The following is a 114,482-nucleotide window of genomic DNA, read 5'->3' as shown; positions in this document are numbered from 1 at the left end:
TCAGCACCACCATCGAGGAATGCCCGAGCGCGAACCAGAAGCCCACCGAGACCGGCCGCCGGCCGTCCGCCATCAGTTTGCGGGTGGTGTTGTCGATCACCGCGATGTGGTCGGCGTCAAAGGCATGCCGCATACCGAGCGTGTAGGCGGTGATGCCGAGGCCGGCCCCGAACACCTGGTTCCCCACGGTGTAGTGGTGTGGCGCCACCAGCAGGAACAGCGTTCCGAACGCCACCACATGAAGGGCAAGAATCACCGCCATCAGTCCGGCGGTACGCAGAGTGTCCTCGCGACCCCACCGATAGGCGGCCGCGGGCGCAACGGCGGACACCGGTGCGCCTGCGGCCCCGGCAGGCGGCGGGGTCGAACCAGTCACGGGCAGGGTCATCTGCGGATCACGCTTCAGCACCTCGTGGAATGACGTCGTGAGATGCCGCGGCCGGTCTCCTGGCTGACGGGTTCCCCTCCCGGCCGTCCGGCCCGGAACGAACTCCGTAACCGGCCTTCCCGGACGGCTGCGCGTCCAGTGGCACCGATGGCTACGGATGACCCCGATCACAGTGGCGAGGGCCGCTCCGGATTCGGGACCACGAGGTCCACCACCGGTCTTCCCGAGCACCACGGCCCGCCCACCGTAGGCCTGACGCCATGACAGCTGCAAGCCTGCAGACCTGCGCAGGTGTTGAAGATCACGGCCCGAGCACCTGCGAGAATCGCCCGCATGCACCTCGTCCCCGCCGACCGCGCCGGCCACCGCACCATCGACGGCCATCGGGTCTGCGAAGCGATCGCCGCCATCGGCGACGCCGCGCATGTACGTGTGTGGGCCGAGCGGTTCGCCCTTCTCGCCGACCCCGGGCGGCTCTCGCTGCTGCTCGCGCTCCACGAAACCGGCCCACTCGCGGTGAGCGACCTTGCGGTGGCAACCGGAATACGCGACCCCGCCGTTTCCCAGGCCCTGCGGCTGCTCCGCGCCGCAGGAGTCGTCACCGGCGAGCGGGACGGCCGGGTGGTCCGCTACCGGCTGACCGACCCGGCCATCGCCGAACTCCTCGCGCACGGGGTCCTCGGGCGGCAGGACTGACGGGGTGTCGGGGGATGCTGGCCCCTACTCCCGCCCCTCCCGATCACCACCATTTCATGGCGCGCCAGCCCGCACTGGATGTTGCCCGACGCGGATGTTCCTCGGCCCGTTGAAGTGTCAGCTTCAGCCAAGTTTTCTTGTCATGTCACCTTGAAGTCGCTCCCGTGCACCATGCTGCCGGACGGCGGCCCACCCGGACCGCCGTCCAGGCATCCGCCCGAGGAGACACCGTGACGCTCCGCCGTACGTTCGCTGTGGGACTGCTGGCCACGGCCGCCGCCCTGAACCCGGGTCAGCCCTCCGGTGCAACCGGCACCGGCGACCTGCCCTTCGGCTCCGCCACCACCGTCGGCATCCACAACACCTACGACCCGGCCGCCTTCCCGTTCCTCGCCCAGAGCCTGGACACCGGCACGGGCATGATCGAGCTCGATGTCTGGACCGACACCATCACCACCGAGTGGAAGGTGAGCCACTCCAACCCCCTCGGCAACTCCAACAACTGCACCGCTGCAACAAGCGCCTCCCAGCTGTACAGCGGCGGCACCAACAAGAACCTGGAGAACTGCTTCGACGACATCCGGGTCTGGCTCGGCGCCCACCCCGGCGCTGGCCCGCTCGTCGTCAAGCTCGAACTCAAGGGCGGCTTCGCCGCCAACCGCGGTATGGGCCCCGCCCAGCTCGACAGCCTGATCGCAGCACATCTCGGCAACACCGTCTTCCGCCCTGCCGATCTCCTTGCCAAGCCCGGCGGTGGTTCGTACTCCACCCTCGACGAGGCGGCCAGGGCCGGTAACTGGCCCAGCCGCGCGGCCCTGGCCGGACGGGTACTGATCGATGTCATTCCCGGCACCGTCGAGGAGGGCAACCCCTTCGACACCCTGCACACCGACGTCGAGTACGGCGGCTACCTGCGCAACCTCGCCGCGGCCGGGAAGGTCGGGCAGGCGCAGGTCTTCCCGGCGGTGCACGGAGCCGCCTCCGGAGACCCGCGCACCGGCTACACCGACGCCGGGATCCGGCCCTGGTTCGTGGTCTTCGACGGCGACGCCTCGGCCTACGTCGGCGGCATAGACACCTCCTGGTACGACAGCCGCCACTATCTGCTGGTGATGACGGACGCCCAGAACGTCGCCCCCGCGATCAGCGCCACCGATCCCACCGCCAACGAGGCACGGGCCCGCGCCACCCAGCTTGCGGCGGCGCACGCCAGCATCGTCTCCAGCGACTGGCGCCACCTGCCCGAGGTGCAGGCCCTGGTACTGCCCCGCGGCTGACCCGCATTCTCCGGTGCCCAGCCGGCCGGCGAGCGGCCCCGGTGACCGGTCACCAGGAATTTTTGGCCGGTCACCGGCCTGGGGAAAATGCGCTCCCTGGCCAGGGTGCTGTCGGCTACGGTGCAGTCCGTGATGGAAGCCGATGATGTCCTCTCCGTTGTCGATCTGCTGCGGCGGGCGGGGACTGACTTCTGGGTCGGCGGCGGTTGGGGCATTGACACCCTCATTGGCCGACAGAGCCGGGATCACCGGGATCTCGACCTCATGCACCGCCTGGAGCAGGAGCCTGCCGTGTTGGCAGCCCTCGGCACCGCAGGTTTCGTGGAGACTTTGGACCAACGCCCGGTCCGCTTCGTTCTCACTGACTCGACCGGACGGGCAATCGACCTCCATCCCCTGGTGTTCGCAGAGGACGGTTCGGCCCTACAGTCCTCGTTCGATACCGCTTCCCCTTTCCACTACCCGTCCTCGTCCTTCGTCACCGGCAACCTCGGCGGCACGGTCGTGCCGTGTCTGTCGGCCGAACAGCAGGTCTACTTCCACCAGGGCTATGAACCGACGGATCGTGACCTTGCGGACATGGCCCAGATCCGGATGGCCTTCGGAATCGCCACGCACTTCTGATCCGGCTCGTCGTACCTGATGAATTCGACTGCGCCCTGCCGCACGCGGAGATGGGCGCATCACCGCTGAGGATGGCCCTGCTCCGCGGTAGCCTCGGACCACTCGTCAGCGATCGTCGTAGGGTGCCTCCTCTCCCCTGCAATATCGGATCGCCCGGAGCTCCACTCGCCGTGAGCAGCCACGATCCCGTCGCTCTCTGCCCGGCTCGCGGCAGCCGCACGGACCAGTGACTCGAAGCGGCGCAGCGATCGCCGACCGAGCCGCCGAGTGAGTGGCCGGATCACTGTGCCGAGCGGTCCTGCGGCCGGCACCCGAAACGCGCCCAGGAAGGCGAAGCGTGTGCCGTCCGGCTCCTCCGTAGCCGCCATGCCGCCGAGCAGGAAGCGGCTCTGCATCAGGCACCACCCGGGTCGCAACTCGATGTCGAATCTGGCCCGCAGACGTGTGTGGCCCACCACTATGGCCTCGTCGCCCTGCTGCGACAGCTGGACCGAATGAATGTCGGGCAGCCAGCGCGGCATCGCTCCGGCCAGGTCAGCGGCCACTGCCCAGACCTCCTCCAGCGGGGAGTCCAGGACAGTCTCGTGCACCGCCGCGCCGGGGACGGTGGCAGCCAGTACCCGGAGGGCGCGGACGTCGTCGAACTCGGCGACAGGCCAGCCGCCGGGCTGCAGAATGTCATCAGAATTCATGCCTGCCACGCCTTTCGGAATCCGAGCCGGGCCCGGGAGAGCCGGGATTTCACCGTGCCTGCGGCAACACCGAGCAGCTCCGCAGTCTGCCGTTCGTCGAGTCCTTCCACGTCTCGCAGCACCAGGACCGCCCGATGCTCGGGCGAGAGGCGGGCGAGCACGTCGCGAATGTCCGCGGCCAGTTGCGGATCGCCCGGAGCCGGCACTTCGGCGAGTTCCGCAGGCTCGCTCCGCGCATTGCGCCGCACATGTCTTATGGCCTCACGCACGGCGATCGCTCGCACCCACCCGAAGAGCGCGGATGGGTCCTGGAGTTGGGGCAGCTTGCGGAAGACCGTGATCAGCGCCTCCTGCGCGGCGTCAGCGCCGTCGTCCAGCGCAATGGGCCCGCACAGTCGGCGCACGTAGGGGGTGATCAGCTCCAGCAGGCGGCCGAGCGCAAGCCGGTCGCCGCGCTGGGCGGCCAGCACCAGCTCCGCGGTACGAGCGGGCGATGTGTCCAGGGTGTCCACGGCGGTCTCCTTCCGGTCGCCAAGAAGAGTCGGCGGCGGGCCGAAAGGTTCCCTGCCATTTCGGCGAACATCACGGGGGAACGGATCGCCCGGACCGGTGCTCCTTCAGGTGTCGGACCGTCACATCGTGGAGGAGTGAACGCTCGTGGAAGCCATCGTCGTAGGCGACATGAGGCGGCGGCGCAGTACCGTCGCCACCGCCCTGGCCGGCGTTCTCGCCGTGGACGCGCTCTGCCACCTGTACTGGACGACCGGCGCCACGTGGCCCGCTGCGGACACCACCGCCCTGTCCCAGGCGGTGCTGAACGCGGACGTGCCCTTCACGCCGCCCGTTCTGCTCCCCCTGGTGGGTCTGCTGGGCGGGGCCTCGGTGCTGGTGCTGGCGCGCGGCAAGGTGGTCCGGCTGCCGCTTCCCGCGGAGGTGCCACGCTGGGCGACGCGAGCGGTCGCAGCCGGGTTGAGCGTACGGGCGGCGGCGGGTCTGGTCTGGGCGAGTGGCTCCGGCACCCCGCCCGACCCGGCCTTCCACCTGCTCAACATCGCCCTCTACACGCCGGTCTGCCTGGTCGGCGCGGCAGCTGCCTGGTGGCTTGCCCATGACTGACCGGAAACACGCGGCGCCTGCCCAGCCGGAATCACTGCCGCTGGCAGGACGGGCACCAGAAGAGGTTCCGCCCAGCATGGGACTCGGTGCGTACGGGGGTCCGACAAACCAGGCAGGGCATGTTCGAACGCCGGTAGACGTACACCTCGCCGCCATGGTCATCCACCCGTGGCGGACGACCCATCGCCTCGGGGGTGTGCTCGGGGCGGACGGTGTCGATCCGTCCCGCTCCAGCACCGTCGTACATCAGGGCCACCAAGTCCGCCCAGATCGCGTCCCACTCGACGCGCCAGAGATTCCGGCCCAGGCGGTGCGGGCTGATCCCGAGTCTGAACAGCACTTCGGCGCGGTAGACGTTGCCAACGCCGGCCAGCACCTTCTGGTCCATCAGCAGCGCCGCAATGGTGATGGAACTGCGCGAGATCCGCCGCCAGGCCGCCTCGGGGTCGGCATCGGCCCGCAGCGGATCCGGGCCGAGCCGGGCGTGCACGGACTTCTTCTCGCCAGGTCCGATGAGCTCACACGTGTTGGGGCCACGTAGATCCGCATACCCGTCGTCATTGGCCATCCGGAGCCGGACGAGGCCTACCGGGTCCGGAGCCTGGCCGGTGCCGAAGGTGAAGCCGCCGTACAGGCCGAGGTGGATGTGCACCCAGTCATCGCCGAAGCCCAGGAAGAGGTGCTTGCCGTGGGCCTCAGCCTCGTCCAATGCGCGGCCGTCGAGCAACACAGCGCCTTCGGCGAACCGGCCCTGCGGGCTGGAGACCCGGACGGGACGGTCAGCGAAGGCACGATGGTTCTCGCCGGCAAGGCGGTGAATGATGTGACCCTCGGGCACGGGCGTCAGCTCCTCGGCAGGTCCGTTGCGGCCCGTCCATCATCCCAGTGCGCAGTGACACCCGTGGCGCCGGGCCGATTCCGCTCATAGTGACGGGCCACCCGCGCACGATTGCTACACGACGGCTTGCAATACTCCTGCCGGCCGTGCGCCTTCACGAAGTACCGGACGCATCTCGGCGCGGTACAGGCGCGAAGCTGGACGCGGTAGGGGCCGGCCAGGAATTCGGCCGTGGCACGGGCCAGCGCGGCAAGGATCCGGGTGAGCTCGCCGGGATCCGGCCCGAGGAGCTGCAGGCCCGGGTCCTCACCCGCCGCCCAGTCGAGGTGCAGGGCGACCGGATGTGCCGTGGCGGCCCGGTTGAGTCGGTCCAGCGCCTGGTCATCCGGGAGCAGCCGATGGGCGTCGGCCGGGCTGGCCGGGCCCGGCCGGACGGCACGGGCGAGGAGTGCGCGCACAGCCGCGCGCAGCGCACGCACCTCCGCGAGAGCGCCAGCGTCCGCAATGTATCCGCGGACGGCGAGCTCCTCGGCATGATCCCGAATCCACTCGGTCAACTGCTGCGAGGTCGTCAGATCATCCGCCACACCGCCGTGCCCGTCATGGCGAACCGTGCCGGCGAACTCCAAGGCCAGGAACTCCATCATGCCGCTCCGCCTACTCCTTGCCCCAACGTGTTCCAGTCCATCCCGCTTCCAATCCGTGCCGCTTCCAGCTCATGCCGTCCGCGGCTGCGTGCCCAGCCACCGCACACACCCCGCCGCCGACCAGACGAACGACGACCTGGCAGACATCTCCCAACGGCGCCACTGAGCTGCGGTGCCCCGAATCATCGGCCTTCGTACCTGCCGACCTCCGACCGCCAACGCCGACAAGGCCCTTGATCACCCGGCGTCGGACAGTCTACCGTTCTAACGTCAAAACCGGTTACATCCATTAGGAGACCTTCGTCATGCCCCTGCTCGCCCAGATCAGTGATCTCCACCTCGACGGCACCCGGCGTACCGCGGAACGCGCCGCGCGCGTCATGGCCTACCTGGAGTCACTCACCACCCCGGTCGACGCCCTGCTGGTCACCGGTGACATCGCCGACCATGGTGAGATCGCCGAGTACGAGGAAGCCGCCCGACTCCTGGCAGCTCCCTTCCCCGTTCTGACCTGCCCCGGCAACCACGACGTCAGGGCCACCTACCGCAAGGCGCTGCTCGGTGAGGAGCCCGCCGACGGACCGGTCAACCGGCTGCACCTGCTCGACGGGCTCGCTGTCCTGATGTGCGACTCGACCATTCCCGGGCACGACGAGGGCCTGCTCGACGACGAGACCCTGGGATGGATCGACGCGAACCTGAAGGCCCTGCCCACGGGCACCTCAGCACTGATCGCCTTCCATCAGCCGCCGGTCGCCGTGCACCATCCCCTGCCCGATGCCAGCCGCCTGCAGCAGCCCGATGCCCTCACCGTCCTGCTGGGCGACCATCCCGAGGTGATCGCTGTCCTCACCGGGCACGCACACACCGCCGGCGCCTCCGTCTTCGCCGGGCGCCCGCTGATCATCTCTCCGGCCACCACCTGGACTCTCCAGCTGCCCTGGCAGGGGCCGGAGCTGATCGACCGCACTCAGCCGCCCGGCCTCGCCTTCCACGTGGTCGACGGCACGGCGATCACCACCCACTTCCGTGTGGTTCCGTGATCGGGGGACAGTCGCGCAGGAAGCTGCGGAGGCAGCAGGAAGCATCGCGCACGACAGCGTCGGTGCTGTGGCCGGTTTCCTGATCGCGGTCCTCCCGCTGATCGCCACCCCTGGCGCCAGCCTGGCCCTGCTGGTCCGTCACGTCTCCGCGGGTGGGCGGCGCCGTGCGGCAGGCGTGGTTCTGGGCACGGTGAGCGGGCTCGCCGTGCACGCCACGCTCGCCATGGCCGGGCTCTCGGCGGTCGTCATGCATTCGGCCCAGGCGTTCACCGCCGTGAGACTGGCGGGTGCGCTGTACCTCGTCGGCCTGGGCCTGTGGTGCCTCAGGTCCGGGCGGAGCAGGACGGCATCAGGCAAGACCGCACCAGGCAGGACCGCGACCGCATCAGGCAAGACCGCACCAGGCAGGACCGCGACCGCATCAGGCAGGAGCGAATCGGGCGGCACCACATCAGCCTGGACGGCGTCACGGGGCATCGCCTCAGCCCAGAGTTCCCCTGCCAGGTTCCGGTGGGGCGGGCGCAGTGCCTACGTTCAGGCCCTGCTCGGCAACGTCCTGAACCCCAAGGCGGCCTCGATCTACCTGACGCTCCTTCCGCAATTCGTCGATCCGCATCGCACGGTCGTCCCGCAGATCGCCGTCCTGGCCTGTGCCCATGCGCTGCTGGTCAGCGGCTGGCTGATCGGTTGGACCATGCTCCTCGGCCCGGCGGCCCGCGCACTGCGAGCCACCCGCATGCGCACCGCTCTCCAACGGTTCACGGGCCTGATACTCGTCGGCCTCGGTCTACGCGCCGCGGCCGCCTGAAGCACCTGAAGCACCTGCCGACCCCGCAGCGCCCGAGGCCCACCCGGGCCTCCGTCCTCGCCCGCCCGTGGGCTCGGCGGCCCACCCGTGCACTCGTCCACGGACACCCACTGCCCCGCACCCATTGGCTCTCACCCACGTCCCTGCACCCACGCACCCGTCACCTGCTACGGGTCACTGCCGCCCCATCAGCCTGGAGACGATGGCGTGGTCGAGGGCCGCGGCAGTCGCGGCGACGTCCAGCTGCGAGTTGTCGATGATCGGGAGGCCGGAGGTCCGCCAGCCCGCCATCCGCCCGTGAATGCGGGCGACCTCCTCATCGCTGAGGCGTCGATTGCCCTGACGGCGGGCGTTGCGCGCAAGGACGGAGTCGAGCCCGGGAAGCAGCACCACAGGGATCATGCCCGGTCCGATGTGGCGCTTCCAGCCGCCGAGGCCGATCGCAGGACGGTCGGGGAAGACGGCGTCGTCGATGATGCAGGATATGCCGTTGGCGAGGTAGTTGCGGCAGGCGAATCCGCAGGTCCGGCGGGCCAGCCGGTACTGCGCTTCGGACGCGTTGTTCCAGCCGGACTGCGGGTTGGCGAAACCGGACTGCACCCACTCGCGGACATCGTCGAGGCTGATGTGCGCGGTCGGCGTCTGCCGCCGCTCCGCCCAATGGCGGGCCACGGTGGTCTTTCCCGCGCCGGCAGGTCCGATCAACAGGACGGCTATCGGTCCGGTGGGCAGATGCTGCTGCGGGGGTGCGTCGGTAGTTGCACCGGTGCTCCCGCCGGAAGGACGAAGTGTCCGGTGGCGCCGGGTGGCACGGCCATGGCGGGCGCCGGCTGTGCTCGCCGGGCCGGCTGCTGCGGGTAGGGGGCATGGCACCCGGCGAAGGGGCACCCGACGCCGGCACACCCTGCGAGGAACCTCCCGACGCCGGGACTCCAGACATGGGGACTCCGGCCCCGGGCACGCCCGCCGCAGGGACTCCGGACGCCGGGACTGCCGAGGACGGAGCGGCCGGGGGCCGGGGCGCGGCGGGTTGCGGCATCCCTGCGGGCCGGGCCGGGTACGGCGGTGCGGTAGGTCGCGGCGGCATCGCCGCTCCCCCGGTGTACTGCGACATCGTCACCTCCCGAGCGGGACACTACACGGCGGCCCGGTGGCGGGCACAGTCCGCCACCGGGCCGAAGTGATCATGCGTCACGCACGGACGCCCATGTCAGCGCGTGGTGAGCTGCTCCGCGAGGGCGCGCAGCGCCAGTTCGTAGGAGCCGATGCCGAACCCGGCGATCGTCCCGGAGGCGATCGCGGCGATCACCGAGTTGTGGCGAAACGTCTCGCGGGCGTACGGGTTGGAGATGTGCACCTCGATCAGAGGGGCGGTCCGTTGGGCCGCAGCGTCCCGCATCGCGTACGAATAGTGCGTGAAGGCGCCCGGGTTGAGGACGATCGGCGTCTTCTCGTCGGCCGCCGCGTGCAGCCACTCGACCATCTGGAGTTCGGAGTTGGTCTCCCGGACTTCCACGGCGAGGCCGAGCTCGGCGCCCAGGGCGGTGCACCGCTCGACCAGGCCGGTGTAGGAGGTGGCCCCGTAGACGTCCGGCTCTCGGCTGCCGAGGCGGCCGAGGTTGGGGCCGTTCAGGACGAGCACCCGGGTGGTCATCCGGACACCTCCGCGTAGGCGGCCACCAGCAGGGACGGGTCCGGGCCCTCCAGGATGGAGGTCTTGGCGAGGCCGTCCAGCACGACGAAGCGCAGCAGGTCACCGCGGGACTTCTTGTCGATCTTCATCGCGTCGAGCAGCTTCGGCCAGGCGTCGGCCCGGTAGGTCAGCGGCAGGCCGACCGAGGCGAGCACCGCGCGGTGGCGGTCGGCCGTCGCGTCGTCCAACCGCCCCGCGAGCCGGCCGAGTTCCGCGGCGAACACCATGCCGATCGAGATCGCCGCGCCGTGGCGCCACTTGTAGCGCTCGTTGCGCTCGATGGCGTGGCCGAGGGTGTGCCCGTAGTTGAGGATCTCGCGGCGGCCGGCCTCCTTGAGGTCACCGGAGACGACGTCGGCCTTGACCTGGATCGCCCGCTGGATCAGTTCGACGGTGTGCGGGCCGGCCGGGGTGGTGGCGCCCTGCGGATCGGCCTCGACCAGGTCGAGGATGACCGGGTCGGCGATGAAGCCGGCCTTGATCACCTCGGCGAGGCCGGACACGTAGTCGTGCTTGGGCAGAGTCTCCAGGGTGGCAAGGTCGGCGAGCACGCCGGCCGGCGGGTGGAAGGCGCCGACCATGTTCTTGCCCTCGGCGATGTTGATGCCGGTCTTGCCGCCGACGGCCGCGTCGACCATGCCCAGCAGCGTGGTCGGCATCGAGATCCAGCGCACCCCGCGCAGCCAGGTGGCGGCAACGAAACCGGCCAGGTCGGTGGCGGCGCCGCCGCCGAGGCCGACGATGACATCGCTGCGGGTGAAGCCGGTCTGTCCGAGCACGGACCAGCAGTAGGCGGCGACCTCGGCGCTCTTCGCCTCCTCCGCGTTGGGCACCTGGAGGGCGATCGCCTCGTACCCCTCGGCGGCGAGGTCCTCGCGGACGGCGTCGCCGGTGGCGGCCAGCGCCTCGGGGTGGATGATCGCGACCCGCTTGGCCCTGCTGCCGATGAGCGGCGCGAGTTCGCCGAGCAGCTGGTGCCCGACCAGCACGTCGTACGGGTCGTGGCCGGCGCTGCCGCCGACGTGGATGGTGACGGTGTCGGTGGTCATGCCTGCTTCAGCTCCAGTGCTTCCAGTACGGCGTCCGCGACCTGCTCCGGGGTGCGGCCCTGGGTGTCGACCACGGCGTTGGCGACCTCCAGGTAGAGGGGCCGGCGGGCGTCCATGAGCTCACGCCAGCGCGCCCGCGGGTTGACCGCGAGGAGCGGCCGGGGGCGTCCAGGCCGACCCGCTTCACGGCGTCGGCGAGCGGGACCTCCAGGAACACCACCGGCAGGGGTGCCAGCGCCTCCCGGGTGGCGCCCGCCATGACGGCGCCGCCGCCGAGGGCCAGCACACCGGTGTGCTCCTCGGCGGCCGCGCGGACGGCCCGCACCTCCAGGTCGCGGAAGTGCGGCTCGCCCTCGTCGATGAAGATCTCCGGGATCGGCTTGCCGGCCAGTTCCTCGATGTCGGCGTCGGTGTCCCGGAAGGCCACGCCGAGCCGCTCGGCGACCAGCCGGCCGACCGTGGACTTGCCGGACCCGGGCGGCCCGACCAGCACGACGACCGGTGCGGTCATCGGACGATCAGGTGGTCGAGGTACGACTGCACGTTGCGGCGGGTCTCGGAGACGTTGTCGCCGCCGAACTTCTCCGCCACCGCGTCCGCCAGCACCAGCGCGACCATCGCCTCGGCGACGATGCCGGCGGCCGGCACGGCGCAGACGTCGGACCGCTGGTGATGCGCCTTGGCCGGCTCGCCGGTGCGCACGTCCAGGGTCTGCAGGGCGCGCGGCACGGTCGCGATCGGCTTCATCGCGGCCCGCACCCGCAGCAGCTCACCGGTGGACAGGCCGCCCTCGGTGCCGCCGGAGCGGCCGGAGGTGCGCTTCACGCCGTCGGCGGTCGGCACGATCTCGTCGTGGGCCTGCGAACCCGGCACCCGGGCCAGTTCGAAGCCGTCCCCGACCTCGACGCCCTTGATCGCCTGGATGCCCATCAGCGCCGCCGCGAGGCGGGCGTCCAGGCGGCGGTCCCAGTGCACGTGGGAGCCGAGGCCGACGGGCACGCCGTACGCGAGCACCTCGACCACGCCGCCGAGCGTGTCGCCGTCCTTGTGGGCCTGGTCGATCTCGGCGATCATCCGCTTGGAGGCGTCCGCGTCCAGGCAGCGCACCGGGTCCTCGTCGAGGCGGGCCTCGTCGGCGGGCACGGGGTACACGCCGAGCGGGGCCTTGGCCGCGCCGAGCTCGATGACGTGCGAGACCAGCTCGATGCCGCAGGTCGCCTTCAGGTACGAGCGGGCGACGGTGCCGATCGCGACCCGGGCGGCCGTCTCACGGGCGGAGGCGCGCTCCAGGATCGGCCGGGCCTCGTCCAGCGAGTACTTCTGCATGCCGGCCAGGTCCGCGTGACCGGGGCGGGGGCGCGTCAGCGGCTCGTTGCGGCCCAGCCCGGCGAGGATCTCCGGGTCGACCGGGTCGGCCGACATGACCTGTTCCCACTTGGGCCACTCGGTGTTGCCGACCATGACCGCGATCGGCGAGCCGAGGGACAGCCCGTGCCGGACACCGCCGAGGAAGGTCACCTCGTCCTGCTCGAACTTCATCCGGGCACCACGGCCGTAACCGAGGCGGCGGCGGGCCAGCGCGTCGGCCACCATCGCGGTGGTGACCGGCACACCGGCCGGCAGGCCCTCCAGCGTCGCGACCAGTGCGGGGCCGTGGGACTCCCCGCCGTCAGCCAGCGCAACCTACCCAACGGAGCTCCTTCGTCAGCGGCCGGTCCGCGCGGCACGGACCGTCCGGGGCATTCGTCCGGCGGGCCCGCCGCGGACCATCGGCCCCGGCACCCGCACTCTGACCCCGATCCTTTCATGCCGCGCGACGCTTCCGGAGCGTGGTCCGCGTGGCGGACACCTGCATGGACACTCACAGGTTTACCGCGCGGGGCCGTGGGTAGCCTGCTCAGCCGGCCGCGAGCGCTGCCTCTCCGGCCGCGCGCATCGCCGCCAGCGGGCCCCGCTCGACCCCGGTGAACGCCTCGAACTGCAGCACCGCCTGGTGCACCAGCAGGTCCAGCCCACCCAGCACCACCGCTCCGCGGGCGGCACAGGCGGCGGCCAGCGCGGTCGGCCACGGGTGGTAGAGCACGTCGAACAGCGCCCCCGGCTCGGCGGGCAGCCCCGTGGCGAAGCCGTCGGTGGCGCCGACCGGCGTGGTGGAGATCGTCAGCCGGCTCTCCAACGCCTCGGCGCCGCGCTCCCAGGCCCCGGTGCGCAGCTGCAGGCCGAGACGTTCGGCCAGGGCCTTCATCTCGGCCGCCCGCTCGGGGCTGCGGACGTACACGGTCACCTCACCGGTGCACACCTGGGCGAGGGCCGCCAGCGCCGACGAGGCGGTGGCGCCCGCCCCCAGCACCGCTGCTGTCTCGACCTTCTCGATCCCCCGTTCGCGCAGGGCGTTGACCAGCCCGGGGATGTCGGTGTTGTCGCCGCTGCGGTGCCCGTCGGGCCGGAAGACCACCGTGTTCACCGCGTCCACCGACAGCGCGGTGTCGCTGATCTCGTCGAGCATCGGCCGGATCGCCCGCTTCAGCGGCATGGTGAGCGAAAGCCCGGACCACTCGGCGGGATCGATCCTTTCGATGAACCCGGCGAGCCCGGCCTCGTCCACCTCGTGCCGCTCGTACCGGCGCTCGTCCATGCCGAGCGCGGCGTACCCGGCCCGGTGCAGGGCCGGGGAGAGCGAGTGCGCGATCGGCGAACCGAGCACGGCCGCGCGGTGTTGTGTCGTCATGTCGGTCCCACCGTCGAAGTCGCGGATCCCATCAGCGCCACCGGCTCGGGCACGGCCTTCCCCGCCCCGGCCGGCCGGCGCCGGTGCCCGCATCGTACGCAGCCGGGCCGCGACCCCGCCGCTCCTGTCCGGACTCCGGTCGACCCTCGACGGCCTCGACCCTCGACGGCCTCGACCACCGACGACTGCGGCCCCCGACGGCTGCGACCGCAGACGGCTGCGACCGCCCAAACCGGCAGGCCGCCCGAGAGCCGGGCCGGAGCCGGAGCCGGACAGCGGGGAGTGGGCAGGCAGCCGAGCCGCCTGCCCACCCGCCAGCATGACCGGCCTACACGCAGGTGACGGTCGCCGTGTCGAACTTGAGCCCGCGCGAGACGCACCACTCCTGGGTGTTCTTCGCGTGCTCGGCGCCGGTCGCGGCGAACCGGGTCTCCGTCGGGGAGAAGGCGAGCCAGTACACCCAGTCGCCCGGCGGCGGGTTCAGCACGGCCTGGATGGCCTCGTCGCCCGGGTTGGAGATGGGCGTGGGCGGCAGCCCCTTGTTCACGTACGTGTTGTACGGGCTCTTGTCCCCTGCCCGTTCGGCGGCCGTGAAGTTGGCGCGGCCGAGCTTGTACTGGAGCGTGGTGTCGAGCTGGAGCTTGCCCTGGGTGACCTTGGTGTTCAGGCGGTTGTACATCGCCCGGGCCATCTTGCCGAAGTCCTCGGAGTTGTTGCCCTCGGCCTGCAGGATGCTCGCCTCGATGAGCACCTCGTAGCCGCTCTTCAGACCGATCTTCTGGGCGCCCTGGTCGAGGTTGAGGTCCCCGTACCGCTTGACCGCGTTCGCGACCATCTGCTTGAGCAGGTCCTCGGGCTTCATCCCCTGGCCGACCGAGTAGCGGGTCGGGTAGAGGAAGCCCTCCAGGTTGCCCTGCGCGTACGCGGGCAGGCCGAACGAGTTGACCTGCGTCTTGGCGACGTTCGCGGTGGTGCCCTTCGGCAGCTTCAGCTTGGCGTCGATCCGGTCGTAGATGTCGACCGCCTTCAGGCCCTCGGGCAGGATCAGCGAGTTGCCGTTCGCCGAGTCGACCAGGAAGCTGACGGCCTCCGAGGCGGCCATCTGGCGGGCCATGGTGTAGAAGCCGGGCTGGATGCCACCGGACTTGGGGTTCTTGCCCTCGGCCGCGACGAACGCCTTGATGCTCTTGACCACACCCGCATCGAGCAGGGTCTTGCCGATCTCGCTGCCGGTGGCGCCGTCCTTGATCTGGATGTGCACCGAGCCCGCGCCCTTGCCGGTGTAGTCCGGCGGCGGACCGAAGTGGTCCTGGTAGAAGCCGTAGCCCCACCATCCGGCGCCGCCGGTGGCGCCGAGCAGAACGAGCGCCACCACCAGGCAGGCGCCGCGGTTGCGGCGGCCGGCCTTCTTGCCCTGTTCCTTGCGCTTGCGGTCGGCGTCGCGGGAGGTGTCCTCCTCGCCGAAGAACGAGTCGTGGTCGGCCTCGTCCGCGTAGTCGTCCTCGGCACCGTGCTCGGCCCACTCCTCGGGGTCGGCCTCGGTGCCGGCGTCCGGACCGGCCGGGTTGTCGAGCGCGGCCGCGGCGGCCTCCCAGTCGATGCCGTCCGGACCGGGCCCGGCCGGGTCGGCCCGGCGCGGCGACGGCACGGGGGCGCCCGGCTGCTGCCGCGGAACGCCCTGCACCGACGGCATCTGGCCGGTGGTCTGCTGCGGACCGCCCTGCGGCCCCGGCCGCCCCGGCTGCTGGCCCGCCTGCCGGCCCTGCTGCTGCGCGAACTGCTGCCCGCCGACCTGCTGCCCACCGGGCTGCTGGCCGCCGACCTGCTGCCCACCGGCCTGCGGGAACTGCTGCTGCTGGCCCTGCGCAGGAAGCCCTGCTGCGCCCCCGGCTGCTGGACCGTCTGCCACGAGCCGGTCTGCTGGGCCGCCTGCTGCTGCGGATACCCCTGCTGCCCGCCGTACTGCTGGCCGCCGCCCTGCTGCTGCCCGTACTGCTGCTGGGCCTGCTGCAGATACCCCTGCTGCTGCATCTGCTGCGGGGGCACCGGCCCCTGCATCCGCTGCTGCGGATACCCCTGCTGGCCGCCGCCCTGCTGCTGAACGAACTGCTGCTGCCCGTACTGCTGCTGGGTCTGCTGGGCCTGCTGGGCCTGCTGCGGATACCCCTGCTGCTGCATCTGCTGCTGCGGGTACCCCTGCTGGCCGCCGCCCTGCTGCTGAACGAACTGCTGCTGCCCGTACTGCTGTTGCTGCTGCTGCACGAACTGGCCCTGCGGCACCTGCCAGCCGCCCGTCTGATCGACCGGCTGCTGCTGAGCCTGCTGGACGTCGTACCCGGGGTCGCCCGGGTACCACGGCTGGTCTCCCTGGGGGCGGTAGCCCCCACCCAGATCAGTCATCGAGCCCCTTAAGCGTCCCGCCGCCATCGAACCGGCGTGCTACAGCGTCATTCGGAGGGAGACGTTACCGTACCGTACCGCGGACGAATCCCCGTATGCGCACCGTCAGTGACCGCCCGGGGAGGCCGAAGAACTCTGTTGCGCCTGGTACGCGTTGAATTCGGCGACGTTCTTCTGCTGCTGGTCGAAACTGTCCGTGAAGCGGGTGTCACCGGGACGCACGGTGACGAAGTACAGCCAGTCCCCTCGGCCGGGTCGGCGGCGGCCCGCAGGGCGTCCCGCCCGGGGTTGGCGATCGGCGTGGGCGGCAGCCCGGTGTGCAGATAGGTGTTGAACGGCGAGTCGAGCTGGGTGTCCGTGGTCGTGGTGGTCAGGGAGGAGCGGCCGAGCGCGTAGTTGATGGACGAGTCGAGCTGCAGCGGCATGTTCTTGGCCAGCCGGTTGTAGATCACCCGGGCGACCTTCGCCATGTCCTCCGGGTTGTCCGCCTCGCCCTCGACGAGGCTCGCCACGGTGAGGATTCCGTAGGGAGTCTGGGCGAGTGCCGTGGCGGCGCTCTCGAGACCGGCCGTCCGGTAGACGTCGCCGGACTCGGCGACCATCTGCTTGAGCAGGCCGAGCGGGGTCGTGTCGCCCGTCACCGGATAGGTCGACGGGAAGAGGTAGCCCTCCGGGTTGCCGTCGGCGTCGTCGGGCAGGCCGAGCTCGGCGCCGTGCTGCTGGGCGACGCTCTTGGTGGTGCCGGCCGGGAGCTTCAGCCGCTGGTCGACGGCGGTGTAGATCTGCTCGGCCCGGCGGCCCTCCGGGATGGTGAGCGCGTTGGCGTTGGCCGGGTCGAGCAGGACACCGAGGGCGGCGGCCACCGACATCCGCTTCCGGAGGGTGTAGGTGCCCGGCTGGATCCGGTTGCCCGCGGGGTGGTTGGCGGCGGCGTCGGTGAAGGCCTTGGTGCTGGCCACGACACCGCTGTCGACCAGGCTGCGGCCGATGGTGGTGAGGCTGGCACCCTGCGCCACGGAGACCTGGACACTGCCGGTGCCGCCACCCGCGTAGTCGGCGGCCGGCGGCTGCGGGGACGGCCAGAGCAGCAGCACGGCGATCAGCACCAGGCACGCGACCCCGGCGATGGCCGCCACGCTCAGACAGCAGGCCGCCCCGGTGCGGACCTTCCGCGGGTCGGGCGGCTCGACGGCGAACGGCTCGCCCGGCGGCCGTCCCTCGGGCTCCTCGGCGGGGGCGCCCAGGTGGCCGGGGGTCAGCCCCGGGGCCATGCCCGGTGCGGTGTACGGGTCGGTCACGGCGGCCCTCCGTCGGCGGTCTTCACCACCGGGTGGCGGCGGCGCGGTCAACGGCTGGGGTGCCCCGCGCGCACCGGGCCGGCCTGGTCCGTGGAAGACGGTCGGCCCGATCCGGGGAAACGCCCAAGGGGGCCCGTGCGGACGCGTCCGCACGGGCCCCCTCTGGGACGTTAGAACAATCGGATCAGCCGACCGGCTCGACGCTCTCGCCGGGCGCCCGACCGCTCACCCGTTCGGTCTCAAGCGCGGCCTGGAGGATCACCACGGCCGCCGCCTGGTCGATCACCGAGCGGCCCTTCTTCGAGGACCTCCCGGAGGCCCGCAGACCCTGGGCCGCGGTGACGGTGGTCATCCGCTCGTCCACCAACCGCACCCCGACCGGCGCGACCAGCCCGGCGAGCCGCCCGGCGTACGCACGGACCTTGGCCGCCGCCGGGCCCTCCTTGCCGCTCAGCGAGCGGGGCAGACCCACCACGACCTCGATCGCGTCGTACTCCTCGACGATCGCCTTCAGCCGCGCCTGGGAGCGGCCCCCGGCGGGGACGGTCTCCACCGGCGTGGCGATCAGCCCGTCGGGGTCGCAGGACGCGACCCCGATCCGGGCGTCACCCACGTCGACGGCGATCCGCCGGCCGCGCCGGAAGACCTTCTCGGGCTGCTCCTCGGTCATCAGGAGGCGCGCTCCGCGACCAGGGCACGCACGGCGTCGATCGCGTCGCCGACCGCGGCCGGGTTGGAACCGCCGCCCTGGGCGACGTCGTCCTTGCCGCCACCGCCGCCGCCGAGCGTCTTCGCCGCGGCGCGGACGAGCTCGCCGGCCTTGACGCCGCGGGCCCGGGCGTCCTCGTTGGTCGCGATGACGGTGAGCGGACGGTCGTTCGCCACGGTGAAGGCGGCGACCACGGCCGGGCGCGAGCCCAGGCGGCCCCGCACGTCCAGGACGAGCTTGCGCAGCTCGTCCGCGCCGGTGCCGTCGGCGACCCGCGCGGCGACCAGGGCCACGCCCCGGACGTCCTCGGCGCCCTCGGCGAGCCCGGCGGCGGCCGCGAGGACCTTCTCCGCACGGAAGCGCTCGATCTCCTTCTCGGCGTCCTTGAGCTTGGCGAGCATCCCGGAGATCTTCTCCGGGAGCTCCTCCGGGCGGCCCTTGACCAGCTCGGTGAGCTGGGAGACCACGGTGTGCTCACGGGCGAGGAACTTGTACGCGTCGACGCCGACCAGCGCCTCCACCCGGCGCACGCCCGAACCGATCGAGGACTCGCCGAGCAGCTTCACCAGCCCCAGCTGGGCGGTGTTGCCGACGTGCGTGCCGCCGCACAGCTCCTTGGAGAAGTCGCCGATGGTGACCACACGCACCGAGTCGCCGTACTTCTCGCCGAACATGGCGATGGCACCGGCCTTGCGGGCCTGGTCCATCGTCATCACCTCGGCGGTGACGTCCAGCTCACGGACCAGCACCTCGTTGATCTTCTGCTCGACGTCGGCGAGCACGCTGCCGGGCACGGCCGCGGGCGATCCGAAGTCGAAGCGGAAGCGGCCCGGCGCGTTCTCCGAACCGGCCTGGGCGGCCGTCGGGCCGAGCGCGTCGCGCAGCGCCTGGTGGGTCAGGTGGGTGGCCGAGTGCGCACGCGAGACGGCCCGGCGGCGGTCGATGTCGATCGTCGCGTACGCGGACGCGCCGAGCACCACCTCGCCGAACAGCACCCCGCCGGAGTGCACGGTCACGCCCGGGACGGGCTGCTGCACGTCGCGGATCTCGACGACCGCACCGGAGTCCAGCCGGATCCGGCCGTGGTCGGCGAGCTGGCCGCCGCCCTCGGCGTAGAACGGCGTGCGGTCGAGGATGATCTCGACCTCGTCGCCCTCGGTCGCGGCCGGCGCCGGCGCACCGTTCACCAGCAGGCCGACCACGGTGGCCTCGCCCTCGGTGGCGGTGTAGCCGGTGAAGACGCTGGCGCCCGCCTTGTCCGCCACCTCGCGGTAGGCGGCGACATCGGCGTGGCCCATCTTCTTGGCCTTGGCGTCGGCCTTCGCGCGGTCCCGCTGCTCCTGCATCAGGCGCCGGAAGCCGGCCTCGTCGACCTGGAGGCCCTGCTCCTCGGCCATCTCCAGGGTGAGGTCGATCGGGAAGCCGTAGGTGTCGTGCAGCTGGAAGGCCTTGTCACCGGAGAGGACGGCGGAGCCGGCCTGCTTGGTCTCGGTGACCGCGGTCTCCAACAGGTTGGTGCCGCTGCGCAGGGTCTGCAGGAAGGAGGTCTCCTCCGCGATCGCGACCGTCTCGATGCGCTTGCGGTCGCTCTCCAGCTCCGGGTACTGCGGGCCCATCGCCTTGATGGTGACGTCGGTGAGCTCCTTCGCCACCGGCTCGGTGGCGCCCAGCAGACGCATGTTGCGGATCGCGCGGCGCAGGATGCGGCGCAGCACGTAGCCGCGGCCCTCGTTGCCGGGGGTGACGCCGTCGCCGATCAGCATGATCGCGGTGCGGAAGTGGTCGGTGACCACGCGCAGCGAGACGTCCGACTTGTGGTCGGCGCCGTAGGCGTGGCCGGTGAGCTCGGCCGCGCGGTCGAGGATCATCCGGCTGGTGTCGATCTCGAAGAGGTTGTCGACGCCCTGCAGGATCGCGGCGAGCCGCTCCAGGCCCAGACCGGTGTCGATGTTCTTGCTCGGCAGGTCGCCGAGGATCTCGAAGCCGTCCTTGCCGTCGCCGTGGCCGCGCTCGTACTGCATGAAGACCAGGTTCCAGATCTCCAGGTAGCGCTCGCCGTTGACGGCCGGGCCGCCCTCCTCGCCGTAGGCGGGGCCGCGGTCGTAGTTGATCTCCGAGCACGGGCCGCACGGGCCGGGGACGCCCATCGACCAGAAGTTGTCCTTCATGCCGAGGCGCTGGATGCGCTCGGACGGCACGCCGATGACGTCCCGCCAGATCTGCTCGGCCTCGTCGTCGTCCTTGTAGACGGTGATCCAGAGCTTCTCCTTCTCCAGGCCGTAGCCACCGTCCGCGACGGGCGAGGTGAGCAGCTCCCACGCGGACTTGATGGCTCCTTCCTTGAAGTAGTCGCCGAAGGAGAAGTTGCCGCACATCTGGAAGAACGAGCCGTGCCGGGTGGTCTTGCCGACCTCCTCGATGTCCAGCGTGCGGACGCACTTCTGGACGGAGGTGGCGCGGGAGAACGGCGGCTTGACCTCGCCCAGGAAGTAGGGCTTGAAGGGCACCATGCCGGCGTTGACCAGCAGCAGGGTGGGGTCGTCGGCGACCAGCGAGGCCGACGGTACGACGGTGTGGCCGCGCTCCTCGAAGAAGCGCAGCCAGCGGCGGCGGATCTCAGCCGACTCCATCAGGGGTCCTTCCGGTTTGGTTGCCGCCCGGCAGCCCTCGGGGCTGGCGGGTCTCGGCGATGATCTCGGGGGTGGTACTGCGCGACGAAGGCAGGGCGGCCGCCGGGGAGCCCGGGGCCGCCGAGATAGCTCGGTGTCCCGGCTCGGGGCGCAGCGCACGGCGGGTGCGCGGCGGCTCGACCACGGCGGTGCCGTCCAGGCCCAGGTCGGCCCGGAGCTGCCCCTCGCGCTCGGCCATGCCGGCCCTGACGTCCCGGGCGAACCGCTTGGCGGCGTCGCCGAGGTGGAGGGCGCCGCGGGCCGCGGTGCCGGAGAGGCTGTCGGGGGTGAGCCGGTGCACGGCCTCGTTGGCCTTGTTCATGGCCCAGACGGTGGCGCCGGCGCCGACCGCCATCCAGAAGATGCGTCGTACCACCGGGTCAGCCCCTCACCGCTCGCCGGACGCGGGCGAGCAGCCCGCCGCGCGGGGCGGTGGCCGCCCGCACCTCGGCCCGCACCAGCCGGGCCAGCGCGTCGCGGTCGGCCGGCTGCCCGGGGACGGCCGCGGCGCCCTGCTGGCGGGCGACGGCCTTGCGGACGCCGTAGCTGAACGCGGCGACCTTGACCAGCGGCCCGCCGATGGTGGCGGCCACGGTGGAGGAGAGCGCGTTGGCGTTGGCGGCGGCGTCCTGCACGTTGGCGGTGATCTCGTCGACCCGTTCCAGCTGCTCGTTGGCGCTGCGCACGGCGGCGCCGGCCTCGGTGAGCAGTGGCACCGCCTGCTCGGTGACGGCGGAGACCAGGACGGTCGCCTCGCGGAGCACCTTGGACAGGCGGACGAGGACGACGGCGAGCAGGGTGACCAGGACCGCCCAGAAGACGGCCACCAGCAGGCCGGCCAGCTCTCCCACGGACACCTTTGCGCGCTCCCTCGCCTTGCAGCTTCCTCAGGAGGGAAACCCTATCGTGAGGACGGGGCTTTCCCGACCGGTTAAGGCCCGTGCCGGGCGGGCGGGCGGCGGGCCCTGGGGCACGTAACCCACCGGCCGGAAACCTCGTTGGGCCTGGTGGCCCGCTCCGCGCGGGCCGTGGACACAGGACGGGCTTCGTCCCGGGAGCACATGGGGGCTTGGGTTGACCGGCGAACGGGCGGACGGCTGCGGACCGGCGGCAGTGCGGCGACCGCCGCTCGGCGGGCCACTGCCCGCGGAGACCACCGGCCTGGTCGGCCGGCAGCGTGAACTGCGCACGCTGGCCTCGCTGGTGGAGACCTCGCGGCTGGTCACGGTGACCGGTCCGGGCGGGGTCGGCAAGAGCCGGCTGGCCCTGCGGGCGGCCGCCGACGCCGCCGGGGACTTCCCGGACGGCGCCTGCTTCGCCGAGGTCGGCCCGGTGCAGGATCCGCTGCTGCTCGGTCACGCCCTGCTGGAGGCCCTCCGGTTGACCGACGCCACTGCCCGGCCGCCGCTGGACGTCCTGGTGGAGCAGCTCGCGGACCGCCGCATGCTGCTGGTGCTGGACGGCTGCGAGCACCTGGTGGGCGCGTGCGCGGAGCTGGTGGGGGCCCTGCTGCGGAGCGCCCCGGTCTGCGGATCCTGGCCACCAGCCGGCAGTCGCTGCGGGTGGAGGGCGAACACCTGCTGCCACTGGGGCCGCTGCCGGTGGAGCCGGCCGGCGAAGGCCTCGCGGACGCGGTGCGGCTGTTCGCGGAGCGGGCCGCGGCCGTACTGCCGGGGTTCGCGGTGACCGCCGCCAACCGGGCCGACCTCACGCAGCTGTGCCGGCGGCTGGACGGGATCCCGCTGGCGGTGGAGCTGGCCGCGGGGCGGCTGCGGGTGCTGTCGGTGGAGCAGATCGCCGTCCGGCTCGACGACCGGTTCCGGCTGCTCACCGGGGGTTCCCGGACGGCTCCGCCCCGCCATCAGACGCTGCGGACGACGATCGGCTGGAGCCACGAGCTCTGCACGCCGCAGGAACGTTTGCTCTGGGCCCGCCTGTCCGTGTTCGCCGGCAGCTTCGACCTGGAGGCCGCCGAGTACGTCTGCGGCGGGGGCGGCATCGACGCCGAGGACGTGCTCGACCTGCTCGGCGAGCTCGTCGACAAGTCCGTGCTGCTGCGCCTCGGGGAGCCGGCCGGCGAGGGCGCGGCCCGCTTCCGGATGCTCGACACCGTGCGGGAGTACGGCGGTCAGTGGCTGCGGTCGGCCGGGGAGGAGCCGCGGCTGCTGCGCAGGCACCGCGACTGGTACCTGGGGGTGGCGACCTGGGGCGAGGTGGAGTGGTTCGGCCCCCGCCAGGCCGAGACCGCGGAGCGCACCCGGCTGGCCCACCCCAACCTGCGGGCCGCGCTGGAGTTCAGCCTCGCCGAGCCGGGCGAGGAGCAGCTGGCGCTCGTGCTGGCGGGCACGCTCTGGTTCTACTGGGTCGGTTCGGGCCACCTCGGCGAGGGCCGGCACTGGCTGGACCGGGCGCTGGCGCTCGCCCCGGAGCCCACCGAGGCGCGGGCCAAGGCGCTCTGGGTGACCGGGTACATGGCCACCCTGCAGGGCGACCTGGCGCGGGCCGCCGCCGTGCTGGAGGAGTGCCGCCGCCAGGCGCTGGACACCGGCGACGACCGGGCGCTCGCCTATGCCGTCCACCGGCAGGGCTGCGCGGCGCTGATCGCGGACGACCCAGTGCGCGCGGCCGAGCTGTTCGAGGAGGCCCTGTGGCACTACAACGCGCTCGGCGAGCTGAACTGCAACGTGCTGATGGCGATGTTCGAGCTCGGCCTGGCCTACGTGTTCCAGGGCGACACGGCGGTCGGCGAGAGCTGGCTGGACCGGGTGCGCGGGATCTGCGAGGAGCACGGCGAGCAGTGGGCGTACGCGTACGGGCTCTATGCGCAGGCGCACGCCCGGTGGACGCTCGGCGAGCTGCGGCAGGCCCGCGGGTACGCCCGCGAGTGCATCCGGCTGAACCACCTGTTCCGCGACCTGCTGGGGATCGTGCTGGGGGTGGAGCTGCTGGCGGTGCTGGCGACGGAGGGGCCGGAGGCGGACCTGGTGGAGGCCCGGGTACTGCAGGGCGCGGCGCACCGGATCTGGCAGGGCGTCGGGCGGCCGTTCTTCGGCTCGCGGAGCTTCAACGGGCCGCACCGGGAGGGGGCCCGGCGGGCTCGCGCGGGGCTGACCGAGGAGGAGTACGAGGCGGCGTTCGCCCGGGGCGCGGCGCTGGACCTCGACGCGGCGGTGCGGCGCGCGCTGGGCGGCGGCGAGGTGTCCGAGGACGCCGGCCCGGAGGGCCGTCCGGGCCAGGGGCCCGGGCCCCTTCCGGTCAGGCCCTCGCCCGTCCCGGCCGGGTGACGGGCGCGGCCGGGCCGCCCCCGGAACGGGCCGAGCCCCTGCGTCCCGGAGGACGCAGGGGCTCGGCGCTGCCGTACGGGTACGGCTCGCGGGTCAGCGCGAGTAGTACTCGACGACCAGCTGCTCGTCGCAGACGACCGGGACCTCGCGACGCTGCGGCGTCCGGTCCAGGCGGAAGGCCAGGGCCTTCAGGTTGACCTCGAGGTACTTCGGGGTCTGGCCCTCGCCGGCGTTGCCGCCCTCGCGAGCCACCTGGAAGGGGACCTTCTCCTTGGACTTGTCCTTGACCGTGACGACGTAGCCCGGCTTCATCTGGAACGACGGCTTGTTGACCTTGCTGCCGTTGACCTCGATGTGACCGTGCACGACCATCTGGCGGGCCTGGTAGATGGTGCGGGCGATGCCCGAACGCATGACCAGGGCGTCGAGGCGGACCTCGAGCTCGGCGATGAGCGCCTCGCCGGTCTTGCCTTCGACCTTCTTGGCGCGGTCGAAGGCGCGAGCCATCTGCTTCTCGCTCAGGTCGTACTGGGCGCGCAGACGCTGCTTCTCGGTCAGACGGACCTTGTAGTCAGAGTTCTGCTTGCGGCCACGGCCGTGCTGGCCGGGCGGGTACGGGCGGGCCTCGAAGTACTTGACGGACTTCGGGGTCAGCGGGATGCCCAGGGCACGAGCGATCTTGACCTTGGGGCGCTTCTGGTTCGCCATGGAACCATTACCTCTTTCGGTGTGCGAATACGGCTTCACCAGGTGTTGACGGAGGCCGCTCGTCGCGACCCGGAGAATAACCACCGGGGTGGTCAGCCGCTCTCCGAGCCGGGCACTGTGTGCTTGCACACGAGTGGCCCACCGACCGCGTGGGTGGTGGGCTGCCCGCGACACCGGAACCGGTGCGCGACGCTCCTGGAGGCCCCCGAGGGGCGCCTCATGGCCGGTGTCCCGCTGGTGCGGACGGTCGGCGGGCTCTCACCCTCCGCCGTTCCCGGGACATGGCACTTCCGACGAGTATACCGCCCGGCGCAGGGCCCGTTCACTCGCCCTTGAGCCGGGACCTGGTCCACTCCACGGTGTCGGCGTAGCGGGCCTCGCCGCCGCGTCGGGTCGGCTTGTAGTACTCCCGGCCGTGCACCGTGTCCGGGGCGTACTGCTGGGTGGCGATGCCCTCGGGCAGGTCGTGCGGGTACTGGTAGCCCTGGCCGTGGCCGAGCTTGCCGGCGCCGCCGTAGTGGGCGTCGCGCAGGTGCGGCGGGACGGGCCCGGCCAGGCCCTGCCGCACGTCGGCGAGCGCGGCGTCGATCGCCAGGTAGGCGGCGTTGGACTTCGGCGCCAGCGCCAGCGCGATCGCGGCCTCCGCGAGGATGATCCGCGCCTCGGGGAAGCCGATCAGGGCGACGGCCTGCGCGGCGGCGACGGCGGTGGCGAGCGCCGCCGGATCGGCCAGCCCGACGTCCTCGCTGGCGGAGATCATCAGACGCCGGGCGATGAACCGCGGGTCCTCCCCGCCTCGATCATCCGGGCCAGGTAGTGCAGGGTGGCGTCCACGTCGCTGCCGCGGATCGACTTGATCAGCGCGCTCGCCACGTCGTAGTGCTGGTCGCCGTCCCGGTCGTAGCGGACGGCCGCCTGGTCCACGGCGGTCTCGGTGGCGGCGAGGGTGATCTCCTCCGCGCCCTGCTCCATCGCGGCGCCGGCCGCCGCCTCCAGCGTGGTGAGCGCCTTGCGGGCATCGCCCCCGGCCAGCCGGACGAGGTGGTCCTCGGCCTCGCCGGAGAGCGCGACCGCGCCGTTCAGGCCGCGCTCGTCGGCGACCGCGCGGCGCAGCAGGGCGCGGACGTCGTCGTCGGTGAGCGATTCGAGGGTGAGCAGCAGCGAGCGGGAGAGCAGCGGGGAGATCACCGAGAAGTACGGGTTCTCGGTGGTGGCCGCGATCAGGGTGACCCAGCGGTTCTCCACCGCGGGCAGCAGGGAGTCCTGCTGGGCCTTGGAGAAGCGGTGGATCTCGTCCAGGAAGAGGACGGTCTCGCGGCCGGTCATCCCGACCGCGCGGCGGGCGCCGTCGATCACCGCGCGGACCTCCTTGACGCCGGCGGTGATCGCGGAGAGTTCGACGAAGCGGCCCTCGACGGCCTGGCTGATGACGTGCGCGAGGGTGGTCTTGCCGGTGCCGGGCGGACCCCAGAGGATGACCGAACTGGTGGCGGCCGGGCCCTTCGCCCCGCCGACCAGGCGGCGCAGCGGCGAGCCGTCCTTGAGCAGCCGGCGCTGGCCGGCGACCTCGTCCAGGGTGCGCGGGCGCATCCGCACCGCCAGCGGGGCCCGGCCCGGCTCCCTGGCCTGGCGTTCCTCGGCTGCGGCGGTGAAGAGGTCCGGTTCGTCCACGGGCGCAAGGGTATGCGAGCGGGGTGACAGCGTGCGGCCGCGGACCTCCCGACCCGGTTAGTTCGAATTTGAACGTGAGGGCGTACGCTGGTCCTTCCCCACCTGGTACGAGGAGCTCCGCCATGACCGTCCGCCGCCTGAACCACGCAGTGCTGTGGATCCGGGACGTCGACCGCTCGGTCGCGTTCTACACCGATGTCTTCGGCTTCCGGGTCGACCACCTGATCCCGGGGCGGGCCGCGTTCCTCTCGGCGCCCGGAACGCTCAACGACCACGACCTCGGCCTGTTCGCGATCGGCGCGGACGCCCCGGGCCGGAGCAGGGCCGGGTCGGCCTGTACCACCTGGCCTGGGAGGTCGGCACGCTCGGCGAGCTGGCGGCGGTAGGCGCCCGACTGGTCGAGCTGGGCGCCCTGGTCGGCTCGACCGACCACCTGGTGTCCAAGTCGTTCTACGCCAAGGACCCGGACGGCAACGAGTTCGAGCTGATGTGGCGCGTCCCGCGCGCGGACTGGCCGGCCGGCGACTCCGGCGCCCGTCCCGGCCCGCTCGACCTGGCGGCCGCGATCGACCGGTGGGGCCCCGACCTCGCCACCGGCGCGGCGGCCGGCTCGGCGACGTGACGGGGGCCGCCGCCGGCCTCACCCGTCCAGGCCCGCCGCGTGGTCGGGGACGTACTTCTGCAGGTCGCGCGGCGGGCGGCGGTAGCCGCGGGACGCGGGCCGGCGGGGCAGGGTGACCGCCGGCGGCTCGACCGCGCGGTACGGGAGGGTGGAGAGCAGGTGGGCGATCATGTTGATCCTGGCCCGGCGCTTGTCGTCGCTCTCCACCACGTACCAGGGCGACTCCGCGGTGTCGGTGTGGCCGAACATCTGGTCCTTGGCGCGCGAGTAGTCCTCCCAGCGGGTGATCGACTCGACGTCCATCGGGGAGAGCTTCCAGCGGCGCATCGGGTCCGCCAGGCGGTCCCGGAAGCGCCGCTGCTGCTCGGTGTCGCTGACCGAGAACCAGTACTTGCGGAGCAGGATCCCGGCATCGATGAGCATCCGCTCGAAGTTCGGCGTCTGATGGAGGAACTGCCAGTACTCCTCGTCGGTGCAGAAGCCCATCACCCGCTCGACGCCGGCCCGGTTGTACCAGCTGCGGTCGAACAGGACGAGCTCGCCCGCGCCGGGCAGGTGTTCGACGTAGCGCTGGAAGTACCACTGCCCGCGCTCCCGCTCGGTGGGGGCGGGCAGGGCCGCGATCCGGGCGATGCGGGGGTTGAGGTACTCGGTGACGCGCTTGATGGCGCCGCCCTTGCCGGCCGCGTCGCGGCCCTCGAAGACCACCACGACCCGGGCACCCTCGGCGCGCACCCACTCCTGCAGGCGGACGAGTTCGAGCTGGAGCCTGAGCAGCTCCTGCTCGTACGGCTTCCTTGCAAGCCGCTCGCCCTTCTTCTTCTCCGCCACCGCGCCTCCGATCCCGACCGGTCTCCCACGCTACGGCTGACGGCGGGTCACCGCAGTGCGTGCGGTCCGGCCGGGCGGCGCGGGCGGCGCGGCGGGGTGGGGGCGGCGGGGCGCGTTGCCGGGCGGGGGGCGGTGCGGCCACGGCGGGTACCGGCAGCCCCCTGCACTGCCGGTCCCCGTCCCCCGTGATCGGAGAGATCAACTCTGGCGCACCCCGGCGGCGCGGTCCAATCACGCATTCCATAACCTGTCGGCATGGACATCGACACCAGGCTGCTGCGGTATTTCGCCGTGGTCCACGAGGAGGGCCAGCTCACCGCGGCGGCCTCCCGGCTGCTGGTGTCGCAGCCGACGCTGACCAAGCAGATCCGCCGGCTGGAGGAGACGCTCGGGGTGGCCCTGTTCGAACGGTCCCGGGCAGGGATGTCCCCGACCCCGGCCGGCCGCGAGCTCGCCGCCCGGGTACCCGCCGTGCTCGCCGCCTGGGAGCAGGCGCTCCGGGCGACCCGCCAGACCGCCACGCTGGGCAGCGGAACGCTCCGGGTCGGGTTCGAGGGTTCGACGATCAACCTGGTCGGGCTGGCCACCATCGAGGCGTTCGCCCGCCGCATGCCGGGCTGGCGGGTCGAGCTGCGGCAGAACAACTGGTTCGACCCCACCTCCGGGCTGGCCGCCGGCGAGATCGACCTGGCCCTGTGGCACGCGCCGCCCGGCGTGCTGGACGCCACCTACGACTGCGCTCCGCTCGGCGTGGAGGAGCGCTGGGTGGCGCTGCCCGACGGGCACCGGCTGGCCGGCCGGGACGAGGTGGACCTCACGGAGCTGCTGGACGAGGCCTTCGTCGCGATCCCGCAGGAGTCCGGGTTCTGGCGCGACTACTGGCTCGGCACGGAGGAGCGGCACGGCCGCCCGGTGCGGATCGGCGCGGTGGCGCACAACCCCGACGAGTGGCTGACCGCCGTCGCCTGCGGCCAGGGCATCGGATTCGCGCCGGCGACGATCGCGCGGCTCAGCCCGCGGCCCGGGGTGGTCCACCGCCGGGTGCGGGGGCTCAGCCCGAGCCGGGTGGGCCTGTACTGGCCCGCCGGACTGCCGATCACCCCGGCGGTGGCCGCGTTCGTGCGCAGCTGCCGGGAGACGGTGCCGGTGGGCCGGCGGCAGCCCGGGCCGGACGGGCCGGACGGGCCGGACGGGCTCGCGGATCAGACGCCGTCGAACGGCCCCGGGTAGCGGCACAGCCCGGACGGCGCGCCGTCGTAGCCGGCCAGCGGCAGCGCCTGGAAGCAGTCGTCACGGACGTCGTACGGGCCGGAGATCGCGTGGCGGGAGGCCGGGACGAAGCCGAACCGGCCGTAGTAGCCGGGATCGCCGAGGACGACGACCAGGCGCTCACCGGCCTGCTCGGCGGCCTCCAGGGCGGCCCGCACCACCAGGGCGCCGATCCCCTTGCGCTGCCACTCGGGCGCGACGGCGACCGGGGCGAGCGCCAGCCCCCAGCCGTCGCCGACCTGAATGCGCGTCAGAAGGGCGTGCGCGACGACGAGTTCGCGGCTGTCGACGGCGACCAGCGAGAGGTCGGGGATCCAGGCGGGGTCGCGGCGTAGCGCGTCCACCAGGTCGGCCTCGTCCGGCCCGGGGAACGCCGCCATGTGTACCCGCCGGGTCGCGGGCGCATCCGGCGGCAGCTCGACTCTGGTACGCACGGCCATGGTTGAGGGACCCTTCTGTCGTCGCACGCCGTTGTGGACCGGCCCCGGGCGGTGCGGATGCACCGTCCGGGGCCGTGAAAGGTTAGCCGACCTGCGTCAGGCCTTGGGCTCGGTGTCCGACTTGGTCTCGGACTTCGGCTTCGCGTCGACGCCCGCCTCGCGGCGCTGCGCCGGGGTGATCGGGGTGGGGGCACCGGTCAGCGGGTCGCCGCCGGTGGACGTCTTCGGGAAGGCGATGACGTCCCGGATGGTGTCGTACCCGCCGAGCAGCGTGACCACGCGGTCCAGGCCGAACGCGACGCCGCCGTGCGGCGGCGGGCCGTAGTTGAACGCGTCGAGCAGGAAGCCGAACTGCGAGGCAGCCTCCTCCTCGGAGAGACCGATCGCGTCGAACGCCCGCTTCTGCACGTCGCGCTGGTGGATACGGATCGAACCGCCGCCCAGCTCCGAGCCGTTCAGCACCAGGTCGTAGGCGTTGGAGAGCGCCGCGCCCGGGTCCGTGTCGAAGGTCGCGAGCGACTCCGCGGTGGGCGCGGTGAACGGGTGGTGCACCGCGTGCCAGCCCTGGAACTCGCCCTTGTCGTCCTCGATCGGCTCGAACATCGGGAAGTCGACCACCCAGAGGAAGGCCCACTGCGACTCGTCGATCAGGTTGCAGCGGCGGCCGATCTCCAGGCGGGCCGCGCCGAGCAGCTCCTGGGAGGGGGCCTTCTTGCCGGCGGCGAAGAACACCGCGTCGCCGGGCTTGGCGCCGGCGGCGGCGGCCAGGCCCGCGAGGTGCTCCTCGGAGAGGTTCTTGGCGACCGGGCCCCGCAGCTCGCCGGTCTCCGCGTCCACCAGCACGTAGGCCAGGCCGCGGGCGCCGCGCGCCTTGGCCCAGTCCTGCCAGGCGTCGAGCTGCTTGCGCGGCTGCGAGGCGCCGCCGGGCATGACGACGGCGCCGACGTACGGGGCCTGGAAGACCCGGAACTCGGTACCGGCGAAGTACCCGGTGAGGTCGGTGAGCTCCTGGCCGAAGCGGACGTCCGGCTTGTCCGAGCCGTAGCGGGACATGGCGTCCGCGTAGCTCATGCGCGGCAGCGGGTTCGGGATCTCGTAGCCGTGCACCTCGCGCCAGATCGCGCCGATGACCTTCTCGCCGAGGGCCAGGATGTCCTCCTGGTCGACGAACGAGGCCTCGATGTCGAGCTGGGTGAACTCCGGCTGGCGGTCGGCGCGGAAGTCCTCGTCCCGGAAGCAGCGGGCGATCTGGTAGTAGCGCTCCATGCCGGCCACCATCAGCAGCTGCTTGAACAGCTGCGGCGACTGCGGCAGGGCGTACCAGGAGCCCGGCTGCAGGCGGACGGGGACGAGGAAGTCGCGGGCGCCCTCGGGGGTGGAGCGGGTGAGGTACGGCGTCTCGATGTCGAGGTAGTCGTTCTCCTCCATCACCCGGCGGATGATGTTGCTGACCTTCGAGCGCAGCCGCAGCGCGCGGGCCGGGCCCTCGCGGCGCAGGTCCAGGTAGCGGTAGCGCAGCCGGACCTCCTCGTTGACCGTGCCGGGCTCGTACTCGGCGACCGGGAACGGGACGGGGGCGGCCTCGGAGAGCACCTCGATGTCGCTGACGACGACCTCGACCGCGCCGGTGGCGATGTCCGGGTTCTCGTTGCCCTCGGGGCGGACCCGGACCTCGCCGACGACCTTGACGCAGTACTCGGCGCGCAGGCCGTGCACCGAGTCGAGGTCGCGGACGACGATCTGCACGGTGCCGGAGGCGTCGCGCAGGTCGATGAAGGCGACACCGCCGTGGTCGCGGCGGCGGGCGACCCAGCCGGCCAGGGTGACGGTCGTTCCGGCGTGCTCCGCGCGGAGCGTGCCCGCGTCGTGCGTGCGGATCACAGCTGCTTCTCCTTCAGGGTGGATACGAGTGCGTCGAGTTCGACGGGGACCTGCTCGCCGGTGGTCATGTCCTTGAGCTGGACGACACCGGCGGCGAGATCTCGGTCCCCGGCGATCAGCGCGAAGCGGGCGCCGGAGCGGTCGGCGGACTTCATGGCGTTCTTGATGCTCTTGACGCCGAACGCGAGGTCGGTGGCGACACCGGCCCGGCGCAGCTCGACCGTCTTGGCGAAGAGCACGTTCTTGGCCTCCTCGCCGAGCGCGACCGCGTACACGGCGGTGGCGGAGGGCAGGTCGAGGACGATGCCCTCGGCCTCCATGGCGAGGAAGGTACGGTCCACCCCGAGGCCCCAGCCGACGGACGGCAGGGCCGGGCCGCCGAGCATCTCGGACAGGCCGTCGTAGCGGCCGCCGCCGCCGATCGCGGACTGCGCGCCGAGGCCGTTGTGCACGAACTCGAAGGTGGTGCGGGTGTAGTAGTCGAGGCCGCGGACGAGCTTGGGGTCGTCGGTGAAGGCGACGCCGGCGGCGGTCAGCAGACCGCGGACCTGCTCGTCGTACGCCTTGCACTCCTCGCAGAGGTAGTCGCGCAGCATCGGGGCGTCGGTCAGCTGGGCCTGCACCGACTCGCGCTTGTCGTCGAGGATGCGCAGCGGGTTGATCTCCGCGCGGCGGCGGGTGTCCTCGTCGAGGTCGAGGCCGGCCAGGAACTCGACCAGCGCGGCCCGGTAGACCGGCCGGCACTGCTTGTCGCCGAGGCTGTTGAGCAGCAGCGTGTACCGGCTCAGGCCGAGCGAGCGGAAGCCGTCGTCGGCGAGGATGATCAACTCGGCGTCCAGCGCCGGGTCCTCCGCGCCGACGGCCTCCGCGCCGACCTGCGAGAACTGTCGGTAGCGGCCCTTCTGCGGGCGCTCGTAGCGGTAGAAGGAGCCGGAGTACCAGAGCTTGACCGGCAGGTTGCCGAGCTTGTGCAGGTTGGCCTGGAGTGCGGCGCGCAGCACCGAGGCGGTGCCCTCGGGGCGCAGCGCGAGGTCCTCGGAGCCCCGCTTGGTGAGCGAGAACATCTCCTTGGTGACGATGTCGGTGGACTCGCCGACGCCGCGGGAGAAGAGCTTGGTGTCCTCGAAGACCGGGGTCTCGATGTAGCCGTAGCCCGCCCGGCGCAGCGGCCCGGCGAGGGCCTCGCGGATCGCCAGGTACGTCGCGGAGCTGGGCGGCAGCAGGTCGTAGGTGCCCTTGGGGGCGGAGAAGGTGCTCAACGTCTCTTCCGTCACATTCCTCGTCGCGGGATGGCCGGAGCGATCGGCGCTCCCGCCGCCTGCACGAGGTAGGGGTTGGTGGCGCGCTCACGGCCGATGGTGGTCTGGGAGCCGTGGCCGGACAGGACCACGGTCGCGTCGTCGAGGGGCAGGCACACCCGGGCGAGCGACGCCATGATCGCGTCGCTGTCCCCGCCGGGGAGGTCCGTGCGCCCGATGGAGCCGGCGAACAGCAGGTCGCCCGAGAACAGCACCGGAGGGATGTCGTCACTCGAAGGCGTCCGGAAGGTCACCGACCCCTTGGTATGGCCGGGGGCGTGGTCGACCGTGAGCTCCAGGCCGGCCAGCTCCAGGACGCTGCCGTCCTTCAGCTCGCGCACGTCGTCGGGCTCGCCGACGGTGATCGAGCCCATGATCTGCTGCCCGAGTGCGCGGCCCAGGCCGCGGGCCGGATCGGCCATCATGTAGCGGTCCTCGGGGTGGATCCAGGCCGGCACGCCCCGGGCGCCGCAGACCGGCACCACGGAGGCGATGTGGTCGATGTGGCCGTGGGTGAGGAGCACCGCGACCGGCTTGAGCCGGTGCTCGCGGATGAGGTCCTCGACGCCCTGCGTCGCCTCGTGCCCGGGATCGACGATCACGCACTCCTCGCCGGCGGCCGGAGCGACCAGGTAGCAGTTGGTGCCCCAGGCTCCGGCGGGAAATCCGGCGACGAACACGCGAGTCCTTCGGTCGATTCGGTTGGCGGGGTCCGCGATGTCACCGCCTGGTCACACCGCAGCCTACCGGCGGCACGGCACCGGGAGCGAACCAGATAGGGGTGGCGCCGGGCGGGTGGTCCGGGGAGTTCTCATCGCCGCTTCATCTCGTACTTACGGACGATGTCCCTACACTTGGCCGCCTACGGATGCGATGATCCGCACCGGAACCCACACCCGCGCACCAGGAAGTAGGAGACTCGGCCGGTGGTCAGCAGCGAACAGCGACGACGTCAGCTCGCCCGCGAGAAGTACGAGCGGCAGATGGAGCGCCGGGTGGAGGCCCAGCGCAAGCGCAGGCAGCGCAACATCGTGTCCGGCGTCGTGGCCGGCGTCGTGGTGGCGGCCGCGGTCGGCTCCTGGGCCGGCGGCGTCTTCGACTCCGACAAGAAGCCCGCGGCCCAGGCCGCGCCCACCACCGCGGCCAGCCCGACCGCCGCGGCGGCCCCGGTCAAGGGGTGCACCACGCCGGCGGCCGGCCAGCCGAACGGCAAGCAGTTCAAGACCGAGCCGGCGATGTCGATCGACACCAAGGCGAACTACACCATGTCGCTGGACACCAGCTGCGGCAAGGTCACGATCGCGCTGAACGCCGCCAAGGCGCCGCACACCGTGAACTCGTTCGTCTACCTGGCCGGCCAGCAGTACTTCGACCACACGAAGTGCCACCGCCTCACCACCGAGGGCATCTACGTGCTCCAGTGCGGTGACCCGACCGGCTCCGGTTCCGGCGGCCCCGGCTACCAGTTCGCGGACGAGAACCTGACCGGCGCGACCTACCCGGCGGGCACCGTCGCGATGGCCAACGCCGGCGCGGGCACCAACGGCAGCCAGTTCTTCCTGGTCTACAAGGACACCCAGCTGCCGCCGAACTACACCCCGTTCGGCAAGATCACCGGCGGCCTCGACGTGGTCCAGAACATCGCGGGCGGCGGCGTGCAGGGCGGCACCGGCGACGGCGCCCCGAACGCGAACGTCGTACTCAACTCGGTCACCACGGCCAAGGGTTGATCCTTCCGGCGCGCTGCGCCCGGGCCGCCGCGAGCGGTCCCGGGCGCAGCGCGCCGGAAATCGTCCGGCCCGGATGCGGACAGCACCGACGCTGGTCGCCTATGTTGCTGTTGTATAGGGTGCCCTGACCGTCGGCCGTCACCCTCGGCAGCTCTCGGCGGTGTGGACGGCGGACCCGACGGTCCGCCGCGAATTCAACTGTGGACGACGTACCCGTACCGCCGGCGCGGCAGGGACGTCATGTGGAGGAGGCGCTGTGAGCAGCGACCCGTGGGGCCGTGTCGACGAGCAGGGGACCGTGTACGTCAGGACGGCCGAGGGCGAACGCGTCGTCGGTTCCTGGCAGGCGGGCTCCCCGGAGGAGGCTCTCGCCTACTTCGAGCGCAAGTACCAGGGGCTGGAGGCCGAGATCGGCCTGCTGGAGCACCGGGTCCGCAAGACCGACCTGGCGGCCAAGGAGGCCCAGGTCGCGCTCGACCACCTCAAGGCCCAGGTCACCGAGGCCCACGCGGTGGGCGATCTCGACGCGCTCGCCAAGCGGCTGGAGACGCTGACCGGGGAGATCGAGACCCGGCAGAGCGAGCGGCGGGCCGCCCGCGCCAAGGCGCAGGACGAGACCCGGGCCGCCAAGGAGGCCCTGGTCACCGAGGCCGAGCAGCTCGCGGAGTCGACCCAGTGGCGGGAGGCCGGCGACCGGCTGCGCGCCCTGGTGGACACCTGGAAGGGCCTGCCGCGCCTGGACCGCAAGAGCGACGACGAGCTGTGGCACCGCTTCTCGCACGCCCGCTCGGTGTTCTCCAAGCACCGCAAGTCGCACTTCGCGGCGCTGGACAACGAGCGTGAGCACGCCCGGGCGGAGAAGGAGAAGCTGGTCGCCGAGGCGGAGGCGCTCTCCGGCTCCACCGAGTGGGGCGACACGGCGGCGCGCTACCGCGACCTGATGGCCCAGTGGAAGTCCGCGGGCCGGGCGCAGCGGGACGCGGAGGAGGAGCTCTGGGCGCGGTTCCGCGGCGCGCAGGACGTCTTCTTCCAGGCCCGGTCCGCCGCGTTCAGCGAGCGGGACGCCGAGCAGGGCGAGAACCAGAAGCTCAAGGAGGCCCTGCTGGTCGAGGCCGAGGCGATCCTGCCGGTCACCGACCTGAAGGCGGCGAAGGCCGCGCTGCGCAGCGTGAACGAGCGCTGGGAGGCGATCGGGCACGTGCCACGCGCCGCCCGGCCGCAGCTGGACGGCCGGCTGAACACCGTCGAGCGGGCGGTCCGCGAGGCCGAGGAGGCCGAGTGGCAGCGCACCAACCCGGAGGCCAAGGCCCGCGCGGCCGGCATGACCGGGCTGCTGCAGCAGGCCGTCGACCGGCTCCGCGGTGACCTGGAGAAGGCCCGTGCGGCCGGCAACGCCAACCGGGTCGCCAAGCTGGAGGCCGAGCTGGCGGGCCGCGAGGAGCTGCTGGAGCAGGCGCAGCGCAGCCTGCAGGAGTTCAGCGGCTGACGCGTCCGGAACGAGACACCGAAGGGGCCCCCTCACCGAGGGGGCCCCTTCGCGTGGTGCGGCCCGCCGGAGTGCGCTCCGGCGGGCCGCGGGGCCGCTACGGGCCCGGCGGGCTACTTCTTGGCCGAGGTCACCCGGTACACGTCGTAGACGCCCTCGACGCCGCGGACGGCCTTCAGGACGTGGCCCAGGTGCTTCGGGTCGCCCATCTCGAAGGTGAAGCGGCTCATCGCCACCCGGTCGCGGGAGGTCTGCACCGCCGCCGACAGGATGTTGACGTGCTGGTCCGAGAGCACCCGGGTGACGTCCGACAGGAGCCGGGAGCGGTCCAGCGCCTCGACCTGGATGGCGACCAGGAAGACCGAGGACTGGGTGGCCGCCCACTCGACCTCGATCATCCGCTCCGGCTGGTGCGACAGCGCCTCGACGTTGACGCAGTCCGAGCGGTGGATCGAGACGCCGTTGCCGCGGGTCACGAAGCCGACGATCGGGTCGCCCGGCACCGGCGTGCAGCAGCGGGACAGCTTGACCCAGAGGTCCTCGACGCCCTTGACGATGACGCCCGGGTCGCCCTTGGCGCGGCGGCGCAGCGAGCGGCTCTGGTGGGTCGGGGTCGCCGTCTCGGCGAGGTCCTCGGTGGCGCCCTCCTCGCCGCCGAGCGCCTGGACGAGCTTCTGCACGATCGACTGCGCCGCGACGTGGCCCTCGCCGATCGCCGCGTACAGCGAGGAGATGTCCGGGTAGCGCATCTCGTGGGCGAGGGTGACGAGCGAGTCGCCGGTGAGGATGCGCTGGATGGGCAGGCCCTGCTTGCGCATCGCCCGGGCGATGGCCTCCTTGCCCTGCTCGATGGCCTCCTCGCGGCGCTCCTTGGAGAACCAGGCGCGGATCTTGTTGCGGGCGCGCGGCGACTTGACGAAGGTCAGCCAGTCCCGGGACGGTCCGGCGTTCTCCGCCTTGGAGGTGAAGACCTCCACGGCGTCGCCGTTCTCCAGCTCCGACTCCAGCGGCACCAGCCGGCCGTTGACCCGGGCGCCGATGCAGCGGTAGCCGACCTCGGTGTGCACCGCGAAGGCGAAGTCCACCGGGGTGGCCTTGGCGGGCAGCGCTATCACGTCGCCCTTGGGGGTGAAGACGAAGACCTCGTTGCTGGAGAGGTCGAAGCGCAGCGACTCCAGGAACTCGCTCGGGTCCTCGGTCTCCTTCTGCCAGTCGAGCAGCTGGCGCAGCCAGGCCATCTCGTTGACCGCGTCGGCCTTGTCGTGCTTGCGGGCGGAGGCCGGGGTGTCGGTGCGCACCTTGGACGTGCCGGCCACCGCGCGCTGCTTGTACTTCCAGTGCGCGGCGATGCCGTACTCGGCGCGGCGGTGCATGTCGAAGGTGCGGATCTGCAGCTCGACCGGCTTGCCGCCGGGCCCGATGACCGTCGTGTGCAGCGACTGGTACATGTTGAACTTGGGCATCGCGATGTAGTCCTTGAACCGCCCCGGCACCGGGTTCCACCGCGCGTGGATGGTGCCCAGCGCCGCGTAGCAGTCGCGGACGGTGTCGACCAGGACGCGGATGCCCACCAGGTCGTAGATCTCGGCGAAGTCGCGGCCCCGGACGATCATCTTCTGGTAGACCGAGTAGTAGTGCTTCGGCCGTCCGGTCGTCTGGGCGGTGATCCGCGCTCCGCGCAGGTCGCCCTGGACCTGGTCGATGACGGTCGCCAGGTACTCGTCGCGCTTGGGGGCGCGCTCGGCGACCAGCCGGACGATCTCGTCGTACATCTTGGGGTAGAGGATCGCGAAGGCGAGGTCCTCCAGCTCCCACTTGATGGTGTTCATGCCCAGCCGGTGCGCCAGCGGGGCGTAGATCTCCAGCGTCTCGCGGGCCTTCTTCTCCTGCTTCTCCCGCTTGAGGTAGCGCATGGTGCGCATGTTGTGCAGCCGGTCGGCGAGCTTGATCACCAGGACGCGCGGGTCCTTGGCCATCGCGACGACCATCTTGCGCACCGTCTCGGCCTGCGCGGCCTCGCCGAACTTCACCCGGTCGAGCTTGGTCACGCCGTCGACCAGCAGGGCGACCGAGTCGCCGAAGTCGCGGCGGAGCGTCTCCAGGCCGTAGTCGGTGTCCTCGACGGTGTCGTGCAGCAGCCCGGCCATCAGCGTGGGGGCGTCCATGCCGAGCTCGGCCAGGATCGTCGCCACCGCCAGCGGGTGGGTGATGTACGGGTCGCCGCTCTTGCGCTTCTGCCCGCGGTGCCACTTCTCGGCGACCGCGTACGCCCGCTCGATGTCCTTGAGCAGGACGGGGTCGGCCTTCGGGTCCTGGGCCCGGATGGTGCGGAACAGCGGCTCCAGGACGGGGTTGACCGCCGTGCTGCGCTGACCGCCGAGCCGGGCCAGCCGGGCCCGCATGCCGCCGGGCGAGGGGCGGTGGGCGGACGGCGGGGGCGTCGGACGTGCCGGGGAGGCCCCGGAGGGCATCGGGCGGCTCTCGGGACCGGCGGCCTCGGCCGTGGGCACAACCTCGTCGGGCAAGGACACTCCTCGGGGGCGCGGGGCCGTTCCCCTCGGACGGGCGTTCGCGCCATCGGTCGCACCCGCCGGTCGCACAACCGGGAGGGGATGAATCTTCATGGTACCGAGAGTGCGGCCCTGCCGGTCGGCCGCCCGGCGTGCGGAAACGCCGGGGCGGCGGCCCGATCGCTCCGGCCGCCGCCCGGGGGCGCACCCGGCCGTGCGGGCAGCCGTGCGCTCAGACGGTGACGAGCGCCTCCAGCGGGGCGCCGGCCAGGTGCGGCAGCAGCCGCTCGCGGCCCGGCAGGAAGCTCAGCTCCATCAGCACGACCACGCCGGCGAGCAGGGCGCCCGCCTCGCGGACGAGGTCGAGCGAGGCGCCCAGGGTGCCGCCGGTGGCCAGCACGTCGTCGACCACCAGCACCCGCTCACCCGGTGCGAACGCGTCGCACTGCACCTCCAGAGTGGCGGAGCCGTACTCGAGGTCGTACGACCGGGCGAACACCTCGCCGGGCAGCTTGCCCTTCTTGCGGATCGGCACGAAGCCGAGGCCGGCTGCGACGGCGGCCGGCGCCGCGAGGACGAAACCGCGCGCCTCCAGGCCGACCACCTTGGTCGCGCCGAGCGCCGCGGCGCGGTCGGCCAGCGCCCGGGTGAGCGCGCCGAAGGCCTCGGCGTCGGCCAGCAGCGGCGCGATGTCCTTGAACAGCACGCCGGGCTTCGGGTAGTCGGGGACGTCCTTGATCCGGCTGGCGAGCAGCTCGGCGAGGACGGTGTCCTGGGTGGTCACAGGGGGTTCCTTCGGTCCGCTGGGTCGGCGCCGGCCGCGGGGGCGGCCCCGCACCGCGGGACGCGCCGACCGGTCGGCCGCACGGTCCGACCTTACCGGCCGCACGGGGGCGGCACCGTCCCGCGCGTCGCACCCGGTGGCGGTCCGGGAGCCGGAACGGGGACTGCCCGATCCGCGTGGATGCGGATCGGGCAGTCCCCGTACGGTGGGCGACCGCTGTGGGGCCGCGCCGTGTCAGCGCTTGCCGGAGGGGCGGCCCTTGGAGCGGGCCTTGCCGACGGGCTGGTTGCGCTGGCCGACCATGGCCGGGGACTCCTGGTCGTCCTGCGCCTCGGTGCCGTTCTCGGCGGCCTCGGCGGCCGCCTTGGCGTCGGCGGCGCGCCGCTGGGCGACCCGCTTGGCCAGCGCGCGCATCTCCGGGGTCTGCTCCTTCAGCTGCGCGAGCAGCGGGGTGGCGACGCAGATCGAGGAGTAGGCACCGGCCGCGAGGCCGATGAACAGCGCGAGCGAGATGTCGTTCAGGGTGCCGGCGCCGAGCAGGCCGCCGCCGATGAACAGCAGGGCCGCGACCGGCAGCAGGGCGACCACGGTGGTGTTGATGGAACGCACCAGGGTCTGGTTGAGGCCCAGGTTGGCGGCCTCGCTGTAGGTGACCTTGTTCTGCTTGGTGATGCCCCGGGTGTTCTCCTTCACGGTGTCGAAGACGACGACCGTGTCGTAGAGCGAGTAGCCGAGGATCGTCAGGAAGCCGATCACCGTGCCCGGGGTGACCTCGAAGCCGACCAGGGCGTAGACGCCGATGGTGATCAGGAGGTCGTGGATCAGGGCGACCAGGGCGGCCAGCGCCATCCGCCACTCGAAGGCGATGGCCATGTAGATGGTGACCAGCACCATGAAGATGACCAGGCCGAGGAGGGCCTTCTGGGAGATCTGCTGACCCCAGGAGGGGCCGATCACCTGGGCGTCGATGTTCTTGGCCTCGACGCCGAGGTCCTTGGAGAGCGCCAGCGAGAAGGCCGGGCCGCTGACCTTCTCCTCGGAGCTGACCTGGATGCGGATCTTGCCGTCGCCGGTCTTCTGCACCTGCGCGGTGGAGTCGCCGGTGATCTTGTCGGCGGCGTCCTGCGCCTGGGAGATGCTGAGCCCGGGCTTCTGCACGGTGTAGACCGAGCCGCCCTTGAACTCGATGCCCAGGTGCAGGCCCATCGCGAGGCCGATGGCCGCGACCAGGACGATGATGCCGGAGATCGAGTACCAGATCTTGCGCTTGCCGACGAAGTCGAAGCTGACCTCGCCCTGGTAGAGCCGGTGGCCGATGTTCCGAAGGGACATGGCGTCAGGCCTCCTTGGGGGCCGAGGTGGCGGCGGAGCGGCGACGGCCGCCCCGGATCGGCGGCTTGCCACCGAGACGCTTCGGGTCCAGCCCCGACCACGGGTGGCCGTCCGCGAAGAACTTCCGGCGGGCCAGCAGCGTGATCAGCGGCTTGGTGAACAGGAAGATCACCACGATGTCGAGCAGGGTGGTCAGGCCCAGCGTGAACGCGAAGCCCTGCACCTTGCTGACGGACACCACGTAGAGCACCGCGGCACACAGGAACGACACGAAGTCGGAGACCAGGATGGTGCGGCGGGCGCGCGGCCAGGCGCGCTGGACGGCCGGGCGCAGCGGGCGCCCTCGCGGACCTCGTCACGGATGCGTTCGAAATACACGATAAACGAGTCCGCGGTGATGCCGATCGCCACGATGGCGCCGCAGACCGCCGGCAGGTTCAGCGCGAAGCCGATGGCGCCGCCGAGCAGGCACATGATCGCGTAGGTGAGGACCGCCGAGACGATCAGACCGGCGATGGAGACCAGGCCGAGGCCGCGGTAGTAGATCAGCGAGTAGGCGACCACCAGGGCCAGGCCGATCGCACCGGCGATCAGGCCGGCGTGCAGCTGGTCCCCGCCGAGCTGCGGCGAGACGGTGGTGACGTCGCTCATGTCGAAGGTCAGCGGCAGCGCGCCGTAGCTCAGCACGTTGGACAGGCCGTTGGCCTGCTCCTGCGAGAAGCTGCCGGAGATGGTGGCCGAGCCGCCGGTGATGGACTGGCTGACGTACGGGTGGGAGACCACCTTGCCGTCCAGCACGATGGCGAACTGGTTGGCCGGGGAGGCCTGGGTGGCCAGGGCACCGGTGGTGGAGGCGAACGCCTTGGCGCCGGCGTCGTTGAACGAGAGGTCGACCTGCCAGCCGGCGGCGCGCTGGGTGTCGAAGATGGCGGAGGCCTTGGAGACGTCCGAGCCGTTCACGGCGACGGGGCCGAGCGCGAACTTGTACCAGACGCCCTGCTCCTTGTCGTAGGAGCAGGCGACCGCGTTCTTCTTGGGGTCGGTCTGGTAGTCCTTCTGCTGCGCCGGGTTCGAGCAGTCCAGCGAGGCGAACTGCTGCTGCACGTCCGCCGGGACGGTGCCCTGGGTGAGTGCGGCGGTCAGCTGCTCGGGGGTCAGGCTCTGGGTCGCCGACGGGGCCGGGCTGCTCGGGGCGGCGGCGGCCTTGGAGCCGGACGCGCTCGGGGAGGCGGCGGCGGAGCTGCTCGGGTCGGCCTTCAGCGCGTCGCTGACGGCGCGGCCGGCCTTGCTGGCGCTCGCCGAGGCGCTCGGCTTGCCGGAGGTCGCGGAGGCGCCGGAGGCGCTCGCCGAGGGGCTGGCGGCCGAGCTCGGGCTGCCGGAGGGGGCGGCCGAGGAGGTGGGCGCCGTGGGGCTCACCCCGGTCGGCGCGAGGGCCACCACGGGACGGAAGTAGAGCTTGGCAGTCGTGCCGATCTGCTCGATCGCGGCCTGCTTGTCACCGCCGTTGGGGATGTTGACGATGATGTTGCTGTTGCCCTGGGTCTGGACCTCCGCCTCGGAGACGCCCATGCCGTTGACACGCTTCTGGATGATGCCGACCGCGATGTCCATGTTGGACTTGTTGACTGCGGCCTTGTCGTCCGACTTCGCGGTCAGGGTGACACTGGTGCCACCGGCGAGGTCGATCCCGAGACGGGGCGTCTTGTTGCCCGTCCAGAACATGAGGGCGACCAGGCCGACGGCCACCACGAGGATCAGGGCCAGCGCCCGCCCCGGGTAGCCGTCGCGCTGGCGCGACTTGGGTGTTGCCACCTTGCTCGTTTCTCCCTGTCCATGCCGCCGCGGGCCGCGCCCCGTTCCGGCGCTCGGCGGGAGAGGGGACGGTGGCGCAGGGCGGCCCTGAGATCATGTGGGCCGGCGGCCGGATGCCGCCTCGGCCGGATGGGCCCGACCGTACTACTTGCTCTTCGGGCTCTCGCTGTCGGCGGGGGCGCTGCCCGAATCGTCCTTCTCCAGGCTGAGCGGCGCGGCCTCGGCCTCGTCGTCCGCCTCGGTGATGGACTCCTCGGCCTCGTCCTCCAGCGGACGCCCGTTGATGATCGCGTCGTACTCGAGCGGCTCCAGGACGGCCGCGATCGCACCCTTGGTGAAGTGGGTGACGACGCCGGGCGCGATCTCCAGCTCGACGGTCTCGTCGTTGACGGCCTTGACCTGGGCGTAGAGGCCGCCGATGGTCCGTACGCCCGCACCGGGCTCCAGGGTCGACTGCATCGTCCTGGCCTGCTCCTGCCGCTTCTTGTTCGAGCGGAAGAGCATGACCATGACGGCGACCATCATGAGGGGGATAAGCAGTTGAATCACAGCAGCCAGGATCCTTTGCGGGCCGCCGGGGGCTGGCGGCCTGGGGTACGTCGGCCCATCGGTCGAGAGGGGCGGTCCGGCGGAGTCTAGGCGACCCGCACTCATCGGACAACGCCAAGCATGCCAGTGTGCCGCCGAAAGTGGCGACCCTTGGCATGCCCTCGTTTTTCGACTCACACCACCGGGTCGTCCGGGAACAATGCGCTCTGCGTGGACGTCCTGGGTCCGGCGGCCTGCACGGGCGGGGTCAGACCGAGGTGCTGCCAGGCCGCGGCAGTGGCGATCCGGCCGCGCGGGGTGCGCGCCAGCAGCCCCTCGCGGACGAGGAAGGGCTCGGCCACCTCCTCCACGGTCTCGGACTCCTCCCCCACCGCGACGGCCAGCGTGGACAGGCCGACCGGGCCGCCGCCGAAGAGCCTGAGCAGGGCGTCCAGCACCGCGCGGTCCAGCCGGTCGAGGCCGCGCGCGTCGACCTCGTACACCTGCAGGGCCTGCGCGGCGATCTCCCGGGTGACCTGGCCGTCGTGCCTGACCTGGGCGTAGTCGCGGACCCGGCGCAGCAGCCGGTTGGCGATGCGGGGCGTGCCGCGGGAGCGTCCGGCGATCTCCGCGGCGCCGGCCGGGTCGATCTCGACGTCCAGCAGCGCGGCGGAGCGGTGCACCACCCGCTGGAGCTCGGCGGGCGCGTAGAACTCCATGTGCCCGGTGAAGCCGAAGCGGTCGCGCAGCGGCGGGGGCAGCAGGCCGGCCCGGGTGGTGGCGCCGACCAGGGTGAAGGGGGGCAGCTCCAGCGGGATGGCGGTGGCGCCGGGGCCCTTGCCGACGATGACGTCGACCCGGAAGTCCTCCATCGCCATGTAGAGCATCTCCTCGGCGGGCCGGGACATCCGGTGGATCTCGTCGAGGAACAGCACCTCGCCCTCGGTGAGCGAGGAGAGGATGGCGGCCAGGTCCCCGGCGTGCTGGATGGCCGGGCCGGAGGTGATCCGGATGGGGGCGCCGAGCTCGGCGGCGATGATCATCGACAGGGTGGTCTTGCCGAGCCCGGGCGGGCCGCTGAGCAGCACGTGGTCGGGGGCGGTGCCGCGCCGGCGGGCGGCCTGCAGGACGAGCGACAGCTGTTCGCGGACGCGCTCCTGGCCGATGAACTCGTCGAGCTGCTTGGGACGCAGGGCCGCCTCGACCGCCTGGTCCTCGCCGTCGGCGGCCGCCGTGACCAGGCGGTCGGCGGCGGGGTCGGAGTCGTACGGGCTCATCGGGCGTGGCTCCAAAGTCGACAAGGTGACAGGTCGGCTCGTCGTCAGGACGACGAATTCAGCGGGCTCGGTTCAGGGTGCGCAGCGCCGAGCGGAGCAGGGTGCCCACGTCGGGCACGGCCTGCGCGTCGGCCTCGGGGGCGACGGCCGCGACCGCGTCGTCCGCCTCGCGCGGCGCGTAGCCGAGACCGACCAGCGCGGCGTGCAACTGCTCGTGCCACGGCGCGGGGCCGGTGGCGACCGGCTTCTGCGCGGGCACCGCGCCGTGCGGGGCGCCCAGCTTGTCCTTGTACTCCAGCAGCAGCTTGGCCGCCTTGGCCTTGCCGATGCCGGGGACGGCGATCAGCGCCTTCTCGTCGCCCTGCGCGACCGCGAGGCGCAGCGCGTCCGGGCTGTGCACGCCCAGCATGGCCTGCGCGAGCCGGGGCCGACCCCGGGCGCGGCCTGCAGGATCTCGAAGAGCGCGCGCTCGTCGTCGTCGGCGAAGCCGTACAGCGTGAGCGAGTCCTCGCGCACCACCAGGGAGGTGGCGAGCCGGGCGCTCTCGCCGATCCGCAGGCCGGCCAGCGTGGCCGGGGTGCACTGGACGGCCATGCCGACACCGCCGACCTCGACGACGGCGGTGCCGGCAGCGAGGTGGGCGACCGGGCCCTGGACGAAGGCGATCATCGGCGGTACTCCTGACGGGCGCGGGGTGCGGCGGCGACGGCGGCGGCGATGCGGGTCTGCGCGCCGCCGCGCCAGATGTGGCAGATGGCCAGGGCGAGGGCGTCCGCCGCGTCGGCGGGCTTGGGCGGTGCGTCGAGCCGCAGCAGGCGCTGGACCATGGCGGTGACCTGGGCCTTGTCGGCACGGCCGGAGCCGGTGACGGCGGCCTTGACCTCGCTCGGGGTGTGCAGGGTGACGGGGATGCCGCGCCGGGTGGCGCAGAGCATCGCCACCGCGCTGGCCTGCGCGGTGCCCATCACGGTACGGACGTTGTGCTGGGCGAAGACCCGCTCCACCGCGACCAGGTCGGGCCGGTGCTCGTCCAGCCACTGCTCCAGGCCCTGCTCGATCAGCAGCAGCCGCGGGCCGATCTCGCTCTCCGCCGGGGTGCGGACCACACCGACGCCGACCATCCGCAGCGGCCGCCCGGGCGCGCCGTCGACGACTCCGACACCGCACCTGGTCAGCCCCGGGTCGACACCGAGCACGCGCACCTGGCCACCTTGCCTCTCCACGGTCCACCGCGTCGGGCCGACGCCGGGGACGAGCGAAGGCTACCGGTCGGGTCCGACAGGCCCGCCGACGACACCGGCCCGGCGGTCCGCGAAGGACCGCCGGGCCGGAGGGGAGGTCGGCTCACTCGGCGTCGAGCTGCGCACCGACCTCGTCGCTGATGTCGAAGTTGGCGAAGACGTTCTGGACGTCGTCGCTGTCCTCCAGGGCGTCGATCAGCTTGAAGATCTTGCGGGCGCCGTCCACGTCCAGCTCGACCTGCATGCTGGGCACGAAGTTGGCGTCGGCCGAGTCGTAGTCGATGCCCGCGTCGACCAGGGCGGTGCGGACGGCGACCATGTCGGTCGCCTCGGAGAGGATCTCGAAGGACTCGCCGAGGTCGTTGACCTCCTCCGCGCCGGCCTCCAGGACGACCTCGAAGACCTTGTCCTCGTCCACGCCGTCGGCCTTGGGGACGATCACGACGCCCTTGCGGTTGAACAGGTACGACACCGAGCCCGGGTCGGCCATCGAGCCGCCGTTGCGGGTCATCGCCACGCGCACGTCGGAGGCGGCGCGGTTGCGGTTGTCGGTGAGGCACTCGATCAGGACGGCCACGCCGTTCGGACCGTAGCCCTCGTACATGATCGTCGAGTAGTCGGCCCCGCCGGCCTCGGCACCGGAGCCGCGCTTGACCGCGCGGTTGATGTTGTCGATCGGGACGGAGCTCTTCTTCGCCTTCTGGATGGCGTCGTAGAGCGTGGGGTTGCCGGCCGGGTCACCGCCGCCGGTGCGCGCCGCCACCTCGATGTTCTTGATCATCTTGGCGAAGAGCTTGCCGCGCTTGGCGTCGATCACGGCCTTCTTGTGCTTGGTCGTAGCCCACTTAGAGTGGCCGGACATCGCCAGCTCCTTTACGTCGCCAAAAGGGAAATGAACACGGGAGATCTTACCGGTGTCGTCACCGGCGGGTGGCACACGGTCAGCGCGCGCCGGGCCGGGCGGTCAGCGCGCCGTCTCCTCGACCATGCGCACGAAGTACTCGTGCACCCGGTGGTCACCGGTCAGCTCGGGGTGGAACGAGGTCGCCAGCAGGTGGCCCTGGCGGACGGCGACGATCCGGCTGTCGGGGCCGTCGGCGGCCGGCACCTCGGCCAGCACCTCGACGCCCTCGCCGACCGACTCGACCCAGGGGGCGCGGATGAACACGCCGTTGACCGGCGCGCCCGTCAGGCCCCGGAAGGCGACCGCCGACTCGAAGGACTCGTTCTGCCGACCGAAGGCATTGCGGCGCACCGTCATGTCGATGCCGCCCACGGTCTCCTGGTCGTCCCGGCCGTCGAGGATCTTGTCGGCCAGCATGATCATGCCGGCGCAGGTGCCGTACACCGGCATGCCGGCGGCGACCCGCTCGCGCAGCGGGTCCATCACGCCGAACAGCAGCGCCAGCTTGGACATGGTGGTGGACTCCCCGCCGGGGATCACCAGGGCGTCCACCTCGGCCAGCTCCTCGGCGCGGCGCACCGGGCGGGCCACCGCGTCGGCGGCGGCCAGCGCGATCAGGTGCTCGCGGACGTCACCCTGGAGGGCGAGGACGCCGATGGCGGGGGTGCTGCTGGACACGGTTGCTACCTCTTCGGGTCGTTGCGGGGGACGTGCGGCGGCCCGCCGCGCGCGGATCGGCTGCGCGGCGGGCCGGCCCGGGGCTTCTCCGACTACCAGCCGCGGTTGGCGTAGCGCTCGGTCTCCGGCAGGGTGTCGCAGTTGATGCCGACCATGGCCTCGCCCAGGTTGCGGGAGGCGTCCGCGATGATCTTCGGGTCGTCGTAGAAGGTGGTGGCCTTCACGATGGCGGCGGCACGCTTGGCCGGGTCGCCGGACTTGAAGATGCCGGAGCCGACGAACACGCCCTCGGCGCCGAGCTGGCGCATCAGCGCGGCGTCGGCCGGGGTGGCCACACCACCGGCGGAGAACAGCACCACCGGCAGCTTGCCGAGCTCGGCGACCTCCTTGACGAGCTCGTACGGGGCGCGCAGCTCCTTGGCCGCGGCGTACAGCTCGTTGTTGTCGAAGCCGCGCAGGCGGGCGATCTCGTTCTTGATCTGGCGCAGGTGGCGGACGGCCTCGACCACGTTGCCGGTGCCGGCCTCGCCCTTGGAGCGGATCATGGCCGCGCCCTCGGCGATGCGGCGCAGGGCCTCGCCGAGGTTGGTGGCGCCACAGACGAAGGGGGTGGTGAAGGCCCACTTGTCGGAGTGGTTGACCTCGTCGGCCGGGGTCAGCACCTCGGACTCGTCGATGTAGTCGACGCCCAGCGACTGGAGGACCTGGGCCTCGACGAAGTGGCCGATGCGGGACTTGGCCATCACGGGGATGGAGACCGCCTCGATGATCTCCTCGATCATGTTGGGGTCGGACATCCGGGCGACGCCGCCGTCCTTGCGGATGTCGGCGGGGACCCGCTCGAGGGCCATGACCGCGACCGCGCCCGCGTCCTCGGCGATCCTGGCCTGCTCGGCGTTGACCACGTCCATGATCACACCGCCCTTGAGCTGCTCGGCCATGCCGCGCTTGACCCGGGCGGTACCGATCTGCGGCTGCTCTGCGGTGATGGGGGTGGTGGACACGTGAGACCTCACTCGAAGATGAACCGGTGCTATCGACCTATCGTAGGCCGGGAACGCCCCTTACCGATGCGCCATACAGTCCAGCAGGGGCCCCCGCCTTTGACAAACAGTAGCCCCTGGCGATGCCCCCTCCTGTGCCCGGATCCGGCGACCGCGCGCTGCGGCCCCGGCGGCGTGCCGCACGTCACACCACGTCACGGGCCCGGGATCAGGCGGGTGCCCCCTCCGGGGTGAGCGCCACCGGGGGCTCGTCGTCCATCTCGAAGGCCAGCGGGAACGGGGCCCGCCCGGCCAGCCGGAAATAGCGCACCAGCCGGTGCTCACGCACCGCGCGGGCCGCCCGCACCGCGTCGTTGTGGAAGCGCCGCGCCATCGGCACCCGGCGGACGGCCGCCGTCAGGTCCTTGACCGCCTCCTGGCCGCCCGGTGCCTCCAGCAGGGCCAGCACCTGCTCCGGGTCGCCGAACACCGCGCGCAGCGCCAGGCTCAGGTCGCTCTCCGCGACCTCCCGGTGGTCGTCCTCGGCCTGCCGGGCGGCGTGCGAGGCGTCGTAGAGCAGCAGCGAGGCCGCCGGGTCCAGCAGCGAGGAGGTCGCCAGCTCCTGGGCCACCGAGGCCCGCCGGACGAGCTGTGCGTCCAGCGAGGCCCGGGCGGCGTCGATCCGGGCGTGCAGCCGGTCGAGCCGTCCGGCGGTCCAGCTCAGGTAGACGGCGAACAGCACGACGGCCGCGATGGACCAGATCCAGGTAGTCACGGCGAGCCAACCTACCGGGCGGCCGACCGGTAGACGTCACGGTCGATCTCGGCCACGTCGACGGCGAGGTGCACCCGCCCGCCCGGCACGTGCTTCTCCAGCAGGGCCAGCACCCGCTCCGCCAGCTCCGCGCGCAGCTCCACCGGGCGGCCGGAGAGGATGCGCAGCTGGACGTAGACCGCACGGCGGCCCGGGTCGCCGTCGCCGAGGAACTCCTCCTCGACCGCGCGGAAGCGCGTCTTGCACGACTCCACCGGGCTGGCGACCAATTCGGCCACCAGCGGGTGGAGTTCGGCGGCGAACCCCCGGCCGTCGAAGGCCAGGCCCTGCGAGTACTCCACCGACATCTGCGGCACGGTGTGCCCCCTCTCAGTCGCGGGCCGCCAGCCCGAACCGCTCGCGCCAGCCCACCCGTTCGTCCTCCGCCACCGGCGGCATCCCGTCGGTGACCGTCTCGTACACCGACAGGATGTCGGCACCGACCGTCTCCCAGTCGAAGCGCCGGACGTGCCGCGAGGCCGCCTCCCGCAGGTCGGCCAGCCGCTGCGGGTCGGCGAGCAGCTTGACCGCGGCGGCGGCCAGCCCGTCGGCGTCCTCCACCGGGAACAGCTCGCCGGCCCGGCCGCCGTCCAGCACCTGCTTGAACGCGTCCAGGTCGCTCGCCAGCACCGGCGCGCCCGCCGACATCGCCTCGACCAGGATGATGCCGAAGCTCTCGCCGCCGGTGTTCGGGGCGACGTACAGGTCGACGCTGCGCAGCAGCCTGGCCTTGTCGCGGTCGCTGACCATGCCGAGGAACTCCACCTGGGCCCGCACTTCGGGGGCCAGGCCCTCGACGGCCTCCTCCTCGTCGCCCTTGCCGGCCACCAGCAGCCGCACGCCGGGCCGCTCGGCGAGGATCCGGGGCAGCGCCGCGAGCAGCGTGGGCAGGCCCTTGCGCGGCTCGTTGATCCGGCCGATGAAGCCGATGGTGCCCGGGCCGCCCTCCAGGGCGCCGCCCTGCCAGCGCGCGTCCGGCTCGGCGTCGGCGAAGAAGCGGACGTCCACGCCGTTCGGGATGACGACCGCGTCGCCGCCCAGGTGCTCGACCAGCGTCCGCCGGGCGTACTCGCTGACCGCGATCCGCGCGGACATCTTCTCCAGGCCGGGCTGGAGGATCGGCGAGGCCGCGATCATCGCCCGCGAGCGCGGGTTGGAGGTGTGGAAGGTGCCCACCATCGGCCCGGACGCCGACCAGGCGGCCAGCATGGACAGGCTGGGCGAGGCGGGCTCGTGCACGTGCAGGATGTCGAAGCGCCCGTCGTGCAGCCAGCGGCGCACCCGCGCCGCGGACAGGATCCCGAAGCTGAGCCGGGCCACCGAGCCGTTGTACGGCACGGCGACCGCCCGGCCCGCGGAGACCACGTACGGCGGCAGCGCCGACTCGTCCTCGGCGGGGGCCAGCACCGACACCTCGTGGCCGAGCGCGATCAGGTGCTCCGCGAGGTCGCGGATGTGGAACTGGACGCCGCCGGGAACGTCCCAGTCGTACGGGCAGACGATGCCGATCTTCACTGCGCGGCCCCCTCGGCGTCAGGTCGGACAGCCACAGCTTCTGCAGCATGTGCCAGTCCGCCGAGTGCTCGCGGATGCCCTCGGCCCACACGTCGGCGGTCGACTGCACCATCGCGGTGGTCTTCTCCTGGCGGGATCCCTCCGCGGGCACCGGCACCTCCGGGTGGATCTCGGCACGCAGCATCGGACCGTCGTACCAGAGCGTCACCGGGAACAGCGCGGCCCCGGTGCGCTGGGCCAGCGCCGCCGGGCCGGCCGGCATCCGGGTCGGCTCGCCGAAGAAGTCGACCTCGATCCCGGCCGCCGAGAGGTCGCGGTCCCCGACCAGGCAGACCAGCTTGCCCTCGCGCAGCCGGCGCGCCAGCGTGCCGATCACCGACAGGTCGGAGCCGGTCAGCGCCAGCACCTCCATGCCCAGGCCCTCGCGGTACGCCACGAAGCGGTCGAACAGCGACTCCGGCTTGAGCCGCTCGGCGACCGTGGTGAACGGGTACCCGCCCGCCGAGGCGATCCACGCCCCGGCCAGGTCCCAGTTGGCCATGTGCGGCAGCGCGAGGACGGCCCCGCGGCCGGCCGCCATCACCTCGTCCAGCTGGTCGAGGTTCTTGACCGTTATGGCGTCGCCGATCCGCTCCAGGCTCCAGGTCGGCAGCCGGAACGACTCCATCCAGTACCGCAGGTAGGACCGCATCCCGGCGCGGGAGAGCTCGCGCAGCCGCGCCTCGTCCGCCTCCGGGTGGACCCGGCGCAGGTTGGCCTCCAGCTGCCGGACCCCTTGCCGCGTCGGCTCCAGACCCGGTCCGCGATCGCGGTGAACAGGGCGCGGGCCGTCCGCTCGGGCAGCCGCTTCACCGCCGCCCACCCCAGCGCGTACAGCCAGTCGACCAGTCGATCCCTCACGCCGCCCCTCGACTCCGGCCCGTGCCCGGTCGGCCTCCTGGGCCTCCCTGCGCACGGTCAGGATGCGCTGCATCACCGTGACCAGGCTGCCCGCCGCGACCGCCCACAGGGCGACCGGCAGCAGCCACTCCACGTACGGCAGCCCGAACGTGTGCAGCCCGGCGACACCCGCCGCGACCAGGGTGATCACCAGTCGCTCGGCCCGTTCCACCAGCCCCGAGACATCCACCGGGAAGCCCAGGCTCTCACCACGTGCCTTGGTGTACGACACCACCTGGCCGCTCGCCAGGCAGAACACGGAAACAGCGCAGAGCAGGTCGTTGTTCCCACTGCCCGCGTACCAGAGCGCCAGGCCGCCGAAGATGGCGGCGTCGGCGACCCGGTCCAGCGTCGAGTCGAGGAACGCGCCCCACTTGGAGGAGCGCCCCGCCTGGCGGGCCATGTTGCCGTCGACCAGGTCGGAGAAGATGAACAGGGTGATCGTGATGGTGCCCCAGAAGAACTCCCCGCGGGGGAAGAACACCAGGGCGCCGGCGACCGACCCGGCCGTGCCGATCAGCGTGACGGCGTCGGGGCTCACGCCCCAGCGCAGCAGCATCGCCGCGAACGGCGTCAGGACACGTGTGAAGAAGGCACGCGCGTATTTGTTGAGCATGGCCTTCCGGACCGCTCCGATCTCACCGGACTCCGCCCGCGGCGCCTGCGCCGGCGGGCGGCCGAGCGGATCGACCCGCCCGGCCGGACAATGGTATCCACGCTGATCGCGGGGCTCCGCCGCCCCACGCCCCCGGACAGCCCGCCGGACCGACCGGCCCACCACGCGCGGCGCGCCGACCTGCACGGCCGGTGACCGGACCGCTTCCGGAGCGGAACGGGCGAGCGCGCCGCAGCCACCCGCGAACCGCAGGAGAGCAGCCATGGCGGACCGAGCAGCCACCCACACCGCGGCCCCCGTCGTCGAACGACCCGAGGAGCTGCGCAACGTCGTCCTCCTCGGCGGCACCGGCACCGGCAAGACCACCCTGGTCGAGTCGCTCGCCCTGACCGCGGGCGCCCTGACCCGGGTCGGCGGCGTACCGGACGGCACCACCGTCGCCGACCACGAGGAGGTGGAGCACCAGCAGCAGCGCTCCGTCCAGCTCGCGCTCGTCCCGCTGAGCTGGCAGGACTGCAAGATCAACCTGCTGGACGCGCCCGGCTACGCCGACTTCGCCGGCGAGATGCACGCCGCCCTGCACGCCGCGGAGGCCGCCCTGCTGGTGGTCTCCGCCACCGACCCGGTCTCCGCGCCCACCCTCGCGCTCTGGCGCGAGTGCCGCGCCGCAGGTCTGCCCACGGCCGTCGTGCTCACCCACCTCAACGCCGTCCGGGTCCGCCTCGACGAGGTCCTCGCGACCCTGCGGGAGGCCCTCGGCGAGGGCCACCCCGACACCGTCCTCCAGCTGTGCGACACCGCGCTGCGCGACGGCCGGCTGCTCGGCTCCGTCGAGCTGCTCAGCGGACGCCGCTACGGCGATCCCGGCGACATCCCCGGCCTGGAAGCCGACCGCGGGCACCTGGTCGAGGCCATCGCCGGGGAGGACGACACCCTGCTGGAGCGGTACGTCGCCGGCGAGGAGCTCGACGCCGAGGCGCTGGGCGCCGCGCTGCGCCGGGAGTTCCTGGCCGGTGCGGTGCACCCGGTGGTGGCCACCGCGCCGCCCGCCGAGCCGACCGGCGCCGCCCCCGGCGCGGCGGAGCTCCTCGACCTGATCGCCGCGGTCTTCCCCTCGCCGCTCGACCGCTCCGACGACCTGCCGGCCTGCGACCCCGCGGCACCGCTCGCCGCGCAGATCATCCACAGCGGCGAGGACCCGTACGTGGGCCGGCTCAGCCTGGCCCGGGTCTGGTCCGGCACCGTTCGGCCCGACACCACCGTCCACGTGCCGGGCGGCGCCGACGAGAAGATCACCGCGCTGAGCTGCCCGTTCGGCAAGCAGCAGCGGCCGGTGCCGCTCGCCCTGGCCGGCGACCTGGTCTCATTGGCCAAGCTCGCCGCGGCCCGCACGGGCGACACCCTCGCCGCCGACGACCGGCCGGCCCTGCCGCTCTGGACCCAGCCCGAGGCCCTGCTGCCGGCCGCCGTGGAGGCGCACTCCAAGGCCGACGAGGACAAGCTGTCGCAGGCCCTCGCCCGGATCGCCGCGCAGGACCCGTCCCTGCGGGTCGAGCAGAACCCCGACACCCACCAGCTCGTCCTGTGGTGCACCGGCGAGGCGCACCAGGCGGTGGTGCTCGACCGGCTGCGCAGCCGGTACGGCGTGCACGTCGACACGGTCGAGTACCGGGTGGCCCTGCGGGAGACCTTCGCCAGCGGCGCCAGCGGGCACGGCCGGCACGTCAAACAGTCCGGCGGGCACGGGCAGTTCGCCATCTGCGACCTCACCGTGGAGCCGCTGCCGGGCGGCGGGTTCGAGTTCGTCGACAAGGTCGTGGGCGGGTCCGTGCCGCGCAACTTCATCCCTTCGGTGGAGAAGGGCGTCCGCGCGCAGCTCGCCCACGGGGTGACGACCGGCTATCCGATGGTGGACGTGCGGGTCACGCTCACCGACGGCAAGGCGCACTCCGTCGACTCCTCCGACGCGGCCTTCCAGACCGCCGGGGCGCTCGCGCTGCGCGAGGCCGCAGCCAACGGCCGCATCCAGCTGCTCGAACCCGTAGACGAGGTGCAGGTCCTGTTGCCCGACGAGTACCAGGGCGCGGTGCTCAGCGACCTCTCGGCCCGCCGCGGCCACGTGCTCGGCACCGAGCCGGGCGGCCCGGGCATGAGCCTGCTCCGGGCCGAAGTCCCCGAACTCGAACTCACCCGCTACCCGGTCGAGTTGCGCTCACTGTCGCACGGAACCGGACAGTTCTCCCGCAGCTACCTGCGGCATGCGCCGATGCCGGCCAACCTCGCCGCGCAGCACGGACGCGCCTCCTGACCGCGGGAGGCACCGGCCGGGCGGGCCGCTCAGCCGCGCGGCACCGCGCAGGCGGGTGTCCCGCCGGGCAGCCGCCGCCGGTTGCGGGCCACCAGCCCGTACAGCGCCTCGGCGAGGGGGCGCACCGGCGGCAGCGCCAGCACCGCGCCGGCGTACGCCCAGGCGCCTCCCGAGCGCATCAGGAGCCGGGCGACCGCCTGTGCGCCGCCGTGCACCCGGCCGGTCGGGGTGACCCAGAGCAGCTCCTGCGCGGCCCGTTCGCGGGAGACCAGGCCCGCACCGCCGGCCCGGGCGTCCAGGGTGGCGAGATCCGCCCGCTGCGCGGGCACGGCGTCCCAGCCGCCGGAGGCCAGGGTCGCCCGGAGGTAGCGCTCCGCCCAGGTCACACAGCTGGTGCAGAAGGCGCAGTCCCCGTCGAAGACCAGCACCGGATCGTGCGCGATGTCGTCGGCCATGGCCCGATCCTGCCGTATCCGGCCGCCTTCCGCGGGCACCCGACACCCCGGAGGATCGAACCGGCTCCCGAGTGGGCACCATCCGGGCAGAGCTCTGCAGCGTACCCCGGCTGACGCCGGTTCAGACGATCAAGCCCGGGAGCGGGCGGCGGCACGATAACCTGCCGCTGACAAGGGGAGACAAGGGGAGGAGGGGCAGCCGCCGTGGCCCAGCTCGACATGACCCCGGGTGCGCAGATACCCCGCACGGACGTCGGCCCGCAGACCGCCGCCACCCAGGCGCTCTCCTCGGCCGCCTACCGCGACGGCAGCTTCCGCGACCTGGCCGACCGACTCGGGGCGACCCTGAAGAACGGCAAGTTCGAGCTCTTCAGGCCCAGTGTGGGCGAGGCGTTCTCGCGTGCCGTCATCGACCGCACCCTGCCCGCCAAGCGGCTGCCGCTGGTGCCCTCGTTCGGCACCGACGTGCGGATGGTGGTCGAGCACTGCCTCGCCGCCCAGGAGCTGCGCCACGCCCGCGACCGCCAGCTGAGCCTGGTGACGCTGGTCTGCGGCCTGCTCTTCCTGCCCGGCACGCTGATCTGGCTGGCCGCGTTCCAGGTCCGCGCGGTGGTCAAGAAGAGCCACCCGGCCCGGGAGGGCTTCTACGGCACCCTGGCGCTGCTGGTCGCCTGCGGCCTGGCCCTGCTGTTCGCGATCCGGCCGCCGGTCACCGGCGCCTGGTCGCTGTACGTCCGGCTGATGATGGTCGCCCCGGTGGTCGGCTGGTTCATCGCCAAGCGGATCTGCCTGCGCAGCACCATCGAGCTGCGCTCCCGTTGGGGCGGTCTGCTCGACGGCGGGGTGGTGGCCGCCACGGTGCCCAAGGCCGTCCCCCGGGACGACCTGGACCGCAAGGCCGCCGACCTGCGCGCCAGCCTGGAGCGGCTGACCGCCGAGCAGGAGACCAACATCCAGCACTACGCCGGCAAGAAGGGCCTGCTCGGAGCCGGCATGCGCTGGGTGACGGTGGAGATGAACGAGGATCTCCGTCCGGCCGCCGGCCACGCCGACTTCCGGACCTTCCACCGCTGGGACCTCGCCCGGAAGATCGCCGAGCGGCTGGGCGGCGTCGGGGCGAGCGAGGTGCCGGGCGGCACCATGCCGCACGTCTCGGTGCAGCACTGGGTGGTGCAGGACCTCCCGGAGGGCGCGGACGAGATCGGCCGGCCGGGCACACCGGAGATGGACGGCTACCGGATGCGCGACTTCGGCATCCAGCAGATCGCCAACCGGCAGACCATCGGCACCGACACCGACGCCTATGTGGCGGCCCAACTGGTGCTCCACAACGGCCAGGTGGTGGCCACCGTGATGGTCAAGATCACCATCCTGGGGAGGAACCTGCGGGTCTCCGCGTACGGGCACGCGCTCGGGCCGCTCAACGGCCTGTTCACCGCGAAGCCCAAGCCCAAGGAGCTGAAGGTCCCCAAGACCGGCAAGTTCTGGGAGGAGAAGACCGTCATCCTCCCGCTGGTCGACGACGACGAGGTCGTCCGGCAGGCCGTCCGGGCCCCCTTCATGCGGATCCCCGGCCTGCTGAACTGGCTGGGCGGCTCGCTGGCCCTCCCGGAGCCGTTCTGCGTGCGCCAGGCCTGGACGGACCCGACCTGGGCCCGCCGCGCCCAGGCCGACTCGGTGCTCTACACCGCACAGCCCCTGTTCAACGTGGTGCAGCAGACCACCATCGAGTTCCTGGCCGACCACGACGTCGACGTCGAGCGCTTCACCAACCGCTCCAACATCAGCCGCTCGGAGAACCAGGCCGTCCGCCCGTTCAAGGCCGACGCGTACGACGCGGGCTGAGCGGCACGACGAAGGGGCCGCACCGGCGACGGTGCGGCCCCTTCGTCGTCCGGACGGCCGGCTCAGGCCCGCGGCCAGACGTCGGCGAGCATCTTGCGGGTGTCCGCGAGCAGCTGCGGCAGCACCTTGGTGTGGCCGACGACCGGCATGAAGTTGGTGTCCCCGCCCCACCGCGGCACCACGTGCTGGTGCAGGTGGGCGGCGATCCCGGCGCCCGCGGCGGCACCCTGGTTCATGCCGATGTTGAACCCGTGCGCCCCCGAGGCGGCGCGCAGCGCCGTCATCGCGTGCTTGGTGAAGACCGCGAGCTCGGCCGTCTCGGCCTCGTCGAGGTCGGTGTAGTCCGCGACGTGCCGGTACGGGACGACCATCAGGTGGCCGCCGTTGTACGGGTAGAGGTTCAGCACCGCGAAGACGGCGGTGCCGCGGGCGATCACCAGCCCGTCCTCGTCGCTGAGCGCGGGGATGCTGCAGAACGGGCAGCCGTCGTCCGGCGCGGGCCCGGTGGGCTTGTTCTCACCCTGGATGTACGCCATCCGGTGGGGGTCCACAGGCGGCGGAAGCCGTCCGGCTCCCCGACGCCCCGCTGCAGTTCCGGCTCACTCGTCATGCGGGCCAGCATATTCGCCCCGGCGGCGGAGCCGAGCAGGGTGGGGCGGACTCGTTCGAACCCGCCCCACCCTGCCCGCTCCGAGGTCAGACCTGCACGCGCTGCCGGACGGCGTCCACGATCTCGGCGACGGCGTCGGCGACCGGCACGCCGTTCTTCTGCTCGCCGCTGCGGTAGCGGAAGGAGACGGCGCCGGCCTCGACGTCGTCGTTGCCCGCGATCAGCATGAAGGGGATCTTCTGCTTCTGCGCGTTGCGGATCTTCTTCTGCATGCGGTCGTCGGAGGCGTCGACCTCGACCCGGATGCCGTGCTTCTTCAGCTCGGCCGCGATCTCGCGCAGGTACGGGATGTGCTCGTCGGTGATCGGGATGCCGACCACGGTGACGGGGGCGAGCCACGGCGGCATGGCGCCGGCGTAGTGCTCCAGCAGCACCGCGAAGAACCGCTCGATCGAACCGAACAGGGCACGGTGGATCATGACCGGGCGCTGGCGGTTGCCGTCCTGCCCCTGGAACTCCAGCTCGAAGCGGTTCGGCAGCTGGAAGTCGACCTGGATGGTGGACATCTGCCAGGTGCGGCCGATCGCGTCCTTCGCCTGGACGGAGATCTTCGGGCCGTAGAAGGCGGCGCCGGCCGGGTCGAGGACGAGTTCGAGGTTCTGCTTCTCGGCGGCCGCCCGCAGGGTCTCGGTGGCCTCCTCCCAGTCCTCGTCCGACCCGATGAACTTCTCCGGGTCCTTGGTGGACAGCTCCAGGTAGAAGTCGTTCAGGCCGTAGTCGCGCAGCAGGTCGAGCACGAAGGTGAGCAGCGAGTCGAGCTCGTCGGCCATCTGCTCGCGGGTGCAGTAGATGTGCGCGTCGTCCTGGGTGAAGCCGCGGGCGCGGGTCAGGCCGTGCACCACACCGGACTTCTCGTACCGGTAGACCGTACCGAACTCGAAGAGCCGCAGCGGCAGTTCGCGGTAGGAGCGGCCGCGGGAGCGGTAGATCAGGTTGTGCATCGGGCAGTTCATCGGCTTGAGGTAGTAGTCGATGTCGCCGTCGAGCTTCATGGGCGGGTACATGCCGTCGGCGTACCAGTCCAGGTGGCCGGAGAGCTCGAAGAGGGTGCCCTTGGTGGCGTGCGGCGAGTAGACGAACTCGTAGCCCGACTCCTCGTGGCGCTTGCGCGAGTAGTCCTCCATGACCCGGCGCATGATGCCGCCCTTGGGGTGGAAGACCGCGAGGCCGGAGCCGATCTCCTCCGGGATGGAGAAGAGGTCGAGCTCGCTGCCGAGCTTGCGGTGGTCGCGCTTGGCGGCCTCCTCCAGGAACTCCAGGTGCGCCTTGAGCTCGTCACGGGTCGGCCAGGCGGTGCCGTAGATGCGCTGGAGCTGCGGGTTCTTCTCGCTGCCGCGCCAGTAGGCGGCCGCCGGCCGCATGAGCTTGAAGGCCGGGATGTGCCGGGTGCTCGGCAGGTGCGGGCCGCGGCAGAGGTCGCCCCAGCAGTGCTCGCCGGTCTTGGCGTCCAGGTTGTCGTAGATGGTGAGCTCGCCGGCGCCGACCTCGACGCTGGCTCCCTCACCGGCGGTGGCCGCGGAGCCCTTGAGGCCGATCAGCTCCAGCTTGTACGGCTCGGCGGCCAGCTCCTCGCGGGCGGCCTCGTCGGTGACCACCCGGCGGGAGAACTTCTGCCCGCGCTTGATGATCTCCTGCATCTTCTTCTCGATGACCTTGAGGTCGTCGGGGTGGAACGGCTTCTCGACGTCGAAGTCGTAGTAGAAGCCGTCCTTGATCGGCGGGCCGATGCCGAGCTTGGCGTCCGGGAAGACCTCCTGCACGGCCTGCGCCATCACGTGCGCGGTCGAGTGCCGCAGGATGTCCAGCCCGTCCTTGCTGGAGATCGGGACGGGCTCGACCTCGTCGCCGTCCTGGACGGCGTACGCGAGGTCCTTCAGCGCGCCGCCGACGCGGGCGGCGATGATCGAGCGGTCGTCGGCGAAGAGCTCGGCGGCCGTGGTGCCCGTGGTCACCACGCGCTCTTCCCGATCGGGTTCGCGGTTGATGATGATCCGGACGTCGGTCACCGGTCTCTCCTGACATCTGTGGTCCGCAGCACTGTGCTGCGTCCCTCGATGGTACCGAGCGCGGCCCGTCCACCGTGCACCGCGCTCTCCCCCGCGCTCCGCACGTCCCACCGGTGGCGGCGGCCGCTCCCGCACCGTGCGCACCGGTCGCCCCCGCCGACCCGTGCCGCCCGCCCCGCGGCCGCCCGGCCACCCGCCGGCGGCCCGGGCGGCCGGGGTGGGATTGAGCGGGCGTCAACTGCGGTATCACCTGAGCAGAGCACGGCGCGCCCCCGGTCCTCGGCGGCGCGCCGGGCACCGCCCGCCGCCACGTGAGGGGTGGTCATGCAGCAGCAACGGCCCTGGTACGAGGGCCCACTCGCCTCGTTCGACACCGAGACCACCGGCGTGGACGTCGAGACCGACCGGATCGTCTCCGCCGCACTGGTCCTCCAGATCGCCCCCGGCGCCCCCGCGAGCAGCGCAACCTGGCTCGCCGACCCGGGTGTTCCGATCCCCGACGGCGCCCGCGCCGTGCACGGCATCACCGACGAGCAGGTCCGCGCGGACGGCCGGCCCGCCCGGACGGTGGTCGCCGAACTCGCCCGCGCCCTCGCCGAACAGGCCCGGGCCGGCGTCCCGCTGGTGGTGATGAACGCCCCGTACGACCTGACCCTGCTCGACCGCGAGCTGCGCCGGCACCGCGGCGGCTCGCTCGCCGAGTACCTCGGCGGCGCCGAACTGCTGGTGCTGGACCCGCGGGTGCTCGACAAGCACGTGGACCGCTACCGCAAGGGCCGCCGCACCCTGAGCGACCTGTGCGCCCACTACGGCGTGCGGCTCACCGGCGCGCACGACGCCTCGGCGGACGCAACCGCCTCGCTGGAGCTCGTCCGCGCGATCGCCGCCCGGCATCCCGCACGCCTCGGCACGCTCAGCGCGCCCGAGCTGCACCTGCGGCAGGCGGTCTGGCACGCCGCGCAGGCACGGGGGTTGCAGAACTGGTTCGACCGGGAGGGGACACCGGAGCGGGTCGACACCGCCTGGCCGCTCCGCCCGGCCCGCTGCGGCTGCGGCCGCCGGCTCTCCGACGAGCACCGCTGCGAGGCGGCCGCCTGATCCGGAGCCGCGAACGACAGAGGCCCCGGCCGCACTTGGCGACCGGGGCCTTGCTGCTCGGTGGGCGATACTGGGATCGAACCAGTGACCCCTTCGGTGTGAACGAAGTGCTCTCCCGCTGAGCTAATCGCCCGGGCAACGAGAAGAACACTAGCACCACTTGGGCCGCGACCCCTAATCACTTCCCGGCGGCGGGCGCCCGACGGTCCCGCAGATCCCGGCACGGGCCGCCCCGGTGAATGCCCGTCAGACACCGGGAAATAGATCGGAAAATAGTGCGGGCCCAGATCATCGAATGATCTGGGCCCGCACTCACAGTGCATTCCGGTGGGCGATACTGGGATCGAACCAGTGACCCCTTCGGTGTGAACGAAGTGCTCTCCCGCTGAGCTAATCGCCCGGGTGCAGGGAAAACATTACCCCATCCGCCGGGGTGCTCCGAACACCCTCCCGGTCAGTGCAGGTCCCACGGCAGGACCGCCCCGAACCGCCACAGGTACCAGCCGGCCACCGCAGCGATCACGGCCAGCCCGATCACGGTCAGCACGATGTTGCGGCGCCGCACCTGCGGATCGAGCGCCCGCTCGGCCGCCTCGGCGACCTTGCGACGCGTCCAGCGCAGCACCAGCTGGGCCCAGACGAACTCGGTGGCCCAGATGCCCATGCCCAGGAAGATGACCACCCAGCCCGGACCGGGCAGCGGCAGCAGGACGACCCCCAGCCCGACCACCGCCAGGCCGGCCACGAAGACCGCCACCTGCCAGCTGACGTGGAGCGGGCGCGAGCGCCGGATGAACAGCGGCGCCCGCGACCCCAGCGGCCGGCCCCCGCCGCTCCCGGCAGGGGCCGCCGGGCCGCCGGCACCCTCGGGTTTGTCGCTTCGTACAGCCATACGGGAAAAGTACCCGAGATACCCGCCGGTACGGGTCCGGCGGGCCGGGCGTCGGTGATTCCGCAATGCGCCGGAAGGGGTACGACTCGGCGCGGAATCGGGACAGACGGGTTTACACCGGGCTTTCGGGTGGGATGGTCCGTTCGCCGACGTGCGAATCCCCGAGCGCACACTGAGCGAAAGGCCATGGCGCTTATGAACACCACGGTCAGCTGTGAGCTGCACCTGCGCCTCATCGTGTCCAGCGAGTCCTCACTGCCCGTCCCCGCGGGCCTGCGCTACGACACCGCGGACCCTTATGCCGTGCATGCCACCTTCCACACCGGCGCCGACGAGACCGTCGAGTGGGTGTTCGCCCGTGATCTCCTCGCGGAGGGGCTGCACCGACCCACCGGCACCGGCGACGTCCGGGTGTGGCCCTCGCGCAGCCACGGACAGGGTGTCGTCTGCATCGCCCTGAGCTCTCCGGAAGGAGAGGCCCTGCTGGAAGCCCCGGCGCGGGCGCTCGAGTCGTTCCTCAAGCGCACCGACGCCGCCGTGCCGCCCGGCACCGAGCACCGCCACTTCGACCTCGACCGGGAGCTCTCGCACATCCTCGCCGAAAGCTGACTCCGCCGGGCCGGCCCGCCACGGCGGTGCCGCGTCCGATCCGCGTCCGTCCTACTCGGGGGCACGGTCGCACCTGCCGCCGCGCACGCTCGGCGGCCTCGGGGTCTCCGCCCGTAGCCCCTCCCCGCCCGGGAGGGGCGTCCGGCGGCGAAGGCGCCCGGCAGGACGGCCGGCCACCCCTCACCACGGGTGGCCGGCCGTCCTGCCGGGCGCCTTCCGTGGGAACGGGCGGCCCGTCCCCGGTAGAGTCGCGGGTGACGACCGACGAGGGGCCGGTAGCGCCCCCGCCGCGCGAGGAGCCCACGTGCTGATCACCCATGACACCGAATGCGCCCTGAGCATTCTGGTCGAGCTGCTCAACACGGCCCCCGAGGCCTGCGGCTCGGAACAGCTGCCGGACATCGCCGCCCTGGACGGATTCGTGGTGCGGCAGGAGATCAGCGAGATCGACTCGCTCACCGCCCAGGACCTCACCGCCGTGCACGCGCTGCGCGGCCGGCTGCGCGACGTGTTCGCCGCGGGCTCGACCGCCGAGGCCGCCGAGCAGGTCAACGCCGTGGTCGCGGCGGCCGGCACCACGCCCCGGCTGACCAACCACGACCACCACGGCTGGCACATCCACTACTTCGCCCCGCACGCGGCGATCGGCGACCACCTCGCGGCCGAGCTGGGCATGGCGCTGGCCTTCATCGTGATGGCCGGCGAGCGCGAGCGGCTGCGCAACTGCGAGGCCCCCGACTGCGCCCGGGTCTTCGTCGACCTCTCCCGCAACCGCTCCCGCCGCTACTGCGACAGCCGCACCTGCGGCAACCGGCTGCACGTCGCCGCCTACCGGGCCCGGCAGCGCTCGGCCGAGGCCGTCACGGCGGGCTGACCGTCCCGCGGATGGAAGACTGAGGGCATGACCGATGTCCCCCTCCTCCCCCGCCTCGAGTTCTGGTGCGACCTCCAGTGCCCCGACTGCCGCACGGCCCTCGACGACGTCCGGGCCCTGCGCGCCCGGTACGGCGACGCCCTGCCGATCGAGCTGCGGCACTTCCCGCTGGAGAAGAACAAGCACGCGTACGCGGCCGCGCAGGCCGCCGAGGAGGCGTTCGCCCAGGGCAGCGGCTGGGCGTACGCGGAGGCGCTGCTGGAGCGGACGGCCGAGCTCGCGCGGGACGGCGAGAAGGTGCTGCTCGCCGTCGCCGACGGACTCGGGCTGGACTCCGACGAGATCGACACCGCGCTGATCGACGGCCGGCACACCCTGCTGGTCGACGCCGACCAGGCCGAGGGCCGGGCGATCAGGGTCACCGGCACGCCCACCTACGTCGTCGCCGGCGAGCGGCTGGACGGCGACCGGAGCCAGGACGGGCTGCTGGAGCGGCTCACCGGGATCCTCGACCGGCACCGGGGCTGAGCCGCGGCGCCGCCTCACAGCAGCGGCTTGCCGAGCGTGCGCCGGGTGACCCGGTAGCCGAGCGACTCGTAGAGCGCGATCGCCACCCGGTTGGCGCTGAACACGTTGAGGCCGAGGTCCCGGACCCCGGCCGCGAGGCACTCGCCCTCGGCGGCGAGCATCAGCGTCCGCCCGTGGCCCCGGCCGCGGTGGGCCTCGGCGACCTCGACCACCATCACCCAGGCCAGCGGGCCGCCGTCGGGCAGCACGTCCTGGTGCAGGTGCAGCCAGAGGCTGCCGAGGACGCGGCCCTGCGCGTCGACGAGGCGGCGCAACGCCACCCCCGGGGTCGCCGGGCCCTGGGCCAGCACCTGGCCGTGGTCGGCGTCCGACTTGGCCCGGGCCTGCGGCTCGGTCAGCCCCGACCCGCGCAGATCGTGCAGGTAGCCGGCCCGTACGGACTCCAGCCAGGCCGGGTACTCCTCGCCGGTGATCGGACGGAGACCCAGCCCGGGCGGCAGCACGGGGGCGGTGTCCAGCCGCTTGGCCATGTTCCGCATCCGCTCGGTGTAGCCGAGGGCGTGCGCGAGTCGCAGCGCGGCCGCGGCCTGCTCGGGCACCGTGACGTCGACCCGGGCGCAGCCCCACCCGCGCAGCACCTCCTCGGCGGCGAGCGCCCCGACCGTGGCCCGGCCCCGCCGGTGACCCTCGCGGACCTCCAGCTCGGCGATCTCGCCCCACCACCGGCCGTCCCGCGGCAGCGCGGTCGTCCGCAGGCCGCCGACCGGGCGGCCGTTGACGCAGATCCCCCAGCGGCGGGTGCGGCCGCCGCCGGGCAGGGGCTCCTCGGCGCCCTCCGGGCGCAGCGTGGTGGTCATGTGGCCTCCCCTGCCCCGGCGGTGGGGCTGCTACGCCTCGACGGGCGCCTGCTCACGGGTCGAGGTCGTCGCCACTGCGCGCCGCGAACTCCGCCATGGCCTTGAGGGTGACCGGGCCGGGGCCGGGCAGCTCGCGGTCGTCGATCCGGGTGACGGCCTGGACGTCGCGCAGCGTCGAGGTGAGGAAGACCTCCTCGGCGTCCCGCAGGGCCTCGAACGGCAGGTCGGCCTCCTCGGCGCCGGACCAGTCGACGACCAGCCGGCGGGTGATGCCCGCCAGGCAGCCGGACTCCAGCCGCGGGGTCAGCAGCCGGCCGTCGAGCACGACGAAGACGTTGGAGCCGGTGCCCTCGCAGAGCCGCCCCGCGGTGTTGGCGAAGATCGCCTCGGACGCGCCCGCCCGGTGCGCGGCGGCGAGCGCCACCACGTTCTCGGCGTACGAGGTGGTCTTCAGCCCGGCGACGGCGCTGTGCTCGTTGCGGCGCCAGTCCACGGTGACCACGGCGGTGGTGTCCGGGCGGGGCTTGGCGGTGCCGAGGGCGACGACCAGGCTGGGGGCGTCGTCGCCGCGCTCGGAGCCGAGCGGCGAGGTGCCGCCGGTGTAGGTGATCCGGAGCCGGCCGAGCGGCATCGGGTCGGCGGCGAGCACGGCCGCGCAGGCGCGGCGGACCTCGTCGTGGTCGGGGTCCGCCAGGCCGAGGCCGCGGGCGGAGCGGGTGAGCCGGTCGAGGTGACGGGTGAGCGCGAAGAGGCGGCCGTCGACGGCCTTGACCGTCTCGAAGACGCCGTCGCCGACGGTGAGGCCGTGGTCGAGGACGGAGACGGCTGCGGCGCCGGCCTCCACGAGGGCTCCGTTGACCCAGATCATCGAGGCTTCTCCCGGGGGTTCAGTGGGTGGTGCTGCCCGACGCTATCGCGACCAGCCGGGCGGCCTTCAGCTCGGTCTCGTCCCATTCGCGCTCCGGGTCGGAGCCCCAGGTGATGCCGGCGCCGGTGCCGAACCGCAGGACGGGCCCGCCCGTTGCCCGGTCGATCCAGAACGTGCGGATGCCGACGGCGAGTTCGGCCTCGCCCCGGTCGGCGTCCACCCAGCCGACCGCGCCGCAGTAGGGGCCGCGGGGGGCGGTCTCCAGTTCGTCGATGATCTGCAGGGCACTGGACTTGGGCGCGCCGGTGACCGAGCCGGGCGGGAAGGTGGCCGCCAGCAGCCCCGCCCAGCCGGCGCCCTCGCGCAGGGTGCCCTCCACCGTGGACACGAGGTGGACCAGCCCGGGGTGCTTCTCGACCGCGCAGAGGTCGGGGACGGTGACGCTGCCGGTCTCGCAGACCCGGCCGAGGTCGTTGCGGACGAGGTCCACGATCATCACGTTCTCGGCGTGGTCCTTCTCCAGCAGGTCGGCCTCGGTGCGGCCGGTGCCCTTGATCGGCCCGGAGGAGACGGTGCGGCCGCGGCGGCGCAGGTAGAGCTCGGGCGAGGCGGTGGCGAGTTCGACGCCGTGCCCGGGGAGGCGGATCGTTCCCGCGTAGGGCGCGGGGTTGCCGTGCGCGAGCAGGCCGGTGAGGGCGTCGACGTCGGTGCGGGCCGGGTCGGGCAGCGGCGCGGAGAGCACCCGGCAGAGGTTGGCCTGGTAGACCTCGCCGGCCGCGATGCGCTCGCGGATCGTCCGGACCCCGGCGGTGTAGCCGGCCCGGTCGAGCGAGCTGCGCCAGGCGTCCGGGTGCGGTCCGAGCCAGCCGCCGGTCGCGGGCGGGGCGGGCGCGGGCCGGACGTCGGCGAAGCGGGCGCAGGTCAGCCGGCCCTCGAAGTCGTACGCGACGGCCCAGAAGCCCGCGGTGTCCAGCACGGCCGGGTCCGAGGTGACCTCGCACAGCCCGGTGGCGAGGCGGCCGCCGAAGCGGGCCATCGGCTGGTCGGGGCTGAGGGGGCGGTGCGGCCGGACACGGTTCTCCTGCGCGGACTCGGTGCTGTTCCGCGCGGGTGCGGTGCGGAACGGGGGTGTGGCTCGGTGCCTGAAGTGTAGGTCGGCGGCCTGCGGGAACCCCGTTCGGGCAGGGTGCGGGGGTGCCGGAGCCGCTGACGGCCCAGCACCTTCCGGCCACCCCCGCGCCACGCTGCGGGAACGGATTTTTAGCTGGCCCGGGAATCCGCTAGAGTTCAACACGTCGCCGGGACGCGGAGCCGAGAAACACGGGGAAGCGGCCGGGAGACAGGCGGACGTGGCTCAGTTGGTAGAGCATCACCTTGCCAAGGTGAGGGTCGCGAGTTCGAATCTCGTCGTCCGCTCGATGGGGAACAGGGTAAGATCGTTCTCCGAAGTTGCCTGGTGGAGTGGCCGAGAGGCGAGGCAACGGCCTGCAAAGCCGTGTACACGGGTTCAAATCCCGTCTCCACCTCCAAGAGGTGCCCCCGGTTCGCCGGGAGCCCTCCCCGCGCGATTAGCTCAGCGGGAGAGCACTACCTTGACACGGTAGGGGTCACTGGTTCAATCCCAGTATCGCGCACTCAAACCCTTCGGGGCTTGACATCCCAGCGCGATTAGCTCAGCGGGAGAGCACTACCTTGACACGGTAGGGGTCACTGGTTCAATCCCAGTATCGCGCACTCAAACCCTTCGGGGCTTGACAACCCGGCGCGATTAGCTCAGCGGGAGAGCACTACCTTGACACGGTAGGGGTCACTGGTTCAATCCCAGTATCGCGCACCGCACGACGAGGGCCGTGATCCGATCGGATCACGGCCCTCGCTGCATGGCAGGCCGTGGGACGGCGCGTCCGGACACGCAGAGGGGCCGGGTACGGACGTCCTCACCGACGTCGTGTACCCGGCCACCTGGTGCCGGGGGTTGCGCACCCCGTCGCCCGTCCGCGAGTACGGCGGCGCGCTGCCCCGGCCGGCGTGATCCCTCCCCAGGGATCAGCGCCCGATCAGATCGGCGACGGCCTTGGCCTGTGTCGCCAGTTGCTCCCAGCCGCCGAACAGGACCATCAGCAGCACCGCGCACGGCAGCGCGATGGCGAGGGCAACGGCCGGGTGCCGGTCCGCGGACGGCGACTGCCATCCGAACGGCCTGCGGCGGCGCCCGCCTCCACTGAGCTGCGTGGCCATGATCGTCTGCTCCTGCCGGTCGCCGCGGCGTGCCGCGGTCGGGCTCCCCATTGGTCGGAGCGGCGGGCCGTGACCTCGGGGGACGAGTACTGCCCACCGCTCACAACTACGGTAGGTGCGCGGCGGGTCGGCGTCGTCATGCCCGCGTACTGGTCCGCTGGCCTCCGCGAGGATGAGTCCGGACCGCGTCGCCTACTCCTGGAGGGGGAGACGAAACCGATCACATCCCCGAGGCAACCCTGAGAGCGACCCCGAGGGGCTGCCGGCGACGGCTCCTGACCCGAGGTTTCGACGGAGATCCGACAATCCGACCGCCGCTTCAGGTGTTGCGTGCCAGCGGAGCACTGTGCACAGTCCGTAAGCTGTGCCGAGACAGTATTTGACGATGCCCCATGCGACGGGGTCTCACTCCACGGGCTGACGGGGACGGCGATGGCGATGATGCGGCTGAGGCGTGAGGACCCCCGCATCGTCGGACCGTTCCGCCTGCACCGGCGCCTGGGCGCCGGCGGCATGGGCGTGGTCTACCTGGGTTCGGACCGCAAGGGCCAGCGCGTCGCGCTGAAGCTGATCCGGTCGGAGCTCGCCGAGGACGTCGAGTTCCGGACCCGCTTCGCCCGCGAGGTCGCCGCGGCGTCCAGGATCCGCGGCGGCTGCACCGCCCGCGTGGTCGGCTCCGACCTGGAGGCCGACCGCCCCTGGCTGGCGACCGCCTACGTGCCGGGGCCCTCGCTGTACAAGCGGGTCGGCGACGACGGGCCGATGCCCTGGCCGGAGGCCGCCCGGGTCGGTGCCGCGCTGGCCGACGGACTGGTCAAGGTCCACGAGGCCGGGGTCGTGCACCGCGACCTCAAACCGTCGAACATCCTGCTCTCCCCCAAGGGCCCGCGGATCATCGACTTCGGCATCGCGTGGTCGCGCGGCGCCAGCACGCTCACCCATGTCGGCACGGCGGTCGGCTCGCCCGGCTTCCTCGCCCCCGAGCAGGTCCGGGGCGCTGCCGTGACCCCGGCCACCGACGTGTTCGCGTTCGGGGCGACACTCGCGTTCGCGCTGACCGGCGAGTCGCCGTTCGGCTCCGGTGCGTCCTCCGAGGTGATGCTCTACCGGGTCGTGCACGAGGAGCCCGACCTGACGGCCGTCCCGCCCGTCCTCGCCCCGCTCATCCGGGCCTGCCTGGCCAAGGAGCCCGCCGAACGGCCCGGGGCGGCCGCACTGCACGAGCGCCTCAACGAGCTGGCCTCGCGCGGCAGCCTGCCGGCCACCGGCGGGAGCGCCCCCGGCCGCGGCCGGGCCGGGCCCACCTCGGCAGCCGCGCAGGGCGTGCCGCGCGGCGCCGTCGGCCACGACGGCCCGGGGCGCGCCGCCCACGGGGCCGGGGGCCACGGCACACCCGGCCGCGGCACATCCGGTCACGGCACATCCGGTCACGGGACGGGAGGCCACGGGACGGCCGGCCACGGCACCGGAGGCCGTCCCGCCGCCGGCCACGGCCCGGGCGGCCGGGACGTCCCGTCGGCCCGGCCCCGCCGGGCGCCCGGCCAGCGGCCCACGGCCGCCATGCCGCGCCCGGACGGCCACGACACCCTCCGCAACCGCCAGCACACCCCCGCCCCCTCCCGGGCCCGGGACCGTCAGCACACCCCGGCACCCGGGCGGCCCGCGCCGAGCCCGCGGCAGCGGCTGCTGCGCCAGCGGGTGGTGGTCTTCGTGACCGTCACCCTGGGCGTGGCGCTGGCCATCGCCGCCGCGCAGGGCTGCGAGAACCGCAGCACCCGAGGCCTCGGGTCCTCGGCAGCCTCCCCCGGCGCCTCCGCGCCCGGGCTGTCGCTGGACGGGGCGGGCACGGCGGGACGGGCCTCGCTCACCCCCGCCGCCCGCGGCACCGGCAGCGCCGGCGGCCTCGGGCCCGCCTCCGGGGCGCTGCCCTCCGTCGACTGGCCCGACCGCAGCTACGCCGATCCGGCGGGCGGGGCGGAGATCCGCCTGCGCGACGGCCGGACGAACGGTGACGGCGCCCAGATCGCCCTGAGCACCGTGCTCCCCGCCCGCTACCGGAACGCCCCCGCCGCCCTCGTGGTGCTGCGGCGCTCCGAGGGCGCCGTCCCGGTCGACCTCGTCCAGCTGTTCCGCTTCGACGGCGACACGCCCGTCCTCGTCGCCTCCCGCGCCTCGGCCGCGGACCCGCAGGCCTCGGCGGTCTGGCGGGTCGAGAACGGGGCCCTGGTCCGCGAGGAGCGGGTCGCCCTGACCGGGGCGCTCTCCTCGACCCGCTACACCGTCCGCGCGGACGGCAGCGGGCTGGAGGAGTCCTGGCCCGGCGCCGGGGCATCGGGCGCCGCAGGCTGACCCGCGCGGCGGCCGGGCCGGCGGGCGCGGCCCCGCTCAGCCCGCCGCGACGGCGTAGAAGGCGACCGCGGCGGCCGCTCCGACGTTGAGCGAGTCGATGCCGTGCGCCATCGGGATGCGGACCCGGCGGTCCGCCGCCTCCAGCGCCCGGCGGGTCAGTCCGTCGCCCTCCGCACCCAGCATCAGGGCGGCCTTCGGCAGGCGGTGCGGCGCGGCGGCGGCGAGGTCGTCGGCCCCGGCCGGGGTCAGGGCCAGCAGTTCGAAGCCGGCCGCCCGCACGGTCTCCAGCGCGGCCGGCCACGGGTCGAGCCGGGCGTACGGCACGGCGAAGACGGCGCCCATCGAGACCTTGACCGCCCGCCGGTAGAGCGGGTCGGCGCAGTCCGGCGAGAGCAGCACGGCGTCCATGCCGAGTGCCGCCGCGCTGCGGAAGATCGCGCCGAGGTTGGTGTGGTCCACCAGGCCTTCGAGCACCGCGACCCGGCGGGCGCCGGCGAGCAGGTCGGCGGCAGCGGGCAGCGGCTTGCGCTCCATCGAGGCCAGCGCGCCGCGGTGGACGTGGTAGCCCGTCACCCGCTCGGCGAGATCGGGCTCGACGACGTGGACGGGCGCGTCGGCGGCCGCGATCACGTCGCCCATGACCTCCAGCCACTTCGGGGTGAGCAGCATCGACCGCATCCGGAAGCCGGCGTCGACGGCCCGGCGGATGACCTTCTCGCCCTCGGCGATGAAGAGGCCCTCGGCGGGCTCGCGGCGGCGGCGCAGTTCGACGTCGGTGAGGCCGGTGTAGTCGGCCAGACGCGGATCGGCGGGGTCGGTGACGGTACGCGGTTCGGACACGGGCCCGATCCTGCCCGCTGCGGGCCGCCGGGGCCAAACCGGCGGGCCGGCGGGGCAGGCCGGATCGGAGCCGGGGCGGCTGCTCCCGAGCGGCCCGCCCGACTCCCCCGGCCGACTCCCCGGCCGGCTTGCCCGCCCGCGAGCCGGCCATCGACGGGCCGACCTGCCGGCGGGCCGCGCCGTCAGCGGGCGCCCCGACGGCCCGCCGCCCGGCCCGTCCCGGTCGTCGCCGGGACGCAGGCCCGCCCCAGGGCCGCGGCGGCCAGGTAGGCGAGTGCGCCGACGGTCATGCTCACCCGGACCCCGTCGCCGTAGGTGGTCGCGGTGGCGAGCAGGGTGCCGCCCAGCGCGACTCCGGCGGCGCTGCCGATCTGACGGGTGGTGTTGAACAGGGCGGACGCCGTGCCCCCGTAGGCGGCGGGGGCGGCCGACATCGCGGTGGTGGTCGTGCCCGTCAGGGCGAACGAGGTGCCGAACCCCGCGGCCATCATCGGGACGACGAGCAGCGCATAGTCGGGGTCGGCGCCGGCCGCCGCCCAGCCCGCCAGCCCGGCGGCCGCCAGGAGCATGCCCGAGACGACGAGGGGCCGATGGCCCGTCCGGCGGGCCAACCGGCCGGAGAGCGCGGAGGCGAACATCGTCATCGCGACCGCGGGGAACAGTGCGATCCCGGTTCCGAGGGCGCCATATCCGCGCTGGTGCTGGAAGTCCAGGCTGGCAGTGAACACCATCCCGTAGAAGGCGAAGTTGAACAGCAGGCCGATGGCGGCCGCACCGCTCAGGGCGCGCGAACGCAGCAGGCCGAGGGGCAGGACGGGCGATCGGGCCCGGCGTTCGCGGGCCGTGAAGGCGGCGACGGCAACGGCCGACAGGCCCGCGGTGGTGAGCACGACGGGGTCGGCCCAGCCGCGGCGGCCAGCCTCGTTGAGTGCGGTGGTCAGCAGGGCGACGGCCGCCACCACGGCGCCCTGCGCGGGCCAGTCCACGGCCCGGTCGGGGTGCCGGGGCGAGGCGTCGACGTGCCGCAGCGTCAGCACCAGGCAGGCGGCGCCGACGGGCAGGTTGATGAGGAAGACCCAGCGCCAGCCGACCGTGGCGACCAGCAGTCCTCCCAGCAGGGGACCGGCGGAGGCGGCGATGCCCGCCATGGCTCCCCAGAGGCCGAAGGCTCGGGAGCGCGCGGCCGGCCGGGGGTACGCCTGGTGGAGCAGGGCCAGCGAGCCCGGCACGATCAGCGCCGCGCCGAGCCCCTCCACCAGCCGGGTGGCGACCAGGACGGCCGTGGACGGCGCGAGCGCGCAGCCCGCGGACGCCACCGTGAAGACGCCGACCCCGGCGCAGAAGACCCGCCGGTTGCCGAACCGGTCGCCCAGCGCTCCGCCGGTCAGCAGGAGTCCGGCGAAGACCAGGGTGTACCCGTCGGTGATCCACTGGATGCCGGTGAGGGAGGCTCCCAGCTCGCGGCCGATCGCCGGGACGGCGACATTGATGATCGTCACGTCCAGGATCACCATGAAGTACCCGGCGCACACCGCCAGCAGCGGTGCCCAGGGCGACGGTCCGGCCGCTCGCGGGACAGCCGCAGGTGTGTCGCCGCCGCCCCGTTCCGCACCCGTCACGCCACGCTCCCGGCCCGTCGCCGCCCGACACCCTGGACACCGACCACCCTACGGAAGGCTCCGCCCGGGCCGTGGGAGCGCGCCGGGACGGGACGAGCGGGCAGGAACGCCCCCACGGCGCCGATCGCCACGGCTGAACGCCTCGAACGGCTCCGCGGCGGACGCCACCGGACTCCCCCGCGTCGCCGCCGAGCGGGCGCTACTCGTCGACCGGCAGGCCGGCGTGCCGGGCGAGCACGCCGAGGGCCCGCCGCAGGTCCTCCCGCTCGGCGGCGGGCAGGGCGGCGGCGAGGTCGGCGTCGATCCCGTGCGCCAGCGCCGCGCACTCGGCGAGCAGGGCGCGGCCGGTCGCGGTGAGCACCAGGGCCTGGCGGCGGCGGTCGGCCGCGTCCCGTACCCGCTCGATCGCGCCGAGGGCCTGGAGCTGGTCGGCCAGGCTCACCACGAGGCTCGGCGCGACGCCCATGGCCTGGGAGAGCTCCAGTTGCGAGGAGGCCGCCCCGGCGTCGAGCGCGGCCAGCAGGCCGACGTGCTTGGGCTTGAGTCCACGGCCCTCGACCGCGGCAGAGAACCGCTCGGTCGCCACCGAGCCGAGGGTGCCGAGGCGGAAGGTCAGCGAGGAGGTCAGCGATGGGGGGTTGACGGCGCTCATGGCAGCGATACTATCGCCCTTGGAATCATTCAGAGCTCGAATCATTCAGGGGATGACCGATGATGTCCGCACCTGCCGTCGAACCCGCGCTGCCCCGCACTCTGGTCGTCGCGAACGTTGCCGGCGCGGCGCTCTCCACGGCGTCCGCCCTCGTCGGTCTCGCCCGGCCGGGAGTCGTCCTGGCCGCAGGGGCGCCGGTCACCGCCGGCGTGCACTTCTACGCGGCGGCGTACGCGGCCCGGGCCCTCCCGCTGGGAGTCGTCCTGATCCACCGGCTCCTGGCCGACCGGGCCGGGCGCGGACTGCTGCCGGTGCTGCTGCTGGCCGGAGCCGTCCAGGCCGGCGACCTCGCCGTCGGCCTGTCCGTCCACAACCCCGGCATGACCCTCGGGGCGGGCGCGCTGGCGGTGCTGCACCTCGCGTCGGCGCTCCGGGTCGCCCGGGCCGACGCCGGACCGTCCGCACACCTGGCCGCCCGCAGGGCCGCCCGCCCGGCCGGATCCCGCGCCGGGGGCACCCGGTGACCGCGATCCTGCGTCAGGCCGACGACACGGCGGCCTTCCTGCTGGAGCTGGCGGTCTACGCCTCGGCCGCCCGCCTCGGCCTCACCCGGCGCCGGCTGCCGCGGCCCGCGCGCTGGGCGGCTGCCGTCGGCCTGGTCGCCGGGTACGCCGGGCTCTGGGCCGTCTTCGGGGCGCCCGGCGCCCTCGTCCCGCTGCACGGCGCGGGCCGCGCGGTGCTCGACGTGCTGTGGTTCGGCAGCGCTGCCGCCGCCCTGTTCGCCACCGGCCTGCGGCGCACCGCCGTGGTCTTCGCCGCGCTCTACGTGCTCACCGCCGCGGTGCACCTGGCGCTGTGACGGCGCGGCCCGGACGGCACCGGCACGACCGTCGCGGGCGGGCCGCCGGCACGGGGCGGGCGGCCCCGTGCCGGGGCGGACCTCAGGGCCGCAGCCCGGCCCTCAGTGCGCGAGGACGCCGACCACGTCGCCGACCACGATGACGGCCGGCGGCCTGATCTGCTCCGCCTCCACCGTCGCGGCGACGGTGCCGAGCGTGGCGTCGACCCGGCGCTGGGCGGCCGTGGTGCCCTCCTGGACGACGGCGACGGGCGTGTCGGCGGCGCGGCCGCACTCGACCAGCTTGGCGGCGATGGCACCGATCTTGTCCACCGCCATCAGCAGCACCAGGGTGCCGCTCATCCCCGCCACGGCCTCCCAGTTGGTCAGCGAGCGCGGGTCGCCCGGGCCGACGTGGCCGGAGATGACGGTGAACTCGTGGGTCATGCCCCGGTGGGTGACCGGGATCCCCACCGCCGCGGGGACACTGATCGAGCTGGAGATGCCCGGCACCACCGTGACCGGCAGCCCGGCCTCCGCGCAGGCGAGCAGTTCCTCGCCGCCGCGCCCGAAGACGTACGGGTCGCCGCCCTTGAGACGGACGACGAACTTGCCGGCCTTGGCGTGGTCGATCAGGGTGCGGTTGATCGCCTCCTGCGCCATGTAGCGGCCGTAGGGGATCTTCGACGCGTCGATGACCTCGACGTTCGGCGGGAGTTCGGCGAGCAGCTCGCGCGGGGCCAGGCGGTCGGCCACGACCACGTCCGCGTCGGCGAGCAGCCGACGGCCGCGCACGGTGATCAGGTCGGGGTCGCCGGGGCCGCCGCCGACCAGGGCGACGCCGGGGGTGCGCTCGCGGTACTGGCGGGCGGCGAGGGAGCCGTCCCGCAGGCCGTCCACGATGGCGTTGCGCAGCGCGGCGGAGTGGCGCGGGTCGCCGGTGAGGACGGCGACGGTCGCGCCGCCGTCGCGGCCGCTGGCGGGCGTCCAGGCGGTGGCGGCGGAGGCATCGTCGCTGCGGGCGCAGAACACCCGACGGCGCTCGGCCTCGGCGGAGACCGCCGAGTTGACGCCCGGGTCGTCGGTGGCGACCAGGGCGTACCAGGTGTCGGCGAGGTCCCCCTCGGCGTAGACGCGCTCGTGCCAGACGATCTCGCCGGCGTCGGCCATGGCGTGCACCGCGGGCGTGGTGCTCGGCGATATCAGGTGGATCTCGGCGCCGGAGGCGATCAGCGCGGGCAGCCGGCGCTGGGCGACCTGGCCGCCGCCGACCACGACGACGCGCCGTCCGGCGAGCAGCAGGCCGACGGGGTACGGGGTCAGGCCCTCGGTGCTGGGGTGGGGTGCGGGCGCGTTCATCGGCGGGGCTCCTGGGTGGGAGATGGTGGGGGCAGCGCCTCTCCCCCGCACCGGCGCGCCCTCGGGCCGGTGCGGGCGAGAGGCCGGTGGCTCAGGCCTTCTCGGTGACGCCTGCGGAGTCGAAGGTGGCTACATCGTGCATCGCACGGGCCGCACTCTGCACCAGCGGGAGCGCGAGGAGCGCGCCGGTGCCCTCGCCGAGCCGCAGGTCCAGGTCGATCAGCGGACGCAGGCCGAGCTTGCCGAGCGCCGCCTGGTGGCCCGGCTCGGCCGAGCGGTGGCCCGCGATGCAGGCCGCGAGGGACTCGGGTGCGACGGCCTTGGCGACCAGCGCGGCCGAACCGGCGATCACGCCGTCCAGGATGACCGGCGTGCGCAGCGAGGCCGCGCCCAGCAGGAAGCCGGCGATCGCCGCGTGCTCCAGGCCGCCGACGGCCGCCAGGACACCGATCGGGTCGGCCGGGTCGGGCTGGTGCAGGGCCAGCGCGGCGCGGATCACCTCGACCTTGCGGGCGTGCGTGGCGTCGTCGATACCGGTGCCGCGGCCGGTGACCTCGGCCGGGTCGAGGCCGGTGAACACCGAGATCAGCGCCGCCGACGCGGTGGTGTTGGCGATGCCCATGTCGCCGGTGATCAGCACCTTGTTGCCGGCCGCGACGAGGTCGCGGGCGGTCTCGATGCCGACCTCGATCGCCTGCACGGCCTCCTCGCGGGTCATCGCGGGGCCCTGCGTCATGTCGTCGGTGCCCGGCTTGACCTTGCGCGGCAGCAGGCCGGTGGTGCGGCCCTGCTGGATGGCCTCCGGCAGCTCGGCCTTGACGCCCACGTCGACGACGCAGACCTCGGCGCCGACCTGGGCGGCGAAGGCGTTGACCACCGCTCCCCCGGCCAGGAAGTTCGCGACCATCTGGCCGGTGACCTCCTGCGGCCAGGGCGTCACGCCCTGGGCGTGCACCCCGTGGTCGCCGGCGAAGATCGCGACGCAGCCGGGCTCCGGGATCGGCGGCGGGCACTTGCGGGAGAGGCCGCAGAGCTGCGCCGCGATGATCTCCAGCACGCCGAGCGAGCCGGCCGGCTTGGTCATCCGCTTCTGGCGGTCCCAGGCGTCGCCGAGCGACTTGGCGTCCAGCGGGCGGATCCCGCGCAGGGTGTCGGCGAGCAGGCTGTGCGGCTCCTCACCGGGCAGCGCGCGGTTGCCGTACTGCTCCTCGTGGACGACCCACGACAGCGGGCGCTTCTTCGCCCAGCCCTGCTGCTGGAGCTCCGGCTCGTCCGGGAAGGCGTCGACGTAGCCGACGCAGAGGTAGGCGACGACGTCCAGGTGCTCGGGCAGGCCGAGCTCGCGGACCATCTCCTCCTCGTCGAAGAAGCTCACCCAGCCGACGCCGAGGCCCTCGGCGCGGGCGGCCAGCCAGAGGTTCTCGACGGCCAGGGCGGCCGAGTAGGGGGCCATCTGAGGCTGGGTGTGCCGGCCGAGGGTATGCCGGCCGCCGCGGGTGCGGTCGGCGGTGACCACGATGTTCACCGGGGTGTCGAGGATGGCCTCGATCTTGATTTCCTTGAACTGCTTGGCGCGGCCCTTGGGCAGCGAGTCCGCGTACGCGTTGCGCTGGCGCTCGGCGAGTTCGTGCATCTTGCGGCGGGTCTTGCGGGAGCGGATCACCACGAAGTCCCACGGCTGCGAGTAGCCGACGCTGGGCGCGGTGTGGGCGGCCTCCAGGACGCGGAGCAGCACCTCGTGCGGGATCGGGTCGGGACGGAAGCCGTTGCGGACGTCGCGGCGCGAGCGGATCACCTGGTGGACGGCCTCGCGGCCGGCCTCGTCGAAGCCGGGGCCGCCGCCGGGCGCTCGGCGTCGTCACCCGGGGTCCCGGCGTCGACCGGGGCCGCGGGGGCGGGGATCAACTGCTCGGCGACCGGCTCGGCCACGACCTGGGCCACGGCCCCGCCGTCGGCCTCGGCGGCGATCGGTGCGTCGACGGCCGGTGCGTCGACGGCCGGGGCCTCGGACTCCGGCCCGACCGGGGCGGGCGCCGCGTCGACGAGCCCGGCGGTGCCGTCGGTCCGGACGGTGTCCGCGGACTCCGGGGCTTCTGCGGCGGTGTCCACGATCGGAACGCTCTCTCTCAGGGGTTCTGCCGTCGGCTCCTGCTCGGCCGGCGCGGGTGCCTGCGCCGGGGCGGGCGCGGCCTCGGCCACCGCAGACTCGGCCGGGGCCTCGACGACGACGGCTTCGACCACGACGGCCTCGGGCGTGGCGACGGCCTCGGGCGTGGCGACGGCCTCGGCCTCCGGCTCCTGGCCCTGCCCGGGCTGCGGCTGCCCGGCCTCGGCGGGCTCCGTCACCGGCTCGGCGACCGGCTCGGCGACGGCTTCGCCCGCAGGTCCGGCAGCGGGTTCGGCGGCGGGGGTCTCGTCCGAGGCCTGGACGGGCGCGGCGGCCGGGGCCACCGGCTCGACCGCGACCGGCTCGGCGACGACGGGCTGCTCGGCGACGGGCTCGGCCGCGACCGGCTCGGCGACAACGGGCTGCTCGACGGCGAGCGGCTCGGCGACCGCGACCGGCTCCACGGCGTCGGCCCGGGCGGCGGGCTGCACGGCGGGCCGGTCGGCCGCGACCGGCTCGACCACCAGCGCCGGCTCCGCGACGACGGCGGCCGGCTCCACGCCCGTCCCGGCCTGCGGGGCCGGGGCCGCGGCGGGCTCCACCAGCGGCGAGAGGCCGTGCGGGGCGGGCGCGGCGAGGAAGGCCGCGATCCGGCGCGGCTGGCCGCCGGCCTGGGCCGGGATGGGCGCGGCCACCGGGGCGACCGCCTCGGCGGCGGGCGCGGCCTGCGGCGCGGCCGCCACGACCTGCTCGGTGGTGACGGCGGCCGCCACCGGCTGCTCGGCCACTGCGACCGGCGACGGGTCGGTGGTCTGCACGGCCTGCGGCCCGGCCGTGCCGTCCTGGCCGGGCGCCGGAGCGAACCCGGGCTGCTGCACGGCGGCCGGCACGGCGACCGGCTGCTGCTGGAGCGGCTGGACGGGCGCCACGGGCTCCGCGGCCGGGACGGGGACGCCGTGCGCGGGCGTGCTGCCCGCCGCACCGGACGGGCCCCGGTCGGCCAGCGAGCGGACGGGCACGTGGCCGGTCATCAGCGACGGGTCCGGGATCGGCGGGCCCGCGTGCAGGGGCCGGCGGGCGGCCTGCGCCTGGACGGTCTGCTCGGCGGCGGGAGCCTGCCCGGCGACCGGCTCGGCGGCCGCGGCGGGCTCCTCGGCCGACAGGGGCTGCAGCGGCGGCCACGAGGGCTCCACGGGGACGCCCGGCGGCACCGGTGCGGTGGGCTCGGCCGGGTCCTCCAGCGTCCGCAGCGACATGGTGTCGGCGACCGGGGCGACCGCCTCGGCGGGCGGCATCGCGATCGGCGCGAACGCCTCGGCGGCCGGCTGGACCGGAACGGGCTGCACCACGGCCGGCCCGGCGGCCGCCTCGACCATGACGGTCTCGACGGCGCCGTGGGCGATCGCGTCGCCCCAGGCGGTCTGCGGACCGGGCATGAGCAGGACGTCGTCCTCCTCGTCCAGCTGGTCGAGGAAGGTGTACGCCGGCCGGTGCTCGCCCGGCCAGGCCCCGCCGCCGGGCAGGCCCCCGCCGGGCAGCGGCCCGGTCAACGGGTCGGTCAGCGGGTCGGCGATGCCGACCGGCTGGTCCGGCGCGTCCGTTCGCTGCCCGCTCTGAGGTACGAGAGAGGCATCGCTCGGGAGGTGGCCGCCATCGGTCATGTCCAAAGCTCCTTCCAGGCCGCTTGCGCGTCCTCGGCGACGCGATCGCCGACCGCTGCCACCCCTGCACACCACCCGTCCCGGGTGGCGCGCCATCAGAATTAACGACAAGCCGGGGCAACCGGCACGACCGTGCCGGGCCCCACGGCATTCTTCCGGCCCGACCTGCGCCCCGTCGAATGCCCGCGGGCGGCGCCCCAGGGGTTGCACCGCGTCAAAGGGGCCGACCGTACCGGGGGCACGGTGCACCGATCGCCGTGCGCAACCAGGACGCCACCCTACCGGCCGGGGCCGACACGCTCTCGAATCGGTGTCCGGATGCGACGGGGATCACCCGTGGCGGGCCCGGTCCCGGATCGGGCGTACGAACCGTCAGAAGGCCTGTTCGGCCCAGAGCACCATGGTGTGGCTGCCGGGGCCCGGGGCCAGTCCGGCCGGGGCCCCGTCGCCGGGGCGCAGCGGCGCGGCCTGCAGCAGCAGGCCGTCGGTGCGGTACCCGGCGCCGGCCAGGGCGGACCTGATCTCCTCGGCCTCGGCGAAGGTGTGCGCGACGGCGACCAGGCGCTCGGGGCGCCTGGTGAGCACCGCGCGCACCACCTGTGCGCCGCCGTGCTCCACCGCGACCGCGTCGGGTTCGGGGAGTTCGCCGAGGACGTCCTCACCGGCGCCGTGCACCACGTCGACCTCGACGCCGTGGCGGCGGGCGTTGACCCCGATCCGGGCGCACGCGGCGAGGTCGGCGTCGACGGCCACGACGGCGGCGCCGAACCGGGCGGTCTCGACGGCGAGCGCTCCGCTGCCGGCCCCGACCGTCCAGACGAGGTCGCCGGGGAGCGGGCCGAGCCGGGCCAGGACGAGCGCGCGGACGTGCGGCGGGAGGGCGTGGTCGGGCTCGTCGGCCTCCCGGCCGGGTTCGGCCGCCGCGTAGACCTCGCCGGGCAGTGCCCAGCCGCGTTCGGCGGCCGGGAAGCCGATCGGGCGGCCGGCGAGCCAGCCCGCGGGCTCGTCGACGGCGTGGTGGTTGGAGCCGCCGATGACCAGGACGACGCTGGGGTCGCGCCAGTCGTGGTCGGGCACCCGGTCGGAGGTGAGCACGGTGACGTCCTCGTCGGGGGTGCCGAGCGCCTCGCAGACCACGAAGGTGCGGTGCACGCCGCGCAGCATCAGGGCGAGTTCGCTGGGCCCGGCCTCGGCGGTGGTGAGGACGGCGACCTTCGGGTGCGCCCGGCAGACGTTGGCGGCGCGGCGCAGCCGTCCGCCGTGGGCGGAGACGACCTGGGCGTCCTCCCACGGCATGCCGGCCCTGGCGAAGGCGGCGGCGACCGAGGAGACGGCCGGCAGCACCTCGAGTTCGAGTCCGTACTCGGGGCTGCGCAGGGTGCGCACGACGCCGAAGAAGCCGGGGTCGCCCTCGGCGACGACGACGGCGGTGCCGCGGTGCTCGGCGATGCGGCGGGCGGCGGCCTGCACACTGCCGAGGGCGATCCGCTCGGCGGTGGCCGGTACGGGCAGTGCGTTGAGCTGGTACGGCGCTCCGGCGACCAGGGTGGCCCCGGCGAGCGCGGTGGCGGCGGCCTCGGTCAGCGGCGTGCCGTCCCACCCGATGACCGTGATCCGGTCAGCCATCTGCGGCAGTTCTCCCTCACCCGGTCCGCCCCGACGTCGGACGGCGCGGCGCAGGGCCTGCGGCACGTCCAGGTGCAGAGGCTACCCGGTGGCGGGGCGGTTCGCGGCACGGCCGGCGGATCGGGAGCGTGCCGGGCGGGTCAGTCGTGCAGGACGTAGCGGTGCTCGGCCCGCCCGTCGTCCTGCGGGACTTCCAGGTCCTCGGGCAGCAGGCTCCAGAGGATGAGGTCGGTGCGGTCGTCGGCGGCGCCGCGGCGGGCGGGCGAGGATCCGGCGTACTCCTCGCCGCGGACTATCCAGGCGCTGCGCAGCACGCCCTCGCTGATCGCGCCGATCTTCTGGGCGACCTGCTGGCCGGCGATGTTGCCGGCGGCGGTGCGCAGTTCGAGGCGGAGGAAGCCGCGGTCCTCGAAGAGCCACTGGGCGACGCCGAGGGCGGCCTCGCCGGCGTATCCCTCGCCGCGCGCCCAGGCGGCGGTGAGGAAGCCCAGCTCGGTGGAGCGCAGCCGCCAGTCGGTGGCGCGCAGGTCGGCGAGGCCGACCAGGCGCTGGGTGAGGTGTTCGGTGACGGCGAAGACGATGCCGCTGCCGTCGGCGCGGCGGGTGGGGGCGATCCGGCGGATCCAGTCGCGGGCGTGCGCCTCGGTGAACGGCGCGGCGAGGTCCGTCCAGGCCTGGACCTGCTCGTCGGCGGCCATCGCGACCAGGCCCGCCGTGTCGCCGTCGTCGAGCGGGCGCAGCAACAGCCGTTCCGTGCTGATGGCCGTCTCGGGGAAGCTCGCTGCCATGCCGTCTCTCCTCGCCGGGTCGTGGACACACCGTACGCCCCGCCTCTGTACGGGCCAGCCAGGGTACCGGCATTCCGGCGACGGGCCGTCAGATCGCCCCCCGACACGGCGGTGGTGGGCGCATACTGCGCCGCCGGGCCCCGGCCGCGGGTGCGGCGGGGGCCCGGCGGGCGTGCTGCGACGGGTCAGGAGGCGGGGATCACCGAGCCGTTGAAGGTGTCCTCGATGTACTTCTTGACCTCGGGGAGGCCAGCAGCTTGGCGAGCTTCTGGACCCGCGGGTCGTTCTCGTGGCCCTTCTTCACGGCGAGGATGTTGGCGTACGGGTTGCCCGCGGCCTTCTCCAGCACGATGGCGTCCTTGGCGGGCTTCAGGCCGCCGTCGAGGGCGTAGTTGCCGTTGATGACGGCGGCGTCGAGGTCGCCGAGCGAGCGGGGCAGCTGGGCCGCCTCCAGCTCCTTGAACTTCAGGTGCTTGGGGTTGCTCGCGATGTCCTGGGGGGTGGCGGTGGTGCCGGCGCCGGACTTGAGGGTGATGACGTCGTTGTCGGCGAGCAGCTTGAGCGCGCGGCCCTCGTTGGTGGCGTCGTTGGGGACGCCGACCTCGGCGCCGTCCTTGAGCTCGGTGACGGCCTTGACCTTCTTGGAGTAGAGGCCGAGCGGCTCCAGGTGGACGGCACCGGCGGAGACGATGTCGGTGCCCTGCTTCTTGTTGAAGTCGTCGAGGTACGGGACGTGCTGGAAGTAGTTGGCGTCCGCCGAGCCGTCCTGCACCGCGGTGTTGGGGGTCACGTAGTCGGTGACCACCTTGACGTCGAGCGTGAGCCCGGCCTTGTCGGCGAGGTTCTTCTTGACGTAGTCGAGGATCTGGGCGTGCGGGGTGGGGCTGGCGACGACGACCAGCGGCTTGCCCGGGTCGGCGCTCGCGGCCGAGTCGGCGGAGCCGCTGCTGGAGCAGGCGGCGACCGAGAGGGCGAGGCCGGCGGTGGCGAGGACGCTGGTGAACTTCAGGATGTTACGCACGAAAAGTGCCTTTCTCCGTGGTGCGGTGGTGCGGTGGGATCGGCCGGTCCGTCGGACAGGGGCCGGGGTCTGGGGGTGCCCGGGGTGGGCGGGCGGTCAGCCGGCGGCGCTGCCGGTGGCGGGCTCCTCGGCGGGGCGCCGGGCGGGCCTGAGCAGGCGGGTGCGGGCCGGGCGGGCTCCGCGGCGGCCGAGCCGGCGGGCGGCCAGGTCGCCGGCGAGCTGGACGGCGGTGACGACCACCACCAGTTCGGCGATGATCACCCACATGAAGCCGGTCTCGAAGCGCAGGTAGCCGTACCGGACGGCGAGGTCGCCGAGGCCGCCGCCGCCGACCACGCCGGCCATCGCCGAGTAGCCGACGAGGGCGATGACGGTGGTGGTCGCGGAGGAGACGAGGGCGGGCAGCGACTCGGGGAGCAGCGCCTTGCGCACGATCGTCCACGTGGAGCCGCCCATCGACTGGACGGCCTCGACCAGGCCGCCGTCCACCTCGCGGACGGCGGTCTCGACCAGCCGGGCGAAGAACGGGATGGCGCCGATGGTGAGCGGCACGGTGGCGGCCTGCCAGCCGATGGTGGTGCCCGCCAGCGACCTGGTGAAGGTCTGGAGCGCCACCATGAGGATGATGAAGGGCAGCGAGCGGCCGATGTTGACGACCGCGCCGAGCACCCGGTTGAAGGGCAGGTTCTGCAGCAGGCCGCCGCGGTCGGTGAGGACGAGCAGCACGCCGAGCGGAAGTCCGAGCAGCACGGTGGCGAGCGAGGCGACGCCGACCATCCGGAGGGTCTCCCAGGTGGCGGGCCACAGCAGTTCCTGCATCTGGTCCCAGGTCATGCCGCCGCCCCTTGCCGTCGAGCACCTCGACCTGGAGTCCCTGCTCGCGCAGGTAGCCGATCGGGACGACGTTGTCCTGGTGTCCGCCGGGCAGTTCGACCCGCATCCGGCCGACCATCCGGTCGGCGACGGTCTCCACCGCGGCACCCAGGATGTTGATGTCGATCTGGTAGGTGCGGGCGAGCTGGGACACGAACGGCTGGGCGGGCGCGTCGCCCTGGAAGGTGATCTCCAGGACGGTCCGGCCGGGGTGGCCGGAGGCGAACTCGCCGAGCGGGAAGAGGTCGCGGGCCAGCCGGGAGCCGCCGGTGGCGAGCAGGTCGGTGAGCTGCCCGGCCTCGACGATCCGGCCGCCGCGCATCAGGGCCGCGGAGTCGCAGACCGACTTGATGACGTCCATCTCGTGGGTGATCAGCAGCACGGTGAGGCCGAGTTGGCGGTTGAGGTCGCGCAGCAGGGCCAGGATCGACCGGGTGGTCTCCGGGTCGAGGGCGCTGGTGGCCTCGTCGGAGAGCAGCACCTTGGGGTCGCCGGCCAGGGCGCGGGCGATGCCGACGCGCTGCTTCTGGCCGCCGGAGAGCTGGCCGGGGTAGCTGCGGGCCCGGTCGGCGAGGCCGACCAGGTCGAGCAGTTCGGCGGCCTTGCGGCGGCGCTCGGTGCGGTCCAGGCCGATGATCTCCAGCGGCAGTTCGACGTTCTCCTGGGCGGTGCGCGAGGAGAGCAGGTTGAAGTGCTGGAAGACCATGCCGATCCGGCGGCGGGCCTCGCGCAGTTCGCGTCCGGCGCGGTTCTCGCCGCCGGGCAGCGCGGTCAGTTCGACGCCGTCCACGGTGACGCTGCCGGAGGTGGGCCGCTCCAGCATGTTCACGCAGCGGATGAGGGTGGACTTGCCGGCACCGCTGGTGCCGACGACTCCGTAGACCTCGCCCGGACGGACGTGCAGGTCGACGCCGTCGAGGGCGGTGACCTCTCGGCCGCGGGAACGGTAGACCTTCGTGAGGTCCTTGGTGGTGATCACGGCTGCTTTCCGTAGGTCGGGGGCGAACGGCTCGTGGCCGGGCGCGCCGGGGCTGTTCCGCGGCGTGCGCGGGCACGCCGGAGGACGGGGGTGGCGGGTCGCCGTACGTCGGTGGCGGCCGGTCGGCGGCGCGGACGGGTACGGGCGGTCTGCCCTGACGGTTCGTCGGCGGCGCGTGGGCCTCGGGAGCGCCGCTCGGCGGCGCGGTGGCTCGCTTCGGGGCGCGAGCGGGGTCACTCCCGGCCGGTGGCCGGAAGAGGGACGATGGCCCTCAGTGGTGACACATGAGACAGCGGCACATGCGCGTCTCACCTGCCGGCGTGGCGCCGGTGGGGATGCATGTCGTGGTCGCTGTCATGCGAGCAAGTAAATCAGACATTCCGACCCGGTCCCAAAAGTCAGGACCTCTTGTCCGGAATGCGGACACGACCCTTGTGCCGCAAGCGCGACGGCGCCCGACCCGGGCGGGTCGGGCGCCGTCGCGGCAGCACGCGTCGATCAGGCGGTGGCCGCCAGCGGGACGGCCACCGGCTTGCTGAGGGTCACCACGGACAGTCGGCCGCTGACCTCGCGCACCGCGCTCTGGCGGTACCCCTGACGGGCGTACAGCCGCAGGTTGCCGAGGCTGCGGTGGCCGGTGAACAGCTCGAAGGCCCGCACGTCGCTCTCGTCCAGCAGGCTCTGCTCGACGCCCTCCAGGAGCCGCCGGCCCAGGCCGTGCCGCTGCATCCGGGGGTGGACGACCAGGCGGCCGATCCGGCCGGTGCCGTCCGCGTCGACCCGGCCGCGGACGGTGCCGACGACCTCGTCGCCGAGCCGGGCCACCAGGACGTGGCTGTCGGCCAGCTCCGCGCGCAGGCTCTCCAGGCTCTGGGTGAGGGCGTCCAGCCCCCAGTCGCCGTAGAGCTCCGCCTCGGACTGGTAGCCGAGGTACTGCAACTTGAGGATCTGCTCCGCGTCGTCCTGCGTCGCCGGCGAGATGATCACACTCATGCCCATGTGCGGGTTCTCCCCATCGTTTGTGCCCGGTGCGAGTCGAGGGTTGGCACCGGTGCCCGGCCTGAGGGCCCGGGCGGGGATCTGCCCGGCCCGGGAGGTTAGCGCAGAACGGCGGGCCGGGCGGTGGGTGGGGCACGGCGCCGCCGGATCTGCACTCACGCTCAGTATCCGGGCGGTCGGACCACCGTCAAGCACGACGTTCGCCACCGCTCTACCCAGACGTCGCCGGATCTCAACCCTCCGGCCGCCCGGACGTGGCGAGCGTCACGTCCGACCGGGGGACGCCGGGGGCGCGCGGGCTCACTCCGCGCGCCAGTCGGACCAGCGGGCCGCCACCAGCGGGCGCAGCCGGCCCAGGCAGCGGGAGCGGACGGGCCCGATGCTGCCGCGCGGCACCCCCAGCCGCTCGGCCTGCTCGCGGTAGGTCAGCTCCGGCGCGCCGGACAGCGCCCGCAGCAGCTCCGGACACGGGCCCGGCAGGGTCTCCAGGGCGCGCCGCACCGCCCGCACCAGCTCGGCCGTCCGCAGCGCCTCGTACGGCTCCGGGTGGCGGCGGACCACCCGCGCCACCGGGGTCTCGCGGGCGGCCGCCCGGCGGGCCGCCAGCGCCTCCCGGACGGCCTGCCCGCGCAGCCAGCCCTGCCGGTCGCGCGGCAGGCCCGGCCCGGCGTGGCGCTCCAGGGCGCGCAGCCAGACGGCCTGCTCCAGTTCCTCGCGGTCGTGGCGGTCGCGGGCCAGGGCCGCGAGCAGTGGTGCCAGGGCGGGGCGGAGTTCGCCGACCGGCAGGGGCGGGATTCCGGGGTTCACACCCGCCGCAACGAGACGGGGGCGCGCCGGGTCACCCGGCGCGCCCCCGTCCTGCGGGATCTCAGGCGGAGAGCCACTCCTGCTGGGCGGCGAGGTCGGCCTTGACCTCGGCCAGCTGGACGGCGACCGCGCTGGGTGCGGTGCCGCCTCGGCCGCTGCGGGAGGCGATCGCGCCGTGCACGCTGAGCACCGAGCGGACCTCGGGCGTCAGGTGCTCGGAGATCGCGGCGAACTGCTCGTCCGTCAGGTCGCCGAGCTCGATGCCCTGCGCCTCGCAGACCTTGACGCAGGCCCCGGCGACCTCGTGCGCCACCCGGAACGGCACGCCCTGCCGGACCAGCCACTCGGCGATGTCGGTGGCCAGCGAGAAGCCGGCGGGGGCCAGCTCCTCCAGCCGCTCCCGGTGCACGGTGAGGGTGGCCATCATGCCGGTGAAGGCCGGCAGCAGGACCTCCAGCGTGTCGCAGGAGTCGAAGACCGGCTCCTTGTCCTCCTGCAGGTCGCGGTTGTACGCGAGCGGAAGCGCCTTGAGGGTGGCCAGCAGGCCGGTGAGGTTGCCGATCAGGCGGCCGGACTTGCCGCGGGCGAGCTCGGCGATGTCCGGGTTCTTCTTCTGCGGCATGATCGAGGAACCGGTGGAGAAGGCGTCGTGCAGCGTGATGAAGCCGAACTCCTTGGTGTTCCAGATGATCACCTCCTCCGCGATCCGGGAGAGGTTGATCCCGATCATGGCGGTGACGAAGGCGAACTCGGCGACGAAGTCGCGCGAGGCGGTGCCGTCGATCGAGTTGCCGACCGAGCCCCGCTCGAAGCCCAGGTCCGCGGCGACCGCCTGCGGGTCCAGGCCCAGCGAGGAGCCGGCCAGCGCGCCGGAGCCGTACGGGGAGACCGCCGTGCGGGCGTCCCACTGGCGCAGCCGCTCGGCGTCCCGGCCGAGGGCCTGCACGTGCGCGAGGACGTGGTGGGCGAAGAGCACCGGCTGGGCGTGCTGGAGGTGGGTGCGGCCGGGCATCGCGGTGTCCGGGTGCGCCTCGGCGAGGCCCACCAGGGCGTGCTGGAGGTCCAGGACGAGGGCGCCGATGATCCGGGCGTGGTCGCGCAGGTACATCCGGAACAGCGTGGCGATCTGGTCGTTGCGGGACCGGCCGGCGCGCAGCTTGCCGCCGAGGTCCGGGCCGAGCCGCTCCAGCAGCCCGCGCTCCAGGGCGGTGTGCACGTCCTCGTCGGCGACGGTGCCGGTGAAGGTGCCCGCCTCGACGTCGGCGAGCAGCGCGTCGAGGCCGCCGAGCATGCCGGCCAGTTCCTCGTCGCTCAGCAGCCCGGCCCGGTGCAGCACGCGGGCGTGCGCCTTGGAGCCGGCGATGTCGTAGGGGGCGAGGCGCCAGTCGAAGTGCACGGAGGCGGAGAGCTTCGCCAGCGCCTCGGAGGGGCCGTCGGCGAAGCGGGCGCCCCAGAGTCGGACGTCGGCGTTCTGGTCGGCGGTCATCGCGTGGGCTCCTTACGGGTTCGGGCGTGGGCCCCGGCCGCGGGGAGAGCGGTCGGGGCCCGGACGGGGATGCGGCTCAGGCGAGGTCGCGGCGGGCGGCGATCTTCGAGGACATCCCGAAGATCTCGATGAAGCCCTTGGACATCGACTGGTCGAAGGTGTCGCCGGTGTCGTAGGTGGCGAGGTTGAAGTCGTACAGCGACTGGTCGGACTTGCGGCCGTTGACGACGGCGCGGCCGCCGCCCAGCACCATCCGGATGTCGCCGGAGACCGACTGGTTGGCCTCGTTCACGAAGCCGTCGAGGGCGCGCTTGAGCGGGGAGAACCACAGGCCGTCGTAGACCAGCTCGGCCCAGCGCTGCTCGACCTGCCGCTTGTAGCGGGCGAGTTCGCGCTCGACGGTGACGTTCTCCAGGGCCTGGTGGGCGGTGATCAGGGCGATCGCGCCGGGGGCCTCGTAGATCTCGCGGGACTTGATGCCGACGAGGCGGTCCTCGACCATGTCGAGGCGGCCGATGCCCTGGGCGCCGGCCCGCTGGTTCAGCTCCTCGATGGCCTGCAGGACGGTGACCTTGCGGCCGTCGATCGCGACCGGCACGCCGGCCTCGAAGGTGATGACGACCTCGTCCGCCTCGCGCGGGGTGGCCGGGTTCTGGGTGTACTCGTAGACGTCCTCGATCGGGGCGTTCCAGATGTCCTCCAGGAAGCCCGTCTCGACGGCGCGGCCGAAGACGTTCTGGTCGATCGAGTACGGCGACTTCTTGGTCGTCGCGATCGGCAGGCCCTTGGCCTCGGCGAAGGCGATCGCCTTGTCCCGGGTCATCGCGTAGTCGCGGACGGGGGCGATGCACTTCAGGTTCGGGGCCAGCGAGTTGATGCCGACCTCGAAGCGGACCTGGTCGTTGCCCTTGCCGGTGCAGCCGTGGGCCACGGTGGTGGCGCCGTGCTTCTGCGCGGCGGCGACCAGGTGCTTGACGATCACCGGGCGGGAGAGCGCCGAGACCAGCGGGTACTGGCCCTGGTACAGGGCGTTGGCCTTGAGGGCCGGCAGGCAGTACTCGTCGGCGAACTCGGTGCGGGCGTCCGCGACCTCGGCCTCGACCGCGCCGCAGTCCAGCGCGCGCTGGCGGATGACATCGAGGTCCTCGCCGCCCTGGCCGACGTCGACGGCGACGGCGATGACCTCGGCGCCGGTCTCCTCGGCGATCCAGCCGATGCAGACGGACGTGTCCAGACCGCCCGAGTAGGCGAGTACGACGCGCTCGGTCACGGCTTTCTCCTTCACAAACGGTGCGAACAGGGCAGTGCGCGCGGTATGCGGGTTCCCATACGGCGATAGGCATAAGTATGCACGAGAGCGTATGGATTCCACAACACGGGTCCCCTCCGGCCGCCGCGCCGCCCGGCCGCGACCCGCCGGCCCCGGCCCGTCCGCGGCAACCCGCCCCGAACGTACGCCACCCCGGCGACCGCCGCACGGATGTGCGGTCGGGTCGCCGGGGTGGCGTGGGGACCGCCGGGGCGGCCCGGCGGGTGGTGCGGCCGTGGTCCGGCGGGCCCTACTGGGCCTTGGCCTGGGCCAGCTGCATCAGATGGTCGGCGAGCGCCTGGCCGCCGAACGGGTCACGGCTGATCAGCAGCACCGTGTCGTCGCCCGCGATGGTGCCGATGATCTCGTACACCTCCGCCGCGTCGATCGCGGACGCCAGGAACTGCGCCGCGCCGGGCGGCGTCCGCAGCACCACCAGGTTGCCCGAGGCGGTGGCGGAGACCATGAGCTCGCCCGCCAGCCGGGCCATCCTGGCCTCGCTGGCGGACTCGCCCATCGGTGCACGCGGGGTCCGGTCGCCGCCCTCGGCGGGCACGGCGTAGATCAGCGCGCCGTCCCGGTTGCGGATCTTCACCGCGCCCAGTTCGTCCAGGTCCCGCGAGAGCGTGGCCTGGGTGACCACCAGCCCGTCGTCGGCGAGCAGCTTCGCCAGCTGGCTCTGCGAGCGGACGGGCTGACGGGTCAACAGGTCCACGATCCGCCGGTGGCGCGCCGTGCGGGTCTGCGGGACCTGCGGCGACGGTCCGGCGGGGGCGGACGGGTCGGACTGGGGTGCGGTCATGCTGATGATTCTCCCGGACTCCGCTCAGGTGTTCGCGTCGGGGGCGGGCTCGGCGGCCGCCCGGAGGATCGCCGGCAGGGCCGCCAGGAAGGCGTCCGCCTGCTGCTCGGTGAGCACCAGCGGGGGCACCAGCCGCACCGCGTCCGGCACCGCCGCGTTCACCAGGAACCCGGCCTGCTGCGCCGCCGCCTGCACCCGGCCGGCCACCGGCGCGGTCAGCACGATGCCGATCAGCAGACCGGCGCCCCGGACGTGGCTCACCAGCGGGTCGCCGATCGCCTCGATCCCGTGCCGCAGCCGCTCCCCCAGCTTGCCGACGTGGTCGAGCAGACCCTCGGCCTCGATCGTCTCCAGCACCGCCAGGCCGGCCGCGGCGACCACCGGGTTGCCGCCGAAGGTGGTGCCGTGCTGGCCCGGGTGCAGCAGGTCGGCGGCCGGTCCGAAGGCGACGGCGGCACCGATCGGCAGCCCGCCGCCGAGGCCCTTGGCCAGAGTGACGACGTCCGGCTCGATCCCGTCGAAGGCCTGGTGGGCGAACCAGTGGCCGGTCCGGCCGACACCGGTCTGGATCTCGTCCAGGACCAGCAGCGTGCCGGTGGCGCGGGTGATCTCCCGGGCCGCCTTCAGGTAGCCGTCCGGCAGCGGGATGGCGCCGTTCTCGCCCTGGATCGGCTCCAGGAAGACCGCGGCCGTCTCGGTGGTGACGGCGGCCCGCAGCGCCTCGATGTCGCCGAACGGCACGTACGTGACGTCGCCGGGCAGCGGCTTGAACGGCTCCTGCTTGGCGGGCTGGGCGGTCAGCGCGAGCGCGCCCATCGTCCGGCCGTGGAAGGCGCCCTGCAGGGAGACCAGGTGGGTGCGGCCGGTCAGCCGGCTGATCTTGAACGCGGCCTCGTTGGCCTCGGCGCCCGAGTTGCAGAAGAACACCCGGCCCTCGCGGCCGAACAGCTCCAGCAGCTTCTCCGCGAGCGCCACCGTCGGCTCGGCGATGAACAGGTTGGAGACGTGCCCGAGGGTGGAGATCTGCCGGGTCACCGCCTCGACGACGGCCGGGTGGGCCGTGCCGAGCGCGTTGACGGCGATGCCGCCGACCAGGTCGAGGTACTCCCGGCCGTCGGCGTCCCAGACCCGGGCGCCCTCGCCGCGCACCAGCGGGATCCGCGGGGTGCCGTAGTTGTCCATCAGCGCGTGCTGCCACCGCTGCGTGATCGCGGAGTTGGTGCTCATGCCAGGCCCCCCAGTACGGTCGGCTCGTCGTCCGGGACGACCATCGTCCCGATCCCCTCGTCGGTGAAGATCTCCAGCAGCAGGCTGTGCTGCACCCGTCCGTCCAGCACGCGAGCGGTGCCCACACCGGAGCGGACGGCGCGCAGGCAGCCCTCCATCTTGGGCAGCATGCCGGTCGCCAACGTCGGCAGCATCTCGTCGAGTTCGGACGCGGACAGCTGGCTGATCACGTCGTCGGAGTCCGGCCAGTCCTTGTAGAGGCCCTCGACGTCGGTCAGCACGACCAGCATCTCCGCGCCGAGCGCGACGGCGAGGGCCGCCGCCGCGGTGTCCGCGTTGATGTTGTAGACGTGGCCGTCGGCGCCGCGCGCGATCGAGGAGATGACCGGGATCCGGCCGTCGGCGATCAGCGCCTTCACGGCGCCCGCCTCGATGTTGACGATGTCGCCGACCAGGCCGATGTCGACCTGCTCGCCGTCCACCACGGCATAGCGCTTGACCGCCGTCATGGTGTGGGCGTCCTCGCCGGTCATGCCGACCGCGAACGGGCCGTGCTCGTTGAGCAGTCCGACCAGCTCCCGCTGGACCTGACCGGCCAGCACCATCCGGACCACGTCCATGGTCTCCGGGGTGGTGACGCGCAGGCCGGCGGTGAACGAGGACTCCAGCCCCAACCGGTCGAGCTGGGCGCTGATCTGCGGGCCGCCGCCGTGCACGACGACCGGGTGCAGCCCGGCGTAGCGCAGGAAGACGACGTCCTGGGCGAACGCGGACTTGAGGTCCTCGTCCACCATGGCGTTGCCGCCGAACTTGATGACGACGGTCTTGCCGTGGAAGCGCTCCAGCCACGGCAGCGCCTCGATGAGGGTGCGGGCCTTGGGCAACGCGGCGTTGCTGCGGGCCTGTTCGCCCTTGGGTGCGATCTGCACGTGAATCAATCCCCCGGGGATCAGGTCGAGTAGGCGCTGTTCTCGTGCACGTAGTCCGCGGTGAGGTCGTTGGTCCACACGGTGGCCGCGGCGTCGCCGGCGTGCAGGTCCGCCGTGACGACCACCTCGCGGCCGCTCATGTCGACCAGGTCGCGGTCGTCGCCGACGCTGCCGCCGCGGCAGACCCAGACGCCGTTGATCGCCACGTCCAGCGCGTCCGGCTCGAAGGCGGCCGAGGTGGTGCCGATGGCGGCCAGTACCCGGCCCCAGTTCGGGTCCTCGCCGTGGATGGCGCACTTGAGCAGGTTGTTGCGGGCGATCGTGCGGGCGACGTCCACCGCCTCGTCCTCGGTGGCGGCGCCGGTCACCTCGATCCGGATGTCCTTGGACGCGCCCTCGGCGTCGCCGATCAGCTGCCGTGCCAGGTCGGCGCAGACCGCCCGGACGGCCTCGGCGAACTCGGCCCCGTCCGGGGTCACGGCGGAGGCGCCGGAGGCGAGCAGCAGCACCGTGTCGTTGGTCGACATGCAGCCGTCGGAGTCGACCCGGTCGAAGGTGGTGCGGGTCGCGCCGCGCAGCGCGGCGTCCAGCTGCGCGGCGCCGGCCGCCGCGTCGGTGGTCACCACGACCAGCATGGTCGCCAGGCCCGGCGCCAGCATGCCGGCGCCCTTCGCCATGCCGCCGACCGTCCAGCCGGCCGGGCTGGTCACCTGGGCGGTCTTGTGCACGGTGTCGGTGGTCTTGATGGCGATCGCGGCGGCCTCGCCGCCGTCCGCGGCGAGCGCCTTCGCGGCCTGCTCGACGCCGGGCAGCAGGATGTCCATCGGCAGCCGTACGCCGATCAGGCCGGTCGAGCAGACCGCCACCTCGGCGGCGGATACGTCCAGCGCGGCGCCGACCCGCTCCGCGGTGGCGTGGGTGTCCTGGAAGCCCTCGTGGCCGGTGCAGGCGTTGGCGCCACCGGAGTTGAGCACGACGGCGGCCAGCCGGCCGCCCTTCAGGACCTGCTCGGACCAGACCACCGGGGCGGCCTTGATCCGGTTCGAGGTGAAGACGCCGGCCGCGGCGTACCCGGGGCCGTCGTTGACGACGAGGGCGAGGTCGGGGGTGCCGGAGGCCTTGATGCCCGCGGTGACACCGGACGCACGGAAGCCCCTGGCCGCCGTCACACCGATGTTCCGGCCGTCGGTGGGGGTGTCGTTCACGGTGCGACTCCGTTCAGCGGGAGGCCGAGCTCCTCGGGCAGGCCGAGGGCGATGTTCATGGACTGCACCGCGCCGCCGGCGGTGCCCTTCACCAGGTTGTCGATCGCGCTGATCGCGATGACCCGCCCGGCGTGCTCGTCCAGCACGACCTGGACCAGCGCGGCGTTCGAGCCGTAGACCGAACTGGTCTGCGGCCACTGCCCCTCGGGCAGCAGGCGGACGAACGGCTCGCCCGCGAAGGCCTCCTGGTACGCGGCCCGCAGCCTCTCCGCGGTGGTACCGGGCCGCGCCTTGGCGGAGCAGGTGGCGAGGATGCCGCGCGGCATCGGGGCCAGCGTCGGCGTGAAGGAGATCGTGACCGGCCCGCCCGCGACGGGCGCGAGGTTCTGCGACATCTCCGGCGTGTGCCGGTGCCCGCCGCCGACGCCGTACGGGCTCATCGAGCCCATCACCTCACTGCCGAGCAGGTGCGGCTTGACCGCCTTGCCCGCACCGGAGGTGCCGGAGGCCGCGACGACCACCGCCTCGGTCTCCACCAGCCGCGCGGCGTAGGCGGGGAAGAGGGCCAGCGAGACCGCGGTCGGGTAGCAGCCGGGCACCGCGATCCGCTTGGTGCCCTTGAGCGCGGCCCGGTGGCCGGGCAGCTCGGGCAGGCCGTACGGCCAGGTGCCGGCGTGCGCGGAGCCGTAGAACCGCTCCCAGTCGGCCGGGTCCTTGAGCCGGAAGTCGGCGCCGCAGTCGACCACCAGGACGTCGTCGCCGAGCGCCTCGGCGACGGCGGCGGACTGGCCGTGCGGCAGCCCCAGGAAGACGATGTCGTGCCCGGCCAGCACCTCGGGCGTGGTGGGCTCCAGCACCCGGTCGGCCAGCGGCAGGAGGTGCGGCTGCAGCGTGCCGAACACCGCCCCGGCGTTGGAGCCGCCGGTCAGCGCCCCGATCTCGACCTCCGGGTGCGAGAGCAGCAGGCGCAGCACCTCACCGCCCGCGTACCCGCTCGCTCCGGCGACGGCGACTCGCAATGCCATGATTCCTCCTCGACTCGGCATGAATATACGCACCACGGAACATTCATGCAAGGAGCTTCGGGCGTCGCGGACGGCCCGGTGCGACGGGGATCGCCGGTCGGCCCGTCGGGTCCATTGTCGGCCCCGACGCGCTTCCGACGCGGCAGGGGACGCTCCGGCCCGCTCGGCCGGAACCACAGGGGGCCGACGTCGGACCGGTCGCCCCGCCGACACCGTTGCCGGTGCCGGCCGGGCGACCGGGTGCGGCCGAGCGGGCCGCTGCGGGCGACTTTCTAGCGCGCGGCGGGCGGGCTCATCCGGACCACGTCGCCGCAGATGGTGATCTCCGCCGGCCTGCCGTTGCGGTCCACCACCGGGACCCGGACTTCGGTGCTGTCACCCGGCGCGGTCACCTCGGCGGCACCGGCGGTGACGAACACGCAGTTGTCGCTGTCCGGCCCCTTGCCGTTGAACTCGGAGTAGCGCAGGGCGATCACCGCCTTCCGGCCCGTGCCCAGCACCACCGGCGCGGGGTTGCCCTGTCCGACCCCGTCGGCCTGCGGCCCCTTGCCCAGGTGGAACTCGAGCTTCGGGTACCCCGCCAGGGTGCAGCCCCGGGAGCCGGAGTTGACGGCGACGAGTTCGGCGTTGGCCGGATCCTTGGTGGTGGCACCCGCCTCGGTGAGGCGGGTGAGTGTCCACTTCAGGTCCCGCGCCGGGCACTTGGGCGCCGGAGCGCTGCCGGAGTCCGCCGCCGCCGTGATCCCGGCAACGGGCACGGCGGAAGCCGGGGCACCGGACCGGACCGCGGTCGGCGCGGCGGACACCGACGCGGCGGACGCCGACACTGCGGACACCGACGCCGTCCCGGCGGCCTTCGGTGCCGTGGCCGTGGCCCCGGCGCCACAGGCCGTCAGGCCGAGCCCGGCCAGCAGGGCAGGAACGGAAACCGTCAACAGAATGCGCGAACGCATGGATCCCCCCGGATCGTCAGGACAGCCGGCGGGCCACCTCCGCCCGGCCCGGCTGTGCGTTGTCAGGGATGAGGACACCGGGAGGGGCTCGGCCGGTTGCCGACTGCTGGGAGATTCCTGGGACGATTCTCGGTGTTTCCTGGGAACGCCGCCCGGGCCGGGGCAACTGATTGTCAGTCAGAAGGGCGCGTGCGCCGCGTCCCTGCCCCGCGTGCGGTCGCGCGCCCGGCGCCCGCACCCGGCCGCGGCGCCGAACCAGGTGGACAGCGGGCCGAGCAGGCCCTGCCGGTCGTCGCCGACCCACGCGACGTGGCCGTCCGGCCGCAGCAGCACGGCGGGGACGTCCGGTTCCCCGCCCGTGTCGACGACGTGGTCGACCCGGTCCTCCCAGCCCGCCACCGACAGGGAGCCGGTGCGGTCGAGCAGGATTCCGCGGCCGCCGCGCATCAGCTCGTAGAGGCGCCCCTGCTTCAGCTGCACGTCCCGCAGTCGGCGGCCGAGCAGGTCGTGGCCCTCGCCGAGGTCGTAGCGGACCCCGACCGCGGTGATCATCCCGGTGATGTACCGGTTCACCTCCTCGAAGTCCATCAGCTTCGAGAGCAGCTCCCGAAGAGCGGTGGCCCCCGGGTCCGTCCCCATCAGCGTGCTCTGCGCGCGGGTGTTGTCCAGCACGGCGGCGCCCACCGGGTGCCGTTCGCGGTGGTAGGTGTCCGGCAGCCCCTGCGGCGCCCACCCGTTGACCTGCGCGGCCAGCTTCCAGCCGAGGTTGAACGCGTCCTGCACGCCGAGGTCGAGACCCTGCTCTCCGGTCGGCGGGTGGATGTGCGCCGCATCGCCCGCCAGGAGGACCCGGCCGACGCGGTACCGCTCGGCCTGCCGGGTGGCGTCGCCGAACCGGGACAGCCAGCGCGGCGCGTGCACACCGAAGTCGGTGCCCGCGTGCGTCCGCAGCTGCTGCCGGAACTCCTCCAGGGTCGGCGCCGTCGCACGGTCCTCGGCGATGCCGTCGGCAGGCACGACGGTGCGGTACACCCCCGGCTGCCCGTCCACGTCGGGGACGGCGCCGAACCGCAGCTGGGTCCTGCGGACGTCCTGGACGACGGCGGCGATGACCGCCGGGTCCTCGGTCGCCTCCATGTCCCCCAGTGCGTGTTCTCCTTGCCGTTCTGCATTTCCGGGCCGGGACGCCCGGCTGCCGGAACGGGGATGAAGCGCCTCCACGCCCCGCGTAGCCTCGACCCCGTGCCAGTGCCACCCCTGCATCACGTCGCCGTGCTCGTGCTCGAAGGCGCCAAGCCGCTCGACGTCGGCATCCCCGCACAGGTGTTCACGACGCGGGCGAGCATGCCGTACGAGGTGCGGGTGTGCGGCGCCGCGCCCGGCCTGGTGACCGGCGGCGACGGGCTCTCGTACGCGGTCGCCCACGGCCTCGAAGCGCTGGCGTGGGCCGACATCGTCTTCGTGCCCGGCTACCGGTTCCCGGACCGGGACGACCCGCCGCCGGCCGTGGTCGACGCGCTGATCGCGGCCCACGACCGGGGTGCGCGGCTCGCCGCCATCTCGACGGGCGCCTTCGCGCTCGCCGCCACGGGCCTGCTCGACGGCAGGCGGGCCACCACGCACTGGCACTACACCCGGGCACTGGCCGCGAAGCGCCCGCTCGTCCGGGTCGACGAGAACGTGCTGTTCGTCGACGAGGGCAGCGTGCTGACCTCGGCCGGCGCCGCCTCCGGCATCGACCTGTGCCTGCACATCCTGCGCGGCGACCTCGGGGTGGCCGCGTCGAACCACGCCGCCCGGCGTCTGGTCGCGGCCCCCTACCGGAGCGGCGGCCAGGCCCAGTACGTACCGCGCAGCGTGCCCGAGTCGCTCGGCGAACGGTTCGCCGCCACCCGGGAGTGGGCGCAGCACCGGCTCGGCGAGCCGCTGACCCTCGACGTGCTGGCCCGGCACGCGGCGGTGTCGCCGCGCACGTTCTCGCGGCGCTTCGTCGAGGACACCGGGTACACGCCGATGCAGTGGGTGATGCGCGCCCGCGTGGACATGGCCCGGGAGCTGCTGGAGCGTTCGCAGCGGAGTGTGGAGCAGATCGCCGCGGACGTCGGCCTCGGCACCGGCGCGAACCTGCGGCTGCACTTCCAGCGGATCCTCGACACCACGCCGAGCGAGTACCGGCGCACCTTCACCCAGGGCGGTTAGGCCCTCTGCGGCGCCCGTCCGCCGCTGCGCCGGCCCGTGGCGCGATCCTTGCGGACCGTGGCGATCGAGCCGCTGTCACCGGCGCCCGCCGCGCGCGAGCCTTGGTGCGAACCCGAAAGGACGCCACCCATGACTCGTATCGCCATCAACGGATTCGGCCGCATCGGACGCAACGTGCTGCGCGCGCTGCTCGAGCGCGACAGCGGCCTCGAGGTCGTCGCCGTGAACGACCTGACGGAGCCCGCCACCCTCGCGCGGCTGCTCGCCTACGACACGACGGCGGGCCGGCTCGGCCGCCCGGTGACCGTGGACGGGGACGCCCTCGTCGTCGACGGCCGCCGCATCACCGTGCTCGCCGAGCGCGAGCCGGCACAGCTGCCGTGGGCCGCGCTCGGTGTCGACATCGTGCTGGAGGCGACCGGCCGTTTCACCTCCGCCAAGGCGGCCCGCGCCCACCTCGACGCGGGCGCGAAGCGGGTCCTGGTCAGCGCGCCCGCGGACGGCGCCGACGTCACACTCGCGTTCGGGGTGAACACCGACGCGTACGACCCGGAGCTGCACACGATCGTGTCGAACGCCTCGTGCACCACCAACGCGCTCGCGCCGCTGGCCGCGGTGCTGGACGAGCTCGCCGGGATCGAGCACGGCTTCATGACGACGGTGCACGCCTACACGCAGGAGCAGAACCTGCAGGACGGCCCGCACCGCGACGCCCGGCGCGCCCGGGCCGCCGCGGTGAACATCGTGCCGACCACGACGGGCGCCGCCAAGGCGATCGGCCTCGTGCTGCCGAACCTCGACGGCAGGCTGTCCGGCGACTCGATCCGGGTGCCCGTCCCCGTGGGGTCGATCGTCGAGCTCAATACCACCGTCGCCCGCGACGTGACCCGTGAGGACGTGCTGGCGGCCTACCGGGCCGCGGCCGAGGGCCGCTGGCCGGCGTGCTGGAGTACTCGGAGGACCCGCTGGTGTCGTCCGACATCACCGGCAACCCGGCCTCGTCGATCTTCGACTCGGCGCTCACCCGGGTCGACGGACGCCACATCAAGGTGGTCGCCTGGTACGACAACGAGTGGGGCTTCTCGAACCGTGTGATCGACACGCTCGAACTCCTCGCCGCCGGCTGACCGAGGATCCGGGCCGGGGCGCCGGCCCCGGCCCGATGCCCCGTCCGGCGGTGCGTCCGTTGTCGCTACCCGACAAGATCCGGTGGGCGGACTCCGTGCGCTCCGTTACCTGATCGACCGTCATCCGGCAGGCAGAGTGGCAGGTGAACCGACACCCCGCGGGACGATCCACGCGGGAGGTTGTCACCACGCGACAAAGGAGATCACCCTGTGGGCGTCGACACCGACACCGTTGTGGTCACCGGCCTCGGGGCCACCACCCCGCTCGGCGGGGACACCGCCTCGACCTGGGCGGCCATGCTGGAGGGCCGCTCGGGGATCGGCCCGATCGAGGAGGAGTGGGCGGCGGGGCTGCCGGTGCGGATCGCCGGACGGCTGGCGGTCGAGCCGGCGACCGTCCTCGACCGGGTGCAGGCCCGCCGGCTGGACCGCTGCGAACAGGTCGCCCTGGTCGCCGCCCGTGAGGCCTGGGCCGACGCGGGCTCCCCGGACGTCGACCCGGAGCGGCTGGCCGTGGTGATCGGCACCGGGACGGGCGGCGCGTTGACCATGCTGGGCCAGGACGACGTCCTGGAGGCCTCCGGGGTGCGCCGGGTCTCCCCGCACACCGTGCCGATGCTGATGGCGAACGGCCCGGCCGCCTGGGTCAGCATCGACCTCGGGGCCCGGGCCGGGGCCCACACCCCGGTGAGCGCCTGCGCGTCCGGGGCCGAGGCGATCGCCACCGGGCTGGACCTCATCCGGCTGGGCCGGGCGGACGTGGTGGTGGCGGGCGGCGCCGAGGCCTGCATCCATCCGCTGCCGCTGGCCGGCTTCGCCCAGGCGCAGGCGCACTCCACCCGCAACGACGAACCCGCGCGGGCGTCCCGGCCGTTCGACGTGGACCGGGACGGCTTCGTGATCGGCGAGGGCGCCGCCGTGGTCGTGCTGGAACGGGGCTCTTTCGCCGCCGCCCGGTCGGCCCGCGCCCACGCGGGACTCACCGGGGCCGCGGTCACCTCCGACGCCCACCACATCACCGCCGCGCACACGGACGGCCAGATCCGGGCGATGCGGCGCGCGCTCGCGGTCGCCGGACTGTCGCCGCTGGACATCGACCTCGTGCACGCCCACGCCACCTCGACCCCGCTCGGCGACCTGGTGGAGGCCGGCTCGATCGCCGAGGCGATCGGCACCCACCCCGCGGTCACCGCCACCAAGTCGATGACCGGCCACCTCTTCGGGGCGGCGGGGGCGGTCGGCGCCCTCGCCGCCGTCCTCGCCCTCCGCGACGGTGCGGTGCCCGCCACCGCCAACCTGGACGCGCTCGACCCGGAGGTGAAGCTCGACGTGGTGGCGGGCGCCCCGCGGCGCGGACGCCACCGGGCGGCGGTGGCCAACGCCTTCGGCTTCGGCGGCCACAACGTGTCGCTGGTGTTCACCGCCGCACTGTAGGGCGCGGCGCCCGGCGCGCCCGGGGGCCGGCGGTCAGGTCCGGACGGCCCGGAGCAGCACGAACTTGGGGTCGCTCGCGACCGTGCGGCAGTTGCCGAACAGCCGCTTCAGCTTGACGTGGTAGCCGAGGTGGCGGTTGCCGACGACCCAGAGTTCGCCGCCGGGGCGCAGCGCCCGGCGGGCCCCGGTGAACATCCGCCAGGCGGTGGCGTCGGTCAGCGCCTGGTGGGTGTGGAACGGCGGGTTGTTGAGCACCAGGTCGACGCTGCCGGGGGCCACGTCGGCCATGCCGTCGCCGACCTCGAAGCGGGCGGGCGCGTCCGGGCCGAGGTTGGCCCGGAAGGTCTCCTCCGCGGAGGCGACGGCCTGGTAGGACTCGTCCAGGAAGAGGAGCTCGGCGGCGGGGTTGGCCAGCGCGGCGGCCGTCCCGACGACGCCGTTGCCGCAGCCCAGGTCGACGACGGTCTCCGGGCCGCCGCGCCGCGGCAGGTGGCGGAGCAGGAAGCGGGTGCCGATGTCCAGGCGTTCGGCGCAGAAGACGCCGGCGTGGTTGGTGACGGTGCGTCCGGAGGCCGCGCCGATGTCCTCGGGCAGGGCGTAGCGCAGCGGCCAGGGGCTGGGGGTGCGGGCCAGGCCCGGGTCCGGGGTGGTGTGGACGAGCCGGGCCTTGCGGACGGCGAGCGAGGTGCGGGTCGGGCCGAGGATCGCCTCGAACAGCTTGAGGGTGGAGGTGTGGATCTCGGTGACCATGCCGGTGGCGACGATCACGGTGTCCCGGTGGACGGCGGGGGCGAGCCGGTGGAGCTGGTCCTCCAGCAGGGCGAGGCTCTTCGGCACGCGGACGAGCAGCACGTCGACGCGGTCGGGCGGGGTGTCGCGCGTGGTCAGCAGCGTGACCCGGTCGGCCTGCCCCGGGTGGTTGCGGGCGAGGTTGGCGAGGGTCGCCCGACGGCCGAGGTGGGAGTCGCCGATCTGCACCGGGTGGTGCGCGGCGAGCGCGGTGGCGAGCGCGCCCCAGCGGTCGCCGACGACGGCGACGGTGCCGGACAGGTCGGTGCCGCTCTCCGCGAGGTGCCGCAGCAGGTAGTCGTCGGCGGCGTCCCAGGCGCGGAGCAGGTCGCGGGGGTCCTCGGGGAAGCGGGTGAGGTCGAGCTCTCCCCAGGGCGTGCTGAAGCGGTTCATCGTGATCCAGGCTAGCCGACGGCCCGCCGTGGGCCGGGCCGGCGGCCGGGCCGGCCCACGGCGGACCGGCAGGCCGGTGGGCGGCGCGACGGCGCGGCGGCGCGGCCGGTCGAGGCCGCCCGGGCCTCCGGCGGCGGGGGCCGCCGGGCCCGGTGTTAGCCTGCGGCGCAGGTGCGCCGGGGGCGGGGCACGGCCTCGGGGGAACGATGACGGTGGTTCAGGGGACCGGACGGGCGGGCGTGGGACGGCTGCGGGACCGTCGCGGCTGGCGGCCCGTCCGGCTGCTGGTCGGGGCTGCGGTGCTGCCGGTCGCGGCGTACGCGGTGGGTGCGTGGTCGGCGCGGTCCGGCGGCCGGGTCAGGGTCGCGGCACTGCTGGACCGCCCGGTGCTGCTGCTCGGCGCGGCGGCGCTGCTGCTGGTGGCGGCCCTGCTGCTCGCACCGCCGACCCGCGGGCGGACGGCGTTCGCCGGGGCCGCCGTGCTGGTCGGCGGGGTGCTGGCGCTGCGGGTGCTCGTGGGCGTGCTGGACGTCGCGCTGCCGGACCGGACGACGGTGCGGGTCGAGGCCGCACCCGGCCGGTCCGACCGGGTCCTGCTGGTGGTGCGGCACTCCGCCGCGCCGGGCACGGACGTCCACTGGTCGGTCGAGGTGGAGACGGGCCGGGGCTGGTCGGCCCGGCGGTGGCTGCTCGACGTGTTCGGCAACGGCACGGCGGGCGGCCCGTACGGGGGCTGCCACTGGCAGGACGGGGGCCGGCTGGTGGTGCGGGCCGCCGACGGCGACCACGTGTACGCCGTCACCGACGGCGCCGGGCCCGTACGGATCTCCGGACCCTGAACCGCGGCGGGCCCGGCCCGGGGGCGCGAGGGCGCCGTCGAGCACCGCGGGCGGGCCCGGGTCCGCCCGGGGCGGGCGGCGGGCGGGTAGCGTTCGCGCCATGCAGACCAGGCCCTTCCTGTCCGGCGCGGCCGTCCGCCTGCGCCCGGCCACCGGGGGCGACGTGCCCGCCCTGGCGGCGATCCGCGCCACACCGGAGGTCCTCGCCCGGTGGCGCGGCGGCCCCGACATGGCCGCCGAGGTGCGGTCCGACCTGGCGGACCCGGCGACGCCGACCCTGGCGATCGAGTACCGCGGCCGCGTGGTCGGCGCCATCCAGTGGCACGAGGAGGACGAGCCGGACTACCGGCACGCGGGGATCGACGTCTACCTCGACCCGGCGGTGCACGGCCGCGGACTGGGCACCGACGCCGTCCGCACCCTGGCCCGGTACCTGGTCACCGAACTCGGCCACCACCGGCTGGTGATCGACCCGGCCGCCGACAATGCGGCCGCCATCGCCTGCTACCGCAAGGTGGGGTTCCGCCCGGTCGGTGTGATGCGCTCGTACGAGCGCGGCCCGGACGGCGGCTGGCACGACGGCCTCCTGATGGATCTGCTCGCGGCGGAACTGACGTAGCGACCGGCCCGGGTGCCGCGGGCGCCGCCGCCGGGGTGCCGCCGCGTCAGACGCCCGCCAGCCGGGCGGGCCAGGCGCGCTGCTCCGCCGTGTCGGGGACGTCGAGGCCGCGGGCCCGCGCGATCCGCTCCCAGGCGGTGTCGGGAGCGACGCCCTCGCGGACCAGCAGCGCGGCCACGAGCAGGGAGGACCGGCCGATGCCCGCGCGGCAGTGCGCCACCACATGGGCTCCCGTCCCGAGGGCCTCGGCCAGCTCGCACAGGACGGGAAGCACCGCCGCCGGATCGGGGACGGTCAGGTCGGGAACGGGGACGGGGACGAACCGCAGCCCGGCCGCGACGGCCTCCACCGCCTCGTCGACCAGACCGAGTTCGGCGCTCTCGTCGGCGGTGAGCAGGCAGACCAGGATGTCGACGCCGGCGGCGGCGAGGGCCGCCATCTCGTCCCGGAGCCAGTCGCCGCCGCGCGGCCGGGCCATCGTGGACAGCCGCCCCGGCGCCGGGCGGTCGACGGTGAAGAGGGTGGGACGCAAGGGAGTTCTCCTTGTCGGAGGGTACGGAAGGTCCGGAGGGTGAGGCGGAGTGCGGGGTGAGGCGGAGTGCAGGGGAGGCGGTCCGCGCGCGCCGGGCGGATCGGCCCAGGAAGCGCGGTGGCGCGGCACACCACGGTCGGCCGTGGCCCGGGGAGTCGACACCGGTGCCTGGCCGGGCCCACGCTAGCAGGCGGCCCTCGACGGCCCTCGACGGGCCGGATCAGAGCGGGAAGGCCGCCTGGTGGGCGAGCCGGCGGGGCGCGTCCTCGGCGATCGGGGCGAGGAGGTCGTCCAGGTGCAGGAAGGCCTCCCAGAGCGGCTGCCTGCGGGCCGCCGCGAGCCGGCCCGCGACGAGGTCCTCCAGGTCGGGCTGCCGGCGGCCCTTCCAGACCTTGTCGGCGAGGCTCACCAGGAGCTCCTCGGTGCCGAGGCCCGGGCGCTGCCAGCTGCCGTGGCTGCCGGCGTACCGGGCGAGCTCCGGCGGGACGCCGCGTTCGAGCAGCAGGGCCCGGCCGGCCTCCTCGTGGCGCGAGCCCGGCCCGGACAGCTCCTGCGGGTACCGGACCTTGCCGATGTCGTGCGTGGCGGCACCGTACCGGACGCCGTCCGCGTCCACGCCGAGCTCCGCGCCGACCGCCGCCAGCAGCCGCACCGCGACGTCGTGGACGAGCCGGTGGTGCGCGAGCAGCCGCGGCGGGGCGCCGAGTTCGGCGTGCAGCGCGGCCGCCTCGGCCGGCAGCGCGACAGGTTCGAACGGACGGCCTGTCATGCGGATGCCTCCCCCGGCCGGACGGGCCCGGCGCCGCGGAAGGGTACCGCGCCGGCACGGCGGCAGGCCCGCACCTCGCCCGGATACGCGGACGGGCCACCCGGATCGCGGGCCGCCGGGGGCGCTCCTAGGCTGTCGCGCGATGACTGTCGACCGACGCACCGTGCTGCGCGCCTCCGCCCGACTCGCGGCCCTCGCCGCGGCGGGCGGAGTGCTGTCCGCCTGCGGCGAGCCCACCGGGCCGCAGGCCACCGCCGAGCCCCGGGGGTGTCCTTCGCCGCCCGGAGCCGCCCCGCCCACCTGGCCACCGACGGACCGGCCGCCACCGGGATGCCCGCCCCGGGGCAGGGCGCGGCCGGCCCGCCCGGCCAGACCTCGCCGAGCCCGTCCACGAGTCCGCCGCCGGCCGCCGAGCCCTCGCTGGCCCCGGGCACGCCGGACGAGGTGGTCAGCGGGCCGCCCGACCGGCCGGAGGTGGCGCTGACCTTCCACGGTCAGGGCGACCCGGCGCTGGCGACGGCGGTGCTCACCGCCGCCGAGCAGCGCGGCGCGCGCCTGACCGTGCTGGTCGTCGGCAGCTGGCTGGACCAGCAGCCGCAGATGGCGCAGCGGATCCTGGACGGCGGCCACGAACTCGGCAACCACACCCAGAACCACCTCGACATCAGCACCATGTCCGCGGAGCAGGCGTACGCCGAGATCGCCGAGTGCGCCGACCGGCTGCAGCGGCTCACCGGGTCGATCGGCCGCTGGTTCCGGCCGTCGGCGGCCCAGTACGCCAACGCGATGGTCCGCGAGCAGGCCCGGCAGGTCGGCTACCGGCACTGCCTCTCCTTCGACATGGACCCGCGGGACTACACCGACCCGGGTGCCGAGGTCGTGCAGCGCCGGGTGCTGAAGGCGGTGGGCGGCTCGATCGTGGCCCTGCACATGGGGCACCGGGGCACCGCCGACGCACTGCCGGCGATCCTGGACGGCCTGGCCGGGCGGGGTCTGACGGCGGTCACCGCGAGCACCCTCTGCTCCTGAGGCGCCGGGGCCCGGCCCGGGCGTCCGCCCGGGCGGACGGCCCGTCAGCGGCGTCCGCCCGGTAGGCCCTGGCCAGGAGCCCGGACGGCGTGCCAGGGTCGGTCCATGCGATACATCATCATCGGCGCCGGCGCGGTCGGCGGGACGATCGGCGGCCGGCTCTTCGAGAGCGGGCACGAGGTGGTGCTGGTCGCCCGCGGCCCGCACCTGGCGGCCCTGCGCGAGAACGGCCTGCGGCTGGCGGTGCCGGAGGGCGTGCGCACCCTGCCCGTCCCGGCCGTCGGCGGTCCGCAGGAGCTGACGCTGCAGCCCGACGACGTGCTCGTGCTGGCCGTCAAGACCCAGCACTCCGCGCCGCTGCTGGACGCCTGGTCGGCCCGGCCGGTGGCCGGCGGCGGCACCGCCGGCGAGCTGCTCCCGCTGCTGTGCGCGCAGAACGGCGTCGAGAACGAACGCCTGGCCCTGCGCCGCTTCCGCCGGGTGTACGGGGTGTGCGTCTGGCTGCCGTCCACCCACCTGGAGCCGGGCCGGGTGGCCGCCGCGGGCAGCCCGCTCAGCGGCATCCTGCACGTGGGCCGCTACCCGGCCGGCCGGGACGCCACCGCCGAGCGGATCGCCGCCGACCTGTCCGCCTCCCGGTTCCACGCGCCCGTCAGCGACGACGTGATGCGCTGGAAGTACGCCAAGCTGCTGGGCAACCTGCTCAACGCGCTGGAGGCGGTGGCGGGCCCGGTCACCGGCGAGCTCCGCCGGGCGCTGGCCGCCCGGACGGTCGCCGAGGGCGAGGCAGTGCTGGCCGCGGCCGGGATCGGCCACCCCGGCCGCGAGGAGCAGGAGGCGGTACGCGGCGACCGGGTCACGCTGGTGCCGGTCGAGGGCGAGGAGCGCGGCGGCGGCTCCTCCTGGCAGAGCCTGGCGCGCAAGGCCGGCGACATCGAGGCCGACCACCTCAACGGCGAGATCGTCCTGCTGGGCCGGCTGCACGGCGTGCCGACCCCGCTGAACGGGGCGCTGCAGCAGCTGGCGAACGCGTTCGCCCGCGAGGGCCGGGCACCGGGCGGCCTCCCCGAGGCGGACCTGGCGGAGCTGCTGGACGGCTGACGGCCGCCCCGGCCCGCGGTGCCCCGGCTCACGCCATCGGGTCCTGCGGGCCGTACGGGCGCAGCCGCAGCGTGCGGGCGTCCCCGGTGCGGATCTTGTCGGCCTGCGCGACGAGCGTCTCCAGGTTGTCCCGGCCGGCGTGGATGAAGCGTCCGTGCAGGGCGTCGAACCGGCCGCGGGCGGCGTCCACGGCGACCGCGACCACGTAGGGGATGGAGCCCCACTCCTTCATCTCGGCGAACATCGGCATCCCGGCGGTCATGTCGGTGGCGACCGCGCCGGGGCTGATGTCGAGGACCACCACGTGGTGCTCGGCCAGCGAGTCGGCGATGTTGTCGGAGAGCTGGAGCAGCGCGCCCTTGGAGGTCGCGTACGCGGTGTAGTGGCCGTCCGGGCGCAGCGCGAAGCCGGAGTTCAGGTTGAGCACCCGGCCGCGGCCGCGGGCGACCATGCCGGGCAGCACGGCGCGCAGCAGGTTGTAGGGGCCGCGCAGGTTGGTCTCGACGACCTGCCACCACTGGTTCGGGTCGGTCTCCCAGAGCGGGACTTCGGAGCGGTCGACCTGTCCGGCGTTGTTGACCAGCAGGTCCACCGGGCCGAGGTCGCGTTCGACGGCCCGGACGGCCTCCCGGACGGCGCCCGGGCGGGTCACGTCGGCGGTGACCGCGACCCCGCGGGCGCCGCGCCGGACGCACTCGCGCAGGGTCGTGATCAGGGTGTCGTGGGTGCGGCCGACCAGGCCGACCGACATCCCCTCGGCGGCGAGTCCGATCGCGATCTCGCGGCCGATTCCGCGGCCGGCGCCGGTGACCAGTCCGACCTGTCCGGTGAGCGATCCCGTCGCCATGCCGTGCTCCCTCGTCGGTTGCACCGCATTCTCGTCCGGGGACGGGCGGGGGCCGGTCGGCGCACGCACCGGCCTGCCGCATCTCATCCGATCGGCCCAGCGCGCCCGCCCGGCGGCGCGGGGTAGTACGGTCGAGCGGGACGCGCACCCGGGCCGACCCGGCCCGGCGCCGCCCCGCTGAACTGCACAGCACCTTGCTGGGCCACCCCCGGCACCACCGTGAAGGGCATTTGAGTGAGTGACATCGCGCGCGTCGGAGTGGTCGGCTGCGGCCTCATGGGGTCGGGCATCGCGGAGGTCTTCGCCCGCTCCGGGCTGGACGTCCTGGTCTCCGAGGCCACCGGGGAGGCCCTGGAGCTCGGCCGCACCCGGCTGACCAACTCGCTGGCGAACGCCGTCAAGCGCGGCAAGCTGACCGAGGAGGAGCGCGAGGAGACCCTCGCCCGGCTGTCCTTCACCACCGACCTGGCGGACTTCGCCGACCGCGACCTGGTGGTCGAGGCGGTCGCCGAGCGCGAGGACATCAAGGTGGAGATCTTCGCCACGCTGGACCGGGTGGTGACCCGCCGGGACGCGATCCTCGCCTCCAACACCTCGTCGATCCCGATCGTCAAGCTGGCCGCGGCCACCTCGCGCGCCGACCAGGTCATCGGCCTGCACTTCTTCAACCCGGCGCCGGTGCAGAAGCTGGTCGAGGTGATCCCGACGCTGACCACCTCCGCCGAGACCACCGCCCGGGTGGAGGCCTTCGCCGTCCAGGTGCTCGGCAAGGAGCCGATCCGGGCCCGCGACCGGGCCGGCTTCGTGGTGAACGCCCTGCTGGTGCCGTACCTGCTGTCGGCGGTGCGGATGTTCGAGTCGGGTGTGGCGACCGCCTCCGACATCGACAAGGGCATGGAGGCCGGCTGCGCCCACCCGATGGGCCCGCTGCGGCTGTGCGACCTGATCGGCCTGGACACCATCGTCTCGATCGCCGAGTCGATGTACGACGAGTACAAGGAGCCGCTGTACGCCGCTCCCCCGCTGCTCTCCCGGATGGTGGACGCCGGGCTGCTGGGCCGCAAGTCCGGCCGCGGCTTCTACGACTACACCGCCACGGTCTGACCTGCCCGGGGCGCCGTTCCTCCGGCTCAGGGGGCGGCGCCACCGCTCTGGCACAGCGCCGTCACAGCATGGTCACGGCCCTCGGCAGACGGCTTCCGCTCTGGGACGGTGGTGCGATGCGAACTCGAATGATCGTCGGCGGCATCACGGCCGCCGCCGCCCTCACCCTCACCCTGACCGCGTGCAGCAGCAGCGGCACCGCCGCCGCCCCCGCGCAGTCCTCCGCGCCCGCCGCACAGCCCGCGCCGGCCGGCAGCAGTGCGGCGCCCGGCGCCGCGAGCCCGTCCGCCGCGGGCAGCGCCTCGGCGCCCAAGCCGGCCGGCGGCGTGGCCACCCCGAACATGGCACAGAACCTCGCGCTGATCGCGGGCCTGAAGCAGATCGACCCGAACCTGGCGAAGGACCAGCAGGGCGCCCTGGCCAAGGCCCAGGCGACCTGTGGGGAGATCAAGGCGGGCAAGGACGACGCCACGGTGGCCGCGGACGCCGCAGCCTCCTTCAGCGGCAACGGCACCACCCTCACCGCGCAGCAGGGCCAGATGATCGCCGTGATCGTGAAGGCGGCGCTCTGCCCGTGACGGCGCCCCGCGGCGGGGAGATCCGCGGGACGTGACGTGACGGGGCCCGGGAGCGGTATCCGGCTCCCGGGCCCCTGGTGTGCCACCCAATTGCTCGCACCGGCACGTTGAAGAATGCGGATCATTCTCAGAGCGTCGTGTTCGACCTTTGAACTACCGGGCCGTGGCAGAGGCCCAGGCAGGACTTGAACCTGCATCCGACGCTTTCCGTCCGCATCCGGTCGATCCGGTGCTCGGCGGCGAATGCTGAGCCTGGAGCGAGAGTCTGAGTTTCAAGGGGCCGCCTCTACCGATTGGGCCACCCCGGCGTGTCGTGCCGGGGGAGGATTCGAACCTCCACCGTCTCCCCTGCGTCAGCTTCACCATCAGCTTCAGCTTCTGCGCTTGTCGCGCACCCCTCCGCTCGCACGAGGGGATCGTGGGGCTACCCGAAGAGGTAGCCGAACACCGCGTCGCCGGCCCGCCGGTCGGCGACCTCGGCGGAGTTCGCCTCCTCGCGGGCGAACTGCACGGCCTGCTGGAGCTTCTCGACCCGCTGGACGAGGTCGTTGACCCGTCGGGCGGGGAGTGCTCCGGAGAACTTCACCGTCGTCCAGTACCCGACCGGGATGTCCTCGTAGTACACCTCGACCTGCGCGGGGTGCTTCTCGGTCGCCTCGGCCTTGACGTGGTTGCGCGGCACCTTCTTCGTCCGGATGGTGCGCACCGGGTCGGTCTTCCAGGCGTCGGTGGACGGGTCCGGGCTCCAGGACTCGGAGGCGTCCAGCACGGGCAGCTTGCGGACGAACGTGTACAGGTCGGTGAGCTGCTTCTCCAGGAAGAGCAGGTAGGTGACCGGCACGTCGGTGAGCAGTGCGCGGCCGTCGACGACCACGTCGGCGCGGGCGGTGCAGTTGGCGTGGTCCTTGGTGGCGGTCACGTCGAACAGCCGGGTGAGCGAGGCCGCGGTGTCCCGCAGGATGTCCTCGGCGCGCACCTGGACCCGGGTGGACTCGGGCGGCAGCTGCTCGCCCTCCTCGTCCTTCGGCTGGTAGGTGCGGGAGATCCCGGCGAGCAGGGCGGGCTTCTGCAGGCCGTGGTGGGCCTGGGTCAGCTCCTGGAAGGACTTGGACTTGACGCCCTTTCGACTGCGATGATCTGGTTGAGTTTCGCCACGTCCGCGACCCTAGCAACCGGAGCCCCGCGCGTCGCACGAATATTCGGAGACGGCGGTGCGCCCGGGAGCGGCGGTCGGGCCGATCCCGGGCGCACCGTCGGCACGGTGACGCGGCGTCAGCTGTTGATCTGGTACGGGTCCCCGTAGACCTTCCACTTCAGCGGGGGTTGAGGTCGAAGTTCTTGGCGCTGAGGAAGACCAGCTGCTCGGTGTCGACCCGGCTGGTGTCGGCGTGCGCCTCCTCCTTCTTCATGACCACCTTGCGGGCGTCGGCGAAGGCCTTGAGGTACGCCGTCTCGTCGCCGCCCTGGGCGGGGGTCCTCGCCTTCTTCATGGCCGCGGCGCGGATGCCGCCGAAGCTGTCGGAGTCGCCGCCGGGGCCGTGCATCACGATGGCGTCGTAGTACATGAACTGGCCGAGGGCGCGCAGGCCGTCGCTCTTGGCCTGCGAGACCGCCGGGTCGAAGTAGACCCGGTCGCGCTCGTCGTTCTGGGCCTGCTGGAAGAGGGTGTCCTTGGCGGCGGTGGCCCAGTCCTTGGTGAACGCGGAGCCGAGGCCGGCGTGCGAGTCGCTGCCGTTGACCTTCTTCAGCGCGGGGAGGTACTTGGCGAGGACGTTGCCGGACTTGAGGTCGGTGTAGTGCTGCACCAGCTCCAGCATGTCGCCGGTGCCGGAACAGAAGCCGATGATGCCGGCGGTGTAGCCGCGGCCGTCGCCGATGTCCTCGATGTACTTGTACTGCGCCTTCCAGTCCAGCGAGGAGTTCTCGGCGCTGGAGACGAGCTCCATCGCGATCTCCTTCTTGTGGGAGTCGTCGAGGCCGACCGAGGCCGCGGCCCGGACGCTGGCGCCGGCCTGCGAGGCGCCGACCGTGGCGACGGTCAGCGGGACGGCGGCGAGCAGGACCGCGAGGGCGGCCCGGGTGGTGCGAGTGGTGCGGGCGGTACGGTGCTTGGCACTCATGTGACGCTCCGTCTGCTCGGGTGCTCGGGGCATGGGGGTGCCCGAGGACGCGCTCCTTGTTAGGAAACTTTCCTAACAAGAATTGAAGCGTCCACGACGCCACCGCCGCAAGGGGCTTGCGCACAAAGCCGGAAATGGGCACGGCATGTTCACGCCGACACGTGCCGACCGCGGGACGCCGAAGGGCCCCGCCCCGGACGGATCGTCCGGAACGGGGCCCTTCGGGCCGATCGGGCGTCAGACGCCGCGCAGCACCGCGCCGGTGCGGGCGGTCGCCGCGGCCACCGCCGACTCGCGGGCGGCCGAGGCCTCGTCCGCGGTCAGCGTCCGGTCCACGGCCCGGAAGCGCAGGTTGTAGGCCAGCGACTTCTTGCCCTCGCCCGCCTGCTCACCGGTGAAGACGTCGAACAGCCGGATGGCCTCCAGCAGCTCGCCCGCGCCGTCCCGCAGCGCCGACTCCACCTCGGCGGCCGGCACCGCGGCGTCGACGATCAGCGCGACGTCCTGGGTGGCCACCGGGTAGGCGGAGACGCCCGGCCCGGACACCTTCTGCACACCGTCGGCGATCAGCGCGTCCAGGTCGATCTCCATCGCGCTGGTGCGGTCCGGCAGGTGCAGCGCCTTGACCACGCGCGGGTGCAGCTCACCGGCGTGGCCGACGACCCGGCCGTTCACCAGCAGCTCGGCGCACCGGCCCGGGTGCCAGGGCGCGTGCTGCGCCTGGCGGACGGTCAGCTCGATGTTGGCCGCACGGGCCACCGTGCGGGCCGCCTCCACGGCGTCCGCCCAGCCCGCCGGGCCGCCCTTGCCCCACCAGCCGGACGGCAGCCGCTCGCCCGCGAGGGCGACCGCGACGCGGCGCGGCTGGTCCGGCAGGGCGGCGTCGAGCTCGGCGAGCTCCGCGTCGGTGGGCCGGTGCTCGACCGACAGCCGCGGCGCGACCGAGAGCTCCGGCTTGGGCAGGAAGACCGTGCCGGTCTCGAACAGCGCCAGATCCGTGTTCCCGCGGCCGATGTTGCGGCGCAGCGCGCCGAGCAGACCGGGCAGCAGCGTGGTGCGCAGCGCCGGCTCCTCGTCGTTCAGCGGGTTCACCAGCTTGACGGTGCGGCGGCGCGGGTCGTCCTTCGCCAGGCCGAGCGCGTCGAACGCCGCCTCGCCCAGGAACGGGTAGGCGTTGATCTCGACGTAGCCGGCGGCCGCCAGCGCGACACCCGTCCGGCGGTGGAAGCGCTGCGCCTCGGTCAGACCGCGGCCCGGCGGCACGTTCGGCATCCGGGCGGGGACGTTGTCGTAGCCCTCCAGCCGGATGACCTCCTCCGCGAGGTCGTACGGGTCGGTCAGGTCGGGGCGCCAGCTCGGCGGGGTGACCTCCAGGACGTCGGCGCCGATGACGGAGCAGCCGACCTCCTGCAGGCGCCGGGTGACGGTCTCCCGGCCGTACCCGGTGCCGGCGACCCGGTCGGGCAGGTCGGCGGCGATGGTGATGGTGCGCACCGGGTGCGGCGCGGCGATGTCGGTGACGCCCTCCTCCGCGGTGCCGCCGGCGATCAGCACCAGCAGGTCGACGGCGCGCTGGGCGGCCGCGCGGGTCGCCTCCGGGTCGACGCCGCGCTCGAAGCGCTTGGACGCCTCGGAGGGCAGCTTGTGCCGCTTGGCGGTGCGGGCGACGGAGACCGGGTCGAAGTGCGCCGCCTCGATGACGATCTCGGTGGAGCCGGTGACCTCGCCGGTCTCCGGGTCGAGCACCGGGTCGACGATCTCGGTGGTGGCGCCGCCCATGACGCCGGCCAGGCCGATCGGGCCGGAGTTGTCGCAGATCAGCAGGTCCTCGGTGGACAGCTTGCGCTTGACGCCGTCCAGCGTGGTGAGGATCTCGCCGTCCTCGGCGCGGCGGACGAGGATCGGGCCGTCGACCCGGCTGCGGTCGTAGGCGTGCAGCGGCTGGCCGACCTCCAGCATCACGTAGTTGGTGATGTCGACGGTCAGCGAGATCGGGCGGATGCCGGACTTCTGCAGACGGCGCTGGAGCCAGATCGGCGACGGCGCGGCCGGGTCGACACCGGTGACGGTGCGGGCGACGAAGCGGTCGCAGCCGACCGGGTCGGCGACCTTCACCGGGTAGCCGAAGGCGTTCGCCGGCGGTACGTCCAGCAGAGCCGGGTCGGCCAGCGGCAGGCCGTACGCGGCGGCGGCCTCGCGGGCCACACCGCGCATCGACAGGCAGTAGCCGCGGTCCGGGGTGACGGCGATGTCGAGCACCTCGTCGACGAGCTGGAGCAGCTCGACGGCGTCGGTGCCGGGCTCCAGGTGCGACTCCAGCACCAGGATGCCGTGGTGATCGTCGCCCATGCCGAGCTCGCGGGCGGAGCAGATCATGCCGGCCGAGGTGTGGCCGTAGGTCTGCCGCGCGGCGATCGGGAACGGGCCGGGCAGCACGGCGCCCGGCAGCACGACGACGACCTTGTCGCCGACCTTGAAGTTGGTCGCGCCGCAGACGATCTCCTGCGGCTCGCCGGTGCCGTTGGCGTCGCCGACGTTGACGAAGCAGTGCCGGATCGGCTTCTTGAAGCCGGCCAGTTCCTCGATGGAGAGCACCTCGCCGACCACCAGCGGGCCCTTGAGGTCACCGCCGAGCTGCTCGACGGTCTCGACCTCCAGGCCCGCGCGGACGAGCCGGGCCGCCACGTCACGGCCGGTCTCGCCGGCCGGCAGGTCGACGTACTCGCGCAGCCAGGAAAGCGGGACGCGCATCAGATCTCCATCCCGAACGGGAGGGTGAAGCGGACGTCACCCTCGACCATGTCGCGCATGTCGGCGACGTTGTGGCGGTTCATCAGGATTCGCTCCAGGCCCAGGCCGAAGGCGAACCCGCTGTAGCGGTTGGGGTCGACACCGGCCGCGACCAGCACCCGCGGGTTGACGACACCGCAGCCGCCGAGCTCGATCCAGCCCTCGGAGGAGCAGGTGCGGCACGGACGGTCCGGGTTGCCGACGCTCTCACCGCGGCAGACGAAGCACTGCAGGTCCACCTCGGCGCTCGGCTCGGTGAACGGGAAGTACGAGGGGCGCCAGCGCAGCTCCAGGTGGCCGCCGATCAGCTTCTCGACCAGCACCTCGATGGTGCCCTTGAGGTCGGCGAAGGTGATGCCCTCGTCCACCGCGAGGCCCTCGACCTGGCGGAAGACCGGGGTGTGCGTGGCGTCCAGCTCGTCGGTGCGGTAGACCCGGCCGGGGCTGACCGCGTACAGCGGGGGCTGGCGGTCGAGCATGGTGCGGATCTGCACCGGGGAGGTCTGGGTGCGCAGCACCACGCCGGAGTCGGCCGAGCCGTCCGGGGCCTGCACGAAGAAGGTGTCCTGCATGGAGCGGGCCGGGTGGTCCTGGTGCAGGTTGAGGGCGTCGAAGTTGAGCCACTCCGCCTCCACCTCGGGGCCGGAGGCGACCTCGTAGCCCATGGCCACGAAGGTGTCCTCGATCCGCTCGGCCATGGTGGTCAGCGGGTGACGGGCGCCGCGCGGGGCACGGTCGTAGGGCAGTGTGACGTCCACTGCCTCCTCGACCAGCACGCGGGCGTCGCGCTCCGCCTCCAGTTCGGCCTGGCGGCGGGCCAGCGCCTGGTTGACGGCGCCGCGGGCCTGGCCGATCAGCTTGCCGGCCGCCGCCTTGGCGTGCGGCGGCAGTGCGCCGATCTCGCGGTTGGCGAGGGCGAGCGGCGAACGCTCGCCGGTGTGCGCGACCTTGGCCTGCTTGAGCGCGTCGAGGTCGGCGGCGGCCGCGAACGCGGCGATCGCCTCGTCCCGGGCCTGCTCCACCACCTCGGGCTTGAGGGCCTCGACCTCGACCGGGTCGTAGGACTTGTTGGGTGCCGACATCTCTATCTTTCCCGTGCTCCTGCTCGTGAAGTGGATGGCTCGCCCTTGCGCTACGCCCGGCGTGGCCGGAGCACGGGCATCCCCTGGCCCGGTACCGGGAGGGGTGTCCGCGGCACGGCCGCGCAGGGCGTCCCACAACGCCAAAGGTCGAGTGTAGTCGCAGCACGCCGACGGCCGTTTCGCCGTCCGGGGCGGTGCGCGCGGGGAGCCCGCCGGGGCGGCGGACCTCGGATGCCGTTACAGCATGAAGTCCGGGACGCCGGCGGGCAGGATAAATCGGAAGCGGGCGCCGCCCGAGGGCGCGCGGCTGATCCGGATGACGCCGCCGTGGGCCTCGACGATGCCCTTGACGATGTAGAGGCCGAGGCCGGTGCCGCCGCGCTTGGAGCCGCGCCAGAAGCGGGTGAAGACGCGCGGCATCGACTCCTCGGGGATGCCGCTGCCTTCGTCGCTCACGGTGACCGCTGTCCCTTCCACGACCCTGGGCGGGGTGCCCGGGTGCTCCCAGCCGGCCGCCTCGACGATCTCGCTCGCGGGGGCCACCTCGATGGTGACAGTCCCCTCGCCGTGCCGCACGGCATTTTCCAGCAGGTTGGCGAG

93 protein-coding genes, 7 tRNA genes, 16 pseudogenes and 1 riboswitch (2 of these 117 only partly in view) are annotated in these 114,482 nt (G+C 73.4%); of the genes and pseudogenes, 36 read left to right on the top strand and 80 right to left on the bottom strand.

From position 1 onward, the window contains the following. Positions 1-388 carry the 5' portion of a Nickel transporter NicT gene (gene nicT, locus ABEB13_RS33285; protein ID WP_345709910.1) on the bottom strand. 755 nt of this gene lie to the left of the window's left edge, so 388 of the gene's 1,143 nt are visible here — the first part of the coding sequence; it begins with the start codon at positions 386-388; its stop codon lies off the left edge, out of view. Positions 389-420: 32 nt separating this feature from the next. Next, positions 421-638, bottom strand: a riboswitch (cobalamin riboswitch). Positions 639-721: 83 nt separating this feature from the next. Between nicT and ABEB13_RS33280 the strand changes: the two genes are divergently transcribed. The 3 genes from ABEB13_RS33280 to ABEB13_RS33270 all read left to right on the top strand — a co-directional run bounded on the left by ABEB13_RS33280 (position 722) and on the right by ABEB13_RS33270 (position 2,985). After that, positions 722-1,084 carry an ArsR/SmtB family transcription factor gene (locus ABEB13_RS33280; RefSeq protein ID WP_345708438.1) on the top strand — a complete coding sequence of 121 codons (363 nt, stop codon included), beginning with the start codon at positions 722-724 and terminating at the stop codon, positions 1,082-1,084. 230 nt (positions 1,085-1,314) lie between these two features. Next, entirely contained in the window at positions 1,315-2,361 is a 1,047-nt protein-coding gene (locus tag ABEB13_RS33275; protein ID WP_345708437.1) for a phosphatidylinositol-specific phospholipase C domain-containing protein, read from the top strand. Between the two features lie 132 nt (positions 2,362-2,493). Next, complete coding sequence (locus ABEB13_RS33270; RefSeq protein ID WP_345709909.1) at positions 2,494-2,985, top strand: nucleotidyltransferase domain-containing protein; 492 nt, start codon at positions 2,494-2,496, stop codon at positions 2,983-2,985. Between the two features lie 59 nt (positions 2,986-3,044). On the opposite strand, the gene ABEB13_RS33265 is transcribed toward ABEB13_RS33270, so the two are convergent. Together ABEB13_RS33265 and ABEB13_RS33260 are read right to left on the bottom strand one after the other, a co-directional pair. After that, positions 3,045-3,677 (bottom strand): SRPBCC family protein, encoded by a 633-nt coding sequence (locus tag ABEB13_RS33265; protein ID WP_345708436.1) that lies wholly within the window; start codon positions 3,675-3,677, stop codon positions 3,045-3,047. After that, positions 3,674-4,189 (bottom strand): RNA polymerase sigma factor, encoded by a 516-nt coding sequence (locus ABEB13_RS33260; protein ID WP_345708435.1) that lies wholly within the window; start codon positions 4,187-4,189, stop codon positions 3,674-3,676. Before ABEB13_RS33260 ends, ABEB13_RS33265 begins: the two co-directional genes overlap by 4 nt. A gap of 145 nt (positions 4,190-4,334) precedes the next feature. On the opposite strand from ABEB13_RS33260, the gene ABEB13_RS33255 reads away from it, so the two are divergent. Continuing rightward, positions 4,335-4,793 carry a DUF3995 domain-containing protein gene (locus tag ABEB13_RS33255; protein WP_345708434.1) on the top strand — a complete coding sequence of 153 codons (459 nt, stop codon included), beginning with the start codon at positions 4,335-4,337 and terminating at the stop codon, positions 4,791-4,793. 31 nt (positions 4,794-4,824) lie between these two features. On the opposite strand, the gene ABEB13_RS33250 is transcribed toward ABEB13_RS33255, so the two are convergent. Together ABEB13_RS33250 and ABEB13_RS33245 are read right to left on the bottom strand one after the other, a co-directional pair. Continuing rightward, positions 4,825-5,631 carry an Fpg/Nei family DNA glycosylase gene (locus ABEB13_RS33250; protein ID WP_345708433.1) on the bottom strand — a complete coding sequence of 269 codons (807 nt, stop codon included), beginning with the start codon at positions 5,629-5,631 and terminating at the stop codon, positions 4,825-4,827. 5 nt (positions 5,632-5,636) lie between these two features. Next, positions 5,637-6,278 carry a CGNR zinc finger domain-containing protein gene (locus ABEB13_RS33245; RefSeq protein ID WP_345708432.1) on the bottom strand — a complete coding sequence of 214 codons (642 nt, stop codon included), beginning with the start codon at positions 6,276-6,278 and terminating at the stop codon, positions 5,637-5,639. Between the two features lie 305 nt (positions 6,279-6,583). On the opposite strand from ABEB13_RS33245, the gene ABEB13_RS33240 reads away from it, so the two are divergent. After that, on the top strand, positions 6,584-7,321 hold the full coding sequence (locus ABEB13_RS33240; RefSeq protein ID WP_345708431.1) for a metallophosphoesterase: 738 nt from the start codon (positions 6,584-6,586) through the stop codon (positions 7,319-7,321). Positions 7,322-7,388: 67 nt separating this feature from the next. After that, positions 7,389-8,129, top strand: coding sequence for a LysE family translocator (locus ABEB13_RS33235; RefSeq protein WP_345708430.1), 741 nt, complete (start codon positions 7,389-7,391; stop codon positions 8,127-8,129). Positions 8,130-8,303: 174 nt separating this feature from the next. Here ABEB13_RS33235 and ABEB13_RS33230 read toward each other — a convergent pair whose 3' ends face one another. The 7 genes and pseudogenes from ABEB13_RS33230 to mltG (ABEB13_RS33200) form a co-directional block, all read right to left on the bottom strand. Continuing rightward, a complete protein-coding gene (locus ABEB13_RS33230) occupies positions 8,304-8,801 on the bottom strand; it encodes an ATP-binding protein (RefSeq protein WP_380233347.1) in 498 nt (165 codons plus the stop codon). Between the two features lie 538 nt (positions 8,802-9,339). After that, on the bottom strand, positions 9,340-9,783 hold the full coding sequence (aroQ, locus tag ABEB13_RS33225) for a type II 3-dehydroquinate dehydratase (RefSeq protein ID WP_100887408.1): 444 nt from the start codon (positions 9,781-9,783) through the stop codon (positions 9,340-9,342). Further along, entirely contained in the window at positions 9,780-10,871 is a 1,092-nt protein-coding gene (gene aroB / locus ABEB13_RS33220; RefSeq protein WP_345708429.1) for a 3-dehydroquinate synthase, read from the bottom strand. The genes aroQ and aroB overlap by 4 nt, the downstream gene beginning before the upstream one ends. Further along, a pseudogene (locus ABEB13_RS33215) lies at positions 10,868-11,382 on the bottom strand (shikimate kinase). Before ABEB13_RS33215 ends, aroB begins: the two are co-directional and overlap by 4 nt. Continuing rightward, positions 11,379-12,562, bottom strand: a pseudogene (aroC, locus tag ABEB13_RS33210) (chorismate synthase). The pseudogenes ABEB13_RS33215 and aroC overlap by 4 nt, the downstream one beginning before the upstream one ends. A gap of 206 nt (positions 12,563-12,768) precedes the next feature. Then, positions 12,769-13,599, bottom strand: a complete 831-nt coding sequence (locus tag ABEB13_RS33205) for a shikimate dehydrogenase (protein WP_345708428.1) — start codon at positions 13,597-13,599, stop codon at positions 12,769-12,771. 328 nt (positions 13,600-13,927) lie between these two features. Further along, positions 13,928-15,508 (bottom strand): endolytic transglycosylase MltG, encoded by a 1,581-nt coding sequence (gene mltG, locus ABEB13_RS33200; RefSeq protein ID WP_345708427.1) that lies wholly within the window; start codon positions 15,506-15,508, stop codon positions 13,928-13,930. Between the two features lie 338 nt (positions 15,509-15,846). Here mltG (ABEB13_RS33200) and ABEB13_RS33195 point away from each other — a divergent pair, with 338 nt between their 5' ends. Then, positions 15,847-16,011, top strand: a complete 165-nt coding sequence (locus tag ABEB13_RS33195; RefSeq protein WP_345708426.1) for a hypothetical protein — start codon at positions 15,847-15,849, stop codon at positions 16,009-16,011. A 35-nt stretch (positions 16,012-16,046) separates the two neighbouring features. On the opposite strand, the gene mltG (ABEB13_RS33190) is transcribed toward ABEB13_RS33195, so the two are convergent. The 5 genes from mltG (ABEB13_RS33190) to ABEB13_RS33170 form a co-directional block, all read right to left on the bottom strand. Then, the gene (mltG, locus tag ABEB13_RS33190) at positions 16,047-17,297 is read right to left on the bottom strand and encodes an endolytic transglycosylase MltG (protein WP_345708425.1); all 1,251 of its coding nucleotides are present in this window, start codon (positions 17,295-17,297) and stop codon (positions 16,047-16,049) included. Between the two features lie 184 nt (positions 17,298-17,481). Then, on the bottom strand, positions 17,482-17,967 hold the full coding sequence (ruvX, locus tag ABEB13_RS33185) for a Holliday junction resolvase RuvX (RefSeq protein WP_345708424.1): 486 nt from the start codon (positions 17,965-17,967) through the stop codon (positions 17,482-17,484). After that, on the bottom strand, positions 17,967-20,636 hold the full coding sequence (gene alaS, locus ABEB13_RS33180; RefSeq protein WP_345708423.1) for an alanine--tRNA ligase: 2,670 nt from the start codon (positions 20,634-20,636) through the stop codon (positions 17,967-17,969). The genes ruvX and alaS overlap by 1 nt, the downstream gene beginning before the upstream one ends. Continuing rightward, complete coding sequence (locus ABEB13_RS33175) at positions 20,623-21,051, bottom strand: DUF6167 family protein (RefSeq protein ID WP_345708422.1); 429 nt, start codon at positions 21,049-21,051, stop codon at positions 20,623-20,625. The genes alaS and ABEB13_RS33175 overlap by 14 nt, the downstream gene beginning before the upstream one ends. Before the next feature lie 4 nt (positions 21,052-21,055). Then, a complete protein-coding gene (locus ABEB13_RS33170; RefSeq protein WP_345708421.1) occupies positions 21,056-21,532 on the bottom strand; it encodes a DUF948 domain-containing protein in 477 nt (158 codons plus the stop codon). 217 nt (positions 21,533-21,749) lie between these two features. On the opposite strand from ABEB13_RS33170, the gene ABEB13_RS33165 reads away from it, so the two are divergent. Beyond that, positions 21,750-22,361: an AAA family ATPase gene (locus tag ABEB13_RS33165; RefSeq protein WP_345708420.1), complete on the top strand. Its 612-nt coding sequence runs from the start codon at positions 21,750-21,752 to the stop codon at positions 22,359-22,361. Next, complete coding sequence (locus ABEB13_RS41135) at positions 22,277-23,959, top strand: ATP-binding protein (RefSeq protein WP_486335372.1); 1,683 nt, start codon at positions 22,277-22,279, stop codon at positions 23,957-23,959. Before ABEB13_RS33165 ends, ABEB13_RS41135 begins: the two co-directional genes overlap by 85 nt. Before the next feature lie 93 nt (positions 23,960-24,052). On the opposite strand, the gene rpsD is transcribed toward ABEB13_RS41135, so the two are convergent. Both rpsD and ABEB13_RS33155 read right to left on the bottom strand, forming a co-directional pair. Continuing rightward, positions 24,053-24,667 (bottom strand): 30S ribosomal protein S4, encoded by a 615-nt coding sequence (gene rpsD / locus ABEB13_RS33160; protein WP_100887417.1) that lies wholly within the window; start codon positions 24,665-24,667, stop codon positions 24,053-24,055. A gap of 322 nt (positions 24,668-24,989) precedes the next feature. Continuing rightward, positions 24,990-26,338 (bottom strand): annotated as a pseudogene (locus ABEB13_RS33155) (replication-associated recombination protein A). Positions 26,339-26,460: 122 nt separating this feature from the next. On the opposite strand from ABEB13_RS33155, the pseudogene ABEB13_RS41130 reads away from it, so the two are divergent. Beyond that, positions 26,461-26,960 (top strand): annotated as a pseudogene (locus ABEB13_RS41130) (VOC family protein). Positions 26,961-26,978: 18 nt separating this feature from the next. On the opposite strand, the gene ppk2 reads toward ABEB13_RS41130, so the two are convergent. Continuing rightward, entirely contained in the window at positions 26,979-27,791 is an 813-nt protein-coding gene (gene ppk2, locus ABEB13_RS33145) for a polyphosphate kinase 2 (RefSeq protein ID WP_345708419.1), read from the bottom strand. Between the two features lie 255 nt (positions 27,792-28,046). Here ppk2 and ABEB13_RS33140 point away from each other — a divergent pair, with 255 nt between their 5' ends. Beyond that, positions 28,047-29,021 (top strand): LysR family transcriptional regulator, encoded by a 975-nt coding sequence (locus ABEB13_RS33140; RefSeq protein WP_345708418.1) that lies wholly within the window; start codon positions 28,047-28,049, stop codon positions 29,019-29,021. Here ABEB13_RS33140 and ABEB13_RS33135 read toward each other — a convergent pair. The 4 genes from ABEB13_RS33135 to ABEB13_RS33120 form a co-directional block, all read right to left on the bottom strand. Continuing rightward, complete coding sequence (locus tag ABEB13_RS33135) at positions 28,994-29,500, bottom strand: GNAT family N-acetyltransferase (protein WP_345708417.1); 507 nt, start codon at positions 29,498-29,500, stop codon at positions 28,994-28,996. The two genes, ABEB13_RS33140 and ABEB13_RS33135, sit on opposite strands and share 28 nt — an antisense overlap. A 96-nt stretch (positions 29,501-29,596) precedes the next feature. Beyond that, complete coding sequence (gene aspS / locus ABEB13_RS33130) at positions 29,597-31,381, bottom strand: aspartate--tRNA ligase (RefSeq protein WP_345708416.1); 1,785 nt, start codon at positions 31,379-31,381, stop codon at positions 29,597-29,599. Further along, positions 31,378-32,640 carry a histidine--tRNA ligase gene (gene hisS, locus ABEB13_RS33125; RefSeq protein ID WP_345708415.1) on the bottom strand — a complete coding sequence of 421 codons (1,263 nt, stop codon included), beginning with the start codon at positions 32,638-32,640 and terminating at the stop codon, positions 31,378-31,380. Before hisS ends, aspS begins: the two co-directional genes overlap by 4 nt. 11 nt (positions 32,641-32,651) lie before the next feature. Then, on the bottom strand, positions 32,652-33,359 hold the full coding sequence (locus tag ABEB13_RS33120; RefSeq protein WP_345708414.1) for an MBL fold metallo-hydrolase: 708 nt from the start codon (positions 33,357-33,359) through the stop codon (positions 32,652-32,654). A 246-nt stretch (positions 33,360-33,605) separates the two neighbouring features. On the opposite strand from ABEB13_RS33120, the gene ABEB13_RS33115 reads away from it, so the two are divergent. After that, positions 33,606-34,409, top strand: a complete 804-nt coding sequence (locus ABEB13_RS33115) for a peptidylprolyl isomerase (protein ID WP_345708413.1) — start codon at positions 33,606-33,608, stop codon at positions 34,407-34,409. A gap of 256 nt (positions 34,410-34,665) precedes the next feature. After that, on the top strand, positions 34,666-35,895 hold the full coding sequence (locus ABEB13_RS33110) for a DUF349 domain-containing protein (protein ID WP_345708412.1): 1,230 nt from the start codon (positions 34,666-34,668) through the stop codon (positions 35,893-35,895). A gap of 113 nt (positions 35,896-36,008) precedes the next feature. Here ABEB13_RS33110 and ABEB13_RS33105 read toward each other — a convergent pair whose 3' ends face one another. The 16 genes and pseudogenes from ABEB13_RS33105 to pgsA all read right to left on the bottom strand — a co-directional run. Continuing rightward, the gene (locus tag ABEB13_RS33105; protein ID WP_380231075.1) at positions 36,009-38,519 is read right to left on the bottom strand and encodes a RelA/SpoT family protein; all 2,511 of its coding nucleotides are present in this window, start codon (positions 38,517-38,519) and stop codon (positions 36,009-36,011) included. A 118-nt stretch (positions 38,520-38,637) separates the two neighbouring features. After that, positions 38,638-39,189, bottom strand: coding sequence for an adenine phosphoribosyltransferase (locus tag ABEB13_RS33100; RefSeq protein ID WP_345708411.1), 552 nt, complete (start codon positions 39,187-39,189; stop codon positions 38,638-38,640). Positions 39,190-39,423: 234 nt separating this feature from the next. Further along, a complete protein-coding gene (secF, locus tag ABEB13_RS33095) occupies positions 39,424-40,521 on the bottom strand; it encodes a protein translocase subunit SecF (RefSeq protein ID WP_345708410.1) in 1,098 nt (365 codons plus the stop codon). A gap of 4 nt (positions 40,522-40,525) precedes the next feature. After that, positions 40,526-42,333: pseudogene (gene secD / locus ABEB13_RS33090) on the bottom strand (protein translocase subunit SecD). Between the two features lie 144 nt (positions 42,334-42,477). Next, positions 42,478-42,882 (bottom strand): preprotein translocase subunit YajC, encoded by a 405-nt coding sequence (gene yajC, locus ABEB13_RS33085; RefSeq protein WP_157818673.1) that lies wholly within the window; start codon positions 42,880-42,882, stop codon positions 42,478-42,480. A gap of 173 nt (positions 42,883-43,055) precedes the next feature. Further along, on the bottom strand, positions 43,056-44,138 hold the full coding sequence (gene ruvB / locus ABEB13_RS33080) for a Holliday junction branch migration DNA helicase RuvB (RefSeq protein WP_345708409.1): 1,083 nt from the start codon (positions 44,136-44,138) through the stop codon (positions 43,056-43,058). A 58-nt stretch (positions 44,139-44,196) separates the two neighbouring features. After that, positions 44,197-44,807, bottom strand: a pseudogene (gene ruvA / locus ABEB13_RS33075) (Holliday junction branch migration protein RuvA). Continuing rightward, a complete protein-coding gene (gene ruvC / locus ABEB13_RS33070) occupies positions 44,804-45,340 on the bottom strand; it encodes a crossover junction endodeoxyribonuclease RuvC (protein ID WP_100887432.1) in 537 nt (178 codons plus the stop codon). Before ruvC ends, ruvA begins: the two are co-directional and overlap by 4 nt. 142 nt (positions 45,341-45,482) lie before the next feature. Next, a complete protein-coding gene (locus ABEB13_RS33065; RefSeq protein ID WP_100887433.1) occupies positions 45,483-46,241 on the bottom strand; it encodes a YebC/PmpR family DNA-binding transcriptional regulator in 759 nt (252 codons plus the stop codon). A gap of 102 nt (positions 46,242-46,343) precedes the next feature. Next, on the bottom strand, positions 46,344-46,961 hold the full coding sequence (gene pdxT, locus ABEB13_RS33060; protein ID WP_345708408.1) for a pyridoxal 5'-phosphate synthase glutaminase subunit PdxT: 618 nt from the start codon (positions 46,959-46,961) through the stop codon (positions 46,344-46,346). Positions 46,962-47,053: 92 nt separating this feature from the next. Continuing rightward, on the bottom strand, positions 47,054-47,965 hold the full coding sequence (gene pdxS / locus ABEB13_RS33055) for a pyridoxal 5'-phosphate synthase lyase subunit PdxS (protein ID WP_100887435.1): 912 nt from the start codon (positions 47,963-47,965) through the stop codon (positions 47,054-47,056). A gap of 208 nt (positions 47,966-48,173) precedes the next feature. After that, entirely contained in the window at positions 48,174-48,719 is a 546-nt protein-coding gene (locus tag ABEB13_RS33050; protein ID WP_345708407.1) for a hypothetical protein, read from the bottom strand. Positions 48,720-48,730: 11 nt separating this feature from the next. Further along, complete coding sequence (locus ABEB13_RS33045) at positions 48,731-49,066, bottom strand: 5-carboxymethyl-2-hydroxymuconate Delta-isomerase (RefSeq protein ID WP_345708406.1); 336 nt, start codon at positions 49,064-49,066, stop codon at positions 48,731-48,733. A 22-nt stretch (positions 49,067-49,088) separates the two neighbouring features. Then, entirely contained in the window at positions 49,089-50,273 is a 1,185-nt protein-coding gene (locus ABEB13_RS33040; protein WP_100887438.1) for a glycosyltransferase family 4 protein, read from the bottom strand. 7 nt (positions 50,274-50,280) lie between these two features. After that, a pseudogene (locus ABEB13_RS33035) lies at positions 50,281-51,173 on the bottom strand (phosphatidylinositol mannoside acyltransferase); the annotation flags it as partial. Positions 51,174-51,177: 4 nt separating this feature from the next. Further along, positions 51,178-51,828 (bottom strand): annotated as a pseudogene (gene pgsA, locus ABEB13_RS33030) (phosphatidylinositol phosphate synthase); the annotation flags it as partial. 262 nt (positions 51,829-52,090) lie between these two features. On the opposite strand from pgsA, the gene ABEB13_RS33025 reads away from it, so the two are divergent. Further along, on the top strand, positions 52,091-54,136 hold the full coding sequence (locus tag ABEB13_RS33025; RefSeq protein WP_345708405.1) for an elongation factor G: 2,046 nt from the start codon (positions 52,091-52,093) through the stop codon (positions 54,134-54,136). Positions 54,137-54,165: 29 nt separating this feature from the next. Here ABEB13_RS33025 and ABEB13_RS33020 read toward each other — a convergent pair whose 3' ends face one another. Further along, a complete protein-coding gene (locus ABEB13_RS33020; RefSeq protein WP_345708404.1) occupies positions 54,166-54,591 on the bottom strand; it encodes a thiol-disulfide oxidoreductase DCC family protein in 426 nt (141 codons plus the stop codon). Positions 54,592-54,795: 204 nt separating this feature from the next. On the opposite strand from ABEB13_RS33020, the gene ABEB13_RS33015 reads away from it, so the two are divergent. Beyond that, positions 54,796-56,436, top strand: coding sequence for a hypothetical protein (locus ABEB13_RS33015; RefSeq protein ID WP_345708403.1), 1,641 nt, complete (start codon positions 54,796-54,798; stop codon positions 56,434-56,436). A gap of 62 nt (positions 56,437-56,498) precedes the next feature. On the opposite strand, the pseudogene ABEB13_RS33010 reads toward ABEB13_RS33015, so the two are convergent. Both ABEB13_RS33010 and thrS read right to left on the bottom strand, forming a co-directional pair. Beyond that, a pseudogene (locus ABEB13_RS33010) lies at positions 56,499-57,058 on the bottom strand (HIT family protein). A 74-nt stretch (positions 57,059-57,132) separates the two neighbouring features. Next, a complete protein-coding gene (gene thrS / locus ABEB13_RS33005; protein WP_345708402.1) occupies positions 57,133-59,112 on the bottom strand; it encodes a threonine--tRNA ligase in 1,980 nt (659 codons plus the stop codon). A 324-nt stretch (positions 59,113-59,436) separates the two neighbouring features. Here thrS and ABEB13_RS33000 point away from each other — a divergent pair, with 324 nt between their 5' ends. Then, complete coding sequence (locus ABEB13_RS33000) at positions 59,437-60,210, top strand: 3'-5' exonuclease (RefSeq protein ID WP_345708401.1); 774 nt, start codon at positions 59,437-59,439, stop codon at positions 60,208-60,210. Positions 60,211-60,271: 61 nt separating this feature from the next. Here ABEB13_RS33000 and ABEB13_RS32995 read toward each other — a convergent pair. The 3 genes from ABEB13_RS32995 to ABEB13_RS32985 all read right to left on the bottom strand — a co-directional run bounded on the left by ABEB13_RS32995 (position 60,272) and on the right by ABEB13_RS32985 (position 61,102). After that, positions 60,272-60,343, bottom strand: a tRNA-Val gene (locus tag ABEB13_RS32995). A gap of 195 nt (positions 60,344-60,538) precedes the next feature. After that, positions 60,539-60,610: transfer RNA gene (locus ABEB13_RS32990), tRNA-Val, on the bottom strand. Between the two features lie 54 nt (positions 60,611-60,664). Further along, positions 60,665-61,102 (bottom strand): TIGR02611 family protein, encoded by a 438-nt coding sequence (locus ABEB13_RS32985; RefSeq protein ID WP_100887446.1) that lies wholly within the window; start codon positions 61,100-61,102, stop codon positions 60,665-60,667. A 195-nt stretch (positions 61,103-61,297) separates the two neighbouring features. Between ABEB13_RS32985 and ABEB13_RS32980 the strand changes: the two genes are divergently transcribed. The 3 genes from ABEB13_RS32980 to ABEB13_RS32970 all read left to right on the top strand — a co-directional run bounded on the left by ABEB13_RS32980 (position 61,298) and on the right by ABEB13_RS32970 (position 63,113). After that, entirely contained in the window at positions 61,298-61,711 is a 414-nt protein-coding gene (locus ABEB13_RS32980) for an SsgA family sporulation/cell division regulator (RefSeq protein ID WP_030056266.1), read from the top strand. Positions 61,712-62,015: 304 nt separating this feature from the next. Then, positions 62,016-62,585, top strand: coding sequence for a CGNR zinc finger domain-containing protein (locus ABEB13_RS32975; RefSeq protein ID WP_345708400.1), 570 nt, complete (start codon positions 62,016-62,018; stop codon positions 62,583-62,585). Positions 62,586-62,612: 27 nt separating this feature from the next. Then, complete coding sequence (locus ABEB13_RS32970; protein ID WP_345708399.1) at positions 62,613-63,113, top strand: DsbA family protein; 501 nt, start codon at positions 62,613-62,615, stop codon at positions 63,111-63,113. 14 nt (positions 63,114-63,127) lie between these two features. Here the strand turns inward: ABEB13_RS32970 and ABEB13_RS32965 are convergent, their stop codons facing one another. From ABEB13_RS32965 to ABEB13_RS32955, 3 genes are read right to left on the bottom strand one after another with little or no spacing between them, the layout of a single operon-like run. Next, on the bottom strand, positions 63,128-63,970 hold the full coding sequence (locus ABEB13_RS32965) for a GNAT family N-acetyltransferase (protein ID WP_345708398.1): 843 nt from the start codon (positions 63,968-63,970) through the stop codon (positions 63,128-63,130). A 52-nt stretch (positions 63,971-64,022) separates the two neighbouring features. Further along, a complete protein-coding gene (locus tag ABEB13_RS32960; RefSeq protein WP_345708397.1) occupies positions 64,023-64,838 on the bottom strand; it encodes an aminotransferase class IV in 816 nt (271 codons plus the stop codon). Between the two features lie 19 nt (positions 64,839-64,857). After that, positions 64,858-65,874 carry a chorismate-binding protein gene (locus ABEB13_RS32955; protein ID WP_345708396.1) on the bottom strand — a complete coding sequence of 339 codons (1,017 nt, stop codon included), beginning with the start codon at positions 65,872-65,874 and terminating at the stop codon, positions 64,858-64,860. Between the two features lie 307 nt (positions 65,875-66,181). Here ABEB13_RS32955 and ABEB13_RS32950 point away from each other — a divergent pair. From ABEB13_RS32950 to ABEB13_RS32930, 5 genes are all read left to right on the top strand, one after another. Then, a tRNA-Gly gene (locus ABEB13_RS32950) sits at positions 66,182-66,254 on the top strand. A gap of 39 nt (positions 66,255-66,293) precedes the next feature. Further along, positions 66,294-66,367: transfer RNA gene (locus ABEB13_RS32945), tRNA-Cys, on the top strand. A gap of 33 nt (positions 66,368-66,400) precedes the next feature. Next, a tRNA-Val gene (locus ABEB13_RS32940) sits at positions 66,401-66,472 on the top strand. A 28-nt stretch (positions 66,473-66,500) separates the two neighbouring features. Continuing rightward, positions 66,501-66,572, top strand: a tRNA-Val gene (locus ABEB13_RS32935). A gap of 28 nt (positions 66,573-66,600) precedes the next feature. Then, a tRNA-Val gene (locus ABEB13_RS32930) sits at positions 66,601-66,672 on the top strand. Positions 66,673-66,884: 212 nt separating this feature from the next. Here ABEB13_RS32930 and ABEB13_RS32925 read toward each other — a convergent pair. Next, positions 66,885-67,076, bottom strand: a complete 192-nt coding sequence (locus ABEB13_RS32925) for a hypothetical protein (RefSeq protein ID WP_100892444.1) — start codon at positions 67,074-67,076, stop codon at positions 66,885-66,887. A gap of 432 nt (positions 67,077-67,508) precedes the next feature. Between ABEB13_RS32925 and ABEB13_RS32920 the strand changes: the two genes are divergently transcribed. Then, complete coding sequence (locus ABEB13_RS32920; RefSeq protein WP_380233348.1) at positions 67,509-69,425, top strand: serine/threonine-protein kinase; 1,917 nt, start codon at positions 67,509-67,511, stop codon at positions 69,423-69,425. A gap of 36 nt (positions 69,426-69,461) precedes the next feature. Here the strand turns inward: ABEB13_RS32920 and ABEB13_RS32915 are convergent, their stop codons facing one another. From ABEB13_RS32915 to ABEB13_RS32905, 3 genes are all read right to left on the bottom strand, one after another. Then, complete coding sequence (locus ABEB13_RS32915; protein WP_345708395.1) at positions 69,462-70,265, bottom strand: TrmH family RNA methyltransferase; 804 nt, start codon at positions 70,263-70,265, stop codon at positions 69,462-69,464. 182 nt (positions 70,266-70,447) lie between these two features. Further along, positions 70,448-71,884 carry an MFS transporter gene (locus ABEB13_RS32910; protein WP_380233194.1) on the bottom strand — a complete coding sequence of 479 codons (1,437 nt, stop codon included), beginning with the start codon at positions 71,882-71,884 and terminating at the stop codon, positions 70,448-70,450. 199 nt (positions 71,885-72,083) lie between these two features. Then, on the bottom strand, positions 72,084-72,536 hold the full coding sequence (locus ABEB13_RS32905) for a MarR family transcriptional regulator (protein WP_345708394.1): 453 nt from the start codon (positions 72,534-72,536) through the stop codon (positions 72,084-72,086). Positions 72,537-72,595: 59 nt separating this feature from the next. On the opposite strand from ABEB13_RS32905, the gene ABEB13_RS32900 reads away from it, so the two are divergent. Both ABEB13_RS32900 and ABEB13_RS32895 read left to right on the top strand, forming a co-directional pair. Continuing rightward, positions 72,596-73,060, top strand: a complete 465-nt coding sequence (locus ABEB13_RS32900) for a hypothetical protein (RefSeq protein WP_345708393.1) — start codon at positions 72,596-72,598, stop codon at positions 73,058-73,060. Then, on the top strand, positions 73,057-73,395 hold the full coding sequence (locus ABEB13_RS32895) for a YrdB family protein (protein ID WP_345708392.1): 339 nt from the start codon (positions 73,057-73,059) through the stop codon (positions 73,393-73,395). The genes ABEB13_RS32900 and ABEB13_RS32895 overlap by 4 nt, the downstream gene beginning before the upstream one ends. 102 nt (positions 73,396-73,497) lie before the next feature. Here ABEB13_RS32895 and cobA read toward each other — a convergent pair whose 3' ends face one another. The 18 genes and pseudogenes from cobA to ABEB13_RS32805 form a co-directional block, all read right to left on the bottom strand. After that, a complete protein-coding gene (cobA, locus tag ABEB13_RS32890) occupies positions 73,498-74,733 on the bottom strand; it encodes a uroporphyrinogen-III C-methyltransferase (protein WP_345708391.1) in 1,236 nt (411 codons plus the stop codon). 91 nt (positions 74,734-74,824) lie between these two features. Beyond that, positions 74,825-77,871, bottom strand: a pseudogene (gene cobT, locus ABEB13_RS32885) (nicotinate-nucleotide--dimethylbenzimidazole phosphoribosyltransferase). 1,002 nt (positions 77,872-78,873) lie between these two features. Then, positions 78,874-80,127 carry a precorrin-6y C5,15-methyltransferase (decarboxylating) subunit CbiE gene (gene cbiE / locus ABEB13_RS32880; protein WP_345708390.1) on the bottom strand — a complete coding sequence of 418 codons (1,254 nt, stop codon included), beginning with the start codon at positions 80,125-80,127 and terminating at the stop codon, positions 78,874-78,876. Positions 80,128-80,267: 140 nt separating this feature from the next. After that, the gene (locus ABEB13_RS32875; protein WP_345708389.1) at positions 80,268-80,915 is read right to left on the bottom strand and encodes a GNAT family N-acetyltransferase; all 648 of its coding nucleotides are present in this window, start codon (positions 80,913-80,915) and stop codon (positions 80,268-80,270) included. 185 nt (positions 80,916-81,100) lie between these two features. Continuing rightward, positions 81,101-81,936 (bottom strand): annotated as a pseudogene (locus ABEB13_RS32870) (MetQ/NlpA family ABC transporter substrate-binding protein). Positions 81,937-82,032: 96 nt separating this feature from the next. Next, positions 82,033-82,770 carry a methionine ABC transporter permease gene (locus ABEB13_RS32865; protein WP_345708388.1) on the bottom strand — a complete coding sequence of 246 codons (738 nt, stop codon included), beginning with the start codon at positions 82,768-82,770 and terminating at the stop codon, positions 82,033-82,035. A 19-nt stretch (positions 82,771-82,789) separates the two neighbouring features. Continuing rightward, positions 82,790-83,788 (bottom strand): annotated as a pseudogene (locus ABEB13_RS32860) (methionine ABC transporter ATP-binding protein); the annotation flags it as partial. Positions 83,789-84,286: 498 nt separating this feature from the next. Next, entirely contained in the window at positions 84,287-84,787 is a 501-nt protein-coding gene (locus ABEB13_RS32855; RefSeq protein ID WP_100887461.1) for a GNAT family N-acetyltransferase, read from the bottom strand. A 300-nt stretch (positions 84,788-85,087) separates the two neighbouring features. After that, positions 85,088-85,594, bottom strand: a complete 507-nt coding sequence (locus ABEB13_RS32850; RefSeq protein ID WP_345708387.1) for a sigma-70 family RNA polymerase sigma factor — start codon at positions 85,592-85,594, stop codon at positions 85,088-85,090. Between the two features lie 61 nt (positions 85,595-85,655). Continuing rightward, positions 85,656-87,080 carry an argininosuccinate lyase gene (argH, locus tag ABEB13_RS32845; protein ID WP_345708386.1) on the bottom strand — a complete coding sequence of 475 codons (1,425 nt, stop codon included), beginning with the start codon at positions 87,078-87,080 and terminating at the stop codon, positions 85,656-85,658. A 76-nt stretch (positions 87,081-87,156) separates the two neighbouring features. Continuing rightward, the gene (locus ABEB13_RS32840) at positions 87,157-88,350 is read right to left on the bottom strand and encodes an argininosuccinate synthase (RefSeq protein WP_345708385.1); all 1,194 of its coding nucleotides are present in this window, start codon (positions 88,348-88,350) and stop codon (positions 87,157-87,159) included. A gap of 289 nt (positions 88,351-88,639) precedes the next feature. Then, positions 88,640-89,191, bottom strand: a complete 552-nt coding sequence (locus ABEB13_RS32835; RefSeq protein ID WP_100887465.1) for an arginine repressor — start codon at positions 89,189-89,191, stop codon at positions 88,640-88,642. 24 nt (positions 89,192-89,215) lie between these two features. Next, on the bottom strand, positions 89,216-90,418 hold the full coding sequence (locus ABEB13_RS32830; RefSeq protein ID WP_345708384.1) for an acetylornithine transaminase: 1,203 nt from the start codon (positions 90,416-90,418) through the stop codon (positions 89,216-89,218). Next, positions 90,415-91,347 (bottom strand): acetylglutamate kinase, encoded by a 933-nt coding sequence (gene argB / locus ABEB13_RS32825; protein ID WP_345708383.1) that lies wholly within the window; start codon positions 91,345-91,347, stop codon positions 90,415-90,417. Before argB ends, ABEB13_RS32830 begins: the two co-directional genes overlap by 4 nt. A 20-nt stretch (positions 91,348-91,367) precedes the next feature. Then, entirely contained in the window at positions 91,368-92,522 is a 1,155-nt protein-coding gene (gene argJ, locus ABEB13_RS32820; RefSeq protein WP_345709906.1) for a bifunctional glutamate N-acetyltransferase/amino-acid acetyltransferase ArgJ, read from the bottom strand. 26 nt (positions 92,523-92,548) lie between these two features. Beyond that, positions 92,549-93,577 (bottom strand): N-acetyl-gamma-glutamyl-phosphate reductase, encoded by a 1,029-nt coding sequence (gene argC, locus ABEB13_RS32815; protein WP_345708382.1) that lies wholly within the window; start codon positions 93,575-93,577, stop codon positions 92,549-92,551. Positions 93,578-93,849: 272 nt separating this feature from the next. After that, positions 93,850-94,335 carry a DUF4232 domain-containing protein gene (locus ABEB13_RS32810; protein ID WP_345708381.1) on the bottom strand — a complete coding sequence of 162 codons (486 nt, stop codon included), beginning with the start codon at positions 94,333-94,335 and terminating at the stop codon, positions 93,850-93,852. 372 nt (positions 94,336-94,707) lie between these two features. Then, positions 94,708-95,685, bottom strand: a pseudogene (locus ABEB13_RS32805) (FAD-dependent monooxygenase); the annotation flags it as partial. Between the two features lie 51 nt (positions 95,686-95,736). Here ABEB13_RS32805 and ABEB13_RS32800 point away from each other — a divergent pair. The 3 genes and pseudogenes from ABEB13_RS32800 to ABEB13_RS32790 all read left to right on the top strand — a co-directional run bounded on the left by ABEB13_RS32800 (position 95,737) and on the right by ABEB13_RS32790 (position 99,290). Next, entirely contained in the window at positions 95,737-96,729 is a 993-nt protein-coding gene (locus ABEB13_RS32800) for a GlxA family transcriptional regulator (RefSeq protein WP_380231695.1), read from the top strand. Positions 96,730-96,858: 129 nt separating this feature from the next. Then, positions 96,859-97,856, top strand: a pseudogene (gap, locus tag ABEB13_RS32795) (type I glyceraldehyde-3-phosphate dehydrogenase). Between the two features lie 210 nt (positions 97,857-98,066). Beyond that, positions 98,067-99,290, top strand: coding sequence for a beta-ketoacyl-[acyl-carrier-protein] synthase family protein (locus ABEB13_RS32790; RefSeq protein WP_345708379.1), 1,224 nt, complete (start codon positions 98,067-98,069; stop codon positions 99,288-99,290). 33 nt (positions 99,291-99,323) lie between these two features. On the opposite strand, the gene ABEB13_RS32785 is transcribed toward ABEB13_RS32790, so the two are convergent. Beyond that, entirely contained in the window at positions 99,324-100,472 is a 1,149-nt protein-coding gene (locus tag ABEB13_RS32785) for a methyltransferase (protein ID WP_345708378.1), read from the bottom strand. 239 nt (positions 100,473-100,711) lie between these two features. On the opposite strand from ABEB13_RS32785, the gene ABEB13_RS32780 reads away from it, so the two are divergent. After that, positions 100,712-101,311 (top strand): hypothetical protein, encoded by a 600-nt coding sequence (locus ABEB13_RS32780; protein WP_345708377.1) that lies wholly within the window; start codon positions 100,712-100,714, stop codon positions 101,309-101,311. 100 nt (positions 101,312-101,411) lie between these two features. Next, positions 101,412-101,930 carry a GNAT family N-acetyltransferase gene (locus ABEB13_RS32775; RefSeq protein WP_345708376.1) on the top strand — a complete coding sequence of 173 codons (519 nt, stop codon included), beginning with the start codon at positions 101,412-101,414 and terminating at the stop codon, positions 101,928-101,930. Between the two features lie 46 nt (positions 101,931-101,976). Here ABEB13_RS32775 and ABEB13_RS32770 read toward each other — a convergent pair whose 3' ends face one another. Then, complete coding sequence (locus ABEB13_RS32770; RefSeq protein WP_345708375.1) at positions 101,977-102,462, bottom strand: protein-tyrosine phosphatase family protein; 486 nt, start codon at positions 102,460-102,462, stop codon at positions 101,977-101,979. A 220-nt stretch (positions 102,463-102,682) separates the two neighbouring features. After that, positions 102,683-103,231, bottom strand: a complete 549-nt coding sequence (locus tag ABEB13_RS32765) for an HDIG domain-containing metalloprotein (RefSeq protein ID WP_345708374.1) — start codon at positions 103,229-103,231, stop codon at positions 102,683-102,685. Positions 103,232-103,498: 267 nt separating this feature from the next. Here ABEB13_RS32765 and ABEB13_RS32760 point away from each other — a divergent pair, with 267 nt between their 5' ends. Then, positions 103,499-104,260 (top strand): polysaccharide deacetylase family protein, encoded by a 762-nt coding sequence (locus ABEB13_RS32760; protein WP_345708373.1) that lies wholly within the window; start codon positions 103,499-103,501, stop codon positions 104,258-104,260. Positions 104,261-104,365: 105 nt separating this feature from the next. Next, on the top strand, positions 104,366-105,361 hold the full coding sequence (locus ABEB13_RS32755; RefSeq protein ID WP_345708372.1) for a ketopantoate reductase family protein: 996 nt from the start codon (positions 104,366-104,368) through the stop codon (positions 105,359-105,361). A gap of 28 nt (positions 105,362-105,389) precedes the next feature. Here the strand turns inward: ABEB13_RS32755 and ABEB13_RS32750 are convergent, their stop codons facing one another. After that, complete coding sequence (locus ABEB13_RS32750) at positions 105,390-106,208, bottom strand: SDR family NAD(P)-dependent oxidoreductase (protein WP_345708371.1); 819 nt, start codon at positions 106,206-106,208, stop codon at positions 105,390-105,392. 234 nt (positions 106,209-106,442) lie between these two features. On the opposite strand from ABEB13_RS32750, the gene ABEB13_RS32745 reads away from it, so the two are divergent. After that, on the top strand, positions 106,443-107,312 hold the full coding sequence (locus tag ABEB13_RS32745) for a 3-hydroxybutyryl-CoA dehydrogenase (RefSeq protein WP_345708370.1): 870 nt from the start codon (positions 106,443-106,445) through the stop codon (positions 107,310-107,312). 116 nt (positions 107,313-107,428) lie between these two features. Continuing rightward, entirely contained in the window at positions 107,429-107,890 is a 462-nt protein-coding gene (locus ABEB13_RS32740; RefSeq protein WP_345708369.1) for a DUF732 domain-containing protein, read from the top strand. A 424-nt stretch (positions 107,891-108,314) separates the two neighbouring features. Here ABEB13_RS32740 and ABEB13_RS32735 read toward each other — a convergent pair. The 5 genes and pseudogenes from ABEB13_RS32735 to ABEB13_RS32715 all read right to left on the bottom strand — a co-directional run. Next, positions 108,315-109,045 (bottom strand): annotated as a pseudogene (locus ABEB13_RS32735) (DUF7873 family protein). A 117-nt stretch (positions 109,046-109,162) separates the two neighbouring features. Next, positions 109,163-110,010 (bottom strand): annotated as a pseudogene (locus tag ABEB13_RS32730) (chitosanase). Between the two features lie 237 nt (positions 110,011-110,247). Then, entirely contained in the window at positions 110,248-112,761 is a 2,514-nt protein-coding gene (gene pheT, locus ABEB13_RS32725; RefSeq protein WP_345708368.1) for a phenylalanine--tRNA ligase subunit beta, read from the bottom strand. After that, positions 112,761-113,882: a phenylalanine--tRNA ligase subunit alpha gene (pheS, locus tag ABEB13_RS32720; protein ID WP_100887486.1), complete on the bottom strand. Its 1,122-nt coding sequence runs from the start codon at positions 113,880-113,882 to the stop codon at positions 112,761-112,763. Before pheS ends, pheT begins: the two co-directional genes overlap by 1 nt. A gap of 237 nt (positions 113,883-114,119) precedes the next feature. Then, positions 114,120-114,482 carry the 3' end of an ATP-binding protein gene (locus ABEB13_RS32715; RefSeq protein WP_345708367.1) on the bottom strand. Its footprint extends 741 nt past the window's final position, so only the last 363 of its 1,104 coding nucleotides appear in the window; its start codon lies beyond the right edge, outside the window; it ends in the stop codon at positions 114,120-114,122.

This window comes from Kitasatospora paranensis (assembly GCF_039544005.1).
Classification (GTDB): domain Bacteria; phylum Actinomycetota; class Actinomycetes; order Streptomycetales; family Streptomycetaceae; genus Kitasatospora; species Kitasatospora paranensis.
Note: the sequence above shows the minus strand (reverse complement) of the source record. Positions and strands in the feature narration are given on the sequence as shown.

Bases quoted from the DNA above. Each gene is read 5' to 3' on its own strand.
- ABEB13_RS33280 (WP_345708438.1), top strand. From the start codon at position 722: ATGCACCTCGTCCCCGCCGACCGCGCCGGCCACCGCACCATCGACGGC.
- ABEB13_RS33270 (WP_345709909.1), top strand. From the start codon at position 2,494: ATGGAAGCCGATGATGTCCTCTCCGTTGTCGATCTGCTGCGGCGGGCG.
- ABEB13_RS33265 (WP_345708436.1), bottom strand. From the start codon at position 3,677: ATGAATTCTGATGACATTCTGCAGCCCGGCGGCTGGCCTGTCGCCGAG.
- ABEB13_RS33245 (WP_345708432.1), bottom strand. From the start codon at position 6,278: ATGATGGAGTTCCTGGCCTTGGAGTTCGCCGGCACGGTTCGCCATGAC.
- ABEB13_RS33240 (WP_345708431.1), top strand. From the start codon at position 6,584: ATGCCCCTGCTCGCCCAGATCAGTGATCTCCACCTCGACGGCACCCGG.
- aroQ (WP_100887408.1), bottom strand. From the start codon at position 9,783: ATGACCACCCGGGTGCTCGTCCTGAACGGCCCCAACCTCGGCCGCCTC.
- aroB (WP_345708429.1), bottom strand. From the start codon at position 10,871: ATGACCACCGACACCGTCACCATCCACGTCGGCGGCAGCGCCGGCCAC.
- ABEB13_RS33205 (WP_345708428.1), bottom strand. From the start codon at position 13,599: ATGACGACACAACACCGCGCGGCCGTGCTCGGTTCGCCGATCGCGCAC.
- ruvX (WP_345708424.1), bottom strand. From the start codon at position 17,967: ATGACCGAGGAGCAGCCCGAGAAGGTCTTCCGGCGCGGCCGGCGGATC.
- alaS (WP_345708423.1), bottom strand. From the start codon at position 20,636: ATGGAGTCGGCTGAGATCCGCCGCCGCTGGCTGCGCTTCTTCGAGGAG.
- rpsD (WP_100887417.1), bottom strand. From the start codon at position 24,667: ATGGCGAACCAGAAGCGCCCCAAGGTCAAGATCGCTCGTGCCCTGGGC.
- ABEB13_RS33140 (WP_345708418.1), top strand. From the start codon at position 28,047: ATGGACATCGACACCAGGCTGCTGCGGTATTTCGCCGTGGTCCACGAG.
- ABEB13_RS33135 (WP_345708417.1), bottom strand. From the start codon at position 29,500: ATGGCCGTGCGTACCAGAGTCGAGCTGCCGCCGGATGCGCCCGCGACC.
- ABEB13_RS33105 (WP_380231075.1), bottom strand. From the start codon at position 38,519: ATGAAGATTCATCCCCTCCCGGTTGTGCGACCGGCGGGTGCGACCGAT.
- secF (WP_345708410.1), bottom strand. From the start codon at position 40,521: ATGTCCCTTCGGAACATCGGCCACCGGCTCTACCAGGGCGAGGTCAGC.
- ruvB (WP_345708409.1), bottom strand. From the start codon at position 44,138: ATGAGCCCGTACGACTCCGACCCCGCCGCCGACCGCCTGGTCACGGCG.
- ABEB13_RS33065 (WP_100887433.1), bottom strand. From the start codon at position 46,241: ATGTCCGGCCACTCTAAGTGGGCTACGACCAAGCACAAGAAGGCCGTG.
- ABEB13_RS33045 (WP_345708406.1), bottom strand. From the start codon at position 49,066: ATGTCGGTGGAGTACTCGCAGGGCCTGGCCTTCGACGGCCGGGGGTTC.
- ABEB13_RS33025 (WP_345708405.1), top strand. From the start codon at position 52,091: ATGGCGGACCGAGCAGCCACCCACACCGCGGCCCCCGTCGTCGAACGA.
- ABEB13_RS33020 (WP_345708404.1), bottom strand. From the start codon at position 54,591: ATGGCCGACGACATCGCGCACGATCCGGTGCTGGTCTTCGACGGGGAC.
- ABEB13_RS33000 (WP_345708401.1), top strand. From the start codon at position 59,437: ATGCAGCAGCAACGGCCCTGGTACGAGGGCCCACTCGCCTCGTTCGAC.
- ABEB13_RS32985 (WP_100887446.1), bottom strand. From the start codon at position 61,102: ATGGCTGTACGAAGCGACAAACCCGAGGGTGCCGGCGGCCCGGCGGCC.
- ABEB13_RS32980 (WP_030056266.1), top strand. From the start codon at position 61,298: ATGAACACCACGGTCAGCTGTGAGCTGCACCTGCGCCTCATCGTGTCC.
- ABEB13_RS32970 (WP_345708399.1), top strand. From the start codon at position 62,613: ATGACCGATGTCCCCCTCCTCCCCCGCCTCGAGTTCTGGTGCGACCTC.
- ABEB13_RS32965 (WP_345708398.1), bottom strand. From the start codon at position 63,970: ATGACCACCACGCTGCGCCCGGAGGGCGCCGAGGAGCCCCTGCCCGGC.
- ABEB13_RS32960 (WP_345708397.1), bottom strand. From the start codon at position 64,838: ATGATCTGGGTCAACGGAGCCCTCGTGGAGGCCGGCGCCGCAGCCGTC.
- ABEB13_RS32955 (WP_345708396.1), bottom strand. From the start codon at position 65,874: ATGGCCCGCTTCGGCGGCCGCCTCGCCACCGGGCTGTGCGAGGTCACC.
- ABEB13_RS32925 (WP_100892444.1), bottom strand. From the start codon at position 67,076: ATGGCCACGCAGCTCAGTGGAGGCGGGCGCCGCCGCAGGCCGTTCGGA.
- ABEB13_RS32920 (WP_380233348.1), top strand. From the start codon at position 67,509: ATGGCGATGATGCGGCTGAGGCGTGAGGACCCCCGCATCGTCGGACCG.
- ABEB13_RS32905 (WP_345708394.1), bottom strand. From the start codon at position 72,536: ATGAGCGCCGTCAACCCCCCATCGCTGACCTCCTCGCTGACCTTCCGC.
- ABEB13_RS32900 (WP_345708393.1), top strand. From the start codon at position 72,596: ATGATGTCCGCACCTGCCGTCGAACCCGCGCTGCCCCGCACTCTGGTC.
- cobA (WP_345708391.1), bottom strand. From the start codon at position 74,733: ATGAACGCGCCCGCACCCCACCCCAGCACCGAGGGCCTGACCCCGTAC.
- cbiE (WP_345708390.1), bottom strand. From the start codon at position 80,127: ATGGCTGACCGGATCACGGTCATCGGGTGGGACGGCACGCCGCTGACC.
- ABEB13_RS32875 (WP_345708389.1), bottom strand. From the start codon at position 80,915: ATGGCAGCGAGCTTCCCCGAGACGGCCATCAGCACGGAACGGCTGTTG.
- ABEB13_RS32865 (WP_345708388.1), bottom strand. From the start codon at position 82,770: ATGACCTGGGACCAGATGCAGGAACTGCTGTGGCCCGCCACCTGGGAG.
- ABEB13_RS32855 (WP_100887461.1), bottom strand. From the start codon at position 84,787: ATGGGCATGAGTGTGATCATCTCGCCGGCGACGCAGGACGACGCGGAG.
- argH (WP_345708386.1), bottom strand. From the start codon at position 87,080: ATGACCGCCGACCAGAACGCCGACGTCCGACTCTGGGGCGCCCGCTTC.
- ABEB13_RS32835 (WP_100887465.1), bottom strand. From the start codon at position 89,191: ATGACCGCACCCCAGTCCGACCCGTCCGCCCCCGCCGGACCGTCGCCG.
- ABEB13_RS32830 (WP_345708384.1), bottom strand. From the start codon at position 90,418: ATGAGCACCAACTCCGCGATCACGCAGCGGTGGCAGCACGCGCTGATG.
- argC (WP_345708382.1), bottom strand. From the start codon at position 93,577: ATGGCATTGCGAGTCGCCGTCGCCGGAGCGAGCGGGTACGCGGGCGGT.
- ABEB13_RS32800 (WP_380231695.1), top strand. From the start codon at position 95,737: ATGAAGCGCCTCCACGCCCCGCGTAGCCTCGACCCCGTGCCAGTGCCA.
- ABEB13_RS32785 (WP_345708378.1), bottom strand. From the start codon at position 100,472: ATGAACCGCTTCAGCACGCCCTGGGGAGAGCTCGACCTCACCCGCTTC.
- ABEB13_RS32775 (WP_345708376.1), top strand. From the start codon at position 101,412: ATGCAGACCAGGCCCTTCCTGTCCGGCGCGGCCGTCCGCCTGCGCCCG.
- ABEB13_RS32765 (WP_345708374.1), bottom strand. From the start codon at position 103,231: ATGACAGGCCGTCCGTTCGAACCTGTCGCGCTGCCGGCCGAGGCGGCC.
- ABEB13_RS32755 (WP_345708372.1), top strand. From the start codon at position 104,366: ATGCGATACATCATCATCGGCGCCGGCGCGGTCGGCGGGACGATCGGC.
- ABEB13_RS32750 (WP_345708371.1), bottom strand. From the start codon at position 106,208: ATGGCGACGGGATCGCTCACCGGACAGGTCGGACTGGTCACCGGCGCC.
- ABEB13_RS32740 (WP_345708369.1), top strand. From the start codon at position 107,429: ATGCGAACTCGAATGATCGTCGGCGGCATCACGGCCGCCGCCGCCCTC.
- pheT (WP_345708368.1), bottom strand. From the start codon at position 112,761: ATGCGCGTCCCGCTTTCCTGGCTGCGCGAGTACGTCGACCTGCCGGCC.
- pheS (WP_100887486.1), bottom strand. From the start codon at position 113,882: ATGTCGGCACCCAACAAGTCCTACGACCCGGTCGAGGTCGAGGCCCTC.